General features: G+C 71.7%; 107 protein-coding genes, 5 tRNA genes, 1 pseudogene and 1 riboswitch (1 of these 114 running past the window's edge). Of the genes and pseudogenes, 73 read left to right on the forward strand and 40 right to left on the reverse strand.

Translation table 11 applies throughout. The features are described from left to right. The 8 genes from AB0I49_RS28585 to AB0I49_RS28620 form a co-directional block, all read right to left on the reverse strand. Positions 1-353, reverse strand: a 353-nt coding sequence (locus tag AB0I49_RS28585) for an ATP/GTP-binding protein (RefSeq protein ID WP_363229999.1), incomplete at its 3' end; no start/stop codon positions are given. After that, entirely contained in the window at positions 334-990 is a 657-nt protein-coding gene (locus AB0I49_RS28590; RefSeq protein ID WP_363230000.1) for a DUF742 domain-containing protein, read from the reverse strand. The genes AB0I49_RS28590 and AB0I49_RS28585, both read right to left, overlap by 20 nt. 86 nt (positions 991-1,076) lie before the next feature. Then, positions 1,077-1,490, reverse strand: a complete 414-nt coding sequence (locus AB0I49_RS28595) for a roadblock/LC7 domain-containing protein (RefSeq protein WP_030884783.1) — start codon at positions 1,488-1,490, stop codon at positions 1,077-1,079. A 10-nt stretch (positions 1,491-1,500) separates the two neighbouring features. Next, positions 1,501-4,371: a nitrate- and nitrite sensing domain-containing protein gene (locus tag AB0I49_RS28600; RefSeq protein ID WP_363230001.1), complete on the reverse strand. Its 2,871-nt coding sequence runs from the start codon at positions 4,369-4,371 to the stop codon at positions 1,501-1,503. 351 nt (positions 4,372-4,722) lie between these two features. Then, on the reverse strand, positions 4,723-5,313 hold the full coding sequence (locus AB0I49_RS28605; protein WP_363230002.1) for an ATP/GTP-binding protein: 591 nt from the start codon (positions 5,311-5,313) through the stop codon (positions 4,723-4,725). Beyond that, positions 5,294-5,701 carry a DUF742 domain-containing protein gene (locus tag AB0I49_RS28610; protein ID WP_363230003.1) on the reverse strand — a complete coding sequence of 136 codons (408 nt, stop codon included), beginning with the start codon at positions 5,699-5,701 and terminating at the stop codon, positions 5,294-5,296. The genes AB0I49_RS28605 and AB0I49_RS28610 overlap by 20 nt, the downstream gene beginning before the upstream one ends. Positions 5,702-5,804: 103 nt before the next feature. Then, on the reverse strand, positions 5,805-6,218 hold the full coding sequence (locus AB0I49_RS28615; protein ID WP_136742879.1) for a roadblock/LC7 domain-containing protein: 414 nt from the start codon (positions 6,216-6,218) through the stop codon (positions 5,805-5,807). 9 nt (positions 6,219-6,227) lie between these two features. Beyond that, on the reverse strand, positions 6,228-10,346 hold the full coding sequence (locus AB0I49_RS28620) for a nitrate- and nitrite sensing domain-containing protein (protein WP_363230004.1): 4,119 nt from the start codon (positions 10,344-10,346) through the stop codon (positions 6,228-6,230). Between the two features lie 546 nt (positions 10,347-10,892). Here AB0I49_RS28620 and AB0I49_RS28625 point away from each other — a divergent pair. The 3 genes from AB0I49_RS28625 to gltX all read left to right on the forward strand — a co-directional run bounded on the left by AB0I49_RS28625 (position 10,893) and on the right by gltX (position 13,640). After that, positions 10,893-11,072 carry a hypothetical protein gene (locus tag AB0I49_RS28625; RefSeq protein WP_363230005.1) on the forward strand — a complete coding sequence of 60 codons (180 nt, stop codon included), beginning with the start codon at positions 10,893-10,895 and terminating at the stop codon, positions 11,070-11,072. A 290-nt stretch (positions 11,073-11,362) separates the two neighbouring features. Further along, complete coding sequence (locus AB0I49_RS28630) at positions 11,363-12,163, forward strand: fumarylacetoacetate hydrolase family protein (protein WP_363230006.1); 801 nt, start codon at positions 11,363-11,365, stop codon at positions 12,161-12,163. After that, positions 12,156-13,640: a glutamate--tRNA ligase gene (gene gltX, locus AB0I49_RS28635; RefSeq protein ID WP_363230007.1), complete on the forward strand. Its 1,485-nt coding sequence runs from the start codon at positions 12,156-12,158 to the stop codon at positions 13,638-13,640. The genes AB0I49_RS28630 and gltX overlap by 8 nt, the downstream gene beginning before the upstream one ends. Positions 13,641-13,791: 151 nt before the next feature. On the opposite strand, the gene AB0I49_RS28640 is transcribed toward gltX, so the two are convergent. Together AB0I49_RS28640 and AB0I49_RS28645 are read right to left on the reverse strand one after the other, a co-directional pair. After that, a complete protein-coding gene (locus AB0I49_RS28640; RefSeq protein ID WP_363230008.1) occupies positions 13,792-14,127 on the reverse strand; it encodes a DUF6247 family protein in 336 nt (111 codons plus the stop codon). Continuing rightward, positions 14,120-14,449 (reverse strand): hypothetical protein, encoded by a 330-nt coding sequence (locus AB0I49_RS28645; RefSeq protein ID WP_363230009.1) that lies wholly within the window; start codon positions 14,447-14,449, stop codon positions 14,120-14,122. Before AB0I49_RS28645 ends, AB0I49_RS28640 begins: the two co-directional genes overlap by 8 nt. A 148-nt stretch (positions 14,450-14,597) precedes the next feature. Here AB0I49_RS28645 and AB0I49_RS28650 point away from each other — a divergent pair, with 148 nt between their 5' ends. Together AB0I49_RS28650 and AB0I49_RS28655 are read left to right on the forward strand one after the other, a co-directional pair. Next, positions 14,598-15,449: a helix-turn-helix transcriptional regulator gene (locus AB0I49_RS28650; protein ID WP_363230010.1), complete on the forward strand. Its 852-nt coding sequence runs from the start codon at positions 14,598-14,600 to the stop codon at positions 15,447-15,449. 10 nt (positions 15,450-15,459) lie between these two features. Further along, positions 15,460-15,660, forward strand: coding sequence for a DUF397 domain-containing protein (locus tag AB0I49_RS28655; protein WP_363230011.1), 201 nt, complete (start codon positions 15,460-15,462; stop codon positions 15,658-15,660). A 110-nt stretch (positions 15,661-15,770) separates the two neighbouring features. Here AB0I49_RS28655 and AB0I49_RS28660 read toward each other — a convergent pair whose 3' ends face one another. Further along, on the reverse strand, positions 15,771-16,310 hold the full coding sequence (locus AB0I49_RS28660; RefSeq protein ID WP_363230012.1) for a CGNR zinc finger domain-containing protein: 540 nt from the start codon (positions 16,308-16,310) through the stop codon (positions 15,771-15,773). Positions 16,311-16,588: 278 nt separating this feature from the next. Between AB0I49_RS28660 and AB0I49_RS28665 the strand changes: the two genes are divergently transcribed. The 9 genes from AB0I49_RS28665 to AB0I49_RS28705 all read left to right on the forward strand — a co-directional run bounded on the left by AB0I49_RS28665 (position 16,589) and on the right by AB0I49_RS28705 (position 20,918). Beyond that, complete coding sequence (locus tag AB0I49_RS28665) at positions 16,589-17,563, forward strand: sulfite exporter TauE/SafE family protein (RefSeq protein ID WP_363230013.1); 975 nt, start codon at positions 16,589-16,591, stop codon at positions 17,561-17,563. Between the two features lie 47 nt (positions 17,564-17,610). After that, the gene (locus AB0I49_RS28670; RefSeq protein ID WP_363230014.1) at positions 17,611-18,357 is read left to right on the forward strand and encodes an HAD family hydrolase; all 747 of its coding nucleotides are present in this window, start codon (positions 17,611-17,613) and stop codon (positions 18,355-18,357) included. Between the two features lie 86 nt (positions 18,358-18,443). Then, a tRNA-Gln gene (locus AB0I49_RS28675) sits at positions 18,444-18,515 on the forward strand. Positions 18,516-18,557: 42 nt separating this feature from the next. Further along, positions 18,558-18,630 (forward strand) — tRNA-Glu (locus AB0I49_RS28680). 63 nt (positions 18,631-18,693) lie between these two features. Then, positions 18,694-18,766: transfer RNA gene (locus AB0I49_RS28685), tRNA-Glu, on the forward strand. A 13-nt stretch (positions 18,767-18,779) separates the two neighbouring features. Further along, positions 18,780-18,851, forward strand: a tRNA-Gln gene (locus AB0I49_RS28690). Between the two features lie 54 nt (positions 18,852-18,905). Beyond that, positions 18,906-18,978: transfer RNA gene (locus tag AB0I49_RS28695), tRNA-Glu, on the forward strand. An 85-nt stretch (positions 18,979-19,063) separates the two neighbouring features. Next, positions 19,064-19,960: an MEDS domain-containing protein gene (locus tag AB0I49_RS28700; RefSeq protein ID WP_363230015.1), complete on the forward strand. Its 897-nt coding sequence runs from the start codon at positions 19,064-19,066 to the stop codon at positions 19,958-19,960. Further along, the gene (locus AB0I49_RS28705; RefSeq protein ID WP_363230016.1) at positions 19,950-20,918 is read left to right on the forward strand and encodes an MEDS domain-containing protein; all 969 of its coding nucleotides are present in this window, start codon (positions 19,950-19,952) and stop codon (positions 20,916-20,918) included. The genes AB0I49_RS28700 and AB0I49_RS28705 overlap by 11 nt, the downstream gene beginning before the upstream one ends. Positions 20,919-21,015: 97 nt before the next feature. Here AB0I49_RS28705 and ndgR read toward each other — a convergent pair whose 3' ends face one another. Continuing rightward, positions 21,016-21,732, reverse strand: a complete 717-nt coding sequence (gene ndgR / locus AB0I49_RS28710) for an IclR family transcriptional regulator NdgR (RefSeq protein WP_363230017.1) — start codon at positions 21,730-21,732, stop codon at positions 21,016-21,018. Between the two features lie 127 nt (positions 21,733-21,859). On the opposite strand from ndgR, the gene leuC reads away from it, so the two are divergent. The 4 genes from leuC (at position 21,860) to AB0I49_RS28730 (ending at position 25,080) form a co-directional block, all read left to right on the forward strand. Then, positions 21,860-23,284: a 3-isopropylmalate dehydratase large subunit gene (gene leuC / locus AB0I49_RS28715; RefSeq protein WP_363230018.1), complete on the forward strand. Its 1,425-nt coding sequence runs from the start codon at positions 21,860-21,862 to the stop codon at positions 23,282-23,284. Between the two features lie 5 nt (positions 23,285-23,289). Further along, positions 23,290-23,883 carry a 3-isopropylmalate dehydratase small subunit gene (gene leuD, locus AB0I49_RS28720; protein ID WP_363230019.1) on the forward strand — a complete coding sequence of 198 codons (594 nt, stop codon included), beginning with the start codon at positions 23,290-23,292 and terminating at the stop codon, positions 23,881-23,883. 136 nt (positions 23,884-24,019) lie between these two features. After that, positions 24,020-24,265 carry a hypothetical protein gene (locus AB0I49_RS28725; RefSeq protein ID WP_363230020.1) on the forward strand — a complete coding sequence of 82 codons (246 nt, stop codon included), beginning with the start codon at positions 24,020-24,022 and terminating at the stop codon, positions 24,263-24,265. A gap of 125 nt (positions 24,266-24,390) precedes the next feature. Beyond that, a complete protein-coding gene (locus tag AB0I49_RS28730; RefSeq protein WP_363230022.1) occupies positions 24,391-25,080 on the forward strand; it encodes an HU family DNA-binding protein in 690 nt (229 codons plus the stop codon). A 159-nt stretch (positions 25,081-25,239) separates the two neighbouring features. Here AB0I49_RS28730 and AB0I49_RS28735 read toward each other — a convergent pair whose 3' ends face one another. Together AB0I49_RS28735 and cofC are read right to left on the reverse strand one after the other, a co-directional pair. Continuing rightward, complete coding sequence (locus AB0I49_RS28735) at positions 25,240-25,521, reverse strand: hypothetical protein (protein WP_363230023.1); 282 nt, start codon at positions 25,519-25,521, stop codon at positions 25,240-25,242. A gap of 57 nt (positions 25,522-25,578) precedes the next feature. Continuing rightward, on the reverse strand, positions 25,579-26,223 hold the full coding sequence (cofC, locus tag AB0I49_RS28740) for a 2-phospho-L-lactate guanylyltransferase (RefSeq protein WP_363230024.1): 645 nt from the start codon (positions 26,221-26,223) through the stop codon (positions 25,579-25,581). 170 nt (positions 26,224-26,393) lie between these two features. Here cofC and AB0I49_RS28745 point away from each other — a divergent pair, with 170 nt between their 5' ends. Genes AB0I49_RS28745 through AB0I49_RS28755 form a run of 3 tightly spaced genes read left to right on the forward strand, consistent with a single transcriptional unit; the run spans position 26,394 to position 29,339 of the window. Next, positions 26,394-27,152 (forward strand): lysophospholipid acyltransferase family protein, encoded by a 759-nt coding sequence (locus AB0I49_RS28745; RefSeq protein WP_363230025.1) that lies wholly within the window; start codon positions 26,394-26,396, stop codon positions 27,150-27,152. After that, entirely contained in the window at positions 27,149-28,150 is a 1,002-nt protein-coding gene (locus tag AB0I49_RS28750) for an NAD(P)H-dependent glycerol-3-phosphate dehydrogenase (protein ID WP_363230026.1), read from the forward strand. The genes AB0I49_RS28745 and AB0I49_RS28750 overlap by 4 nt, the downstream gene beginning before the upstream one ends. Positions 28,151-28,184: 34 nt before the next feature. Next, positions 28,185-29,339, forward strand: coding sequence for a D-alanine--D-alanine ligase family protein (locus AB0I49_RS28755; RefSeq protein WP_363230027.1), 1,155 nt, complete (start codon positions 28,185-28,187; stop codon positions 29,337-29,339). A gap of 22 nt (positions 29,340-29,361) precedes the next feature. Here the strand turns inward: AB0I49_RS28755 and AB0I49_RS28760 are convergent, their stop codons facing one another. Next, on the reverse strand, positions 29,362-29,859 hold the full coding sequence (locus AB0I49_RS28760) for a DUF3515 domain-containing protein (protein ID WP_363230028.1): 498 nt from the start codon (positions 29,857-29,859) through the stop codon (positions 29,362-29,364). 20 nt (positions 29,860-29,879) lie between these two features. Continuing rightward, on the reverse strand, positions 29,880-30,113 hold the full coding sequence (locus tag AB0I49_RS28765) for an Lrp/AsnC ligand binding domain-containing protein (RefSeq protein WP_030884850.1): 234 nt from the start codon (positions 30,111-30,113) through the stop codon (positions 29,880-29,882). 137 nt (positions 30,114-30,250) lie between these two features. Between AB0I49_RS28765 and AB0I49_RS28770 the strand changes: the two genes are divergently transcribed. Continuing rightward, entirely contained in the window at positions 30,251-31,222 is a 972-nt protein-coding gene (locus AB0I49_RS28770; protein ID WP_363230029.1) for a thiamine-phosphate kinase, read from the forward strand. Positions 31,223-31,364: 142 nt separating this feature from the next. After that, the gene (gene thiD, locus AB0I49_RS28775; protein ID WP_363230030.1) at positions 31,365-32,165 is read left to right on the forward strand and encodes a bifunctional hydroxymethylpyrimidine kinase/phosphomethylpyrimidine kinase; all 801 of its coding nucleotides are present in this window, start codon (positions 31,365-31,367) and stop codon (positions 32,163-32,165) included. Between the two features lie 165 nt (positions 32,166-32,330). Here the strand turns inward: thiD and rpmB are convergent, their stop codons facing one another. Then, positions 32,331-32,516, reverse strand: coding sequence for a 50S ribosomal protein L28 (rpmB, locus tag AB0I49_RS28780; RefSeq protein ID WP_078645170.1), 186 nt, complete (start codon positions 32,514-32,516; stop codon positions 32,331-32,333). Positions 32,517-32,836: 320 nt separating this feature from the next. On the opposite strand from rpmB, the gene AB0I49_RS28785 reads away from it, so the two are divergent. The 10 genes from AB0I49_RS28785 (at position 32,837) to mutM (ending at position 43,874) form a co-directional block, all read left to right on the forward strand. Beyond that, positions 32,837-34,663 carry a DAK2 domain-containing protein gene (locus AB0I49_RS28785; protein ID WP_363230031.1) on the forward strand — a complete coding sequence of 609 codons (1,827 nt, stop codon included), beginning with the start codon at positions 32,837-32,839 and terminating at the stop codon, positions 34,661-34,663. A 58-nt stretch (positions 34,664-34,721) separates the two neighbouring features. After that, positions 34,722-37,955: a helicase-related protein gene (locus tag AB0I49_RS28790; protein ID WP_363230032.1), complete on the forward strand. Its 3,234-nt coding sequence runs from the start codon at positions 34,722-34,724 to the stop codon at positions 37,953-37,955. A 141-nt stretch (positions 37,956-38,096) separates the two neighbouring features. Next, positions 38,097-38,627 carry a hypothetical protein gene (locus AB0I49_RS28795; RefSeq protein WP_363230033.1) on the forward strand — a complete coding sequence of 177 codons (531 nt, stop codon included), beginning with the start codon at positions 38,097-38,099 and terminating at the stop codon, positions 38,625-38,627. A 117-nt stretch (positions 38,628-38,744) separates the two neighbouring features. Beyond that, a complete protein-coding gene (gene rsmD, locus AB0I49_RS28800) occupies positions 38,745-39,329 on the forward strand; it encodes a 16S rRNA (guanine(966)-N(2))-methyltransferase RsmD (RefSeq protein ID WP_363230034.1) in 585 nt (194 codons plus the stop codon). Further along, a complete protein-coding gene (gene coaD, locus AB0I49_RS28805; protein WP_363230035.1) occupies positions 39,326-39,835 on the forward strand; it encodes a pantetheine-phosphate adenylyltransferase in 510 nt (169 codons plus the stop codon). Before rsmD ends, coaD begins: the two co-directional genes overlap by 4 nt. 99 nt (positions 39,836-39,934) lie before the next feature. Next, positions 39,935-41,053 carry an ATP synthase F0 subunit B gene (locus AB0I49_RS28810; RefSeq protein WP_363230102.1) on the forward strand — a complete coding sequence of 373 codons (1,119 nt, stop codon included), beginning with the start codon at positions 39,935-39,937 and terminating at the stop codon, positions 41,051-41,053. Between the two features lie 195 nt (positions 41,054-41,248). Further along, the gene (locus AB0I49_RS28815; RefSeq protein WP_363230036.1) at positions 41,249-41,842 is read left to right on the forward strand and encodes a YceD family protein; all 594 of its coding nucleotides are present in this window, start codon (positions 41,249-41,251) and stop codon (positions 41,840-41,842) included. Between the two features lie 2 nt (positions 41,843-41,844). Next, positions 41,845-42,018 carry a 50S ribosomal protein L32 gene (gene rpmF, locus AB0I49_RS28820; protein WP_009714764.1) on the forward strand — a complete coding sequence of 58 codons (174 nt, stop codon included), beginning with the start codon at positions 41,845-41,847 and terminating at the stop codon, positions 42,016-42,018. Between the two features lie 19 nt (positions 42,019-42,037). Next, entirely contained in the window at positions 42,038-42,880 is an 843-nt protein-coding gene (gene rnc, locus AB0I49_RS28825; protein ID WP_363230037.1) for a ribonuclease III, read from the forward strand. A gap of 112 nt (positions 42,881-42,992) precedes the next feature. After that, positions 42,993-43,874: a bifunctional DNA-formamidopyrimidine glycosylase/DNA-(apurinic or apyrimidinic site) lyase gene (gene mutM / locus AB0I49_RS28830; protein ID WP_363230038.1), complete on the forward strand. Its 882-nt coding sequence runs from the start codon at positions 42,993-42,995 to the stop codon at positions 43,872-43,874. A gap of 52 nt (positions 43,875-43,926) precedes the next feature. Here the strand turns inward: mutM and AB0I49_RS28835 are convergent, their stop codons facing one another. Then, entirely contained in the window at positions 43,927-44,901 is a 975-nt protein-coding gene (locus tag AB0I49_RS28835; protein WP_363230039.1) for a CAP domain-containing protein, read from the reverse strand. 149 nt (positions 44,902-45,050) lie between these two features. On the opposite strand from AB0I49_RS28835, the gene AB0I49_RS28840 reads away from it, so the two are divergent. The 4 genes from AB0I49_RS28840 to AB0I49_RS28855 all read left to right on the forward strand — a co-directional run bounded on the left by AB0I49_RS28840 (position 45,051) and on the right by AB0I49_RS28855 (position 51,435). Further along, positions 45,051-45,332 carry an acylphosphatase gene (locus AB0I49_RS28840; protein WP_363230040.1) on the forward strand — a complete coding sequence of 94 codons (282 nt, stop codon included), beginning with the start codon at positions 45,051-45,053 and terminating at the stop codon, positions 45,330-45,332. A gap of 404 nt (positions 45,333-45,736) precedes the next feature. Further along, positions 45,737-45,943, forward strand: a complete 207-nt coding sequence (locus AB0I49_RS28845) for a hypothetical protein (protein ID WP_363230041.1) — start codon at positions 45,737-45,739, stop codon at positions 45,941-45,943. A gap of 221 nt (positions 45,944-46,164) precedes the next feature. Continuing rightward, positions 46,165-49,761 carry a chromosome segregation protein SMC gene (gene smc, locus AB0I49_RS28850; RefSeq protein WP_363230042.1) on the forward strand — a complete coding sequence of 1,199 codons (3,597 nt, stop codon included), beginning with the start codon at positions 46,165-46,167 and terminating at the stop codon, positions 49,759-49,761. A gap of 192 nt (positions 49,762-49,953) precedes the next feature. Further along, complete coding sequence (locus AB0I49_RS28855; protein ID WP_363230043.1) at positions 49,954-51,435, forward strand: sugar porter family MFS transporter; 1,482 nt, start codon at positions 49,954-49,956, stop codon at positions 51,433-51,435. A 76-nt stretch (positions 51,436-51,511) separates the two neighbouring features. Here the strand turns inward: AB0I49_RS28855 and AB0I49_RS28860 are convergent, their stop codons facing one another. Both AB0I49_RS28860 and AB0I49_RS28865 read right to left on the reverse strand, forming a co-directional pair. Further along, positions 51,512-52,501, reverse strand: a complete 990-nt coding sequence (locus AB0I49_RS28860) for an LLM class flavin-dependent oxidoreductase (protein WP_363230044.1) — start codon at positions 52,499-52,501, stop codon at positions 51,512-51,514. Between the two features lie 129 nt (positions 52,502-52,630). After that, positions 52,631-54,121: a cytosine permease gene (locus AB0I49_RS28865; protein WP_363230045.1), complete on the reverse strand. Its 1,491-nt coding sequence runs from the start codon at positions 54,119-54,121 to the stop codon at positions 52,631-52,633. 407 nt (positions 54,122-54,528) lie between these two features. Between AB0I49_RS28865 and ftsY the strand changes: the two genes are divergently transcribed. Next, entirely contained in the window at positions 54,529-55,755 is a 1,227-nt protein-coding gene (gene ftsY / locus AB0I49_RS28870; RefSeq protein ID WP_363230046.1) for a signal recognition particle-docking protein FtsY, read from the forward strand. Between the two features lie 202 nt (positions 55,756-55,957). On the opposite strand, the gene AB0I49_RS28875 is transcribed toward ftsY, so the two are convergent. Continuing rightward, positions 55,958-56,653, reverse strand: a complete 696-nt coding sequence (locus tag AB0I49_RS28875) for a bifunctional DNA primase/polymerase (protein WP_363230047.1) — start codon at positions 56,651-56,653, stop codon at positions 55,958-55,960. A gap of 439 nt (positions 56,654-57,092) precedes the next feature. Here AB0I49_RS28875 and AB0I49_RS28880 point away from each other — a divergent pair, with 439 nt between their 5' ends. The 5 genes from AB0I49_RS28880 (at position 57,093) to ffh (ending at position 64,995) form a co-directional block, all read left to right on the forward strand. After that, positions 57,093-58,589: a hypothetical protein gene (locus tag AB0I49_RS28880; protein ID WP_363230048.1), complete on the forward strand. Its 1,497-nt coding sequence runs from the start codon at positions 57,093-57,095 to the stop codon at positions 58,587-58,589. 433 nt (positions 58,590-59,022) lie between these two features. Continuing rightward, entirely contained in the window at positions 59,023-60,315 is a 1,293-nt protein-coding gene (locus AB0I49_RS28885) for an ammonium transporter (RefSeq protein WP_363230049.1), read from the forward strand. Then, positions 60,312-60,650 carry a P-II family nitrogen regulator gene (locus tag AB0I49_RS28890; protein WP_363230050.1) on the forward strand — a complete coding sequence of 113 codons (339 nt, stop codon included), beginning with the start codon at positions 60,312-60,314 and terminating at the stop codon, positions 60,648-60,650. The genes AB0I49_RS28885 and AB0I49_RS28890 overlap by 4 nt, the downstream gene beginning before the upstream one ends. Positions 60,651-60,815: 165 nt before the next feature. Continuing rightward, a complete protein-coding gene (locus AB0I49_RS28895) occupies positions 60,816-63,275 on the forward strand; it encodes a [protein-PII] uridylyltransferase (RefSeq protein WP_363230103.1) in 2,460 nt (819 codons plus the stop codon). Positions 63,276-63,408: 133 nt separating this feature from the next. Next, a complete protein-coding gene (gene ffh / locus AB0I49_RS28900) occupies positions 63,409-64,995 on the forward strand; it encodes a signal recognition particle protein (protein WP_363230051.1) in 1,587 nt (528 codons plus the stop codon). A gap of 148 nt (positions 64,996-65,143) precedes the next feature. Here ffh and AB0I49_RS28905 read toward each other — a convergent pair whose 3' ends face one another. From AB0I49_RS28905 to yhfZ, 9 genes are all read right to left on the reverse strand, one after another. Next, positions 65,144-66,364, reverse strand: coding sequence for a phosphopentomutase (locus tag AB0I49_RS28905; RefSeq protein ID WP_363230052.1), 1,221 nt, complete (start codon positions 66,362-66,364; stop codon positions 65,144-65,146). A 30-nt stretch (positions 66,365-66,394) separates the two neighbouring features. Further along, the gene (locus tag AB0I49_RS28910) at positions 66,395-67,558 is read right to left on the reverse strand and encodes an alanine racemase (RefSeq protein WP_363230053.1); all 1,164 of its coding nucleotides are present in this window, start codon (positions 67,556-67,558) and stop codon (positions 66,395-66,397) included. Positions 67,559-67,560: 2 nt separating this feature from the next. Further along, complete coding sequence (locus AB0I49_RS28915) at positions 67,561-68,694, reverse strand: aminotransferase class V-fold PLP-dependent enzyme (RefSeq protein WP_363230054.1); 1,134 nt, start codon at positions 68,692-68,694, stop codon at positions 67,561-67,563. Between the two features lies 1 nt (position 68,695). Then, positions 68,696-69,637: a phosphotriesterase gene (locus AB0I49_RS28920; RefSeq protein ID WP_363230056.1), complete on the reverse strand. Its 942-nt coding sequence runs from the start codon at positions 69,635-69,637 to the stop codon at positions 68,696-68,698. Between the two features lie 34 nt (positions 69,638-69,671). Next, complete coding sequence (locus AB0I49_RS28925; protein WP_363230057.1) at positions 69,672-71,033, reverse strand: YhfT family protein; 1,362 nt, start codon at positions 71,031-71,033, stop codon at positions 69,672-69,674. A gap of 65 nt (positions 71,034-71,098) precedes the next feature. Continuing rightward, positions 71,099-71,455 (reverse strand): DUF2620 domain-containing protein, encoded by a 357-nt coding sequence (locus AB0I49_RS28930; RefSeq protein WP_363134114.1) that lies wholly within the window; start codon positions 71,453-71,455, stop codon positions 71,099-71,101. A gap of 37 nt (positions 71,456-71,492) precedes the next feature. Then, complete coding sequence (locus AB0I49_RS28935) at positions 71,493-71,870, reverse strand: PRD domain-containing protein (protein WP_363230058.1); 378 nt, start codon at positions 71,868-71,870, stop codon at positions 71,493-71,495. Positions 71,871-71,965: 95 nt separating this feature from the next. Beyond that, the gene (locus AB0I49_RS28940; protein WP_363230059.1) at positions 71,966-73,345 is read right to left on the reverse strand and encodes a YhfT family protein; all 1,380 of its coding nucleotides are present in this window, start codon (positions 73,343-73,345) and stop codon (positions 71,966-71,968) included. 45 nt (positions 73,346-73,390) lie between these two features. Beyond that, positions 73,391-74,329, reverse strand: coding sequence for a GntR family transcriptional regulator YhfZ (gene yhfZ / locus AB0I49_RS28945; protein ID WP_363230060.1), 939 nt, complete (start codon positions 74,327-74,329; stop codon positions 73,391-73,393). Between the two features lie 140 nt (positions 74,330-74,469). Here yhfZ and ftsH point away from each other — a divergent pair, with 140 nt between their 5' ends. Continuing rightward, positions 74,470-76,389, forward strand: coding sequence for an ATP-dependent zinc metalloprotease FtsH (gene ftsH / locus AB0I49_RS28950; protein ID WP_363230061.1), 1,920 nt, complete (start codon positions 74,470-74,472; stop codon positions 76,387-76,389). Between the two features lie 45 nt (positions 76,390-76,434). Here the strand turns inward: ftsH and AB0I49_RS28955 are convergent, their stop codons facing one another. Next, the gene (locus AB0I49_RS28955; RefSeq protein ID WP_363230062.1) at positions 76,435-77,262 is read right to left on the reverse strand and encodes a methyltransferase domain-containing protein; all 828 of its coding nucleotides are present in this window, start codon (positions 77,260-77,262) and stop codon (positions 76,435-76,437) included. Between the two features lie 190 nt (positions 77,263-77,452). Between AB0I49_RS28955 and proS the strand changes: the two genes are divergently transcribed. The 18 genes from proS (at position 77,453) to AB0I49_RS29045 (ending at position 92,102) form a co-directional block, all read left to right on the forward strand. Then, the gene (gene proS, locus AB0I49_RS28960) at positions 77,453-78,865 is read left to right on the forward strand and encodes a proline--tRNA ligase (RefSeq protein WP_363230063.1); all 1,413 of its coding nucleotides are present in this window, start codon (positions 77,453-77,455) and stop codon (positions 78,863-78,865) included. 174 nt (positions 78,866-79,039) lie between these two features. After that, entirely contained in the window at positions 79,040-79,630 is a 591-nt protein-coding gene (locus AB0I49_RS28965) for a hypothetical protein (protein ID WP_030884967.1), read from the forward strand. Positions 79,631-79,786: 156 nt separating this feature from the next. Beyond that, entirely contained in the window at positions 79,787-80,227 is a 441-nt protein-coding gene (gene rpsP, locus AB0I49_RS28970; RefSeq protein ID WP_363230064.1) for a 30S ribosomal protein S16, read from the forward strand. Between the two features lie 2 nt (positions 80,228-80,229). Next, a complete protein-coding gene (locus tag AB0I49_RS28975; RefSeq protein WP_030884973.1) occupies positions 80,230-80,469 on the forward strand; it encodes an RNA-binding protein in 240 nt (79 codons plus the stop codon). Between the two features lie 148 nt (positions 80,470-80,617). After that, entirely contained in the window at positions 80,618-81,214 is a 597-nt protein-coding gene (gene rimM, locus AB0I49_RS28980; RefSeq protein ID WP_363230065.1) for a ribosome maturation factor RimM, read from the forward strand. Further along, positions 81,214-82,029, forward strand: a complete 816-nt coding sequence (trmD, locus tag AB0I49_RS28985) for a tRNA (guanosine(37)-N1)-methyltransferase TrmD (RefSeq protein WP_363230066.1) — start codon at positions 81,214-81,216, stop codon at positions 82,027-82,029. The genes rimM and trmD overlap by 1 nt, the downstream gene beginning before the upstream one ends. A 149-nt stretch (positions 82,030-82,178) precedes the next feature. Beyond that, positions 82,179-82,526: a 50S ribosomal protein L19 gene (gene rplS, locus AB0I49_RS28990; RefSeq protein ID WP_030884981.1), complete on the forward strand. Its 348-nt coding sequence runs from the start codon at positions 82,179-82,181 to the stop codon at positions 82,524-82,526. 45 nt (positions 82,527-82,571) lie between these two features. Continuing rightward, complete coding sequence (lepB, locus tag AB0I49_RS28995; protein ID WP_363230067.1) at positions 82,572-83,366, forward strand: signal peptidase I; 795 nt, start codon at positions 82,572-82,574, stop codon at positions 83,364-83,366. Then, entirely contained in the window at positions 83,359-84,372 is a 1,014-nt protein-coding gene (lepB, locus tag AB0I49_RS29000; protein WP_363230068.1) for a signal peptidase I, read from the forward strand. The genes lepB (AB0I49_RS28995) and lepB (AB0I49_RS29000) overlap by 8 nt, the downstream gene beginning before the upstream one ends. Beyond that, entirely contained in the window at positions 84,314-85,225 is a 912-nt protein-coding gene (lepB, locus tag AB0I49_RS29005) for a signal peptidase I (protein WP_363230104.1), read from the forward strand. The genes lepB (AB0I49_RS29000) and lepB (AB0I49_RS29005) overlap by 59 nt, the downstream gene beginning before the upstream one ends. Positions 85,226-85,310: 85 nt before the next feature. Next, positions 85,311-86,072: a signal peptidase I gene (lepB, locus tag AB0I49_RS29010; protein WP_363230069.1), complete on the forward strand. Its 762-nt coding sequence runs from the start codon at positions 85,311-85,313 to the stop codon at positions 86,070-86,072. 16 nt (positions 86,073-86,088) lie between these two features. Beyond that, positions 86,089-86,604: an NUDIX hydrolase gene (locus AB0I49_RS29015; RefSeq protein ID WP_363230105.1), complete on the forward strand. Its 516-nt coding sequence runs from the start codon at positions 86,089-86,091 to the stop codon at positions 86,602-86,604. A gap of 39 nt (positions 86,605-86,643) precedes the next feature. Then, entirely contained in the window at positions 86,644-86,952 is a 309-nt protein-coding gene (locus tag AB0I49_RS29020; RefSeq protein WP_004944840.1) for a DUF2469 domain-containing protein, read from the forward strand. A gap of 304 nt (positions 86,953-87,256) precedes the next feature. Beyond that, positions 87,257-87,613 carry a YraN family protein gene (locus tag AB0I49_RS29025; RefSeq protein ID WP_363230070.1) on the forward strand — a complete coding sequence of 119 codons (357 nt, stop codon included), beginning with the start codon at positions 87,257-87,259 and terminating at the stop codon, positions 87,611-87,613. Beyond that, positions 87,613-89,223: a YifB family Mg chelatase-like AAA ATPase gene (locus tag AB0I49_RS29030; protein WP_363230071.1), complete on the forward strand. Its 1,611-nt coding sequence runs from the start codon at positions 87,613-87,615 to the stop codon at positions 89,221-89,223. The genes AB0I49_RS29025 and AB0I49_RS29030 overlap by 1 nt, the downstream gene beginning before the upstream one ends. Further along, positions 89,220-90,389 (forward strand): DNA-processing protein DprA, encoded by a 1,170-nt coding sequence (dprA, locus tag AB0I49_RS29035; RefSeq protein WP_363230072.1) that lies wholly within the window; start codon positions 89,220-89,222, stop codon positions 90,387-90,389. Before AB0I49_RS29030 ends, dprA begins: the two co-directional genes overlap by 4 nt. Positions 90,390-90,632: 243 nt before the next feature. Continuing rightward, complete coding sequence (gene whiG, locus AB0I49_RS29040) at positions 90,633-91,469, forward strand: RNA polymerase sigma factor WhiG (RefSeq protein WP_363230073.1); 837 nt, start codon at positions 90,633-90,635, stop codon at positions 91,467-91,469. 93 nt (positions 91,470-91,562) lie between these two features. Continuing rightward, entirely contained in the window at positions 91,563-92,102 is a 540-nt protein-coding gene (locus tag AB0I49_RS29045; RefSeq protein WP_037965718.1) for a TetR/AcrR family transcriptional regulator, read from the forward strand. A 398-nt stretch (positions 92,103-92,500) separates the two neighbouring features. Here AB0I49_RS29045 and AB0I49_RS29050 read toward each other — a convergent pair. Beyond that, positions 92,501-92,914 (reverse strand): annotated as a pseudogene (locus tag AB0I49_RS29050) (M23 family metallopeptidase); the annotation flags it as partial. Between the two features lie 502 nt (positions 92,915-93,416). Here AB0I49_RS29050 and rpsB point away from each other — a divergent pair. From rpsB to AB0I49_RS29095, 9 genes are all read left to right on the forward strand, one after another. Further along, entirely contained in the window at positions 93,417-94,340 is a 924-nt protein-coding gene (rpsB, locus tag AB0I49_RS29055) for a 30S ribosomal protein S2 (RefSeq protein WP_363230074.1), read from the forward strand. 102 nt (positions 94,341-94,442) lie between these two features. Continuing rightward, positions 94,443-95,297 (forward strand): translation elongation factor Ts, encoded by an 855-nt coding sequence (tsf, locus tag AB0I49_RS29060; protein ID WP_363230075.1) that lies wholly within the window; start codon positions 94,443-94,445, stop codon positions 95,295-95,297. Between the two features lie 160 nt (positions 95,298-95,457). Beyond that, positions 95,458-96,237 carry a UMP kinase gene (pyrH, locus tag AB0I49_RS29065; protein WP_363230076.1) on the forward strand — a complete coding sequence of 260 codons (780 nt, stop codon included), beginning with the start codon at positions 95,458-95,460 and terminating at the stop codon, positions 96,235-96,237. Between the two features lie 184 nt (positions 96,238-96,421). Beyond that, a complete protein-coding gene (frr, locus tag AB0I49_RS29070; RefSeq protein WP_363230077.1) occupies positions 96,422-96,979 on the forward strand; it encodes a ribosome recycling factor in 558 nt (185 codons plus the stop codon). Beyond that, on the forward strand, positions 96,979-98,127 hold the full coding sequence (locus AB0I49_RS29075; protein WP_363230078.1) for a phosphatidate cytidylyltransferase: 1,149 nt from the start codon (positions 96,979-96,981) through the stop codon (positions 98,125-98,127). The genes frr and AB0I49_RS29075 overlap by 1 nt, the downstream gene beginning before the upstream one ends. Positions 98,128-98,218: 91 nt before the next feature. Next, on the forward strand, positions 98,219-99,325 hold the full coding sequence (gene rlmN / locus AB0I49_RS29080) for a 23S rRNA (adenine(2503)-C(2))-methyltransferase RlmN (RefSeq protein ID WP_363230079.1): 1,107 nt from the start codon (positions 98,219-98,221) through the stop codon (positions 99,323-99,325). 22 nt (positions 99,326-99,347) lie between these two features. Next, a riboswitch (TPP riboswitch) is annotated at positions 99,348-99,452 on the forward strand. Next, the gene (locus tag AB0I49_RS29085) at positions 99,448-100,533 is read left to right on the forward strand and encodes a thiamine ABC transporter substrate-binding protein (protein WP_363230080.1); all 1,086 of its coding nucleotides are present in this window, start codon (positions 99,448-99,450) and stop codon (positions 100,531-100,533) included. It overlaps the preceding riboswitch by 5 nt. Before the next feature lie 92 nt (positions 100,534-100,625). Then, entirely contained in the window at positions 100,626-102,257 is a 1,632-nt protein-coding gene (locus AB0I49_RS29090; protein ID WP_363230106.1) for an iron ABC transporter permease, read from the forward strand. Next, complete coding sequence (locus AB0I49_RS29095; protein WP_363230081.1) at positions 102,258-103,301, forward strand: ABC transporter ATP-binding protein; 1,044 nt, start codon at positions 102,258-102,260, stop codon at positions 103,299-103,301. Position 103,302: 1 nt separating this feature from the next. Here the strand turns inward: AB0I49_RS29095 and AB0I49_RS29100 are convergent, their stop codons facing one another. From AB0I49_RS29100 to AB0I49_RS29125, 6 genes are all read right to left on the reverse strand, one after another. Beyond that, positions 103,303-104,268, reverse strand: coding sequence for a hypothetical protein (locus AB0I49_RS29100; protein WP_363230082.1), 966 nt, complete (start codon positions 104,266-104,268; stop codon positions 103,303-103,305). Positions 104,269-104,362: 94 nt separating this feature from the next. Beyond that, positions 104,363-105,580 carry an LOG family protein gene (locus AB0I49_RS29105; protein WP_363230083.1) on the reverse strand — a complete coding sequence of 406 codons (1,218 nt, stop codon included), beginning with the start codon at positions 105,578-105,580 and terminating at the stop codon, positions 104,363-104,365. Positions 105,581-105,697: 117 nt separating this feature from the next. Then, positions 105,698-106,861: a hypothetical protein gene (locus AB0I49_RS29110; protein ID WP_363230084.1), complete on the reverse strand. Its 1,164-nt coding sequence runs from the start codon at positions 106,859-106,861 to the stop codon at positions 105,698-105,700. Then, positions 106,843-107,571 (reverse strand): ATP-binding cassette domain-containing protein, encoded by a 729-nt coding sequence (locus AB0I49_RS29115; protein WP_363230086.1) that lies wholly within the window; start codon positions 107,569-107,571, stop codon positions 106,843-106,845. The genes AB0I49_RS29110 and AB0I49_RS29115 overlap by 19 nt, the downstream gene beginning before the upstream one ends. Positions 107,572-107,839: 268 nt before the next feature. Further along, positions 107,840-109,219, reverse strand: coding sequence for an aspartate aminotransferase family protein (locus tag AB0I49_RS29120; protein WP_363230107.1), 1,380 nt, complete (start codon positions 109,217-109,219; stop codon positions 107,840-107,842). Then, on the reverse strand, positions 109,204-109,692 hold the full coding sequence (locus tag AB0I49_RS29125) for an Lrp/AsnC family transcriptional regulator (RefSeq protein ID WP_363230087.1): 489 nt from the start codon (positions 109,690-109,692) through the stop codon (positions 109,204-109,206). Before AB0I49_RS29125 ends, AB0I49_RS29120 begins: the two co-directional genes overlap by 16 nt. A 178-nt stretch (positions 109,693-109,870) precedes the next feature. Here AB0I49_RS29125 and AB0I49_RS29130 point away from each other — a divergent pair, with 178 nt between their 5' ends. Next, positions 109,871-111,334, forward strand: coding sequence for a gamma-aminobutyraldehyde dehydrogenase (locus AB0I49_RS29130; protein WP_363230088.1), 1,464 nt, complete (start codon positions 109,871-109,873; stop codon positions 111,332-111,334). Positions 111,335-111,359: 25 nt separating this feature from the next. Here the strand turns inward: AB0I49_RS29130 and AB0I49_RS29135 are convergent, their stop codons facing one another. Both AB0I49_RS29135 and AB0I49_RS29140 read right to left on the reverse strand, forming a co-directional pair. After that, the gene (locus AB0I49_RS29135; RefSeq protein ID WP_363230089.1) at positions 111,360-112,088 is read right to left on the reverse strand and encodes a glycerophosphodiester phosphodiesterase; all 729 of its coding nucleotides are present in this window, start codon (positions 112,086-112,088) and stop codon (positions 111,360-111,362) included. A gap of 103 nt (positions 112,089-112,191) precedes the next feature. Continuing rightward, positions 112,192-113,214 carry an adenosine deaminase gene (locus tag AB0I49_RS29140; protein ID WP_363230090.1) on the reverse strand — a complete coding sequence of 341 codons (1,023 nt, stop codon included), beginning with the start codon at positions 113,212-113,214 and terminating at the stop codon, positions 112,192-112,194. Positions 113,215-113,307: 93 nt separating this feature from the next. Here AB0I49_RS29140 and AB0I49_RS29145 point away from each other — a divergent pair, with 93 nt between their 5' ends. After that, positions 113,308-113,549, forward strand: partial view of a DUF4190 domain-containing protein gene (locus AB0I49_RS29145; RefSeq protein ID WP_363230091.1) — the 5' end (the start) only. 706 nt of this gene lie beyond the right edge of the window; 242 of the gene's 948 nt are visible here — the first part of the coding sequence; it begins with the start codon at positions 113,308-113,310; its stop codon lies beyond the right edge, outside the window.

The following is a 113,549-nucleotide window of genomic DNA, read 5'->3' on the forward strand; positions in this document are numbered from 1 at the left end:
CGGCGGGTGTCGACGAGGACGACGGCGCCGATGGCGCCGCGGACCAGGTCGTCCCACATGAACCAGAAGCGGTCCTGGCCGGGCGTGCCGAACAGGTACAGGATCAGGTCCTGGTCCAAGGTGATGCGGCCGAAGTCCATGGCCACCGTCGTGGTGGTCTTGTCCGGCGCGTGCGTCAAGTCGTCGATCCCCGCCGAGGCGGAGGTCATCACGGCTTCGGTGCGCAGCGGGTTGATCTCCGAGACCGCGCCGACGAAGGTCGTCTTGCCCACGCCGAAGCCTCCCGCCACCACGATCTTCGCGGAGGTGGTGGAGCGGGCAGGTGGCTCGCCGCTAGAGCTTCCGAAGTCCACTGAGCACCCTTTCGAGCAGTGTCACGTCAGGCTGGCCGCCGGCGGACTCGTCGCCGCCGGGCTGATGGATGGCGACGAGCCCGGCCTCTGCCAAGTCGGCAACGAGGATGCGGGCCACGCCGAGGGGGATGGTGAGGAGTGCGGAGATCTCGGCGACCGACTTGATCTCGCGGCACAGGTGGCAGATGCGCTGGTGTTCCGGCAACTGCCCGTGGAGCTGGGCGGGCTGGGCCGTGGTGTGCACCAGCGCCTCTATGGCGAGCTGGTAGCGCGGCCGGGTCCGGCCGCCGGTCATGGCGTACGGCCTGACCAGCGGGGCGTCCCCGTCGCCCGCGGCCGACGGGGGCTCCGGCGCGTACCACGCCGGTTCCATCGGCTCGATACGGGCGGCCGACGGCCCCGAGGGGGCGGCAGGCGCGGCGGGCGCGGCCGATTCGTAGGGCGCGTACGCGCCCCGCTGCTCCGGCTGCTGCCACTGCCGCTGGCGGTCCAGGCGCTGCGGCCGCTGCGACTCGGGCTGTCGCGGGGGCTCCGGCGGGGCCTGGCGGCTCGGTGCGGAGGGGAAGTTGAAGCGCTTCAGCGGGGGCTCACCCTGCTGGCCATTGCCGTACGGGTATCCGCCGGGGGGCGTTGCCACGTCTTCCTCCTCCAACTTGCCTTATCGCTGCGGGGTCGCGCCACCGAACTTTAAGGCTCGGTGGCGCGAAACGCACTGCCTGTCTGCTAGTTCAGCAGGCTGCCCTGCAATTCGGCGCGGAGGTCGGGGGTGAGCACACTGCCGGTCCGGTCGACGAGCAGGGCCATTTCGTAGCCGACGAGGCCGATGTCGCACTCGGGGTGTGCGAGCACGGCCAGGGAGGATCCGTCGGACACGGACATGATGAAGAGGAAGCCGCGCTCCATCTCCACCACGGTCTGGTTGACGCTGCCGCCCTCGAAGATCCGGGAGGCCCCGGCGGTGAGGGAGGTCAGGCCGGAGGCGACGGCCGCCAACTGGTCGGCGCGGTCGCGCGGAAAGCCTTCGGACATCGCCAATAGCAGTCCGTCGGCGGAGACCACGACCGTGTGGGAGACCCCTGGGGTGTTGTCCACGAAACCGGTGATCAACCAGTTCAGGTTCTGCGCCGCCTGGCTCATCGGGCTCACACTAACGCTCCTGATCGTAGGTGCTGCCGGGGCCGAAGCCCTGTCGGTCATTGTGCTCGGGGGAGCCGCTGTCGGTCCCCGCGTCGGGCCCTTGCTGGACACCGCGGCCCTGCTGGACGCCGCGGCGCAGATTGCTCAGCCTGCCGCGGATGTCCTCGGGGGCGCGGGACAGCTGGGGGCCGCCCTGCGGTGTCTGCTCCGCGGTGCCCTCGACGAGGTTCGCCTTGGGCACCCGCCGGGGCAGACCGGAGGGGGTGACTCCGCCGGCCTTCGGCTCCCGGAGCCGCTCGGCCTTCTGCCAGCGCTCGTCGTTCGCCGATTGCCAGTCGGTGGCCTCTCCCTGCGGAGGCTGCTCCGGCTCCCCTGCCGTTTCCTCGGGCTGCTGCCACTGCGTGCCGCCGCGCGGAAAGCCGGCGCCGGTCATCGGGTGGGAGCCGCTCGGGGAAACGCCCGGATGGTCAAACTCTACGCGCTCCCGCGCTGCCGCGTCAGCGTCGGACGAGGGCTCCGATTCCCTTCCGTAACCCTCGTCATACGCAGCCCCATACGACCCTGACTCGCTCCACTCGCCCTGGTGAGCGGGGTGCTGAGGCTCCTCGAAGGCCGATACCGCGGGGCCCGCCGATCCCTCGAAAGGGGATTCCGGATACGCCGAGGGCTGCTCGGGGGAGGGGCTGTACGACTGCGTGTGCGACGGGCTGTGCGAAGGCTCGTACGGCTGCTCGGGACGCTCGTACGACTGGTCGTGCTGCTGCCCGTGCGGCTGGTCGTACGGCCGGTCGTCGGCGAGCGGCGACCGCTCCTCCGCCGCCGGGCCGTCCGCCGCCGGGGCCTCGTGCGGCGCGCCCGCCGCCGCCTCGTCGCCGCCACCGCCGCGCGTGATCGCGTCCGGCAGCATCACCAGCGAGGTGGTGCCGCCCTGTTCGCCCGAGGGGCGCAGCTGGACGCGGATGCCGTGCCGCTCCGAGAGCCGGCCGACCACGAACAGCCCCATCCGCTGGGAGACCGCGACGTCGACGCGCGGCGGGTTGGCGAGCCGGTGGTTGATGTCCGCGAAGTCCTCGGCGGTCAGGCCGATGCCCTGGTCGTGTATCTCGACCATGACGCGGCCGTCCGGCAGCCGCGTCGCCGTCACCGCGACCCTCGTCTGCGGCGAGGAGAACGCGGTGGCGTTCTCCAGCAGCTCCGCGAGCAGATGCACGAGGTCGGCCACGGCCGCGCCGTGGATCTCGCACTCCGCGACACCGGTCAGCTCGATCCGCGCGTACGACTCCACTTCGGAGGAGGCGGCGCGCAGGACGTCCACGAGCGGCACCGGCCGGTCCCAACGGCGGCTCGGCTCCTCGCCGGAGAGGACGAGCAGGTTCTCGCCGTTGCGGCGCATCCGGGTGGCCAGGTGGTCGAGCCGGAAGAGGCTCTCCAGCCGCGCCGGATCGGCCTCGCCGCTCTCCAGGCCGGAGATCAGCGCGAGCTGACTGTCGATCAGGCCCTGGTTGCGGCGCGAGAGGTTGGTGAAGATGGTGTCGACGTCGGACCGCAGCAGCGCCTGTTCGGCGGCGAGCCGCACGGCCTCGCGGTGCACCTGGTCGAAGGCGCGGGCCACCTCGCCGATCTCGTCGCGCGTGGTGATCGGGATGGGCGTCACCCGCGTGTCCACCCGGCCCGGTTCCGTACGCGAGAGCTGGTCGACCATGGCCGGCAGCCGCTGTTCGGCGATCTCGAAGGCGGCGCCGCGCAGCCGCCGCATCGAGCGGCTCATCGAACGGGCCGTCAGACCGGCGATCACGAAGGCGAGAAGGAGGGCGAGCACGACGACGGCGCCGCTGACGATCGCGTCGCGCTCGGCGTCCGAGGACGCCTGCCGCGACGCGGACAGCGCCTCGTCGACCAGCCCCTGCTCGATCGACCGGTAGGCGTCGAACGTCCGCGTCGAGGTGTCGAACCACGCCGTGGGCGTGATCCCCGCGTCCCCCGCCCGCTCGGCCGCGATGGCGTCGGCCATCTTGTCCTGCTCGTCGGTCCTGGCCTTGCGGGCGAGCGTGTTCCGCAGCCGCTCCGCGTCGTCCTCGGAGGCGCCGGAGGTGTACTCGCCGAGCGCGATCCGCTCCAGGTACGCGTACGAGCCGAAGGCCGTCAGCTGCGCCTTGCGGTCCTTGGCCGTCGGGCCGGGCTTCACCAGCAGGTGGACGCCGATGGAGCGCTGGAGGGACTCGGCGGCCTTGGCCAGCGAGATCGCGTGGACGGTACGGCCGTAGGAGGTGATGTCGCCGGTGTGCGGGCCCAGTTCGTTCGCGAACTCCATGAGCGGGCGCTGGACGGCCGTGTAGCCCTCCTCGGTACGCACCCCGCCCGCGGCGGCTCCGCGGTACGCGGACTCGCGCACCTTCGGCAGCGCCTTCTCGGCCTCGGCGAACGCCTTGAGGCGGCGCTTGAGACCGGGGGTGTCCGGCAGGTCCGCGGCGCGCCGGTCGAAGACCTTCTTCGCGGCGTCCGTCGCGTTCCGCGCCTTCTTGACCGCCGGGTCGTCGCTCTCGCCGGTCAGCAGCGGCTCCGCGGTGCGGTCCCGCTCGTCGATCAGCGCCTGCCCGTACGCGGTCGCTGCCTGTACGAGCCGGGCGGTGCGCTCCGCGTCCCGCGCCGAGCGCCATGTGTCCAGCGACGACTTGACGTCGAGGCCCCCGAGGCAGAGGGCGACGAGCACGGGTATGAGCAGGATCGCGGTCAGCCGGGTGGCGACGCGCCAGTTGCGGGGCGAGCGGCGGCTGCCGGACACGGGGGGCTCGGGCGCGTCGGCATACGATGCGGCCGCGCGCGGCGGCGGGGTGAAGTTCCCCCGCGCCTGCTCGGCGGCGCTCGTTCTGCTTCGCGTCAACTCGTTAACCCCTCGGCGTCGGCACCCGCTCGGTGCCGGTATCCACCTGAGCCATTACCGCTCAGGTCCGGGAATTCCAGCACGTCAGGCGGGTGCATTCCAAACACCGGGGGCGACGGTGCGAGGGCTGGAAATGTCCAACATAAAACGGGCATTAAGAGCGAGCGACGCCAAATGGCGGGGAAAACGTATGCGGAGCGCAATCGGCCGGACGCGACCCGTAGTCGCGCCCGGCCAATTCTCTGTCGAAACGTTATGAATACGGCAACGTGCTGTAACGCGCCGGACGGCCCGCCCGGAGCCGTTCCCGACGGCCCCGTGACGGCCTGTGCAACTGCCGTTCGCGCGCCGCTACTTGAGCCGCGCCATCAGCGCGTGCTCGACGAGCGTGATGAGCGCGCTCTTCGTCTCGCCGCGCTGCCGGGCGTCCGTGGTGATGATGGGCGCGTCCGGGCCGATCTGGAGTGCTTCGCGGACTTCTTCGGGGGTGTAGGGCTGGTGTCCGTCGAAGCCGTTGAGGGCGATGACGAAGGGCAGTCCGCTGTTCTCGAAGTAGTCGACGGCGGGGAAGCAGTCGGCGAGGCGGCGGGTGTCGACGAGGACGACGGCGCCGATGGCGCCGCGGACCAGGTCGTCCCACATGAACCAGAAGCGGTCCTGGCCGGGCGTGCCGAACAGATACAGGATCAGATCGTCATCGAGCGTGATGCGGCCGAAATCCATCGCGACCGTGGTGGTCGTCTTGTCCTGCACATGGCTGAGATCGTCGATCCCCGCCGAGGCGGAGGTCATCACGGCCTCGGTGCGCAGCGGATTGATCTCCGAGACCGCGCCCACGAAGGTCGTCTTGCCCACGCCGAAGCCTCCCGCCACCACGATCTTCGCGGAGGTGGTGGAGCGGGCGGGTGCGGGCGACCCGCCGCTAGAGCTTCCGAAGTCCACTGAGCACCCTTTCGAGCAGTGTCACATCCGGCGTCCCGCCGGACTCGCCGCTGCCGCCCGGCTGGTGGATCGCCACCATGCCGGCCTCCGCCAGGTCCGCGACCAGGATCCGGGCCACGCCGAGCGGCATGCTCAGCAGCGCGGAGATCTCCGCCACCGACTTGACCTCGCGGCACAGGTGGCAGATCCGCTGGTGCTCGGGGAGCAGACCCTGCAGGTGGGCGGGGTCGGCCGTGGAGCTGACCAGCGCCTCGATGGCGAGCTGGTAACGCGGCCGGGTCCGGCCTCCCGTCATGGCGTAGGGGCGGACCAGCGGCTGGTCGCCTTCGTTCCCGTACGGCGCGTGGTGAGAGGCGCCGTACGGGCCGGGCGAGACGGGCGGGGTCATTGATCCTCCGGGCGGGACAGCAGGATGGCAATAATGCCGTCGAGCGGGGGCCGGTGGGGGCTTTTCGGCCGTACGGTCGGACGGACGGACGGTTGGCGGACGGTCAATTGAGCAGGCTGCCCTGCAATTCGGCACGGAGATCGGGCGTCAGGACAGTGCCCGCCCGGTCGACGAGCAGGGCCATTTCGTAGCCGACGAGGCCGATGTCGCACTCGGGGTGTGCGAGCACGGCCAGCGAAGAACCGTCGGACACGGACATGATGAAGAGGAAGCCGCGCTCCATCTCCACCACGGTCTGGTTGACGCTGCCGCCCTCGAAGATCCGGGAGGCCCCGGCCGTGAGGGAGGTCAGGCCGGAGGCGACCGCGGCCAACTGGTCGGCGCGGTCGCGCGGGAAGCCTTCGGACATCGCCAGTAGCAGTCCGTCGGCGGAGACCACCACCGTGTGGGACACCCCCGGGGTGTTGTCCACGAAGTTGGTGATCAACCAGTTCAGGTTCTGCGCCGCCTGGCTCATCGGACTCAACTAACGCTCCTGCTGGTAAGTGGGGTCAATGCCGTGGTTGCCGGTGGTCTGGCCGTTGCCGGCCTGACGCCCCTGCTGGATACCGCGGCGAAGATTGGTCAGCCGCCCGCGCACGTCGTCCGGCGCCCGGGAGACCTGCGGACCGGTCGGATGGGACTGCTGCTGCGCGGTCCCCTCCACGAGATTCGCCCGCGGCACGCGCCGCGGCAGCCCGGACGAGGTGATGCCGCCCGCGGCCGGTTCGCGTATCTGCTCGGCCCGCCGCCAGCGCTCGTCGTTGGGCGAGCTGCGCCAGCTGTCGGTGGGGGCCGCCGGTTCCATACCCGGGCCCTGGCCCTGAGGCTGACCCTGGTCCTGCCCCGGCATCGGCTGCTGGAACGGATCCTGCGGCTCGCGCCGCGGCAGGCCCGGCGCCGGCGTCTGCGGCGCGGGCTGCGACGGCACGGAACCGGCGCTCTCGCGGGAACCGCTGAACCAGTCCGTCTCCAGCGCCTCGAACAGCGGCGTCCGCCCGTCCCCGGGCCCGGCGGGAGGCAGCGCGCCCTCCTGCGAGGGGACGGAGAACTCGCCGCTGTGCCCCTCGTGCTGCGCACCGCCGCCCGGCTGCCCACCGCGAACCGGCAGCGGGCCCTGCGGGAACTGGCCGGTGTCGGAGGGGTCGCCCGGCTGTCCGGGCTGACCCGGCTGCGCGTACTCGCCGGTGTCGCCGCGTCCGTCACGGCCGGGCTGTGCGTACTCGCCCGTGTCGCCCGGCCCGCCGATGCGCGGGAACTGCGAGGTCTCGCCGGGACCGCTGCCGCCCTGGCCGAGCGGCTGCGCGAACTGACCGGTGTCGTTGCGGCCGGGCTGACCCGGCTGCGGGAACTGGCCGGTGTCGCCGCGTGCGTCGCGGCCGGGCTGTGCGTACTCGCCGGTGTCGCCGGGCCCGCCGATGCGCGGGAACTGCGAAGTCTCGCCGGGACCGTTGTCGAACGGGCCGGGCTGGGCGAACTGGCCGGTGTCGTTACGCGCGCCCTGACCGGGCTGCGCGAACTGACCCGTGCCCTGGGAGCCGTCACGGCCACCGGGCTGTGCGTACTCGCCGGTGTCGCCGGGCCCGCCGATGCGCGGGAACTGCGCGGTGTCGCCGGGACCGTTGCCGCCCTGGCCGACGGGCTGACCCGGCTGGCCGAACTGTCCCGTGTCACCGGAACCGCCGCGCCCGCCCTGACCGGGCTGCGCGAACTGCCCCGTGTCACCGGAACCGCCGCGGCCCGGCTGCGGGAAGTCGCCCGTGTCGCCGGAAGCACCGCTGCGGCCGGCCAGAGGCGCGCCGGCGCCGTCCGTGCCGCTCGGCGTGCGGTTGCCCGGACGGCCGAAGGCGGACGGGGAGTCCACGTCCTCATGGCCGCGCGGGCTGTCCTGCCCGCCGCGCGGGGAGCCGTCGTCGGTGAGGGGCCAGTCGTCCACGGGGGACGACGTGCCGGAACGCTGGTCGCTGTCGCTGCCCCAACTCGTGGCGGGCTGCCGGGAGCCGCGGCCGGCGAGGCCCTCGGAGGGGCCGCCGGGGAGCTCGCCCGCGGGGCCGCGGGGCGGGAGCTGCGGGCGGCGGGCACGGTCGCCGGAACCGGGCGCGCCGGTCGGCGGGGCGACGGAGGGGTTCGGCGCCTTGCCGCGCGGCTGGATCGCCGGGCGCCCGTCGGGCCGGGTGCTCATCCGGTCCGTACCGGAGGGGCGCGGGGCGCCGCTGTCGAAGAGGCTGGCGCCGCCCGACGGGGGCGCGGCCGGGGCGAGGCCCGCGCCGACGGGCCGGGTCGGCAGACCGCTCTCGGTGGTGCTGGGGCGGCTGGGCTGGTCGCCCTGACCGGGGCCCTGACCACCCTGGCCGGGCCGGCCAGGCCGGCCGCCCTGACCTGCGGGTCCGCCCTTGCCCGGCAGCGCCGGACGCGGTCCCGGGGCCGGCACCTGACGGCGGGGCGCTCCGGGGTCGGCGAGACCGGGGGGCGTGCTGCCGCCGCCGGCGGCGGGGGCCGCCGCGCCGGGCGCGTTGCTCGGCATCGGCTTCTTGCCGCCCTGGGCGACGTCGACCGGCAGCATGACGAGCGCGGTGGTGCCGCCCGAGTCGGACGGCCGCAGCTGGATGCGGATGCCGTGGCGCAGGGAGAGGCGGCCGACCACGAAGAGGCCCATGCGCCGGGAGACGGAGACGTCCACCGTCGGCGGGCTGGCGAGCCGCTCGTTGATCGCGGCGAGGTCCTCGGGCGACAGGCCGATGCCGGTGTCGTGGATCTCGACGAGGACGCGCCCGTCGGGCAGCGCGTGACCGGTGACCTTGACCTTGGTCTGCGGGGACGAGAACGACGTGGCGTTCTCCAGCAGCTCGGCGAGGAGGTGCACGAGGTCGTTGACGACCCGGCCGGCGACCTCGGTCGGCGGCACCCCGCTGAGTTCGATGCGCTCGTACTGCTCCACCTCGGACGCGGCGGCGCGCAGCACGTCGACGAGGGGGACGGGCCGCGTCCAGCGGCGGCCCGGCTCCTCGCCCGCGAGGACGAGGAGGTTTTCGCCGTTCCGGCGCATACGGGTCGCGAGGTGGTCCAGCTTGAACAGCGAGGAGAGCTGGTCCGGGTCGGCCTCGCGGCTCTCCAGCTCGGAGATGAGCGAGAGCTGGCGCTGGATGAGGCCCTGGCTGCGGCGCGAGAGGTTGGTGAACATCGCGTTGACGTTGCCCCGCAGCATGGCCTGCTCGGAGGCGAGACGGACGGCCTCGCGGTGCACGTCGTCGAAGGCCGCGGCCACCTTGCCGATCTCGTCCCGGCTGTGCACGCCGACGGACTCGACGGAGGTGTCCACGTCCTGCGGGTCGATCTCGGAGAGCTGCTTGACCAGCTCGGGCAGCCGCTCCTGGGCGACCGTCTGCGCGGTGTCCTGGAGCCGGCGCAGCGAACGCACCATGGAGCGCGCCACGACGAACGCGCCGACCAGCGAGATGCCCAGGACCAGCACGATCAGCGCACTGTTGAGGATCGCGTCCTGCTGGGAGTCGGCGCGCAGCTCGCGCGCCTTCTGGTCCATCTGCGTCAGCAGCGTCTGCTCGATCTTGGACATCTCTTCGAGCTTGACGCTGTCCTGGTCGTACCAGTCGCGGTACGAGGTCTTCTCGCCCTTGATGCCGTCCTGCTGGCCGAGCCAGCGGTCCGCGTTGGTGTTCGCGGTGGTGATCTCGGTCTGGCCGCCGTTGAGCGCCCGCATCAGCTCCTTGGTGGAGTCACCGGAGCGGATGGCGGTGAACCGGCGCAGCGACTCTTCCTCGCTGTCCAGGGCCGACTTGCCGTACTGGCGGTCGTTCTCGGAGAGGTGCGGGCCGCCCTTGGGGTTGGCGAGCGCGGCGCTGAGCACGGCGCGCTGGATGGACGCGTACTCCTTGGCGGAGGAGAACGTGGCGAGCGCGCGCGTGCTCGTGATCATCTCGGGGTTGCTGGTCGCCTGCGCCATGTCCTGGGAGAGCGACAGCAGCGAGGTGATCAGCGCGTCGTAGTTGCCGACGGTCCGGGAGATGTAGTCCTTGTCGTCGTACGCGGCGGCGCGGATGTCCTTGATCTTGCCGAGCTGCTTGGAGATGTCGACGAGCGTGCTCCGGACGCCGACCATCGACGGGTCCTCGGGCTTGACCTTGTCCGTGGCCTGCTTGAACGCCTGGACCGCCTGGTCGGTCTGCTGCCGCGGCGCGACGACGCCCTGGTCGTCCTTCTTGTCCCCACCGGTCAGCGGGCCCGCGGACTTGTCCCGCTCCTCCTGGAGCTTGTCGGCGAGCCGGGTGGCCTGCTGCGTCATCTCGGTGAGCAGCTTCATGTGGTCGAGCTGGTCGATCTTCTCCAGCGAGTCCTGGATGCGGAGCGCGCCCAGGGTCGTCGCGGCGACCACGGGGAGGGCCAGCAGGGAGACCAGTCGGGTACTGATGCGCCAGTTGCGCAGGGCAATGCGTGGGCCGGGGCCGGTCTGCTTCTTCGCCTTCGGCCGCTCGGACGGCTCGCCGCCACTCGGCGCGTCGGCAGCCGCACCGGCAGCTCCGCGGTCGGTCGAACCGCGTGGCTCCGGCTCCGCCGCGGCGTTGCCATCTCTCTTGAAACGTCCCTGCACTAGCGTCGCAACCTCTGGACCAGGCGTCCCTCCGCGAGCGGCGGAACGGTGTCGAGTCGTGGGGGACCGCGCGGCCCCCCATGGCGGTCGTGAGTTCCGGCGCGCCACCCCTCATTCCGACCGCCGCTTCGGCGCTCTTCTGCGCCCATCGCGCGCCGGATGATTCGTACGGCGGTCCGTGGAATTCCAGCACAGTGCAGGATCTCCAACAAGAGCAGCAGTCGTGCAGACGATGTGAGTAACGCTATGTGCGGTGCATGTCACCAGTTGTGCAAAGTCGCGTCCGCGATTTCGGACTTATAGGTGCGAATTACTCGTGCGCGGCGCCTGTCCCGGTAGCGGCGATCGGGAGCGGAACGTCAGCTTCGGTGGTGCAATGTCCGTTTCGCGGGGGTGGGGGTGCTGCCTCTTATGTGGCTTTTGTCATAGAGCTCGTGAGGAAACTCACATGCTTGTCGTGACTTTCCTCGCGGATCAGTGGGGATAGGGGTGCCTAGCCTTGACGTTTACACAGGCAACGGAAACGACAACCGCGAGGCGGCCCGAGTGAAGAAGACGATGATGTTCCGGAACATAGCCAACCCGCGCCGCACGACCCTCGCGCACCTCAAGGACGCCGAGGAGCTGCTGACGCCGGCGGCGGAAGCGCCGGAGCACTCCGTCGAACTGCCCACGCAGACGGCCAACCCGCGCCGCACGACGCTGGCGAACGCGCCCAAGGACTGAGGCCGGGAAGATCTGCCGGCCCAGAAGGGCTACCGGACCAGAAGGCCCGCCGGAATCAGCGCCCGGAACCAGGGCGAAGGACCGCCGGACCGGCAAGAGGCGGGACGAGACGGTGAAGAGACCGGAAGAGACCGGACGTGATCCCCCCGCCGCGGATCCACGCCACGGCCGCCCGCGCCGGAAAGCGGCCGGAGCCCCGCCGCACCCCGCGTTAGCCTGGAGCGTCAGTCTCCGGCCCGCGAATGGCCGGCGGATTCCGAGCAGTGAAAGTGAAGGGGTAGCGGCTTCCCGTGCGCATCGCCAGGTTCTCCATCGACGGAAACGTCGCCTTCGGCGTCGTAGAAGGAGATGTCGAAGAAGCCAGGGCAGGGACCGCCGAAGGCGGCCCGGTCCTCGACATCATCAAGGGACACCCCTTCGCCGAGTTCGAACGCTCCGGCCAGAAGGTCCCGCTCAGCAAGGTCCGGCTGCTGCCGCCCGTGCTCCCCAACAAGGTCGTCGCGTTCGGCCGCAACTACGCCGAGCACGCGGCCGAGCTGGGCAACGCCGTCCCCGACGCGCCGTTCGCCTTCTTCAAGCCGTCCACCTCGGTGATCGGCCCCGGCGACCCCATCGCGTACCCCTCCTTCTCCGCGGAGGTGCACCACGAGGCCGAGCTGGCCGTGGTCATCGGCCGCATGTGCCGCGAGGTGCCGCGGGAGCGCGTCAAGGACGTCATCCTCGGCTACACCTGCGCCAACGACATCACCGCGCGCGACGTCCAGAAGCGCGAGAAGCAGTGGGCGCGGGCCAAGGGCTTCGACACCTCCTGCCCGCTGGGCCCGTGGGTGGAGACCGAGCTGGACCCGTCGGACCTCGGGATCATGTGCACCGTCAACGGCGAACAGCGCCAGCTGGGCCGCACGGGCGAGATGATCCACTCCATTGAGGACCTGATCGTCAACATCACCGAGGCGATGACGCTGCTCCCCGGCGACGTCGTCCTCACCGGCACCCCGGCGGGTGTCGGACCCATCAGCGTCGGCGACGAGGTCGCCGTCACCATCGAAGGCATCGGCACTCTCACCAATAAGGTGATCAAGCGTGGTTAGCGCAACCCCCTCTTCCGTGCGTGTTCGTTTCTGTCCCTCGCCGACCGGCAACCCCCACGTGGGTCTGGTCCGCACCGCCCTCTTCAACTGGGCGTTCGCGCGTCACCACAAGGGCACCCTGGTCTTCCGCATCGAGGACACCGACGCGGCCCGCGACTCCGAGGAGTCGTACGAGCAGCTGCTCGGCGCGATGCGCTGGCTGGGCTTCGACTGGGACGAGGGCCCCGAGGTCGGCGGCCCGCACGAGCCGTACCGGCAGTCGCAGCGGATGGACATCTACCGCGACGTCGCGAAGAAGCTCAAGGACGCAGGCCACGCGTACGACTGCTACTGCACCACCGAGGAGCTCGAAGCGCGCCGCGAGGCGGCTCGCGCGGCGGGCAAGCCGTCCGGCTACGACGGCGCGTGCCGCGACCTGAGCGCCGAGCAGAAGGCGGCGTACGAGGCCGAGGGGCGGAGTCACATCGTCCGCTTCCGTATGCCGGACGAGACGATCACCTTCACGGACCTGGTGCGCGGGGAGCTGACGTTCACCCCGGAGAACGTGCCGGACTACGGGATCGTACGGGCCAACGGCGCGCCCCTCTACACGCTGGTCAACCCGGTCGACGACGCGCTGATGGAGATCACCCACGTGCTGCGCGGCGAGGACCTGCTGTCCTCGACCCCGCGCCAGATCGCGCTCTACAAGGCGCTGACGGACCTTGGCATCGCGAAGACGACGCCGGAGTTCGGGCACCTCCCGTACGTCATGGGCGAGGGCAACAAGAAGCTCTCCAAGCGCGACCCACAGGCGTCCCTGAACCTCTACCGCGAGCGCGGCTTCCTGCCGGAGGGGCTGCTCAACTACCTCTCGCTGCTCGGCTGGTCCTTCTCCGCCGACCAGGACGTCTTCTCGATCGAGGAGATGGTGGCGAAGTTCGAGATCGAGGACGTCAACGCCAATCCGGCCCGCTTCGACCTGAAGAAGGCCGAGGCGATCAACGCCGACCACATCCGGCAGCTGGACCCGGCGGCCTTCGCCGCGGCCTGCGCGCCGTGGCTGGAGGCCCCGCACGCCAACTGGGCGCCCGAGGACTTCGACCAGGCCGCCTGGGAGGCGATCGCGCCGTACGCGCAGACGCGGGTCACGGTCCTCTCCGACATCACGGCCAACGTCGACTTCCTCTTCCGTCAGACGCCGGTCGAGGACGAGGCGTCCTGGAACAAGGCGATGAAGGAGGGCTCCGACGCCCTGCTGCGCACGGCCCGCGCCAAGCTCGCCGACGCGGACTGGAGCAGCGCCGACGCCCTCAAGGAAGCCGTCCTGGCCGCCGGCGAGGAGCACGGCCTCAAACTCGGCAAGGCCCAGGCCCCGGTCCGCGTAGCCGTAACCGGCCGCACCGTCGGCCTCCCCCTCTTCGAATCCCTCCAAATCCTCGGCCGCGACCGCACGCTCCCGCGCATCGACGCGGCGTTGGCCAAACTGACGGCCTGACCCCGCGCCCACACGCACGGGCCCGGAAGCCACCCCGGCTTCCGGGCCCGCGTGCGTACGGGGACCGGGATCAGAGCACCACCAGACCGACGACGGACACGTCGCCCCGATCACTCAACAGCCCGGTCCGCGTACCTGAACGCATACGCACTCACGGACACCTTCCCGCGCCCACGGGGTTGTTGTCGGCGTCGTAGGCGTTGCCCTCCGCGTCCCGGAAGACCATGCCCTCGGTGTCCCCCTCCGCCATGCGCTTGACGGTCTGTTCCACCTCGTCCAGGTACCCCGGAGTGGCACAGGCGCAGGCGAAGGGGAACCACTTGTCCAACACATCGTCCAGCGCCGCCTGATCGAAGTCGGCAGCGGCACTGAGCCACTCCTGCTCGAACCCCTGCAACCAGTCGGGCCGCCGCTCCAACGCCGTACGGATGGCTTCCGGCGTTCTCTCACAGGAGTCCGGGTCGACTTCGCCCGATGGTTCACTCAACGCGACCACTCGCGTACGCGACGGGACCGGCCCACACGACACTGCCCACGCTGCCCGGACGCAGAGAGATCAACTGAGCCGCCCGCTCGGGCCTCCGCAGCGACATCCGAAACCCGGCACCCGCAGAGGCGACGTGAGCACTCCCGTCCTCATACGCGAGCCCCCACGCGGCGACGTGAGCGTCCCGCTCTCCTTCTGCGGTGGCGTACTCCTCGACTACGGCGAAGAGGCGGGGGGCGGTGGCATTGACGAGGGCGTGGATCTCCTCGTCGAAGCCGTCGGGGGGATCGGGGAGGGGTGGGCGCGAGGATACGGTGGTCACGGTAAGACTCCTCTCTGTCACTGGAGTTGCTGTGCTAGAACGATACGCATCAGCGCATAGAACTATGCTTTAACTCTGGGAAGCTATATGTATTTCGCTCGAGTGGGGGACGGATCAGTTCCCTGTGCGATCGCAGGAGGGAGGGGTTGTGGCAGTCAGTGGTCCGCCCACGCTGCGGCAGCGTCGTCTGGGTGCCGAGCTGCGCAAACTGCGTGAACGAGCAGGGTTGAGCTCGACCGCAGGAGCCGCGCACATCGGTGTGCAACAGGCCCGCATGAGCATGATCGAGGCCGGCAGGCATGGCGTCAGCGCCGACCGCGTAAGAGCGTTGGCAAGCGCTTACGACTGTGATGACAACGGCCTGGTCGAGGCCCTGGCCGCCATGACTGGGCGCCGCGGTCGCGGTTGGTGGGACGAGTACCGCGAGTTGCTCCCCGCCGCCTTGGTGGGGGTCGCCGAACTTGAGGCGAGTGCCACCGCGCTGCGTGTGGGAGTAGTGGTGACCATGCCGGGGCTGGTCCAGACCGTGGAGCACGCCCGCGCCGCATTCCGCCAGAGCGTCCCGGCGCTGCATCCTCACGAGATCGAGCACCGAGTGTCGTTCCGTGTGAAGCGTCAGGCCGTCCTCTTCGGTCAGCCGCTGACGTCATATACGGCGATCGTGCACGAGGCCGCTCTGCATATGCGCGCCGGTACGCCCGAGGTTATGCGTGATCAGCTTCGCCACTTGATCGAGATGAGCGAACGCGAGAACGTCGACATCTTCGTCGTGCCCTTCGACCGTGTGGACTTTCCTGCCTCGGGGCAGCCGATCACCTATGCGTGCGGAGCGGTTCCGCAGCTGGACACCGTCCTCCTGGACTCCGACCACGGGTGCGATTTTCTGGACGCCGAGGCGCAACTGGGACGCTATCGATCGGTCCTCGACCGGATGGAGTCGTGCGCACTGTCCGCGGGCAAGAGCCGTGACTTCATGCATCGCGTGGCCAAGGATCTCTGAAGGAGCGAGAGTGAACGCGTACGTCTGGCAGAAGTCCTCGTACAGCACGGAGGGGGCCAACTGCGTCAATGTCGCGGCCGCCCTGGACGGCACGATTCGCCTCCGGGAGAGCGACGTCCCCGAGGCGGTCCTGTCCATAGCCTCGGGCACGTTGCGAGAGTTCTTCGCCGCGATCAAGAGTGACCGGCTGGGTGGTGAGCTGTCCCGGTAGGGGTCACGTAGTACTCACCGAAAACGGGCGGATATGGCTGAGTAAGCTTCCGACCTGCGGATCTCCGCCCAGCCTTCCACGTTCAACCCCTCGTGATCGTTTATGAGGGGTCAGTCTTCAGTCGGAACCGACGGATCTTGGCGTCGGCGTGCACGGTAGGAGCGGATGCGAGCGCGGTTGAGGCACGTGGTCGAGCAGTAACGGCGGCTTCGTCCGGGCAGGGCGAGATGGGCGTCGAGGCAGTCCTCGCCCTCGCAGGTCCCGATGCGGCGCCAGCCGCCGTGGGCGACGACTTCCATCAGGGTTGTGACGCAGCCGGCCATCACCAGCTTGTCGGGCGCGTTCAGCGATGTCGACCAGCGGGTCCGGGCCTCGTGATCGAGGTACGGAGTGAGTCGTGAGCGGACCAAGAGGTCGTTGATGACCGCCGTCCTCTCCGGAGAGTCCGCCGAGGCGAAGAGGGGCCACAGACGATCGGCGACGCCAATCAGCCGCTCCTCTCCGAGGGCGGTCGCTTCGGGTAGATCGGCCAGGCGGTCGAGGTCGGGATACGGCTCTTCGGTCCTGGCCGCGGCTGCCCGGGGCCGGCTGCCGTACCCGTTCACCAGCTCCACCAGCCAGGCAGCGGGGACAAGAGGCACTGTGGTCACGACTCTCAGACTACTGCGGTAACCGATCCACGCTGTGACACGGTTACTTTAGATGTAACCTCTACGACGTGAGTTGTGGTTACACGGTCGTGCGGACCGTCGTGCCGGCCGCCGCCGAGTTCGACGTCACCGGCCCCGTCTGCCGCCCCCTCGGCGCTCGCCGGAAGACGAAACCTTGACCACTTGCAACGACCTGAGGGTTCTTTTCGCCTGTGCGACCGGTCGTGCAAGAGCGCGCAATGAGCACTCACACGCCCGACGACGAAAAGGAGATTGGCATGGGCTCCAGCAGCGAACACGCCACCGACAGCCCCTTGGGAGCCGCAGGCGCGCTGAGTATCGGACTCGTCGGCGGCGCGGTCAGTGGACTGTTCGGCGGAGGCAGCGGCGTATTCTTCGTGCCCGCCCTCGACCGCTTCGCCCGCCTGCCCCGCGCGGTGGTGCACGGCACGGCGACCACCGCCAACATCGCCGTCTGCGTCGTCGGAGCCGCGGTCTACGCCCTCGCCGGCGGAGCGGTCGATCTCCGCGCCGGAGCCGGGCTGACCATCGGCGGAATCATCGGCGGGTTCTTCGGCACCGACATCGTTTCCCGTCTGCCCGACCGCGTCCTGCGGCTGCTGTTCATCGTCGTGGTCCTCTTCACCGCCGCCAAGCTCTACCTCGACGCCGCCGGTTTCGACCCCCTCGCCGGTCACGCCGCTGTCTCTCCCGCGCTGCTGGCCAGCCTCTGGTTCGTCGTCCCGGTCACCGTGCTCGTCGGCATCGTCATCGGCGCCTGGGCCGCGGCCCTCGGTCTCGGCGGCGGACTGCTCGCCGTCCCCGCGCTCGTCGTGCTCTTCGGGGCCGACCTGCACACCGCCGCCGGAACGTCCCTGCTGTTGTTCGTCCCCAACTCGGTCGTCGGAGCCGTCGTCCACCTGCGCAAGGGCACCGCCTCACCCTCCATCAGCAGGTACCTCAGCCTCGGAGCCGCCCCCGGCGCCGCCGCCGGAGCGCTCCTCGCGCTAGTGCTCAACAGCGTCGTCCTCGGCGTCGTGTTCGCCACCTTCGCCCTCACCATGGGCGTCCGCGAGATCTTCCACCTCGCACGCCGCCGGCAGCCGGCCGCTCACCACACCCCGCCCCGGCGTCCGTCACCGCCGAATCAAGGGCCTGCTGCGCCGCCTTCAGCACCCGGCGCAGCCCCGGGCTTCGCCTGCACCGGCTCCGGCACAGCGCCGCCGCCCACCTCGGAGACGCCGACTGCGTAGATGTCGCGGCCCTGACGGGCGGGCACGCCCCCGGTAGCGTCGGCGGCATGCCGATTCGCGCCGTTCTCTGGGACATCGACGACACCATTTTCGACTACGCCATGGCCGACCGCACCGCCGTGCTGGAGCATCTGCGGGCCGAGGGGATGCTGGACGGTTCCGGGGCAGAGGGTGCGGTGCTGCGGCGGTGGCGGGAGGTTACCGCGGTGCATTGGGCGCGGTTCGAGGCCAAGGAAGTGGATTTTCAGGGGCAGCGCAGGGGGCGGGTGCGGGCCTTTTTGGGGGAGGGGGCCAGTGATGCCGAGGCGGACGCGTGGTTCGCGCGTTATCTGAGGCATTACGAGGCCGCGTGGGAGCTGTTCCCGGACGCCGTTCCGGCGCTCGACGGGCTCACGCCCGGATATCGGCACGGGGCGCTGTCGAATTCCAGCAATCGCAATCAGGACCGGAAACTCCGGGTGCTCGGGGTGCGCGACCGGTTCGAGGTGCTGGTCTGCGCCGACGACCTGGGGGTGAGCAAACCGGCGGCCGGCGCGTTCCACGCGGCGTGCGAGGCGCTCGGGCTGGAGCCCGGAGAGGTCGCGTACGTCGGGGACAAGATCGACATCGATGCGTGCGGGGCGCGGGACGCCGGGCTCACCGGCATCTGGCTGGACCGGGCGGGCGCCCCCGGAGCCGCCCCCGGCGGGCTGCCGGCCGGCGTGACCGGCGTGCATCGCATCACCGGTCTCGATCAGCTGGCCGCCCTGCTGCGGGGCGATACCCGTTTTGGAGCGCCGTCGCCGATCGGGTAATGTTCTTCCTGCGCCGCCCGAGCGGGCCGAGAGGCCGGAGCGGAAAGCGCAAGCCAAGCAAGGCCCTTCAGGGGGTTGTGTTTTGGTGGGCTATGGTGTAATTGGCAGCACGACGGTTTCTGGTTCCGTTAGTCTAGGTTCGAGTCCTGGTAGCCCAGCAAGAGATCATTATTATCGGGTCTCTTGATTCAGCAGTACAAGCCCCCGTTGTGTAGCGGCCTAGCACGCCGCCCTCTCAAGGCGGTAGCGCCGGTTCGAATCCGGTCGGGGGTACAGATCCTTTCTCTCCGTCACCTTCGGGTCGCTCCCGGATGCGACGACGCAAGGATCGCTAGGGCCCCCGTTGTGTAGCGGCCTAGCACGCCGCCCTCTCAAGGCGGTAGCGCCGGTTCGAATCCGGTCGGGGGTACTGGTCTATACCATGGGCTATGGTGTAATTGGCAGCACGAGGGTTTCTGGTTCCCTTAGTCTAGGTTCGAGTCCTGGTAGCCCAGCTTCAGACCGCCGCAAGGCGTCTGGAAAACACGCGGACGTCAGTCCGCACGCTAGCCCCCGTTGTGTAGCGGCCTAGCACGCCGCCCTCTCAAGGCGGTAGCGCCGGTTCGAATCCGGTCGGGGGTACGCATCCGAGAGGCCCTCCGCGTGAGCGGAGGGCTTTTTCACGTGTATCTTCCGCTGCGCGTGTGCCGGGCTCGATAATCCATGCATGGGCCAAGCCAGCGGTGTGCGCCGCAGGGTCCCGGTGGGGAAGCTGCGCCCCGGCGACCATGCCTGCCTGCTCTTCGCCTCGGAGGAGGAGCGGGTGTCCGTGCTGCGGGGCTTCCTGACCGGCGGGCTGTGGGCCGCCCACAAGATTCTCTATCTGGTCGGCCGCGACGGCCCGTACAGCGCTCATGAACTGATGAGGCGTCACCAAATCGCCGATGCCGCGGTGGGCGCCCGCGGCCAGGTCGAGATCGTCGATGTCGCCCAACTCTGCCCGGACAGCGGACAGTTCGACACCGACCTGATGCGCTCCCGGCTCCGTACCGCCTGCGACCGCGCCCGCCTACAGGGCTACCGCACCCTGCGCATCGCCGGCGACCCCGGAGGCGCGCCGCCCCACGACGCGTACGACCGCGACCGGCTGCTGCGCTACGAGGCGCTGCTGGCCGAGGAGTTCAGGACCCAGGACACGCTCACCGTGTGCCAGTACGACCTGCGCCGCTGCGATGACGAGGCGGCTGACGCCGTCGAGTCCGCCCACCCCTGGAGCGTGGAAGTGGACCCCCTCGTACAGACCGCCGAGTTGATCGTCGTCCGTACGTACCGCCCGCCGGGGCTGCGCATCGAGGGCGTCGTGGACGCCGCCGCGCACCGTCATCTGCGGGAAGCTCTACAGACGATCGCCGCCGTGCGGGGCGATGTCCGGCTGGACATGTCGCGGGTGGAGTTCCTCGACCTCGGCGGGCTGCGGCTGCTGATGGCGTTCGCCCGCGCCCGCGCCGCCCGCCACTACAGCGTGGAGCTGACGGCGCTGCCGCCGCATCTGCTCCAGGTCATCACGCTCGTCGGCTGGGACCGCACCCCCGGCCTGCGGCTGGCGGCGACCCATGCCTGCTGACCTCGGCGCCGCCGACGGATTTACGCACCACGCGTGCCTCTACGGCTCGGACGACGAATTCCTGGCGATGGCCGTGCCGTTCGCCGAGCGGGGCCTCGCGGCGGGGGAGCCGGTGCTGGCCGCGACCACCGCCGCCAACATCGCCTCGCTGCGCGCCGCGCTCGGCGGCCGGGCGTACGCGCTCGACACCGCCGAGACCGCCTTCTTCGGCCGCCGCCCCGTGGAACGCGTCTCCGCCTTCCTCCGCTACCACGCGCGCCGCGCGGTGCCGGGCCGCCGGATGCGCATGATCGCCGAGCCCGTGTGGGGCGGGAAGTCCGCGCACCAGGTCGCCGAGTGGCAGCGGATGGAGGCCGGGCTCAATGTCCTGCTGGCCGAGCTGCCGGTGTGGATGATCTGTCCGTACGACACTCGCGCCGTGCCGGAGCGGGTGTCGGCGGCCGCTCGGGCCACTCATCCGGGGCTGATGGACGGTGCGCGGCTGCTGCCGTGCCCCGACTACGCCGCGCCCGGGGAGTACGCGGCGGCCGTCGCGCCCGATCTGCCGTCCCCGCCGGCCGGCGCGCCCGGGGTCGGACCGACCGCCGACGCCCCCGCCGTACGCCGCTTCGCCCGCGAACGCGCCGCGGCGGCCGGGCTGTCCGGCTCCCGCCTCGCGCTCGCCGAACTCGCCGTCCACGAGGCCGCGGGCTATCTGCTCGCCACGCCGGGAGCCCGCGTCTCGGCCCGGATGTGGACGGAACCGGGCGCCCTGGCCTGCGAACTGCTCCGCCACGCCCCGGGCAGCGCGCCGCCGCCGGTCTTCGCCGGCTTCCACCCGCCCGGCGCCGCACCGGACGCCGCGGACGGCCTCTGGCTCGCGCGCAGCCTCAGCGAGTACATGGAGGTCCGGGGAGACGGCCCCTGGACCCGCATCACCCTCCACATCGCGGGCCCGCGCGACGCCGAGCGCCTGTGACGGCGGGAGGCCGCGGCGGCCCGTGAGGGCACGAGCGGCCGGGGCGTGAGTGCGGCGCGGGGCCCGGATCGTACGGGCAGGCCGGGTTTTCCGCGACTCAGCCCGTGCGCCGCAGCGCCTCGCTGAGCCGGGCCGCCGCGTCGATGACGGCCTGGGCGTGCATCCGGCCGGGGTGGCGGGTCAGGCGCTCGATGGGGCCGGAGACCGAGACGGCGGCGACGACGCGGTTGGAGGGGCCGCGGACCGGCGCGGAGACCGAGGCGACGCCCGGCTCGCGCTCGCCGATGGACTGGGCCCAGCCCCGGCGGCGTACGCCCGAGAGCGCGGTGGCCGTGAAGCGCGCGCCCTGGAGGCCGCGGTGCAGCCGCTCCGGCTCCTCCCAGGCCATGAGGACCTGGGCCGCCGAACCCGCCTTCATCGGCAGCGTCGAGCCGACCGGCACCGTGTCCCGCAGTCCGGACAGCCGTTCCGCCGCCGCCACGCAGATGCGCATCTCGCCCTGCCGGCGGTAGAGCTGGGCGCTCTCGCCCGTCACGTCCCGCAGGTGGGTGAGGACCGGGCCGGCCGTCGCCAGCAGCCGGTCCTCGCCCGCCGCCGCGGCGAGTTCGCTCAGCCGCGGCCCGAGGATGAACCGGCCCTGCATGTCCCTGGCCACCATCCGGTGGTGCTCAAGGGCCACTGCGAGGCGGTGCGCCGTGGGGCGCGCGAGCCCGGTCGACGCGACCAGTCCGGCAAGGGTGGCCGGCCCCGACTCCAGCGCGCTCAGTACCAGAGCCGCTTTGTCGAGAACGCCGACGCCGCTAGAGTTGTCCATGAAACGATACTCGCGTCTCACACTGTGAAACGCAAGTTCAATTTTCTCCGAGAAGCGCGAACCTGGTCGGCAGCACCCCGCAGACATACGAGTTGGGTCGGCGGCGACGTCGGCCGGAGGGACAGCGATGGGACGGACACTGGCGGAGAAGGTATGGGACGACCATGTCGTCACGCGCGCCGAGGGCGAGCCCGACCTCCTCTTCATCGATCTCCACCTGCTGCACGAGGTGACCAGCCCGCAGGCGTTCGACGGCCTGCGCAAGGCCGGCCGGGCGGTCCGCCGCACGGACCTCACCATCGCGACGGAGGACCACAACACCCCCACGCTCGACATCGACAAGCCGATCGCGGACCCCGTCTCCCGCGTCCAGTTGGAGACGTTGCGCAAGAACTGCGCGGACTTCGGCGTCCGGCTGCACCCGCTCGGCGACGTCGAGCAGGGCGTCGTGCACGTGGTGGGCCCCCAGCTCGGCCTCACCCAGCCCGGCACCACCGTGGTCTGCGGCGACAGCCACACCTCCACGCACGGCGCGTTCGGCGCGCTCGCCTTCGGCATCGGCACCAGCCAGGTCGAGCACGTGCTGGCCACCCAGACGCTGCCGCTGGCGCCCTTCAAGACCATGGCGGTCACGGTCGAGGGGGAGCTGGCCGACGACGTCACCGCCAAGGACCTGATCCTCGCCGTCATCGCCCGCATCGGCACGGGCGGCGGTCAGGGCTACGTCATCGAGTACCGCGGCCCGGCCATCGAGAAGCTCTCGATGGAGTCCCGGATGACCATCTGCAACATGTCGATCGAGGCCGGCGCCCGGGCCGGCATGATCGCTCCCGACGCGACCACCTTCGACTACCTGGAGGGCCGCGCGCACGCCCCGCGGGGCGCCGACTGGGACGCGGCGGTCGAGTACTGGAAGACGCTGCGCACCGACGACGACGCCGTCTTCGACCACGAGGTGGTCATCGACGCCGCCGCGCTCGTGCCGTTCGTCACCTGGGGGACCAACCCCGGACAGGGCGCGCCGCTCTCCGCCCGTGTCCCCGACCCCGCTTCGTACGAGGACGCTTCGGAGCGGTTCGCCGCCGAAAAGGCCCTGGAATACATGGGTTTGACGGCGGGTCAGGCGCTGCGCGACATCACCGTGGACACCGTCTTCGTAGGTTCATGCACCAACGGCCGGATCGAGGACCTGCGCTCCGCCGCCGCCGTCATGGACGGCCGCCGCGTCGCCGACGGCGTCCGGATGCTGATCGTGCCGGGCTCCGTACGGGTCGCGCTCCAGGCCGTGGAGGAGGGGCTGGACAAGGTGTTCACCGCCGCCGGGGCCGAATGGCGGCACGCCGGGTGCTCGATGTGCCTGGGCATGAACCCGGACCAGCTCGCCCCCGGCGAGCGCTCCGCGTCCACCTCCAACCGCAACTTCGAGGGCAGGCAGGGCAAGGGCGGACGCACCCATCTGGTCTCCCCGCCGGTCGCCGCCGCCACCGCGGTGCTCGGCCATCTGGCCTCGCCCGCCGATCTGTCCGACGTCCCGACTCTCGTGGAGGCCTGAGCCCCATGGAAGCTTTCACCACGCACACCGGCCGGGCCGTGCCGCTGCGCCGCAGCAACGTGGACACCGACCAGATCATCCCCGCGCACTGGCTGAAGAAGGTCACCCGCGACGGCTTCGAGGACGGGCTCTTCGAGGCGTGGCGCAAGGACCCTGAGTTCGTGCTCAACCGTCCCGAGCGCGCGGGCGCCTCGGTTTTGGTGGCCGGGCCCGACTTCGGCACCGGCTCCTCCCGCGAGCACGCCGTCTGGGCGCTCCAGAACTACGGCTTCCGGGCCGTCGTCTCCTCCCGCTTCGCCGACATCTTCCGCGGCAACTCGCTGAAGAACGGTCTGCTGACCGTCGTGCTCCCGCAGGACACGGTCGACATGCTGTGGAAGCTCACCGAGACGGACCCCACGACGGAGGTCACCGTGGACCTCGTCGCCCGCCAGGTGAGGGCCGGGGGCATCACGGCTGATTTTGCGCTTGACGAGAACGCGCGTTGGAGGCTGCTGGAGGGGCTGGACGACATCGACCTGACCTTGCGGCAGGGCGACGAAATCGCGGCGTACGAAGGGAAGCGGCCCTCTTTCAAGCCCTCCACGGCCGTCGTCTGAGGCCCTTGCCGGGACCCCGATTTCCGCTGTTCACCCGGCGTTTGACATGATGCGCCCCCTGTCTTCGGACAGGGGGCGCATCGGCTTGTTGAGGCCCCGTGAAGCGACAACTCGCCTCAGATGGCACAATCGGTGCATGGAACGCGACAGCCAACTCAAGCTCTACGGGCTCGTTGCCGACCAACTGAAGGAAGCGCACAGAAGGGTGCGCACACTGCAAGTCCCGGAGGGCGTACGGATGGCGCTGTCCCGGAAGCTGCTGGCCATCACGGCTGCGGCGAAGCACGATCTCTCAGGCGCGGCAAAGCGTCTGGACCGGTTGATGAACGACCTCGACGAGGGCCGTTTCCCCCCAGAACGCGACACCGACGGAACTCGATGATGGTCGAGTTCGTTGCGGCACAAGGGTGATTAGACCGTTTCGTGTTTGATTTGCGGTATATATCTGCCTAACGTGCGAAAAGGCTGGAACGCATTCGTTCCAGCAATGTCTCCGAAGGGGAAGACGTGAACAAGGCGCAGCTCGTTGAAGCGATTGCCGACAAGGTAGGCGGCCGTCAGCAGGCCGCGGACGCTGTCGACGCGGTACTCGACGCGATCGTCCGTGCAGTTGTCTCCGGCGACCGGGTCTCGGTCACCGGTTTCGGCTCGTTCGAGAAGGTCGACCGTCCGGCCCGGTACGCCCGCAACCCGCAGACGGGTGAGCGGGTGCGGGTCAAGAAGACCTCCGTGCCCCGCTTCCGCGCGGGCCAGGGCTTCAAGGACCTGGTGAGCGGCTCGAAGAAGCTCCCGAAGAACGACGTGGCCGTCAAGAAGGCCCCCAAGGGCAGCCTCTCGGGCGGTTCTTCCACCCGTACGACCGCCAAGGCCGCGGCCAAGAAGGCCACCGCCAAGAAGGCTACGGCGAAGAAGACCACCGCGAAGAAGACCACCGCGACGGCCGCGAAGAAGACCACGGCGACCGCGAAGAAGGCGGCGACCAAGGCCGCCGCGAAGAAGACGGCGCCCGCCAAGAAGGCCACGGCCACCAAGGCCGCCGCCAAGAAGGCCACGCCGGCCAAGAAGGCGGCGACGGTCAAGAAGGCGACCGCCAAGAAGACGGCGCCCGCCAAGAAGGCCACGGCCACCAAGGCTCCGGCGCGCAAGACCACCGCGCGCAAGACCACCGCCAAGAAGGCCACGGCCAAGAAGAAGTAAGGGCGGCGACAGCCAAGAGCGTCCCGCGCCGGGCCGGTCTCCCTCCGGGGAGACCGGCCCGCGGCGTGCGCTCAGGCATGCCCGAAACCGCCCGGATACGTACGGACGTACGGCTCGGAAGGTCCGCCGGAAGGCCGGTCGGAAGGTCTGCCGGAAGGTTCAGAAGGTCTGGAGGGTCACCAGCGTCACCCGGCGCCCGGCGGCCGGGGCCTTCTCGGCGCTCTCCCCGGAGCCGCTCCCGGCGCTCTTCTCGGGGGCCTTCTCCACGGCCGCTTCCGATTCCGCGGCCGCGACCTCGATCCGCACCCGCTGCCCCGGACGCAGCAGCCGCAGCCCGCCCGCGTCGAACGCCGCCGCGTCGAACGGCAGCGGCGTGCCGTCGTCCAGGAGAACGCTCCCGCTGCGGGTCTCGAAGTCGTATGTGTACGCGGTGGCCTGCATAGGACAAAGCTTAGAGCCTGGGTACGACAGCGCGTGCGGCCCCGCCGTGACCGGCAATCAATCGGCTATCAGCAGACCCGCCGCGGCCTCGGTGGTACGGGCCCCCGCGCCCAGTGCCAGCGCGGCCCGCAAATCCTGCGGAGTATCCACATCCTGACGCACCGAATCGACCCCGTCGAGAAGGATCTCGCTCGCCCCGGACGCCCGGTGCCGGGCCCGTGAAAGACCTTCGAAAGCGGGTGCCAGCGGCACGCCGGGAGCGGCCGAGAGCAGTGTCGTGCCGATTCCCGCGGCATCCGCGAGAAATGCCCGGGGAAAGGCGGCCGCGGCGTCCAGAACACGGGTCAGCTCTTCGGGCCGCAACGCCGGAAGATCCGCGTTGAGTGTCACCACTCCGGAATCCGGGGCCCATGTCCGTACGGCGTCCGCGCCGTGGGCGAGCGCCGCGTTCAGCCCGCCGCCCGGTGGCTCCGGCACGATGCGCGCGCCGAGGGCCGCCAGCCGCGGGGCGGCCAGCGGATCGCCCGTGACGACCACCACACCCGCCACCGGCCGCGTGGCCAGCGCGGCGGCCACCGTGTCGAGGGCGAACGCGAGCGCGAGAGCGGGCCGCAGGCCCTCTCCCCTTGTCCCAGCGGCCCCGGAGAGGCGGCTTTTGGCCCGCGCCAGGGATTTCACCGGCACCACAACGGTCCAGACCACACCCGCTCCGTCTCTTCGCATCGGCCCCATTGTCACCCGCTGCCGCAGTCGCCCGGAGGGCGCGGGGTTACCGTGTTCTCGACAGACCGGGTACCTGGGGCCACACTTGTGCGGCCCACGGGATCGCAGCAGACCCGCTCCATCCCAGGTCCAAAGAGAAGGGTGTCCGAGTGTCCCGCCACAGAATCGGCTTCTGGTATCGCCTTACGGCGGTGTTGGCGAAACCGCCGCTCGTGGTTCTGTTCAAGCGGGACTGGCGCGGAATGGAGCACATTCCCGCGGACGGCGGCTTTATCACCGCCGTCAACCACAACTCGTATCTGGACCCGCTGTCCTATGCGCACTTCCAGTACAACACCGGCCGCGTGCCGCGCTTCCTCGCCAAGTCGGGGCTCTTCAAGACGACCTTCGTGGGCACCCTGCTGCGCGGCACGGGCCAGATTCCGGTCTACCGCCAGTCGACCGATGCCGCCGTAGCCTTCCGCGCCGCCGTCGCCGCCATCGAGAGCGGCGAGTGCGTGGCCTTCTACCCCGAGGGCACGCTGACCCGCGACCCCAAGCTGTGGCCCATGCAGGGCAAGACCGGGGCCGCCCGCGTCGCGCTGCTCACCAAGGCGCCGGTCATCCCCGTGGCGCAATGGGGCGCCCACGCGGCCATGCCGCCGTACGCCAAGGAGAAGAAGCTCCGGCTCTTCCCCCGCAAGACGCTCAAGGTGCTGGCCGGCCCGCCCGTGGACCTCTCCGAGTACTACGGGCAGGAGCCGACCGCCGAGGTGCTGCGCCAGGCCACCGACACCATCATGGCGGCCATCACCGAACTCCTCGCCGAGCTCCGCCAGGAGCCCGCGCCCGCGGAGCCGTACGACCACAAGCAGGCGCGCGCCGAAGCCCGCCGCAAGGCCCAGCATGGCAAGGAGAACGACGAGTGACGCGCTGCGCCGTATACGGCACCGGATCCTGGGGCACCGCCTTCGCCATGGTGCTCGCCGACGCGGGCTGCGAGGTGACGATGTGGGGCCGCCGCGCCGACGTCGTCGAGGCCGTCAACACCGGCCGCAGCAACCCCGACTACCTCCCCGGCGTCCGCCTCCCCGACGCCGTGCGGGCCACCACCGACCCCGCGGTCGCCGCCCGCGACGCGGAGTTCGCCGTCCTCGCCGTGCCCTCCCAGACGCTGCGCGAGAACCTCTCCCAGTGGTCCCCGCTGCTGCCCCCCGACACCGTCCTGGTCTCCCTGATGAAGGGCGTGGAGCTAGGCACCGCCAAGCGGATGAGCGAGGTCATCCAGGAGGTCGGCGAGGCCGCCCCGGAGCGGGTCGCGGTGATCACCGGCCCCAACCTCGCCAAGGAGATCGCCGCCCGGCAGCCCGCCGCCGCCGTCGTCGCCTGCCCCGACGAGTCGGTCGCCCAGCGGCTCCAGACCGCCTGCCACACCCCGTACTTCCGCCCGTACACCAACACCGACGTGGTCGGCTGCGAACTCGGCGGCGCGGTCAAGAACGTCATCGCCCTCGCCGTGGGCATCGCCGACGGCATGGGCCTCGGCGACAACGCCAAGGCGTCCCTCATCACCCGCGGACTCGCCGAAACCACCCGGCTGGGGCTGGCGATGGGCGCCGACGCGCACACCTTCGCCGGCCTCGCGGGCATGGGCGACCTCGTCGCCACCTGCTCCTCGCCGCTCTCCCGCAACCACACCTTCGGCACCAACCTCGGCCGCGGCATGACGCTGGAGGAGACCATCGCGGTCACCAAACAGACCGCGGAGGGCGTCAAGTCCTGCGAGTCCGTGCTCGATCTGGCGCGCCGCCACGACGTCGACATGCCCATCACCGAAACGGTCGTCGGCATCGTCCACGAGGGCAAGCCGCCGCTCGTCGCGCTCAAGGAGCTGATGTCCCGCTCCGCCAAGGCCGAGCGACACTGACGAGCGGTCTGCCAACAGGTACTCTCGACCCGATATGAGCAGCGACAACCCTCCCCAGAGCCCTGACCAGAGCCGGAAGCCGCGTGTCGCCGTCGTCTTCGGCGGCCGCAGCTCCGAGCACGCGATCTCCGTCGTCACCGCCGGAGCCGTGCTGCGCGCCATCGACCGCGCCAAGTACGACGTCCTGCCGATCGGCATTGCCACGGACGGCCGTTGGGCGCTGACCGCCGACGACCCCGAGCGCATGGCGATCACCGGCCGCGAGCTGCCGTCCGTCGCGCAGCTCGCCGAGTCCCCCGACGGCGCCGTGGTGCTCTCCGCCGACCCCACCTCGCGGGAAATCGTCTACACCGAACCGGGCGCCGTGCCCAAGGCGCTGGGCGACGTCGACGTCGTCTTCCCCGTGCTGCACGGCCCGTACGGCGAGGACGGCACCCTCCAGGGGCTGCTGGAGCTCGCCGGGGTGCCCTACGTCGGCTCCGGGGTCCTCGCCTCCGCCGTCGGACAGGACAAGGAGTACATGAAGCGCGTCTTCACCTCCTTCGGCCTGGCCGTCGGCCCGTACGAGGTGATCCGGCCGCGCGAGTGGGACAACGACCGCGACGCCGCCCGCCGGAAGATCGCGGACTTCGCCGGCGAGCACGGCTGGCCGCTGTTCATCAAGCCCGCCCGCGGCGGCTCCTCCATGGGCATCACCAAGGTGGACGGCTTCGACGGCCTCGACGAGGCCATCGAGGAGGCCCGCCGCCACGACCCGAAGATCATCGTGGAGGCGCTGCTGCGGGGCCGCGAGATCGAGTGCGGGGTGCTGGAGTTCGAGGACGGGCCGCGCGCGAGCGTGCCCGCCGAGATCCCGCCGGTCTCCAGCCACGACTTCTACGACTTCGAGGCCAAGTACATCGACTCCGCCCCCGGCCTGGTGCCCGCGCCGCTCACCGCCGAGCAGACCGAGCGGGTCCGGGAACTGGCCGTACGGGCCTTCGACGCGGCGTCCTGCGAGGGCCTGGTGCGCGCGGACTTCTTCCTCTGCGAGGACGGCGAGTTCGTCATCAACGAGATCAACACGCTGCCCGGCTTCACGCCCATCTCGATGTACCCGCGGATGTGGCAGGAGAGCGGCGTCAGCTACCCGGAACTGGTCGACCTGCTCGTACAGGCCGCGCTGCGCCGCACCACGGGGCTGCGCTGACGGACGCCCGTCCCGACGGCGCTCAGACGCCTGTCGGCACGGTCCGCCGCACGGCGTCGGCGAAGTCGGTGAGCGCGCTCACGTCACCGGCTTCGCCCGTGTACTTACCCGGGATGACGACCTCTACGGACGCCTTGCGCAGCGTCGTGGTGGCGCGGACGCCGCCGCCCGGGAGCCGTTCGGGCAGCCATGAGACGCCGTTGAGCTCCATGGCGTCCGCGCTGGGGTTGTAGTGTTCGTTGCCGGGCGTGAGGATCTTCGGCCGCGGCCCGCCGCAGCGCAGTTCGATGGCCGGATCGCCCCAGGCCGCGGTGTAGTCCGAGGCAGGCACCGTCGTCCGCCGCTTCATTCCGTTCACGGCACCGGGGAGCTTCGCGTGCAACGCCCGGCAGTACCCGGCCTCCGCCGCCGACGGCGAGGGGGCGCTCACCTCGGCGGCGCCGTCCGAGGACGAGCAGCCGGCGATGGCCAGTACGGCGACGAAGGGCAGCCAGACGCGCGGGCGGATGGAGAATCTCACCGGCCGAGCATACGGGGGGACTAGATATGGACCACCGGGCAGGTCAGTGTGCGGGTGATGCCGTCCACTTGCTGGATTCTGGCGACCACCATGCGGCCGAGTTCGTCCACGGTCTCGGCCTGGGCGCGGACGATCACGTCATACGGACCGGTCACGTCCTCGGCCTGTATCACGCCGGCGATCTTCGCGATGACTTCGGCCACGGTCGACGCTTTGCCGACCTCGGTCTGGATCAGGATGTACGCCTGTACCACGGAACCTCCTGGGCGGCGACGAGGATCATGTGGGGGAAAGAGACGCCACGGTACCGCGTCGCCGCACGGCGCGGGGAGACCCGCGCGGCCTGCGCGGCGCGGCGATCAGCGGAGCACGAGTGCGAAGGGGCAACAGGATGAAGGGCACCGTGGGCGAGTTGGGGGAATTCGGGCTCATCAGAGAGCTCACTTCCCGGCTCACCACCACCCCGGCGGTACGGCTCGGGCCGGGGGACGACGCGGCGGTGGTGGCGGCCCCCGACCGGCGCGTAGTGGCCAGCACGGACCTGCTGCTGGAAGGACGGCACTTCCGCCGCGACTGGTCCACCGCCTACGACGTCGGCCGTAAGGCGGCCGCGCAGAACCTCGCGGACATCGCCGCGATGGGCGCGGTGCCCACCGCCGTCCTGCTCGGCCTCGTCGTCCCCGCCGAACTCTCCGCCACCTGGCCGAGCGAGCTGATGGACGGCATCCGCGACGAGTGCCAGGTCGCCGGAGCGGCCGTGGTCGGCGGCGACGTGGTGCGCGGCGAGACGATCACCGTGGCCATCACCGCCCTGGGCGACCTGCGCAACCATGAACCCGTCACCCGCTCCGGCGCCCAGCCCGGCGACGTCGTCGCCGTCACCGGCTGGCTCGGCTGGTCCGCCGCCGGGCACGCGGTGCTCTCCCGCGGCTTCCGCTCCCCGCGCGCCTTCGTCGAGGCGCACCGCAGGCCCGAACCGCCGTACCACGCGGGCCCCGCGGCCGCCGGGCTCGGCGCCACCGCCATGACCGACGTCAGCGACGGCCTCATCGCCGACCTCGGCCACATCGCCGACTCCAGCAAGGTCCGGATCGACCTGCATACGGCCGCGATCGACGTGCCCAGCCAGATGCACGACATCGGGCAGGCCGTCGGCGTCGACCCGCTGCACTGGGTGCTCGGCGGGGGAGAGGACCACGCGATCGTGGCGACCTTCCCGCCGGACGTGAAACTGCCCGCGCGCTGGCAGGTGATCGGCGACGTGCTCCACCCGTCCGCGCTGCCGCAGGTGACCGTGGACGGCGCGCCCTGGGACAAGGCCGGCGGCTGGGACCACTTCGGCGACCTGGAGACGGACGAGTAACGGACGATTAACGGACGAGTAGAGGAGCGGCGGCGGGCGGGACCGGCCGGGCCGGGGAGGCGGCGGGCCGGGCGGTCCGCGGTGGTGGCGGGTCCGGTCGGCCCGTGGCGGTGGCGGTAGATTCGCCCGTATGGCAAGCGAGATGGCAAGCGAGACATCCACCCCGCCGCGCGTGCTCACCGTCGCCGGATCGGACTCCGGCGGCGGCGCGGGCATCCAGGCCGACCTCAAGACGATGCTCGCGCTCGGCGTGCACGGCATGAGCGTCCTCACCGCCGTCACGGCGCAGAACTCGCGCGGTGTGCACGGCGCGTGGCCGCTGCCCGCGGAGGTCGTACGGGCGCAGTTCCGCAGCGTCGTCGACGACATCGGGGTGCAGGCGGTCAAGACCGGCATGCTCGCCTCGGCGGAACTGGTCGAGACCGTCGCCGCGCTGCTCACGGACGTCGGCGCCCCCGTGGTCGTCGATCCGGTGGGCATCTCCAAGCACGGCGACGCGCTGCTCGCCGCCACCGCGCTCGACGCGGTCCGTACGAAGCTGCTGCCCACGGCCACCGTCGCCACCCCCAACCTGGACGAGGTGGCGCAGCTCACGGGCGTACGGGTGGCCGCCGAGGACGATCTGCGGCGGGCGGCGGACGCGGTGCTCGGCTACGGGCCCGCCTGGGCGCTCATCAAGGGCGGGCACCTCGCGGGCGACGCCGTGGACCTGCTCACGGACGGCTCCGAGGAGCACTGGCTGCGGTCCGCGCGGCTCGACAACCGGCACACCCACGGCACCGGCTGCACGCTCGCCAGCGCCATCGCCTCGGAGCTGGCCAAGGGGCGTACGGTCCCGGCGGCGGTGGCCGGGGCGAAGGAGTACGTCACGGGGGCGATAGCCGCGGGCTTCCCGCTGGGCGGCGGGATCGGCCCGGTGGACCACGGGTGGCGCACCCGCTGAGACCGCCGGATCAGGGCACGCGCGTGAGACCGCCGGAGGCGGGCATGCGAAAGGCCGGTCCGTACGGGACGGACCGGCCTTTCAGGCAACCGGAGGGGGCTGCGCCACGACGTAACCGTCGGTGCGAGACCGGCTCACCCCCGCTGGTGCGGGGAGGACCGCTCGCTAGCGCGAGACCTTGCCGGCCTTGATGCACGAGGTGCAGACGTTGAGCCGCTTCGGCGTGCTCCCGACCACTGCACGCACCCGCTGGATGTTGGGGTTCCAACGGCGGGGGGTACGGCGGTGCGAGTGCGAAATAGCGTTGCCGAAGCCCGGCCCCTTGCCGCAGACGTCGCAGTTGGCAGCCACGGGTCACTCCAAAGACTTCAGATGCTCTTACGGTGAATTCCCGGCACTCCGGAACAGACGACGGATCGACGACCGGCGGTGCCAGGGGGAATGTCCTGATTCTCATCAGGCAACCGGAGCAGCATACAACGACCGCTCCCGTACAACGAAACTACCATGGCGGCCCTGGCCCCCGCCCCGGGCGGCCCGTCGTCCCGGCACTACTGTGCCGACCTGTGCCCGCCGCCCGCGGGCGGTGCGCACCCGGCTGACCGGGGCGTATCGGACCCGGTACGGCGAGCCCGGTGGATCCGGCCGGTGGATCTAGGAGGAGGACGCAGGTGCCGCACACGCTGGACGCCGCCGCGGTACGCACCTGGTGCGCTCTGGCGCTGGACGAGCTCGGCCGGGCCCGCGAGGAGATCGACGCGATCAACGTCTATCCGGTCGCCGACGGGGACACCGGCACCAATCTGTACCTCACCGTCGAATCCGCCGCCCGCGCCGTCGACGCCGCCTTCGACGGGCACGCCGCCACCGAGGCCGTACCCACCCTGGCCGACGCCGTACGGGCCATGGCGCACGGCGCCCTCATCGGGGCGCGCGGCAACTCCGGCACGATCCTGGCGCAGCTGCTGCGGGGGATGGCGCAGGTACTGGCGGCGGACGGCCCTGACGGCGGTCTTCAGGAGGGCGTGCGGACCGCCGGGACGCGTGACGGAAGCGCTCGGAGGGGCGCTCACGGGGGCGCTGAGGCGGACGGGGCGCGTGACGGAAGCGCTCAGGGGGGTGCTCACGGCGGCGTGGGGGCGGACGGGACGCGTGACGGGGGCGACGTGCTCCGGCGCGCGCTCCGGCAGGCCGCCGACTCCGCGTACACCGCCGTCGCGCACCCCGTCGAGGGCACCGTGCTCACCGTCGCCGCGGCCGCCGCCGACGCCGCCGGGAAGGCCGAGGGGAGCGGCGCCGACGTGGCGCGGGCGGCCTGCTTGGGGGCCCGCGCCGCGCTCGACGCCACCCCGGACCAGCTCGCCGACCTCCGCCGCGCCGGCGTCGTGGACGCGGGCGGGCGCGGGCTGGTCGCGGTCCTGGAGGCGCTCGTACGGACTCTCTCGGGGGGTGGCCCGGAGGCCCGTAGGCCCGCGGCGGGCATACCGGCGGCCGGGGGAGCGCGGACGGTGTGCGACTGCCCGGGGGGCGGCCCGCACCCGGCCGAGAACGGGCCCGCCTTCGAGGTGATCTACCTCCTGGAGGCGGACGACGACGCCGTCACGGCGCTGCGGGCCCGGCTCGACGCGCTGGGCGACTCCCTGGTGGTCGTCGGCGGCGACGGGCTGTGGAACGTCCACGTCCACGTGGACGACGCGGGCGCGGCCGTCGAGGCGGGCGTCCAGGCGGGACGGCCGCACCGCATCCGGATCACGCACTTCGGGGCGGAGGCCGCGCAGGCGCGCGCCGTGCGGCGCCCGGAGGAGCGCGCCGAGACGCCGGAGCGCCGGCCGCGCGCCCCGCGGGCCGTCGTCGCCGTGGTGCCCGGCGAGGGGCTGGCCGGGCTCTGCGCGGAGGCCGGGGCCACCGTGGTGGCGACCCGGCCGGGGGAGCCGCCCGCCAGCGGCGAACTCGTCGACGCGATCCGGCGCGCGCACGCGCGCGAGGTCGTCCTCCTGCCCAACGCCGCCGATCTGCGGCACACCGCCGCCGCTGCCGCCGAACAGGCCCGCACCGAGGGCGTACGGGTCGCCCTGATCCCCACCCGGTCCGCCGTGCAGGGCATCGCCGCGCTCGCCGTGCACGAGCCCGGCCGCCGCTTCGACGAGGACGTCGTCGCCATGACGTCCGCCGCCGGGGCCACCCGCTACGCGGAACTCGCCGTCGCCGAGCGGCAGTCCTGGACCATGGCCGGCGTGTGCCAGGCCGGTGACGTCCTGGGCCTGATCGACGGCGACGTCGCGGTGATCGGCGCCGAACTGGCCGCCACCGCCGAGGCCGTCCTGGACCGGATGCTGGCCGCGGGCGGCGAAATGGTCACCCTGGTGCTCGGCGCGGGGGTGCCGAACGCCGTCGCGGACCGCCTGGAGCGGTACGTACGCGACGGCCACCTCGCCGTCGACACCGTCGTCTACCGCGGCGAGCAGCAGTCCGCACCGCTGCTCATCGGCATCGAATAGCGCCGCCCGCGGCGGCTCCGGCGGCGGTGGCGCGGCGTTGTCACACCCATGGTGTGCAATGGACCGCGTGCCCGCGCTCGATGAACCACTGAAGAAGATCCTCGGCGGCAACACCGCGAAGGTGATGGCCGACCACCTCGGCCTGCACACGGCCGGCGACCTGCTGCACCACTACCCGCGGCGGTACGCGGAGCGGGGCGAGCTGACCCGCCTCGCCGACCTGCCGCTGGACGAGCACGTCACGGTCGTGGCCCAGGTCGCCAAGGCGGCCATGAAGACCTTCAACCACGGCAAGGGCGTCCGCCTGGAGGTGGTGGTGACGGACGGCAGCGGATCGCTGACCTTGGTCTTCTTCGGCAGGGGCGCGTACGCGCGCGAGAAGGAGCTGCTGCCGGGGCGCCGGGGCATGTTCGCGGGCAAGGTCTCCGTCTTCAACCGCACCCGCCAGCTCCTGCACCCCGACTACGAGCTCCTGGACCGGGAGAGCGGCGGCGAGGCCGCCGAGTCCTTCGCCAACCAGATGGTGCCGATCTACCCGGCGTGCAAGCAGTTCCAGGCGTGGAAGCTCACCAAGGCCGTTTCCACCCTCCTGGACCTCTTCGAGGCGGAGAACTGGGAGCACATCGCCGACCCGCTGCCGGCGGCGCTGCGCGAGAACCGGGGCCTGGCCGAGCTGCCCGACGCCTTCCGCAAGGTCCACCGCCCGCGCACCAAGGCGGACATCGCCTTCGCCCGCGACCGGCTCAAGTGGGACGAGGCGTTCGTCCTCCAAGTCGCCCTGGCCCGCCGCCGCCACGCCGACGCCCAGCTCCCGGCCGTACCCCGGCGGCCCGTACAGGACGGCCTCCTGGACGCCTTCGACGCCCGCCTCCCCTTCACCCTCACCGAAGGCCAGCGCAAGGTCTCCGCCGAGATCTTCGACGACCTCGCCACCGACCACCCGATGCACCGGCTCCTCCAGGGGGAGGTCGGATCCGGGAAAGCACAGCCCCTTGATTCCCTGGTGCTCACTCCACAAGGTTTCCGGCCCATGGGAGAGCTGGCGGTCGGCGACGAAGTCGTGGTGCCCAGTGGGGAGCGCGCCGTCATCGACGGCGTCTTCCCACAGGGCGAGCGCGACGTGTGGCGCATGTCCCTGTCCGACGGAACGACGGTGGAGTGCGACGACGAGCACCTGTGGATCGTAGGCACCAGTTGTGCCTGGTCCCGGGGCCAGGAACCCAAAGTGATGACGACACGTGAGATCCGGTCGGACCTCTGCGAAGCCAATGGATCGTCCAAGTGGTATCTCCCCGTGGCGGAACCGGTGGATCTTGAGGATGAGGCGGACCTCGCCTTCGATCCCTATTTCTTCGGTCTTCTCCTGGGGGACGGTTCGTTCCGGCACAACCTGCGGCTGTCCAGTGTCGACGAGGAGATCCTGGAGGCGGTGAGAGGGGCCGTGAGCCCCGATTGCGCGCTCGTACCTGTGAGCGGGTCCACGTGTGACCACACCATCCGACTGGCAGGGCCCAGGAGCGGTGGGCGGCGAAATCCCGTGATCCAAGAGCTGCGCGATCTCGGGCTGTGGGGCCTGACGTCGCATGGGAAGTTCATCCCCCGCGCTTACAAGCACACGACGGTCAAGAACCGTCTCGCTCTGCTCCAGGGGCTCATGGACACGGACGGCACGGTGGGGGCGGACGGACTGGACGTTTCCTTCTGCTCGGCCTCCCGCCGATTGGCGGATGACGTGGCCTGGCTCGTGCGTTCGCTCGGAGGCCGGGCGCGGGTCTTCACGAAGAAGGCCGCTTACATCGTCGCGGTGGGGCTGCCCGACGCCTATGTGCCCTTCAGGCTGAGCAGAAAGGTGAACCGCACACGTCCCCGCCCGAAGTACAAGACCTTCCGACGGGGTATCCGGGAAGTCGACTACGTCGGCCGGAAGCCGGTTCAGTGCATCAGCGTCGCGCACCCGAGCCACGCCTACGTGACGGATCACTTCACGGTGACGCACAACACGATGGTGGCCCTGCGCGCCATGCTCGGGGTCGTGGACGCGGGCGGGCAGGCCGCGATGCTCGCGCCGACCGAGGTGCTCGCGCAGCAGCACCACCGGTCCATCACGGAGATGATGGGGGAGCTGGCCGAGGGCGGGATGCTCGGCGGCGCCGAGCTGGGGACGAAGGTGGTGCTGCTGACCGGGTCCATGGGGGTGCCGGCGCGGCGGCAGGCGCTGCTGGACCTGGTGACCGGCGAGGCGGGGATCGTCATCGGTACGCACGCGCTGATCGAGGACAAGGTGCGGTTCCACGATCTGGGGCTGGTCGTGGTGGACGAGCAGCACCGGTTCGGGGTCGAGCAGCGGGACGCGCTGCGCTCCAAAGGAAGCCGGCCGCCGCATCTGCTGGTGATGACGGCGACGCCCATCCCGCGGACCGTCGCGATGACCGTCTTCGGCGACCTGGAGACGTCCGTGCTCGACCAACTCCCCGCCGGGCGCTCGCCGATCGCCACCCATGTGGTGCCGGCCAAGGACAAGCCGCACTTCCTGGCGCGCGCCTGGGAGCGGGTGCGCGAGGAGGTCGAGGGCGGGCACCAGGCGTACGTGGTCTGCCCGCGCATCGGCGACGAGGAGGAGAAGAAGGGGACGAAAAAGGAGGAGGCGGCGGAGGACGGCGGGCCCGACGGTGAGCGCCGGCCGCCGCTCGCCGTTCTCGACATCGCCGAGCAGCTGTCCGCGGGGGCGCTCGGCGGGCTGCGCGTGGAGGTGCTGCACGGGCGGATGCAGCCGGACGCGAAGGACGACGTGATGCGCCGCTTCGCCGCGGGCGAGGTGGACGTGCTCGTCGCGACGACCGTCATCGAGGTCGGCGTCAACGTCCCCAACGCCACGGTCATGGTGATCATGGACGCCGACCGGTTCGGCGTCTCCCAGCTCCACCAGCTGCGCGGCCGGGTGGGCCGCGGCTCGGCGGCGGGGCTCTGCCTACTGGTGAGCGAGGCGGGCGAGGCGAGCCCGGCGCGGGCGCGGCTCAACGCCGTCGCCGGCACCCTCGACGGCTTCGAGCTCTCCCGGATCGACCTGGAACAGCGGCGCGAGGGCGACGTGCTCGGGCAGGCGCAGTCCGGCGTCCGCTCCTCGCTGCGGATGCTCGCCGTCATCGACGACGAGGAGGTCATCGCGGCGGCCCGCGAGGAGGCCGTCGCCGTCGTCACCGCCGACCCGGAACTCGACGGACTCCCGGCGCTGCGCACCGCGTTGGACGCCCTCCTCGACGACGAGCGGGAGCAGTACCTCGACAAGGGATGACGGCCTCCCCGCGCCCGGTCGGGTGAGGGCGCGGAGGGCCCGAACGAGCAGAGGAATTGTCAGACCCCCCTGAGAGAATGGACACAGTCCGAACCGATCCGCTCCGGGATCGGCTGAGTTGGGCCATTGGGGGCTGCTTTCATGTCGTTCCGCCATATCAACGAGCTGCCGCTCGGCGACAAGATCTTCCGGATCGAGCTCGCCAGCGACGACGACGCCACCGTCACCCTGACCCTCACCGGCTGGCACGAGGACGCCCCGGAGGCGCTGCTGGCCTCCGGCGCCCTGACGCTGCCGCTGACCGAAGTCCCGCCGCTGCGCATCGCGCTCAACCGCGCGCTGCGCGCCCTCGCGCTCGTCGCCGACGTCGCCGAGCCGATCCCGGACCGGGACGTGCTGCGCGAGCTGTTCCCCGGCCACGGCGCCCCCTGGGTGCCCCAGCACGAGGAGGACCTCGCCCACCGCTTCCACGGCGGCGAGACCATAGCCCGGATAGCCGCCCGCTTCGGACGCACGCCGGACTCGGTGCGTACGAAGCTCCGCGAGCTCGGCCACGACCCGCGCCGCCCCGAGTACTGCCCGCCCGACGGCTGCCTCTCCTGGTCGCGCTACGCCTCGCCGGCGCTCCTCGGGGCGGGCGAGACCCCCGGTGACGCCCCCGGCGCCGGCTGACCCCTGCCCCGCCCGGCCCGCCCGGTCCCGAGCGGGCCGGGCGGGCCGCATCCGGCGGCGGCGCCAATAATGAGCAGGCAGCGTGTGCACGTCGAAACGGAAGGGTGAGCCACCACCATGACCCGCGTTATCGCCGGTGCGGCCGGAGGGCGGCGCCTCGCGGTGCCGCCCGGCGGCGGCACCCGCCCCACCTCCGACCGGGCGCGCGAGGGCCTCTTCTCCACCTGGGAGTCGCTGGACGGGCCGCTGGCCGGGGCGCGGGTCCTGGACCTGTACGGCGGCTCCGGCGCGGTCGGTCTGGAGGCGCTGTCCCGCGGCGCGGACCACGTCCTGCTCGTCGAGGCCGACGCCCGCGCGGCCCGTACCATCCGGGAGAACGTCCGCGCCCTCGGCCTGCCCGGCGCCGAGGTCCGCGCCGGCCGGGCCGAGCAGGTCGCCGCCGCGCCCCCGCCCGGCGGCCCGTACGACGTCGTCTTCCTCGATCCGCCGTACGCGGTGGGGGACGACGAGCTGCGGGAGATACTCCTCACACTCCTGGCGCAGGGCTGGCTCGCGGGTGAGGCGCTCGTCACCGTGGAGCGCAGCACCAGAGGCGGCGAATTCCGCTGGCCGGACGAGTTCGAGGGGCTCAGGGCCCGTCGTTACGGCGAGGGGACGCTTTGGTACGGTCGCGCCGCCTCATGTCGCACAGCCGCGTCATGACCGGATCGGAGAGCGAGGAACCACTCTTGCGCCGCGCAGTCTGTCCGGGGTCCTTCGACCCCGTCACCAATGGACACCTCGACATCATCGCCCGCGCTTCCAGGCTCTACGACGTCGTCCATGTCGCTGTGATGATCAACCAGTCCAAGAAGGGGCTGTTCACCGTCGACGAGCGGATCGACCTGCTCCGCCAGGTCACCGCCGAGTACGGCAATGTGCAGGTGGAGTCCTTCCACGGGCTGCTCGTCGACTTCTGCAAGGAGCGCGACATCCCCGCCATCGTCAAGGGGCTGCGGGCCGTCAGCGACTTCGACTACGAGCTCCAGATGGCCCAGATGAACAACGGGCTGTCGGGTGTGGAGACGCTCTTCGTCCCCACCAACCCCACCTACAGCTTCCTCTCCTCCAGCCTGGTGAAGGAGGTCGCGGCCTGGGGCGGCGACGTCGCGCACCTGGTGCCGCCGCTGGTCCTGGAGGCCCTCGCCGAACGGCTCGCGAAGCGCTGACGGGCTGACGGCGCGTCAGCAGGTGTCGGGCGGGGGCCCACTGGCCGTACAGTCGGTCCCGTCCCGACCCTTCGGCCGTAGAAAGTGGCGAGCACCCAGGTGGACGTGCAGAAGAAGCTCGACGACATCGTCGCGACCGTCGGCGGCGCCCGGTCCATGCCCATGTCCGCCTCGTGCGTGATCAACCGGGCCGAGCTGCTCGCCCAGCTGGAGGAGGTGCGGGCCGCGCTGCCCGGCTCGCTCGCCCAGGCGCAGGAGCTGATCGGCGGCCGGGAGCAGATGGTCGAGGACGCCCGCCAGGAGGCCGAGCGGATCATCGAGTCCGCGCACGCCCAGCGCGGCTCGCTGATCTCCGACACCGAGGTCGCCCGGCAGTCCCAGGAGGAGGCCGACCGCATCCTCTCGGAGGCCCGCCGGGAGGCCGAGGAGATCCGCGCCGAGGCCGACGACTACGTCGACAGCAAGCTCGCCAACTTCGAGGTCGTCCTCACCAAGACCATCGGCTCCGTCGACCGGGGCCGGGACAAGCTGCTGGGCCGCGACGGGGGCGCCGACGGCTTCGCCGGCGGGGACGGCGAGTTCGACGAGGGCCCCGAGCGCAGCGCCGACCCGCAGACCCTGCGCAATCGCGCGGACGAATACGTGGACACCAAGCTGGGCGCGGTCTCGGCGGTGCTCGCCAAGACCCTGGAGGCCGTCGGGCGCGGCCGGCAGAAGCTGCTCGGCGTGCGCCCCACGGACGAGCTGGGCGCGCTCGCGGACGCCCAGGACGGCTACGGCTCGGTGCACACCAGCGACGCGGACTTCCTCGCCGGGCTCGCCCTGCCCCAGGAGCAGGCCGGCGCCCCGGCGGCCCCGGCCCAGCCCGCGCAGCCGCAGGTCCAGGAGGTCCAGCACCAGGACCACGCCCAGGCCCAGCCCGATTACTACGGGGCGACCGCGGGGTACCAGCAGCAGGACCCGTACGGCTATCAGCAGCAGTACGCGCAGCAGGACCCGTACGCGGCCCAGGGCGGCTATCCGCAGGACGCCTACGGCTGGCAGGGGCAGCAGGCGTACGACCCGAACGCCGGGTACGTCGCCGATCCGCACCTCCAGCACCAGCAGCACCAGCCCCATGAGGGCCAGCAGCAGGCCGCGGCGCTGGACGAGACCAGCCTCTTCGACACGAGCATGATCAACCTCGATCAGCTGCGCGCGTACGAGCAGGGCCGCTGATCCCGCCTCCGCCGCGCCGTCCGGGCCCCTCGGGGAGCGGATTGGGTGTACAGCGACAGGTCCAGTATCCTGGCTCTTCGGTCGCGTGTACGTCCGCGATCACGGCTGCCCCAGCACATCCGCACCGGGCGGCCGTCACCGCAGCGTAGAAAGCAGGAAGCCCTGAACGCCCACCTCGACCACCGTGCCCCTCTCGTGTTCGACACACGCGAGCTGGGTCGGCGTCCCGGTGCGCTGAAGCGGGTCTCCCGCACCGTCGCCGCCCCCGCCGACCTCGGTATCGAGGTCATCGGTGTGGCGAAGGGCGCGACCGTGGAGCTGGACCTCCGGCTGGAGTCGGTCATGGAAGGGGTGCTTGTCACAGGCACCGCCCGTGCGCCGCTCACAGGGGAGTGCGTAAGGTGTCTGGAGCCGCTGGAGCGAGAGCTCGACGCGGACTTCCAGGAGATGTTCTCCTACCCCGACGCCGACGTCCGGAGCCGCACCGCGGACACCGGCGACGACGCCGAGGAAGATGAGGACACCCTCTTCATCGAGGACGACATGTTCGACCTCGAACCCGTGCTGCGTGACGCGGTGGTGCTCGCACTGCCGCTGCAGCCGGTGTGCCGGGAAGACTGCCCCGGCCTGTGCTCCGAGTGCGGGGCGCGGCTGGCGGACGACCCGGACCACCACCATGAGGCCGTCGACATCCGTTGGGCGGCTTTGCAGGGACTCGCCGGGACCATCCAGGACGGCGAGAAGGACAACGCCCCCCGCGCCAGCGGGGATGAACCTCAGGAGAAGTAGCCGTGGCTGTTCCGAAGCGGAAGATGTCGCGCAGCAACACGCGCCACCGCCGGTCGCAGTGGAAGGCTGCGGTCCCCACCCTGGTGGCGTGCGAGCGCTGCCACGAGCCGAAGCAGCAGCACATCGCGTGCCCGAGCTGCGGCACCTACAACCGCCGCCAGGTCCTCGAGGTCTGAACGGCGGGTGACAGGCTCCATGTCAGACGCTGATTCGTCGAGGAACACCTCCTCGAAAAAGACGTCGGCGGACACAGCCTCGTCCCACACGCTTCTGGAAGGGCGGCTCGGGTATCACCTTGAGTCCGCCCTTCTGGTGCGTGCGCTGACGCACCGCTCCTTCGCGTACGAGAACGGCGGGCTGCCCACCAACGAACGGCTCGAATTCCTCGGGGATTCGGTGCTCGGGCTGGTGGTCACCGACACGCTGTACCGCATCCACCCCGACCTCCCAGAGGGCCAGCTGGCCAAGCTGCGGGCCGCGGTGGTCAACTCGCGAGCGCTCGCCGAGGTCAGCCGTGGCCTCGACCTCGGCGCCTTCATCCGGCTCGGCCGCGGTGAAGAAGGAACGGGCGGCAGGGACAAGGCGTCGATCCTCGCCGACACCCTTGAGGCCGTCATCGGCGCGGTCTATCTCGACCAGGGCCTCGACGCCGCCGGCGAGCTGGTGCACCGGCTCTTCGACCCGTTGATCGCCCGCTCCTCGAACCTCGGCGCCGGCCTGGACTGGAAGACCAGCCTCCAGGAGCTCACGGCGACGGAAGGGCTCGGCGTCCCCGAGTACCTCGTCTCCGAGACCGGCCCCGACCACGAGAAGGTCTTCACGGCTGCTGCCCGCGTCGGTGGTGTCACGTACGGCACCGGCACCGGCCGCAGCAAGAAGGAAGCGGAGCAGCAGGCGGCAGAGGCCGCCTGGCGCGCGATCCAGGAGGCGGCCGAGGCCCGTGCCGCGGAGGCCGCCAAGGGATCCACCGCGGACGCGACGGACGGTGCGTCCGCCGACAGCGCACCGTCGGCCGCCGAGGGCAGCAGGCCCGCCTGACCCCTCCGCGCCCGCAGCGCGAAGGCCGAACCGCCCACCCGTCCCCGCAGGGGGAGGGGTGGGCGGAGCCGCATCCCGCCCCATTCCGCAGTTCTTTTACCCAGGAGAGAGCGTGCCCGAGCTGCCCGAGGTCGAGGTCGTCCGGCGCGGGCTGGACCGATGGGTCCGCGGCCGTACCGTCGGCTCCGTCGAGGTGCTGCACCCGCGCGCCATCCGCCGCCACGTCGCCGGCCCCGCCGACTTCGCCGCCCGGCTGACCGGCCACCGCATCGGCGAGCCGCGCCGCCGCGGCAAGTACCTCTGGCTGCCGATGGAGAGCGCCGACGCGCTCTCCGTGCTCGCGCACCTCGGCATGAGCGGCCAGCTCCTCGTCCAGCCGCACGACGCCGCCGACGAGAAGCATCTGCGTGTCCGCATCCGCTTCGCCGACGCGGACGGCACCGAGCTGCGCTTCGTCGACCAGCGCACCTTCGGCGGGCTCTCCCTGCACGACACCGTCCCCGGCGACCCGGACGGGCTCCCGGACGTCATCGCGCACATCGCCCGCGACCCGCTGGACCCCGCCTTCGACGAGGCCGCCTTCCACGCCGCGCTGCGCCGCCGCCGTACGACCGTGAAGCGCGCCCTGCTCGACCAGTCGCTGATCAGCGGCGTGGGCAACATCTACGCCGACGAGGCGCTGTGGCGTTCGCGGCTGCACTACGAGCGCCCCACCGCGACCCTCACCCGCCCCCGCAGCGCCGAACTCCTCGGCCACGTGCGCGAGGTGATGAACGCTGCCCTCGCGGTGGGCGGCACCAGCTTCGACAGCCTTTACGTCAATGTGAACGGCGAATCGGGGTACTTCGACCGCTCCCTGGACGCGTACGGGCGCGAGGACGAGCCCTGTCGCCGCTGCGGCACCGCCATGCGCCGGCGCCCCTGGATGAACCGCTCCAGCTACTTCTGCCCGCGCTGCCAGCGCCCGCCGCGCCCGGTGGCCACCGGGCGCTGATCCGGGCCCGTCATGTAGAGGCCGCTGAGGCCGCCGAGGCCCTCGGCGGACTTCAGAAGCCGAAGTCCTGGGTCCACCAGGGGCCGCCGGGGCCGAAGTGCACGCCGACGCCCAGCTTCTTGTAGTCGCAGTTGAGGATGTTCGCCTTGTGGCCGGGGCTGTGCATCCAGGTGTCCATGACGGCTTTCGCGTCCGCCTGGCCGCGCGCGATGTTCTCGCCGCCCAGGTTCCCGATGCCGCGCTTCTTGGCCCGGTCCCAGGGGCTCTTGCCGTCCGGGTCGGTGTGGGCGAAGAAGCCGCGCTCGGCCATGTCCTCGCTGAAGGCCCCGGCGAGCGCGTCGAGCTGCCCGCTCGCGGCGACCGGGCTGCAGCCGACCTTGGCGCGCTCCTGATTGACCAGGGCGAGGACCTGGCTCCGGGCCGCCGCGACGCGGCCGGTGGCGGCGGGCGCGCCCGCGCTCTGCCGGGGCGAGGCCGGGGCGGGCGCGGCGTCGCCGGTACGGGGCGGGGCCGCGGCGCGGTCCGTCGTCCCGTGGCCCGAGCGCGGGTCGGTCCCCGCTCCCTTGCCGGCCTTCTCTGCGCTCTCCCCGCTCTCCCCGGACTGCCCGGTCCGCGCGGGGGAGGGCTTGGCGGACGGCGAGGCGGGCGCCGGCGACGGCGTCAGGGACGGCGCGTGCGCGCGCTCCCCGCCGCGGCTCGCGGGCGTCGGGCCGCGGTCGGCCGGGGCCGCCGACCCGGACCCCTTGGACGCCACGGAGCCGCCGTCCGGGGAGCCGTCCGCGCGGACGTCGCCGCTCGGGCCGTCGTGCCCGCCGAAGCCGAAGTTCTCGCCGCCCGGCAGCAGGCCGGAGGTGACGGCGACCGCGCCGATCGCCATCGCGGCGGAGGCGCCCAGCAGCCCGGTCCGCACCGGAGTCCTGGCTCCGCCCCGGCCCCGGCGGCCCTCGCGGTGTCGCCCGGCGGCCGGTTCGGGGGTGGAGGAGGGAGCCGTCGAGGCGGGTGGCGAGGTGCGTCCATGGCGGCCCATGTGTACTGCCTTCCTTACGTGCCCTGCGCGTTGCCAGGCATCGACATGCGTCACTCGTACGGGTGAGTAGTCGTATCGAGCGGCGACTGTACGCCATGGTCATCGGGGCCGGCGTGCTCCGCGGGCAATTGGCCGGTTAGCGTGCGGACATGAACGAGAATGTCCGTCTGACGGCCTGGGTCCGCGGCCATGTGCAAGAGGTGGGGTTCCGGTGGTTCACCCGCGCCAACGCGCTCCGTATCGGGGAGCTCACCGGATTCGCCTCGAATCTCTCCGACGGCCGGGTGCAGGTGGTCGCGGAGGGCCCGCGGGCGGGGTGCGATCAATTGCTCGACTGGCTGCGCACCGGGGACACGCCCGGACGGGTCGACGGTGTGACGGAGATCTGGGACACACCGCGTGGCGGATACGAGGGGTTCGAGATCCGCTGAGCGCGCGGGCGCGCGTACCGGATCGAGGGGGCGCGCGGGGGGCCGGGGAGTGCGGTCCGCGGGCGTTGCCCGAGCGTCTCGGGCATATGCGAAGGGCAGAAATGACCTGATGGTTGCCAAGTGCGCCCGCCCGTGCAAGGCTGCCCCTCGACGGATGATCTCTACGCCCCCTGCGGGCCCGGGAAGAGGAAGCGCCGCGCATTGAGCCGCCGCGCGCCCCTGGGTTGCCCCTTGATACGGGGCGTGATCGTGTTGACCGTCAAACTTTTTGGTGAGACGCTGGAAGCCCCGCGCACCTTAGCTGTTTGGCATTGAACACAGTAGTGATGGCAGACACCGCGGGTGCGAATCCCTCACGACCCACACCGCTTCGGTCGGTCACTCAGTGTGGAGGACCATCCATCATGGCAAAGGCGCTTCTCGGTTACGTCGGCGGCTCCGACCCCCGAATTCTCTCCGAGATGCGACGGCTTCAGCAGCGTGTCCAGGACCTCGAATCCGAGCTCATCCGGATTCAGGCCGAGAACGACGCGCTGTACGCCGCCGCGCACCACGGCGACTCGCTGCTCGACAGCATCGACGTACCGCAGGCGGAGCCTGCGCTGGCCTGACCTCAACCCTCACCCCAGGGTAGGCCGGGCTGCAATGTCGGCCGCTTGAGAATCCGCAAGGGACGCTTCGGCGTCCCTTCGTTTTTCCGGCCGCTCCCCACCGCCTCCTCACCGTCAGATGTGCCCTGCACCATAACCGGCGAAACCGAAAAAGAAGCGGGGCGCCCCGCGCCCGCGCCGGGACCGGGCCCAGGCGGGGCCGGGCGGTAGAGTCCCACGGCGTGCATCTCAAGTCCCTGACCCTCCGAGGTTTCAAATCCTTCGCCTCGGCTACGACGCTCCGCTTCGAGCCGGGTATCACGTGCGTCGTAGGTCCCAACGGCTCCGGCAAGTCCAATGTCGTGGACGCCCTTTCCTGGGTCATGGGCGAACAAGGGGCCAAGTCGCTGCGCGGCGGCAAGATGGAAGACGTCATCTTCGCCGGAACCACCGGCCGGCCGCCGCTCGGCCGCGCCGAGGTGTCGCTGACCATCGACAACTCCGACGGCGCACTGCCCATCGACTACACGGAAGTCACCATCACGCGGATCATGTTCCGCAATGGGGGCAGCGAATACCAGCTCAATGGCGATACGTGCCGGCTGCTCGACATCCAGGAACTGCTCTTCGACTCCGGTATCGGCCGCGAAATGCACGTCATCGTCGGCCAGGGGCAGTTGGACTCCGTTCTGCACGCCGATCCGATGGGGCGGCGCGCCTTCATCGAGGAGGCGTCCGGAGTTCTCAAGCACCGCAAGCGCAAGGAGAAGGCGCTGCGGAAACTCGACGCGATGCAGGCCAATCTCTCGCGCGTACAGGATCTGACCGATGAGTTGCGCAGACAGCTCAAACCGCTCGGACGCCAGGCCGCCGTCGCACGCCGGGCGGCCGTCATCCAGGCCGATCTGCGCGACACCAGGCTGCGGCTGCTCGCGGACGACCTCGTGACCTTGCGCGAGGGGCTGCGCGCCGAGATCGAGGACGAGGCGGCGCTCAAGGCGCGCAAGGACGCCGCCGACGCCGCGCTGAAGGCGGCGCTCCAGCGTGAGGCGGAGCTGGAGGAGCGGGTGCGTACGCTCACGCCGCGGCTCCAGCGGGCCCAGCAGACCTGGCACGAGCTGTCGCAGCTCGCCGAGCGCGTACGCGGGACGATCGGGTTGGCCGACGCCCGCGTCAAGAGCGCGACCGCCGCCCCCGCCGAGGAGCGGCACGGCCGCGACCCCGAGGACATGGAGCGCGAGGCGGCCCGGATCCGCGAGACCGAGGCCGAGCTGGAGGCCGCGCTGGAGGCGGCGAGCCGGGCCCTGGACGACACGATGGAGCACCGCGCCGAACTGGAGAGCCGGCTGGCGCAGGAGGAACGGCGGCTGCGCGACGTCGCGCGCGCCATCGCCGACCGCCGCGAGGGGCTCGCCCGGCTGCACGGCCAGGTCAACGCGGCCCACGGCCGGGCCGGTTCGGCGCGCGCCGAGATCGACCGGATGGTCGCCGCGCGCGACGAGGCGCGGGAGCGGGCCGCGGCGGCCGAGGAGGAGTACGAGCAGCGGGCCGCCGAGGTCGGCGGGCTGGAGGCGGGCGACGCGGAGCTCGCCGACGAGCACGAGCGCGCCAAGCGCGAGCTGGCGGACGCCGAGGCCGCGCTGAACGAGGCGCGCGGGGCGGCGGTGGCGGCCGAGCGCGACCGCGCCGCGACCGCCGCGCGGCACGAGGCGCTGGCGCTGGGCCTGCGCCGCAAGGACGGCACGGGCGCGCTCCTCGCCGCCGGGGACCGCCTGACCGGCCTCCTCGGCCCCGCCGCCGAACTGCTGACGGTCGCCCCCGGCTTCGAGATCCCCGTCGCCGCCGCCCTGGGCGCCGCCGCCGACGCCCTCGCCGTACACGGCCCGGACACCGCCGCCGACGCGCTGCGCCTGCTGCGGGAGCAGGACGCGGGGCGCGCCGCGCTGGTGGTGGGCGCGCCGCCGGAGGGCGCGGACGAGGAGGCCGGGGGCGAGGGGATGGCGGCTGCCGTTGACGGCGCCGGCCCGGTGCCCGCCGCGCGGCTCGTCGAGGCGCCCGGCAGTCTGCTGCCCGCCGTGCGGCGGCTGTTGCGGGACGTCGTCGTGGTCGGCTCGCTCGACGACGCCGAGAAGCTGATCGCGGCGCGCCCCGAGCTGACGGCCGTGACCGGGGACGGCGATGTGCTGTCGGCGCACTTCGCGCAGGGCGGTTCGGCCGGTGCGCCGAGTCTGCTGGAGGTACAGGCGTCGGTGGACGAGGCCGCCGGGCACCTCGCGGAGCTGGCCGTACGGTGCGAGGAGCTCGCCGCCGCGGAGCGGGAGGCGGGCGAGCGGCGGGCGCGTTGGGCGGCGCGCGCCGAGGAGCTGAGCGCCCGGCGCAGCGCCGCTGACCGGGAGAAGTCGCACGTCGCGCAGGCGCTCGGGCGGCTTGGTGGACAGGCGCGGGCGGCCGCGGCGGAGGCCGAGCGGCTGGCGGCGTCCGCGGCGAAGGCCGAGGAGTCGCTCGCCGGGGCGATGGCCGAGGCCGAGGAGCTGGCCGAGCGGCTCGCCGTGGCGGAGGAGGCCGCCGCGTCCGGGGACGGCGGCGCGGAGGAGCCCGACACGTCCGTACGGGACCGGCTCGCCGCCGACGGGGCCAACGCCCGTCAGACCGAGATGGAGGCGCGGCTTCAGGTCCGTACGCATGAGGAGCGCGTGAAGGGGCTCGCGGGGCGGGCGGACGCGCTGGACCGGGGAGCGCGCGCCGAGCGTGAGGCGCGGGCGCGCGCGGAGCAGCGCCGGGCGCGGCTGCGGCACGAGGCGGCGGTGGCGGCGGCCGTCGCGGCCGGCGCCCGCCAACTGCTGGCGCACGTGGAGGTGTCGCTCGTACGGGCCGACGAGGAGCGGCGCGCCGCCGAGCAGGCGAAGGCCGGGCACGAGCAGGAGCTGATCGCCGAGCGCAACCGGGGGCGCGAGCTCTCGTCCGAGCTGGACAAGCTGACGGACTCGGTGCACCGCGGCGAGGTGCTGGGCGCGGAGAAGCGGCTGCGCATCGAGCAGCTGGAGGCGAAGGCGCTGGAGGAGCTGGGCGTCGAACCGGCGGCGCTGGTCGGCGAGTACGGGCCCGACCAGCCCGTACCGCCCTCCCCGGCGGCCGAGGGCGAGGAGCTGCCGCAGGACCCGGAGCACCCGCGCAACCAGCCGGTGCCCTATGTGCGGGCCGAGCAGGAGAAGCGGCTGAAGGCCGCCGAACGGGCGTATCAGCAGCTGGGCAAGGTGAATCCGCTCGCTCTGGAGGAGTTCGCGGCCCTGGAGGAGCGGCACAAGTTCCTGAGCGAGCAGCTTGAAGACTTGAAGAAGACCCGGACGGACCTCCTTCAAGTGATCAAGGAGGTCGATGTGCGCGTCGAGCAGGTCTTCACCGAGGCGTACCGCGACACGGCGCGGGAGTTCGAGGGCGTCTTCGGGCGGCTGTTCCCAGGCGGCGAGGGGAGGCTGGTGCTGACCGACCCCGACGACATGCTCAGCACCGGTGTGGACGTGGAGGCACGCCCGCCGGGCAAGAAGGTCAAGCGGCTGTCGCTGCTGTCCGGCGGCGAGCGGTCGCTGACGGCCGTGGCGCTGCTGGTGTCGATCTTCAAGGCGCGGCCGAGCCCGTTCTACGTGATGGACGAGGTCGAGGCGGCCCTCGACGACACCAATCTGCAGCGGCTGATCGGGATCATGGCGGAGCTCCAGGAGAGCTCCCAGCTGATCGTGATCACGCACCAGAAGCGGACGATGGAGGTCGCGGACGCGCTGTACGGGGTGTCCATGCAGGGCGACGGCGTGTCCAAGGTGATCAGCCAGCGGCTGCACTGACCGCCGGCCGGGCCCCGTCGGCGGCCCTGGTGACAGTTCCGGCGGCAGTTCTTCTACAAGCCTTCAAGCCTTGAACGTTGCAACGGAGAAAGCTCGGGGGAACTTCTTGGTCACGATCTATTGACTTCGAAACTTGAAGACATAGGCTCTGCAACGTCGCTTATACCTTCAAGTGGTGGCTTCCGGGAAGTTATGCCCCACTGGAAGGTCCAGCCCCCTACGCCCGGCAACGCGGCCGGGCCACAGGAGTTCACGTTGACCAGCACCGCGAAGGCGCAGGTTCCGGAGGGCCGCGGGGCCCAGCCGGACCATCTCGGCCATGTCATCTTCATCACCGCGGCAGCGGCGATGGGCGGCTTCCTCTTCGGTTACGACAGCTCCGTGATCAACGGCGCCGTCGAGGGCATTCGCGGCAAGTACGACATCGGCTCCGGCGCGCTCGCCCAGGTCATCGCCATCGCGCTGATCGGCTGCGCGATCGGCGCCGCCACCGCCGGCCGGATCGCGGACCGCATCGGCCGGATCCGCGTGATGCAGATCTCCGCGGTGCTCTTCACCGTCAGCGCTATCGGCTCGGCGCTCCCCTTCGCCCTGCTGGACCTGGCGTTCTGGCGGGTGCTCGGCGGCATCGCGATCGGCATGGCCTCGGTCATCGGCCCCGCCTACATCGCCGAGGTCTCGCCGCCCGCCTACCGCGGCCGCCTCGGCTCCTTCCAGCAGGCCGCCATCGTCGTCGGCATCGCGGTCTCGCAGCTGGTCAACTGGGGCATCCTCAACCTCGCCGACGGCGACCAGCGCGGCAAGCTCATCGGCCTGGAGGCATGGCAGGTCATGCTGGGCGTGATGGTGGTCCCGGCCGTCCTGTACGGGCTGCTGTCCTTCGCCATCCCCGAGTCGCCGCGCTTCCTGATCTCCGTCAACAAGATCGACAAGGCCAAGGCCGTGCTCGCCGACGTCGAGGGCGGCGGCGTCGACCTCGACACGCGCGTCGCCGAGATCCAGCACGCGATGCGCAGCGAGCACAAGTCGACCTTCAAGGACCTGCTGGGCAGCCGGGCGGGTTTCCTGCCCATCGTCTGGATCGGCATCGGCCTCTCCGTCTTCCAGCAACTCGTCGGCATCAATGTCGCGTTCTACTACTCGGCCACGCTGTGGCAGTCGGTGGGCATCGACCCGAGCGCCTCGTTCTTCTACTCCTTCACCACGTCGATCATCAACATCATCGGCACCGTGATCGCGATGATCTTCGTCGACCGCATCGGTCGCCGGCCGCTCGCGCTGATCGGCTCCGCGGGCATGGCGATCGCCCTCGCCCTGGAGGCGTGGGCCTTCTCGGCCAAGACCTCGGGCGGCACCCTGCCCAACACCGAGGGCGTCGTCGCCCTCATCGCGGCCCACTGCTTCGTGCTCTTCTTCGCCCTCTCCTGGGGCGTGGTGGTCTGGGTCTTCCTCGGCGAGATGTTCCCGAACCGCATCCGCGCCGCCGCGCTGGGCGTGGCCGCCTCCGCCCAGTGGATCGCCAACTGGGCCATCACCGCGAGCTTCCCGAGCCTGTCCGACTGGAACCTCTCGGCGACGTACCTCATCTACATGGTCTTCGCCCTGCTCTCGATCCCCTTCGTGCTCAAGTTCGTGAAGGAGACCAAGGGCAAGGCGTTGGAGGAGATGGGCTGATATCCCCGCCCTTGCCCGTCTCCTCGTATGCGGTCGCTGCCCCGGTTCGGTTCCCGAGCCGGGGCAGCGCCTGTCCTCAGTCCGCCAGCCGCGGCAGTACCTGCTCGGCGAACAGCCGCAGGCTCCGCCACCCCTCCTCGACCGGCATGCCGCCGCACAGCGGGTGCAGCACCAGCCCCGACCCGTCGTCGCCGCGCTCCCGCGCGAGGGCCGCGCACTCCTCGGGGGTGACGATCCGGTAGACGCCCTCGCGGCGCAGCCCCTCGACGTCGTCGGCGGCGGACCGCACCGCCGAGCGGATGTCCGACGACTGCCAGGACGCGTACGTACGGGCCTCGTGCAGCAGATGCGCGCCGTGCTCCGCCCACGCCCGGTCCACGTCCTCGGCGATGTGCAGCAGCGGCGTGTCGGCGGCGGGCATCAGCACCCAGCCCTCGGTCCCGTACTCCGCGCACCGGTCCTTGTAATACGCCTCCAGCTCCGGCAGATGCGCGCTCGGGAACAGCGGCAGCCCGAACCGGGCCGCCCGCCGCGCCGCGGGCTTGGAGGCCCCGCCGACGAGCAGCAGCGGATGCGGCTGCGTGTACGGGCGCGGGGTCACCCGGACCGTCCGCCCCCGGTACGTGAAGGGCTCGCCGGTCCACGCCGCGAGCAGCGTCTCCAGCGCGTCGTCCTGGAGCCGGCCCCGGTGCTCCCAGGCGCGGCCGTGCGCGGCGTACTCCTCCGGGCGGTAGCCGATCCCGGCGACGGTCACCAGCCGGCCGCCGCTGAGCAGGTCCAGGACGGCCAGGTCCTCGGCGAGCCGCAGCGGGTCGTAGAGCGGGGTGACGATCGCGCAGAGCGTCACGGCGATGCGGCGGGTGGCGCCGAGCACCGCGCCCGCGAAGGCGATCGGCGAGGGCATCCAGCCGTTGTCCGTGCCGTGGTGCTCCTCCGTCTGCACGGTGGTGATGCCGTGCTCGTCGGCGTACACGGCCATGTCCACGGCGGCGCGATAGCGCTCGGACAGACTCTGCGGAGTGGCGGCGGGATCGACGAGATTGAACCGAACGACCGTGGTGGGCATGGCAGACGTCCCCTTCGCCGTGGGTGGCAGAAGGGGACGCTAGCCGAGAGCTGATCAATTGAACAGAGCGCCTGCGAGCGCCCGTTCCCAGGCTCGGGCCCGATGGCTCAGGCCGGGCTCAGGCCGGTCTCAGGCCGGGACCTTCGTGCGGGGCGCGGGCTCCTGACCGGTCTCCGCCGCCCCCTCGCGGGGCTTCGGCAGGGCCAGCGAGAGCACCGCGGCGATCACGATCGTCGTCGCCCAGCCGAGGCCGTGCTGCCCGATCCAGGTGTCGGCCAGCGGCCCGGTGAACCAGTCGACCTTGGTGAAGCACAGGCCCGCGACCAGCGCCACGAACCACGCCGTCATCGCCTGCCAGCAGAAGCCGCCCAGGTACCAGTAGCGGCTGGTGCGGCCGGTGTCCATCAGCGCGTCCGGGTCGTACCGCAGCGAGCGGCCCCGGCGGCGCGCCATGTCGACGGCGTAGACGCCGATCCACGCGGAGAAGGAGACCGCGAGCAGGGTCAGGAAGGCGATGAACGAGCCCAGGAAGCTCTTCGCCACCAGCATCAGCAGCAGACCGCCGACCAGGGAGATGATCGCGTTGATCGATACGGCCATGGCGCGCGGCAGCTTGACGCCCATGGTCTGCGCCGTGAACCCGGCCGAGTACATCGACAGGCTGTTGATCAGCAGCATGCCCACCAGCGCGGTGATCAGATACGGCACCGCGATCCAGGTCGGCAGGATGTCGCCGAGGAAGGAGACCGGGTCCGGGGCCGAGGCGAGGTCGGGGGTGGCGACCGCCATGACGGCGCCCATCAGCACCATCGGCGCCATGACCAGGCCCGCGCCCGAGACCGTCACGCCGACGATCTTCTTGCCCGAGGCGGCGTGCGGCAGGTAGCGGGCGAAGTCGGGGCCGGTGGGCACCCAGCTGATGCCGCCCGCGGCGATGGTGCCGACGCCCGCGATCATCATGGCCGTGGTCCCGGCGGGCTTGGAGAAGACCTCGCTCCAGGCCATGTTGGCGATCAGATAGACCAGCACCAGCACGCTGAAGACGCCGAAGAGGTACGTCGACCACTTGTTGCAGACGTTGAGCGCCTTGCGGCCCATGCCGCTCACCAGGAAGGTGCAGGCGACGAAGGCGACGAGGGTGACGACGATCAGCGCGGTGTTGCTCTTGACGCCGAAGAGCAGGTCGAGGACGGTCAGCACGGCGTACGCGCCGGTGACCGCGTTGATGGTCTCCCAGCCGAAGCGGGCCACCCACAGGATCGCGCCCGGGAAGTAGTTGCCGCGGACGCCGAAGGCGGCGCGGGAGAGCAGCGCGCCCGGCGCGCCGCCCCATTTGCCGGACACCGACAACACGCCCACCATGCCGAACGACACGACGGCCGCGCACACGGCGACGATCAGCACCTGCCAGAAGTTCAGCTTGTTGAAGACCACCAGGGACGCGCCCATGGTGAGCAGCAGCACGCTGATATTGGCGGCGACCCATGTCGGGAAGAGCTCGCGGACCTTTCCGTGGCGCTCATGGTCCGGCACGGGCTCGATGCCGCGGATCTCGATGGCGCCTTCGAAATCGGCGGTGGACGCGTTGGCCGCTGAGGCCGTGTTGGACGCTGTGTCCATGGTTCGGACTCCGTGCATGGGATGCAGTGGCGAGATGCCTGGTCAGCGGGGGGACGGTGGGACTCTACGCGCGTTGCATCGTGCCACACCATCGTAGTTTGCTCCAACTTTGGGCGGTTGGCCGCTTTGGTCCTCCGCCTAGCCGGAGGCCGGGACAGACCGGGACGGATGCCCCTGACGGTCCGGATCGCCGTGCGCCCATGGGCGAGCTGCCGCCGCTAAGCGGAACTGGAGGTTCCCACGAGTGGCACCGTATCCGGCCGTCGGACACGCGCCCGGCGGCCGGGCGCGCCGGCCCGGCCGCCAGGTCTCGATCCGGACTCGGGGGCCCCTCGCGCCGGTCGATACGCGCCGTCCCGTGCGCGGCCCGGCCGAGAACTCCGTACGTGGCCGATACTGGGTCCGTTATGGACATCGTCATCCTTGCTGTAGTCATCGCTGTGGTCGCGCTCGCCGCGATCAGCGGGCTCGTGGTCAGCAGCCGCAAAAAGAAGCAGCTGCCGCCGGCCCCGCCGAGCAGCCCGTCCGTCACCACGCCGCCCGCCGAGCCGCAGGTCGGCGAGGAAGCCGATACCGCGCGCGAGGAACCGCGCCGGACCATTGAGGAGGTGGACCTGCCGGCGGCCGAGGCCCCGGCCCCCGCTGCCGAGGCGCCCGTCGCCGAGGAGCCCGCGGCGCCCGCTATCGAGGTGCCCGAGCCCACCGCGGGCCGCCTGGTGCGGCTCCGCTCCCGGCTCTCCCGCTCGCAGAACTCCCTGGGGAAGGGGCTGCTCACGCTGCTCTCCCGCGAGCACCTCGACGAGGACACCTGGGAGGAGATCGAGGAGACCCTGCTGGTCGCCGACGTGGGCGTCGCCCCCACCCAGGAGCTCGTCGACCGGCTGCGCGAGCGCGTGAAGGTGCTCGGCACCCGCACCCCGCAGGAACTGCGGGGCCTGCTGCGCGAGGAACTGCTGACCCTCGTCGGCCCCGACCTCGACCGCACGGTCCACACCGAGAGCGGCGTCAGCGAGAGCGGCGCGGAGAAGCCCGGCGTCGTCATGGTCGTCGGCGTCAACGGCACCGGCAAGACCACCACCACCGGCAAGCTCGCGCGCGTCCTCGTCGCCGACGGCAAGTCCGTCGTGCTCGGCGCGGCCGACACGTTCCGCGCCGCCGCCGCCGACCAGCTCCAGACCTGGGGCGAGCGCGTCGGCGCCCGTACGGTCCGCGGGCCCGAGGGCGGCGACCCCGCGTCGATCGCCTTCGACGCGGTGAAGGAGGGCATCGCCGAGAGCGCCGACGTCGTCCTCATCGACACCGCCGGCCGGCTGCACACCAAGACCGGGCTCATGGACGAGCTGGGCAAGGTCAAGCGGGTCGTGGAGAAGCACGGCTCCGTGGACGAGGTGCTGCTGGTGCTCGACGCCACCACCGGCCAGAACGGCCTGGTGCAGGCGCGGGTGTTCGCGGAGGTCGTGGACATCACCGGCATCGCGCTGACCAAGCTGGACGGCACCGCCAAGGGCGGCATCGTCGTGGCGGTCCAGCGCGAACTGGGCGTGCCGGTGAAGCTGGTCGGCCTCGGCGAGGGCGCGGACGACCTCGCGCCGTTCGAGCCGGAGGCCTTCGTCGACGCGCTGATCGGCGAGTGACGGCCGGCGGCTGACGGCCGCCGCACATACGGAACCGCCGCGTTATGCGGAGAAGAGTGGAAAAGAAAGGGCCCCGTCGCACGTACAACTGCGACGGGGCCCTTCTCGTATTCCGATCTCGTATTCCGACGGCCGGTTCCAGCGGCCGGTCCCGATGGCCGGTTCAGGCGGCTGGATCCGACCGCTGGTTCCGGCCGCTGCTTCAGGCGCAGAAGCGTGACCCCGCGCGGTGGCTGACGTAGGCCAGCGTGCCCACCAGGAGCCGGGCCTGGGGCGGGCAGCCCGCGGTGTCCAGCGTCGGCGGGCGCAGCCAGCGCATCGGCCCGAGGCCGGCGAAGTCGGAGGGCGGCGCGGTGACATGGTCGCCGGGGCCCAGGCAGCGCAGGTCGAGCCCGGCGTCGTCCCAGCCCATGCGGTAGAGCAGCGCGGGGAGTTCGGCCGCCGCGCCGGGGGCGACGAAGAACAGCGCGCGTCCGTGGGGGGTGGCGGCGACCGGGCCGAGCGGCAGCCCCATCCGCTCCAGCCGGACCAGCGCGTGCAGGCCGGCCGGCTCCGCCACCTCCAGCACCTCGAAGGCGCGGCCGACCGGCAGCAGCACCGCCGCGCCGGGGACCTCGGCCCAGGCGGCGGTCGCCTCGTCGAGGGTGGCCCCCGCCGCGACCCGCGGGGCGAAGTGCAGCGGGTGGGCGCCGGGGGAGGGGCAGTCGGCGACGCCGCAGGAGCAGTCCGTACGGCCATCGGATCCGTGGCGCGAGGCGCGGGCGCCGGGCGCCACGTCCCATCCCCACAGGCCGGTGTACTCCGCCACTGTCATCGCTGTCATGGCACACCCGGTCGCGCGTGCGCGCCGCCGGGTACCGGAACGCATGTCCCGGATACCGCCGATCGTGAAGCCCATGCTCCCTCCAACGGGTCGTCTTCAGTGATGGTTACGACCCGGAGTCTTGCGAACACGCACGGTTGCCGACACCCGTTCGTGGGGGGCGTGAGGCGGTGCGGCCGGTAGTGCGAAGTGACGGCCGCGCTCCCGTGCGCCTCACTGCGCCAGCTCCTGATCTTCCCGGGCCAAGTCAATCGCGCGGAGTGGCGCGGGGGTCCATTCGGTGGGGTGGCGAATGGTGGCGATTGCCGGAACGGCCTCGCGGTGTCCGTGATCGTAGGATTACTTTCGGTGCATGAACCCCGGAGGTGCCCACGCGGGTATGCCGGAGGCATGACGCCTCGTCGGAACGGCTGTTTACATTCAGTCGAGTCGGTGCATCACCGGACAGGAAGTCGCAGGAGGCGGCATTCTGTTGGCGGTTCGCGCACAGCACAGTCGGAATGGGGGCCTTCCAGTGGGCGGCAACGGCAGCGGGAGTGGCAGCGCTGACAAGCGCCCCAACGAGCAGTTGGGTTCATGGTTCCTGCGCAGCGGCTGGTCCAAGGGTGAACTAGCCCGCCAAGTCAACAGGGGGGCCCGTCAGTTGGGCGCCCATCACATCAGTACGGACACCTCGCGGGTGCGCCGCTGGCTCGACGGCGAGCAGCCGCGCGAGCCGATCCCGAAGATCCTCTCCGAGCTGTTCTCCGAGCGGTTCGGCTGCGTCGTGGGCATCGAGGACCTCGGCCTGCGCGCCGCGCACCAGTCGCCGTCGGTCTCCGGTGTGGACCTGCCCTGGGCGGGCCCGCAGACCGTCTCCCTGATCAGTGAGTTCTCGCGCAGCGACCTGATGCTCGCGCGGCGCGGCTTCCTCGGCACGTCGCTGGCGCTCGCCGCCGGGCCCGCCCTCATCGAGCCGATGCAGCGCTGGCTGGTCCCCGGCCCCGCCGGTCACGACGCCGCGCGCGCCGTCGCGGCGGCGGACTCCTCCGACCGCTCCCGGCGCGCTTCCCGGCTCTCCCAGCCGGAGCTGGAGCTGCTGGAGTCCACGACGATGATGTTCCGCCAGTGGGACGCCCAGTGCGGCGGCGGACTGCGGCGCAAAGCCGTCGTCGGCCAACTGCACGAAGTCACCGACCTGTTGCAGGAGTCGCAGCCCAAGGAGACGTCCCAGCGGCTGTTCAAGGTCGCCGCCGAGCTGGCGGAGCTGGCCGGCTGGATGAGCTACGACATAGGGCTCCAGCCCACGGCGCAGAAGTACTTCGTCCTCGCGCTGCACGCCGCGAAGGAGGCGGGCGACCGCCCCCTGGGCTCGTACGTGCTCTCCAGCATGAGCCGCCAGATGATCCATCTGGGCCGCCCGGACGACGCGTTGGAGCTGATCCACCTCGCGCAGTACGGCTCCCGGGAGCAGGCCACCTCCCGTACGACCGCGATGCTGTACGCGATGGAGGCCCGCGCGTACGCCAACGCCGGGCAGCCCGCGAAGTGCAAGCGCGCCGTGAACATGGCAGAGGACGCCTTCGGGGACTGCACGCCGGACGAGGGCGACCCCGACTGGATCCGCTTCTTCTCCGAGGCCGAGCTGAACGCGGAGAGCGCCCACTCCTTCCGCGACCTCGCCTATGTGGCGGGCCGCAGCCCCACCTACGCGCACCTGGCGTTCCCGAAGATGGAACGCGCCGTCGAGCTCTTCGGAAAGGACGCCGAGCACCAGCGGTCGTACGCGCTCAACCTCATCGGAATGTCGACGGTCCATCTGATGCAGCGCGAACCGGAGCAGTCCGCCCAACTCGCGGGCAAGGCGCTGAAGATCGCCAAGCGGGTGCGCTCGGAGCGGGTGAACAACCGGCTCCGCAAGACCATCGACACGGCGGTCCGCGACTTCGGTGAGGTCGCCGCGGTCGTCGACCTCACCGAGAAGCTCGCCGTCGAGCTGCCGGACGCCACGGACGCGGCGCAGGCGATCTGACGCGAGTGACCTGACGCGGGGGATCTGACGCAGGGGAGAGGGCGCCCCCGGCCCTGGTGTCTGTCGCCCGTTCCGATGACCGCCCTTCGACGGCCGCCCCTGGCCACCGCCCCCGATGTCCGCCCTTCGACGACCGCACGGCCCCATGGATTCCGGCCGCGGTGACCACCCCGTACAGCCCGACTCGGCTCCCCCACGCCAGGTCAACCGGGTGGTCGCCGCGGTCGGTCTTTTCGCGCGGGCGGGTCCGCGGGACTGGGCGCGGGGCGCCGTCCGGTGATTCATCCACTCGTAACACGCCCGCGCTCTTCGTCACCGCGGTGAAACACGCGGGCGCATCGGCGGAAACCGCGCTGCGCCAGCCTCGTGGCGTCAGCCGGCCCACCGAGTCCCTGCCCGTACGGGGGCCGCCCGCCCCGAGGAGACGTCGACGTTGAATGGCGCAGATACCGCGTTCGTCTTGATCAGTGCCGCGCTCGTGATGCTGATGACCCCCGGCCTGGCCTTCTTCTACGGGGGCATGGTGCGGGTGAAGAGTGCCCTGAACATGCTGATGATGTCGTTCATCTCGCTGGGCATCGTCTCCGTGCTGTGGGTGCTCTACGGCTACTCCCTCGCGTTCGGCGACGACAGCGGCGCCGGGCTGATCGGCGGCCTCGACCACATCGGCCTCTCCGGCATCGACGCCGGGACGCTGACCGGCGGGAAGACCGGTATCCCCGTCTTCGCCTTCGCCCTCTTCCAGCTGATGTTCGCGGTGATCACGCCAGCGCTGATGAGCGGAGCACTCGCGGACCGGGTGAAGTTCAGCGCGTGGGCGCTGTTCATCACCCTGTGGGTGACGGTCGTCTACTTCCCGGTCGCGCACTGGGTGTGGCAGCCGGACGGCTGGCTCTACCAGCTCCAGGTCATCGACTTCGCGGGCGGCACGGCGGTCCATATCAACGCGGGCGTGGGCGGCCTCGCCGCGGTCCTGGTCGTCGGAAAGCGCATCGGCTTCAAGAAGGACCCGATGCGGCCGCACAGCCTGCCCCTGGTGATGCTGGGCGCGGGGCTGCTGTGGTTCGGCTGGTTCGGCTTCAACGCGGGCTCGGCGCTGGCCGCCGACGGCACCGCCGCGACCATGGCGCTCAACACCCAGGTCGCGACCGCCGCCGCGATGCTCGGCTGGCTGGGCTACGAGCGCGTCCGGCACGGCGCGTTCACCACCCTGGGGGCCGCGTCCGGCGCGGTCGCGGGACTGGTCGCCATCACCCCGTCCGGCGCCGCCGTGAACGCGATGGGCGCGATCGTCATCGGCGTCGTCGCCGGAACCGCCTGCTCCTGGGCCGTCAGCCTCAAATACCGGCTGGGGTTCGACGATTCGCTCGACGTGGTCGGCGTCCACCTGGTCGGCGGCGTCATCGGCACCCTCCTCGTCGGCGTCCTCGCCGTCGACGGCGTCGGCGGCGCGGTCCAGCTCGGCCGGCAGGCCGCCGGGGCGTTCGCGGTGATGGCGTACTCCTTCGCGCTCTCGTGGCTCCTCGCCAAGTTCGTCGACCGGATGATCGGCTTCCGGGCGGCCGAGGACGACGAGACCAGCGGCGTCGACCAGGCGTTCCACGCGGAGGCCGCCTATGACTTCAGCGCGGTGGGCGGGGTCGCGCAGTCCCGCGGCACCGCGCCGACCGCCGCGCCGGCCGGCGGCTCCGCCGCCCGGCCAACGGAGAAGAAGGTGGACGCATGAAGCTCATCACCGCGGTCGTCAAGCCGCACCGGCTCGACGAGGTCAAGGAAGCCCTCCGGGCCGCGGGCGTGCAGGGACTGACGGTTACCGAGGCGAGCGGCTACGGCCGGCAGCGCGGCCACACCGAGGTCTACCGCGGCGCGGAGTACACCATCGACCTCGTGCCGAAGGTCCGTATCGAGGTGCTGGTCGAGGACGATGACGCCGAGCAGGTCATCGAAGCGATCGTCAAGGCGGCCCGCACGGGCAAGATCGGCGACGGCAAGGTGTGGTCCGTGCCCGTGGACACGGCCGTACGGGTACGGACCGGGGAGCGCGGGCCGGACGCGGTGTAGCGCGTCCGGAGGGCGCGAGCGGGGCGGCCCGGCGGGGAGGCCGCGAAGGGGGCGGGACGGAGCGGAACAGGGACGCGGTACGGGCACAGGGAGCCGGAATTGACGGACAGCACCGATAGCGCCGACTGCGCGGACAGCGTACGGACGAGGACCGGCGGCGATCCGCTGCCCGGCGGCTACGCGGCGGCCCGGCTGCGGCTCCTCCACGAGAGCTCGACGGCCGGGCCGCCGCGCCGCGCCGCCCTCGCGGCGCTCACCGACGCGTGGCTGGGCGCGCTCCTCGGCCCGGCCCCGTCCGCCGCGCTCGTCGCCGTCGGCGGCTACGGGCGCGGCGAGCTCTCCCCGCGCAGCGACCTCGACGTCCTGCTGCTGCACGACGGTTCGGCGGACGCGAGGGAGATCGCGGCCCTCGCCGACCGCGTCTGGTACCCGGTGTGGGACATGGGCCTCGCCCTCGACCACTCCGTGCGCACCCCGGCCGAGGCCCGCAGGGCGGCGGCCCGCGACCTCAAGGTGCACCTCGGGCTGCTCGACGCCCGGCACCTCGCGGGCGACGCGGCCCTGACCGCCGCCCTGCGCTCCACCGCCTACGCCGACTGGCGCGCCCAGGCCCCCGGACGGCTGCCGGAGCTCGCCGAACTGTGCGCGGAACGGGCCCGCCGCTACGGGGAGTTGAGGTTCCTGCTGGAGCCCGACCTCAAGGAGGCGCGCGGCGGACTGCGGGACGCGACCGCGCTACGGGCCGTCGCCGCGTCCTGGATCGCGGACGCGCCGCGCGAGGGGCTGGAGGAGGCCCGTACGCGGCTGCTGGACACGCGCGACGCGCTGCACCTCGCCACGGGCCGGGCGACGGACCGGCTCGCGCTGCAGGAGCAGCGGCAAGTGGCCGCGGACCTCGGCGTGCTGGACGCGGACACGCTGCTGCGGCGGGTGTACGAGTCCGCGCGCGCCGTGTCGTACGCGAGCGACGTGACCTGGCGCGAGGTGGAACGCGTGCTGCGGGCCCGCTCCGCGCGGCCCCGGCTGCGGGGGCTGCTGGGCGGCCGGGGAGCGGCGGAGGGTGAGCGCAGCCCGCTCGCGGAGGGCGTCGTCGAGCAGGAGGGCGAGGTCGTACTCGCCCGTACCGCGCGGCCCGACCGGGACCCGGTGCTGCCGCTGCGGGCCGCCGCTGCTGCCGCGCAGTCCGGGCTGCCGCTCTCGCCGCACGCCGTCCGCCGGTTCGCCGCGCCCACGGCGGCGCCGATGCCCGTGCCGTGGCCGGCCGAGGCCCGTGAGGCGCTCGTCACCCTGCTCGGCGCGGGGGAGCCGACCGTTCCGGTCTGGGAGGCGCTCGAAGCGGAGGGCGTCGTCTCCCGGTTGCTGCCGGACTGGGAACGGGTCCGCTGCCGCCCGCAGCGCAACCCCGTGCACCGCTGGACCGTCGACCGCCACCTGGTCGAGACGGCCGTACGGGCCGCCGCGCTGACCCGCCGCGTCGGCCGCCCCGATCTGCTGCTGGTCGCCGCGCTGCTGCACGACATCGGCAAGGGGTGGCCCGGCGACCACTCGGCGTCGGGCGAGACGATCGCCCGCGACGTGGCCGTGCGCCTGGGCTTCGACCGGGCGGACACCGCCGTCCTGGCCGCGCTCGTACGCCATCATTTGCTGCTGATCGACACGGCCACGCGCCGCGACCTCGACGATCCGGCGACCGTACGGGCCGTGGCGGAGGCGGTCGGGAGCGGCGCCGCCCTGGAGCTGCTGCACGCCCTGACGGAGGCGGACGCGCTGGCCACCGGGCCCGCCGCGTGGAGCGCCTGGCGCGCCTCGCTCGTGGCGGACCTGGTCAAGCGCGTCGCGGCGGCCCTGGCGGGCGAGCCGGTCGCGGAGCGCGCCGAGCCGCGGGCGCCCACGGCGGAGCACGAGCGCCTCGCCGTCGAGGCGTGGCGCACGGGCGGCCCGGTCCTGGCGCTGCGCACCCGAAGGGACGAGGGGGAGAGGCCGGCCGGTGCGGGCGGTGTCGAGCCGGCGGCCGTTGGAGCGGCGGGCGTCGAGCCGGTGGGTGTCGAGTTGCTCATCGCGGTGCCCGACCAGCCGGGCGTGCTGCCCGCGGCGGCGGGCGTGCTGGCCCTGCACCGGCTGACGGTACGGGCCGCCGACCTGCGGGCCGTCGAGGTGCCGCCGGCGGCCGCGGGCCCGGCCGCGACCGGCGCGGAGGTCCTGCTGCTCCGGTGGCGGGTCGCCGCCGAGTACGGCTCGCTGCCGCAGGCGGTCCGGCTCCGCGACGACCTGGTGCGCGCGCTGGCGGGCACGCTGGACATCGCGGCCCGGCTGGCGGAGCGGGAGGCCGCCTACGGCAAGCGGCGGCGGCAGGTGCACGCGCCGCCACCGACGGCGGCCGTCGTGCCCGGCGGCTCCCGGCTCGCGACGGTCCTAGAGGTACGCGCCCAGGACGCTCCCGGCCTGCTGCACCGCATCGGGCGGGCGCTGGAGGACGCCGGGGTCACCGTCCGCAGCGCCCATGTCTCGACGCTGGGGGCGAACGCGGTGGACGCCTTCTACGTGACCGGTCCGCGGGGCGTCCCGCTGGGCGGTGTGGAGGCCGCGGAACTGGCCCGTACCGTGCAGGGAGCGCTGGGCGGCTGACCGTACCCCGGAGGGCCGGATACCCTTGGGGGCGCGACGTACTCGACCTGCTGACAACAGTCAGGCTCTCGTCCTGACCACCGGCACGACGAGACCGGCGAACGGCTTCCGACCCGAAGGATCTGCGACCACCGTGTTCGATACCCTCTCCGACCGCCTTGCAGCGACGTTCAAGAGCCTCCGGGGCAAGGGCCGCCTGTCCGAGGCGGACATCGACGCCACCGCGCGTGAGATCCGCATCGCCCTGCTCGAAGCGGACGTGGCGCTGCCCGTCGTCCGCTCCTTCATCAAGCAGGTCAAGGAGCGCGCGGTCGGGGCCGAGGTCTCCCAGGCGCTGAACCCCGCGCAGCAGGTCATCAAGATCGTCAACGAGGAGCTGATCGGCATCCTCGGCGGCGAGACCCGCCGCCTGCGGTTCGCCAAGAACCCGCCCACCGTGATCATGCTCGCGGGCCTCCAGGGCGCCGGCAAGACGACCCTCGCCGGAAAGCTCGGCCACTGGCTCAAGGGCCAGGGCCACGCCCCGCTGCTCGTCGCCTGCGACCTCCAGCGCCCCAACGCCGTCAACCAGCTCTCCGTCGTCGCCGAGCGCGCCGGCGTCGCCGTCTACGCGCCGGAGCCGGGCAACGGCGTCGGCGACCCGGTCAAGGTCGCGCAGGACTCGATCGAGTTCGCCAAGTCCAAGCAGCACGACATCGTCATCGTCGACACCGCCGGCCGCCTCGGCATCGACCAGGAGCTGATGCGGCAGGCCGCGGACATCCGCGACGCGGTCAAGCCCGACGAGGTGCTGTTCGTCGTCGACGCCATGATCGGCCAGGACGCGGTCAACACCGCGGAGGCGTTCCGCGACGGCGTCGGCTTCGACGGCGTCGTCCTGTCCAAGCTGGACGGCGACGCCCGAGGCGGCGCCGCGCTCTCCATCGCGCACGTCACCGGCCGCCAGATCATGTTCGCCTCCAACGGCGAGAAGCTGGACGACTTCGACGCGTTCCACCCGGACCGCATGGCGTCCCGCATCCTCGGCATGGGCGACATGCTCTCCCTGATCGAGAAGGCCGAGCAGACCTTCAGCCAGCAAGAGGCCGAGCAGATGGCGGCCAAGCTGGCGAAGGGCCCCAAGGAATTCACGCTCGACGACTTCCTGGCCCAGATGGAACAGGTCCGCAAGATGGGCTCCATCTCCAAGCTGCTCGGCATGCTGCCCGGCATGGGGCAGATCAAGGACCAGATCAACAACCTCGACGAGAAGGACGTGGACCGCACCGCCGCGATCATCAAGTCGATGACGCCGGGCGAGCGCAAGGATCCGCACATCATCAACGGCTCCCGCCGGGCCCGTATCGCCCGCGGTTCGGGCGTGGACGTGAGCGCGGTCAAGAGCCTTGTGGAGCGCTTCTTCGATGCGCGCAAGATGATGTCGAAGATGGCGCAGGGCGGCGGGATGCCGGGGATGCCCGGCATGCCGGGCACGGGCGGCGGTCCGGGCCGGCAGAAGAAGCAGGCCAAGCAGGCCAAGGGCAAGCGCAAGAGCGGCAACCCGATGAAGCGCAAGGCCGAGGAGCAGGCGGCGGCGGCGCGGCGCGAGGCGGCGGCCCAGGGCGGCGGTCAGCCCGGTCAGCAGGGCGGCGCGTTCGGCCTTCCGGGGGCCGGTCAGGACGCGGGCTCGTTCGAACTCCCCAAGGAGTTCCGGGACATGCTCCCGCCGTCGGACAAGTGAGCGGCGTCGCACGGCGCCCATAGCGTTCCCTCCCCCCGTCCCCGCCCCGGCCTCCGGAGTGGGGGCGGGGGATTCGTTTTCCGCGGCCTCGCCGGCCGCGCCGTGTGCACCGCGACGCACTGCGCGACCCGCTGTCCACGGCCTCGCGCTACGCGGCGCGTATCGGAGCGCCGTTCGCCAGGCCCGACGGGCTCAGTCCCAGGGAGAGCGCCGCGGTGGCGCCCACGTCCGCGAGCGAGGGGGCGTCCGGAAGGAACTCCAGGCCCGTCGCCTCGGGGCGGTGGATGAGGACGGGCACGTACTCGCGGGTGTGGAAGGCGTGCCCGATGGTCGGGTCGTTGCCGTGGTCGCCGGTGACGACGAGGCGGTCGCCGGGGGCGTCGAGCAGCGCGATGAGCTCGGCCAGGCCCGCGTCGAGCTGTTCCAGGACCTCGCCGTAGCGCAGCACGTCCTGCTGGTGCCCGGCCAGGTCCGTCTCCTGGACGTTGGCGACGATCAGGCCGGGCCCCGGCGTCCGTACGGCGTCCAGGGTGTGGGCGAGCACGTCGGCCGTGGGCACCGCCGGGCGGCGCACGGCCGCGTCGCAGGCGAGGATGTCGGCGGCCTTGCCGACCAGGGTGACCGGGACGCCCGCGCGTGCCGCCAGGTCGGGCAGCTGCCGGGTGTGGTCCAGCGGCGCGCCGAGGTGCTGCACTTCGAGCCCGCCGTTGCGGTAGAAGCCGGTGGCCGGGGTGTCGAGCCCGTACGTGCCGTTCTCGCCGTCCCGTACGAAGCCGGGCAGCGGGCCGTCGGCGTGGCCGCCCACCGCGATGACGCGGGCCACGGGCGCGACGGTGCGGACCGTCCGGGCGATGGACAGGATGTGGTCGAAGGGGAAGTCGTCGAGGCTCCCGGAGGCGTTCCAGTTGATGCCGGGGTCGGCCTCCAGGTTGTCGTGGATGAGGACGCACCCGTCGACGACGAGCAGCGGCCTGCCGTTCAGCTCCGCCACCCGGTGGCCCGCCGCCTCCAGCGCGGCCCGCACCTCGTCGAGGTGTTCGCCGAGCCGGGCCACGGTGACCTTGCTGAAGTCGGCGCCCATCATCGTCTGGTGGCCCGCGTAGGTGTCCGCGCCGGGGTAGCCGAGGGCGGCCCGGCCGACGGCGACCGGCAGCCGGGTGGTGCGCGCGAGGTCCGGGTGCCCGTGGACCAGGCCGAGGCCGAGCGCGCCGAGGGACGGCAGCCGCAGCGGGCGCTCCAGCTCCTTGCGGCAGTGGTCGAGGATGTGGCCGCAGGTGTCGGCGGCGATGTCGCCGGGGCGCAGCGCGCCCGCGTCGGGCATCGCGCCGATGCCGAATCCGTCGATGACGACGATGACGGTCTTGCTCATGTCAGTGCCTTTCGGAACGCTCGGTGCCTCTCAGTAGGCGCGGCCCAGGGGGTCGTACAGGCCGGTCAGCCGCGGCGCGCCGGAGGACAGGCCGGCGACGACCGCGACGGTGCTGCGGGTGACGAAGATCTGGGTGCGGAAGGCGAGGACGGCGGTGTCGCCGACGCGTACGTCCTGACCGGGCGCGGGGGCCTCCAGCAGGCGGTAGTAGTCGATGTTCTCGGCGGGCGCCTCCTGGACCGGCAGCCGGACTCCGGTGCGGGGCAGCAGGGCGTCCTTGACCCCGGAACGCGCGTAGAAGCCGCCGCCGAACAGCGCCGGCCGCCCGTCGGCGAGGGTGTGGGCCACCTCGCTGACGTACACGTACGCGGGGATCTCCGGCTGGTGCGGGTCCACGGCGTGCAGGGGCGTGGTGCCGGTGAGGGAGTGGCCCGGCTCGCCGTGCGTGGCGCCGAGCTCGGCGAGCATCGGCAGGGTGGCCATGGAGGTGGCGCTGGGGGCGCTGAGCGCCAGGTCCGCGTGGCCGCGGGCGGCGAGGACCCGCCGGGCCTTGAGGGCCAGCTCGAAGTTGGGGGTGGGGCGGGGGCGGGAGTCGGCGGGGTCGCACAGGACGCAGGGGAACGCGGTCACGCCCGCGATCCGCACGCCCGGCAGCCGCTCCGCCTCCGCCGCGAAGGCGTCCAGCCCGTCGAGCGGAACGCCGCCTTCCTGACCGGGGTAGACGGAGCCCTCGGCGCCCTCCAGCCGGATCAGGACGTCCTGGACGAAGCCGAGCCGCTCGGCGGCTTCGGAGACGGCGCGGGCGTTGGCGAGGTCGTACACCGTGACGGTCTCGGGGCGCCAGGCGAGCATCTCCGGCAGGGCGCGGCGCGGGATCTGCGCGAGGTGGCCGAGGTTGCCGGCCTGGGCCCCGGCGGCGTGCAGCACGCGGGCCTCGGGCGGCTCGATGGCCGCGAACTTCGGGATGTGCCGGGCGATGGCGCGGATCAGCTCGGGGTTGCGGCCGATCTGCTTGACCACGAACCACAGGCTGAGGCCGACGCGCTCGGCCTCGGCGGCCAGCATCGCGGCATTGGCCTCGACGGCGTCGAGGTCGACCACGTACGTGTTGGGCGGGATCTCCCCGGACTCGTGCAACGCCGCCGCGGCGTCGGCCAGTTGGGGGTTGCGGGTGAGGACGGTGTCGAGGAACACGGTCAATCCTTGAGTTCGCGTGAGTGGTGCGCGTCGCGCGGGATGTCCCGCAGGGCACGGCGGAGGATGTCGATCACCAGGTCCGCGCCGGCCCGCATCGGGTTGATGCGCACCGTCCAGTCGGCCAGCTCCGGGGCGTCGTCGAGGGACGAGCTGGACATCCGGTAGAAGAGCGGGGCCACTTCGTAGCGGGAGTTGGAACCGACGGGGTACGGGGCCGCGCCGTACCGCGCGGCGGCCGCGGGCAGGTCGCGGGCGACGGGCCGGTCGAGGCGGACGAGCAGACAGCGGTCCTGCGCGTTGGCGATACGGACCTCCGCGACGCCCGGCACCTCGCCCGCGGCCAGCCGCTCGGCGACCTCGGCCCCGACCCTCGACTGCACGGACCACATCACGGGCACGTGGGTGAGGGCTCTGAGCGCGTCCAGCGCCTGGTGGCCCTGGACCTGGCCGCCGCCGGAGTAGTTGTCGGCCCGCACCTTCTCGACGAGGTCGCGGGCGCCCACCACGATGCCGACGCCCTCCGGGCCGTGCAGCTTGAAGAGCGAGAAGCAGGAGGCATCGGCGCCCAGCTCCACGCCGCTCTCGGGGACCCGCATGACCGCGTAGTTGTCGTCCACGATGGTGCGCACCCCGGCGGCGCGGCAGGCGGCCAGCACCGCGCCCGGGGCGTAGGAGTCGCCGAGCCGCTGCCGGGTGTGCTGGACATAGGCCCAGCGGAAGCGGCCGGAAGCCAGCGCTTCGGCCAGCGCCGCGGAGTCGTTGAAGTCGACCTCCACGGTCTCCACCCCGAGGCCGCGCAGGGTGACTTCGGTGGTGCGGTAGACGGGGGCGCGGTGGATCAGCAGCGGGTCGCCCGCGCTGACGGCCGCGCTCAGCGCGGCGCGGATCGCGCCGGTGCCGGCGCCCTGGACGAACGCGGCGTCCTCGGCCCCGAAGAAGTCGGCGAGGACCGCCTCCACCCGCGCGGTGGTGCGCGGCCGGCCGAGCCCCGGTACGACGCCCGCGTCGGCCTCGAAGAGCTGCGCCCCCTCGAAGTGCCGTGCGGTGCATTCGATCAGCCGGAACTGCCTGGCGACGGCGGTGTCCAGCGGGACCGTCGCCAGCGGGAAGGTCCGCGGCAGTGCTGCGCTCATCTCAGAGCTCCTCCGTGGTCGAGCCGGTCAGGAAGCGCACCGGGTTGCGCCGTGTCATGAGGTCGATCAGGTCGTCGTCGAGCCCGGCGGCCCGCGCCTTGGGGAGGAAGGAGCGGAACAGATGCCCGTAGCCCTGGCCGCCCTCGCTCTCCAGATAGCCGTGGCGGGAGATGTCGCAGCTGAGCAGTACGCGGTCGGCGTGCCCGGCCTCCACCAGCGCGAGCAGCAGCCGCAGCCGCGTGTCGTCGCTCTGGTAGCTCTCCTTGCCCACCGTGTCGAAGGCGACGTACGCCCCGGCCGCCGCCAGCTCGCGGTGGACGGCCGGATCGTCGAGCAGGTCCTGGTGGCCGACGCAGATCCGGTGGGCGGGCAGCCCGGCGTCCGTCAGCAGCTCCAGCTGGGCGAGCCCGCCGTGGCCGAGCTGCGCGTGGGTGGCCAGGGACAGGCCCGTGGCGATAGCGGCGCGGGCGGACGCGAGCAGGGTGCGGGTCTCGGCGGGGCTCGGGCGGTCGCCGTGGCTGCCGACCTCGCCGATCAGCCCCGGCCGTATGCCGCTCGCGCCGAAACCGTTCTCGATCTCGCGGACGAGCGTCTCGGTCAGCTCCGCCGGCCCGGCCGCGCCCACTTCGCTCGGGTGGAACGGCTCGTAGTACCAGCCGGTGGACGCGACGACCGCGACGCCGGACCGCTCGGAGATACGGGCCAGGGCGTCGGCGTCGCGGCCCATGCCCCGGCAGGTCTGCTCGATGACGAGCGACAGCGCGAACTCCGCGCGCAGCGCGGCGAGTTCCGCGGTGACCGGCCCGGCGTGCTGGGACGGGTCGAGCACGGCCGCGCGGTCGGAGTCCCGGCCGAGGTCGATGACGAGGTGTTCGTGGGTGAGGACGGGGCCTTGGATATCGGTGGGGGAGAGGGGGCCGGTGACGGTCTGGAGGTGGTTCATGGGAGCTGTGCCTTCCTGGCGAGGGGCCCTGTCGTCATCCCTTGACGGGGGTGAACAGGTTCAGCCAGTACAGGAGGTTGAGGATGATGCCGCCGACGATGACCGCGGCGGGGGCCGCCGCCATCCGGACCACGACTCGGCCCATCGCCTCGTTGAGCATGTAGAGCCCGCCGACTATGAGGATGCCGAGGCCGCCGCCCATGGCGTTGGCCGCCATCAGGGAGCCGAAGAGGATCGCGAGCCCCAGGGTCTCGGAGATCGCGCTGCGCAGGTGTTCGGAGGAGTCGCGGACCGACGGCAGCTTGCCCAGCACCCTGCCGATCCAGGAGAGGGCCAGCACCTCGCAGGCGAAGACGAGCGCGCCGACGATCACCGCGAGCCAGGGGTTCGGGAGCAGGTAGCCGATCGGGTAGACGAGGGTGAAGCCGGCGATGCCGTACGCGCCGGAGGCGAGCGCGGTGGTCGCGATCAGCGGGATGAAGCCGAAGACCCGGTAGAAGTCGACCTGGGCGGCGCCGCTGTAGTCGCCCTTGGCGATCAGGAAGCTGGTGGCCTCTCCGCCGCCGAAGATGTGCATCTGCGCCAGCAGACAGACGCCGGCGCCGAGCACCATGAACAGCGGCAGGTACTTGCGCAGCCGGGCCGCGCTCGCGCTGAACAGCGAGGCCATCGGATCGTCGGCCGCCTCGCCGGCTCCCGCGTCCTCGGGGGAGCCCGCGGCGTCCGCGGCGGCCCGGTCCGCCTTGCGCTGCCGCATGTCCTTGTCGATCGCGAAGCCGATCAGCATCAGCACGCCGACGGCCATGGCCAGGGCGCCCGCGAACATGTTGGGCCAGAGCTTCATCGTCATGACGACGAGCGCCAGCTCGACGACGCCCGCGATGCCGCCGCGCAGTTTGCCGAACTGCTTGGTGATGGCGAGGACGGGGAAGAGCGCGAAGAGGAAGAGGATCGGCGTCGACATCTGCTGCATGGCGGTGATGAAGTCGACGGGCAGGTCGTGGGCGACGTTGTTGGCGCCGTTCAGACCGAAGACGATGACCGCGCCCCAGGCGCCGCCGAGGATCGGGGCGAGCCACTTCTTCGGCGACAGGATGCCGAGGATGTCGGTGGGCAGGAAGACCAGCCAGGGGTTCAGCACACCGGTGGACAGCGCCATCGGCGCACCGAGGCCGAAGATGAAGCCCGCGGACAGCCCGAACGACACCGCTGTCATGGCGCTGCGCGTCGACCGCCCCTGGATGAAGTCCAGCATGAAGGGGCGGGCGCCGTCATTGAAGACGGCGAGCGCCATGTGCGAGATGAACGCTGTCAGCGCGCACAGGACGATGACGGTCAGCTCTTGCGGCAGCGTAAAGCTGAGGCTGTGGCTCGCGGCGGCGAGGGTCGTACTCACAGGTCACTCCTTTGTGCCCCGGTGTTCCGGCAGGGTCTTGCTCCCGGCGTCCCGGTGTCCTTGGGTCAGCCGCGGGCCGCGATGGCGCGGGCCACGATGGGGGCCACCAGGTCGATCTGGTCGATGGCGAAGCCGAAGACCTTCTTGCCCTCGGCGAGCAGGCCGTTGACGTCGTCCTCGGTGGGGACGGAGCGGCCGAAGGTGTGGCAGGCGTCCTTGCCCATGAGGCCGACGAGGACGCCGAGCGAGGCGCCGGCGCCGGTGTGGCAGGTGCCGAGGAAGTAGTCGGCCTGGCCGGCGCGGAGCTTCATCGCGGCGTCCATGTCGCTGGAGACGGTGATCTCCACGCCGTCGAGGGCGAGCTTCTTGACGGTCTCCGCGACCTCGACCTTGCCGACGCCGCCGGTGAGGATCTTCGTCATGACTGGTGCCTTCTCTCTGCTGAGGGGGGTGAGCGGTTCAGGAAGCGGTGGAGTGCTGGGCGAGCACGGCGAGGTGCATGCCGAGGAAATTGATCTCGGACTCCGGGAGCGGGGCGCCCAGCACCCGCTTGGCGCGGGCGGAGATGGCGTGGGCCCGGTCGACGGCGTCGGGGTGCCCGGCCAGCTCGGCGGCCACCTGGTCGTCGGTGAGGAACTGCTCGATCGGCTCTCCGTTCAGCAGCCGGGTGAGGGCCATCATCAGATGGCTGGTGAGCATCCCTGCGGTGTCCTCGGTGACGGTGCGGCCCTCGGAGGCGAGCGCCTGCAGCTCACTGGTCACGAAGTCGGCCACCTCGGGCCGTACTTGACCGCTCTCGCGGAAGAGCTGGATGCGGAGGGCGAGCTTGTCATCCATGGTCATCCTTTCCACAAATTCGACAGTAACCAGGATTTTGGATTTTCGTCAGTGACTTAAGTCCCGATTTGGGCATTCGGGTGGGGTGGACACGGTCAGCCGGCGATCTTGATCGGGGTGAACAGATGCGCCCAGCTCGCGAGGTTCAGCGCGATGCCGACCAGGATCACGGCGCAGGGCGCCGCCGCCAGCCGCATCACCGGCCGTCCCATAGCCTCGTTCAGCACATACAGTCCGCCGACCAGCGCCACTCCGACCCCGCCGCCCATATGCATCCCGGCCAGGATCGAGCCGAACAGCACGGCGATCTCCAGGACCTGGTTGATGGCGTTGCGGATGTGGTCGGAGGCGTCCTGCATGGACGGCACCCTCGCGAAGAGCCGGCCGAGCTGGGACAGCGCCAGCACCTCCACGCCGAAGACCACCACCCCAGCCACGCCGCCGACCAGCAGGTTCGGAGCCGCGATATACCCGGCCGCGTACACGAAGTTCATGCCGTTGGTGGCGTAGACGCCGGAGGCCAGCGAGGTCAGGCCGATCAGCGGAATGAAGCCGAAGGTGCGGTAGAAGTCGATCTGCGCCGCATCGCCCATGTCCCCCTTCTGCACGATGTAACTCGTCGCCTCACCGCCCGCGAACACCCCGGTCGCACAGAGCGCGCCCGTCAGCCCGCCGAGCAGCAGCAGCCACGGAAGATACTTGCGCAGCCGCTTCGCGTTCTCACCGAAGAGCGAGTCGGCGGCCGACGTGTCGACCGCGGGCAGCTCCTCGCCCCTCGCCGCGGCCTCCGCCCGCGCCGTACGCCGGTTGACGACGTCCCGCCGCACCGCGAAGGCGACCAGCGTCGCCATGCCCGCGGCCATCGCCAGCGCCCCCGGGAAGAGGCTCTTCCAGAAGTACGCCGTGGCCAGCATGATCAGGCCCTCGACCGCGAAGGCGATCCCGCCGCGCGCCTTGCCGAACTGATAGGCGATGGCCACGGCCGGGAAGAAGGCGAACAGGTACATCACCGGGTCGGACAGCGCCTGCATCGCGGTGAGGAAGTCCACCGGCAGCGCCTGCGCCGCGTCGGTGGCGCCCGCGAGGCCGAATATCACCAGCAGCGCCCAGGCCGCGCCCAGCACCGGGGCGAGCCACCGCCGAGGCGCGAGCAGGCCGAGGATGTCGGTCGGCAGGAAGAGCAGCCACGGGTTGAGGACCCCCGTGGAGAAGGCCATCGGCGCGCCGAGCCCGAAGATGAATCCGGAGGAGAGGCTGAAGGCGATGGTCGCGATCTCGCGCCGCTTCATCCGCCCCTGGCGGTAGTCGAGCATGAACGGCCGTACACCGTCGTGGAAGACGGCCACCGCCATGTTCACCAGCAGCGCCGACAGCGCGCAGACGACGACGGTCAGAACGATCTGCGTGGGGGAGAGGTTCAGTGAGTGGTGCCCACTGGCGGCGAGTGCCATCGCCCCCGGCCCTTGGTCTTGCATGTGGGTCTGCTTTCAGCCGTACGGATGGTCAAGCAGTGCGGATGGTCAGTAGGAGGGGATGCGCTCACCGCGCAGCACCTCGCTCTGCGATGTCGTGATGACCGACAGGTCGAGCGCCTCGCGCACGGCGGTCAGCGCCGCTGCCCCCGCCGCGCGGCCGATGATGGCTGCGCTGGAGTTGCGCAGTGACAGGTCCCGGGTGATCTCGTCGCCCAGCGGCAATATGTCCACCGAGGCGCCGAGCTGGCCGTGCGGCACCTCGTCGAGGTTCCACACGGTGGCGTCGAGCTGGTCGCTCGCGAAGAGGTCGCCCAACTGCATGTACGAGGTCTCGACCCACTCGATGTCCGTGCGGCCCGCGAAGGCGCGCTCCGTCAGCATCCGCTGGTCCTCGGAGGAGTGGTCGATCGCGACGCGCAGCCGCTGCTCCAGCGAGGTGCCGTGGCGCAGCAGCATGCCGTGCGCGCCGACGTAGGTGGCGGGGCCGAGGTCCGCGACCAGCTCCAGCGGGTGTTCCTCGATGAGCCGGTCGGCGGCGAAGCGGGAGAGGACGACGAGGTCGACCTTGTCCTCCAGCAGGGCGGCGGCGCGGGCGCTCGCACCGCGCATAAAGGTGATCGCGAAGGGCGCGCCGGCCTCTTCGAAGGCGTCCCGCAGGCCCGTGGCCAGGCCCTCGTAGCGCCGGGAGTAGGGCAGCGGCATCGCCGCGAGCAGGGTGCCGAGGCCGGCCAGCCGCCACAGTATGGTCCGGTCGGCCCGTACCAGGAAGGTGCCGAGATGCCCGCGGGCGACCGTCTCGATCGCGCCCGCCCCCTCCAGCATCTGCAGGGCAGCCTGGATGGTGCCGTTGCCGACGCCGAGCTGCGCGGCGAAGTCGCGGACGCGGGGCAGCCGGGTGTCCTGCTCGTGGTTGAGCAGCAGGGCCGCGAGCTGCCGGGCAGCCAGTCCGTTACGGGTCAGGAACCGCTCATCGATGCCGTTCACGCATACGACAGTAACCAGGATTCTGGATATTGACAAGGGGTCTCAAGACTCACTTGCCAATGCTCCGATTAGTGTGATTTCTCCAGTACGGTCGCGGCGGCAGGGTCCGGCGGCAGGGCTCTGGAAAAAGGAGAGCAGGAGTGAGCAACCCCGTACCCCCGCGAGGCAACCCCGATCAGCCCTGGCGGGCGGAGGGCACCCCGCCCACCCCGTCGCCGAAACGCAAGATGCCCGGCGGCTGGGGCCGCCTGGTCCTCACCGCCGTCGCCGTCTTCCTGATCACGGACGTCCTGCTCTCCTTCTTCGGCGGGAACGACACCAAGTCGATCTCGTACACGGAGTTCAGCAACCAGCTCAACGCCGACAACATCTCCAAGCTCTACTCCAAGGGCGAGTCGATCCAGGGCGAGCTCAAGGCGAAGAAGCCCGTCCCCGGCGGCAAGGGCGACTACACGCAGTTCGAGACCCAGCGCCCGGCCTTCGCCAACGACAAGCTCTGGGAGACCCTCGCCAAGAACAAGGTCACCGTCACCGCCGAGCCGGTCGTCAAGGAACGCAGCTTCCTCTACAACCTGCTGATCTCCCTCGCGCCCATGCTGCTGCTGGTGGTGCTCTGGATCTTCATCGCGCGCAGGATGCGCGGCGCCATGGGCGGCGGGATGGGCGGCTTCGGCCGCAAGGCCCCGCCCAAGCCCGTGGTGCCGGAGGAGGGCAAGCGCACCACCTTCGAGGACGTCGCCGGCATCGACGAGGTCGAGGCCGAGCTCACCGAGATCGTCGACTTCCTCAAGAACCCCGACGCGTACCGCAAGCTGGGCGCCCGGATGCCCGGCGGCGTCCTGCTCGCCGGGCCGCCCGGAACCGGCAAGACGCTCCTGGCCCGCGCCGTCGCGGGCGAGGCCGGCGTGCCCTTCTTCTCCGCCTCCGCCTCCGAATTCATCGAGATGATCGTCGGCGTCGGCGCCGGCCGGGTCCGCGAGCTGTTCGCCGAGGCCCGCAAGGTCGCCCCCTCGATCATCTTCATCGACGAGATCGACACCATCGGCCGGGCCCGCGGTGGCGGCGGTATGGGCGGCCACGACGAGCGCGAGCAGACGCTCAACCAGATCCTCACCGAAATGGACGGCTTCTCCGGCTCCGAGGGCGTCGTCGTCATCGCCGCCACCAACCGCGCGGACATCCTCGACAAGGCCCTCACCCGCCCCGGCCGCTTCGACCGCACGGTCACCGTCAGCCCGCCCGACCGCGACGGCCGCGAAGCGATCCTGCGCATCCACACCCGCCGCATCCCGCTCGCGGACGACGTCGACCTCGTCCAGGTCGCCCGTACGACCCCGGGCATGACCGGCGCGGACCTCGCCAACCTCGCCAACGAGGCGGCGCTCCTCGCCGTCAAACGCAAGCAGCCGGTCGTCGGCCCCACCGAGTTCTCCGACGCCCTGGAGAAGGTGCAGCTCGGCGCCGAACGGCCCCTGGTGATGCCCGAGGAGGAACGCCGCCGCACCGCCTTCCACGAGAGCGGCCACGCCCTGCTCGGCATGCTCCAGCCCGGCGCCGACCCCGTCCGCAAGATCACCATCGTGCCCCGCGGCAGGGCGCTCGGCGTCACCCTCTCCACCCCCGACGCCGACCGCTACGCCTACACCGAGGAGTACCTGCGCGGCCGGATCATCGGCGCGCTCGGCGGCATGGCGGCGGAGCGGACCGTCTTCGGCGTGATCACCACCGGCGCCGAGAACGACCTGGAGCAGGTCACCGGGATCGCCCGCGGCATGGTCGGCCGCTGGGGCATGAGCGAGCGCGTCGGCCGCCTCACCGCCATCCCGAGCGACGCCCAGCAGGCGTACGGGCTCTCCGCCGCCCCCGCCACCCTGGACGCCGTCGACAACGAGATGCGGCGCATCGTCGACGACTGCTACGAGGAGGCGTGCCGGCTGCTGACCGAGCACCGCGCGCAGCTCGACGCCCTCGCCGAGGCGCTGCTCGCCAACGAGACCCTGGAGGAGGACGAGGCGTACCGCGTCGCCGGGATCACCCGTCTCAGCAAGCCCGAGAGCTGACGAGGACCCCGACGGCCGGGCACGCCGCCGTACCGACCGGAGCGGTCAGACCAGGGCGATCAGGTAGCGGAACACATTCGGCATCCAGACCGTGCCGTCCTCCCGCAGATACGGGTGGAGCGCCTCGGTCAGCTCCTTCACCACCTGCGCCTGGTCGGTCGCCCGCGCCGCCGCGTCGAACGCGCCCGTCGAGAGCAGGCCGCGCACCGCGCAGTCCATGTCCGCGTAACCGAACGGGCACGCCACCCGGCCCGAACCGTCCGGGCGCAGCCCCGCCTTCCGGGCCAGGTTCTCCAGATCGTCCCGGCCGCTCGGCCGCCACCGGGCGGGCGCGCACATCGGGTCCGCCAGCCGCGCCGCGACCCGCAGCGCCCCGGACGTCGCGCACCGCTCCTGGGGGCCCCACCCGGCCAGTACGACCGGAGAGCCCCGCTCCGCGCAGGCCGCCGCCTCCGCGAGCGCAGTCGACATGGTTCGGGCGCTGCCGCCCGCGCAGTACAAAGGGTCGAAGGCGGTCACCACATTGAAGGCTGCCCCGCTCGGGTCGGTGACGCATCCGGGGCCGCCGTGCCCCAGGCGCGTACCGTCCGCCGGAGTGCGCTCCGGGAGCAGCCGCCGCCGGGCCAGCTCCAGCCGCCGGTCGTCGGGGTCGACCCCGCTCACCGTCGCGCCCCGCGCCGCCGCCATCAGCAGCGCCAGCCCGGAGCCGCAGCCCAGGCTCAGCAACCGGGTCGCCGAGCCTACTTCCAGCCGTTCGTAGACCGCCTCGTAGAGCGGTACCAGCATCCTTTCCTGGATCTCGGCCCAGTCACGGGCCCGCTCCTGGGGTGCGGGAAAGTCCTGGCGATGCCGCCGCACGAGCGTGGATGTCATCGAAAGCGCCCCAATCCGCCGAGAGACGTGATGTATTCAAGATTCGCCGCCCCCGTGTACGCCGTCGTGCGCGCAGTTGTGGAACACCCCCGTATGCCAGGGAACTGCGCATCAGCCGACTCGTCCAGTGGGGGATGCCCCCCTGGGAGCGATTCACGCTCCGTGGCGGGTGCCCCGTACCATTCCCGCCATGGCAAAGGCTCCCGTTCTCACCCCTCAGGCGGATGACTTCCCCCGCTGGTACCAGGACCTGATCAACAAGGCCGAGCTGGCGGACAACGGCCCGGTGCGCGGCACCATGGTCATCCGACCGTACGGGTACGGCATCTGGGAGCGCATGCAGCAGGACATGGACGCCCGGATCAAGGACGCCGGCGCCCAGAACGCGTACTTTCCGCTGCTCATCCCGCAGTCCTATCTGACGAGGGAAGCCGAGCACGTCGAGGGCTTCGCGCCGGAGCTCGCCGTCGTCACGCACGGTGGCGGCAAGGAGCTGGAGGAGCCGGTCGTCGTCCGGCCCACCTCAGAGACGATCATCAACGAGTACTTCTCGAAGTGGGTGCAGAGCTATCGCGACCTCCCGCTGCTGATCAACCAGTGGGCCAATGTCGTCCGCTGGGAGCTCCGTCCGCGTCTCTTCCTGCGGACGAGTGAATTCCTCTGGCAGGAGGGCCACACGGCCCACGCCACCTATGAGGACGCCCGCGACTTCGCGGCCCGCATCCACCGCCACGTCTACGCGGACTTCATGGAGAACGTCCTCGCCATGGACGTCGTCCTCGGGCGCAAGACGCCCAAGGAGCGCTTCGCGGGCGCCATCAACACCCTCACCCTCGAGGGGATGATGGGCGACGGCAAGGCGCTCCAGATGGGGACGAGCCACGAACTCGGCCAGAACTTCGCCAAGGCGTTCCACACCCAGTACCTCTCCAAGGACGGGCAGCAGGAGCACGTCTGGCAGACCTCCTGGGGCTTCACGACCCGCATGGTCGGCGCCCTGGTGATGATGCACGGCGACGACAACGGGATGCGCGTCCCGCCGCGCCTCGCCCCCGTCCAGGCCGTGGTCCTGGCGATCAAGGGCGACGAGGCCGTCGCCAAGGTCCGCGAGATCGGCGACCGGCTGAAGGCCGCGGGGATCCGCGTCCAGGTCGACGACCGCGTCGACACCCCCTTCGGCCGCCGCGCGGTCGACTGGGAGCTCAAGGGCGTCCCCGTACGCATCGAGGTCGGCCCGCGCGACCTGGAGAACGGCACCGCGATGCTCGCCCGCCGCATTCCGGGCGGCAAGGAGCCCGTACGCCTGGACGGCCTCGCCGACCTGCTGCCCAAGGTCCTCGAAGAGGACCAGGAGACGCTGCTGCGCCAGTCGCGGGAGCGCCGGGTGGCCCGCACCAGCGAGGTGGCGACGGTCGAGGAGGCCGCCGAGGCGGCGGCCGGCGGCGGCTGGGCGCGCATTCCGTGGGCCGACCTGGGGCCGGCGGGCGAGGCGGCCCTCGCCGAGCAGGGCGCGTCCGTGCGGTGCCTGGTGGCCGAGGACGGGTCGGTGCCGGACGCGGACGACGCCCCGGGTACCGTCGCCATCGTCGCGCGCGCCTACTGATACCCGGGTCCCACCCGGGGTTACGTCCCGGCTTGGGAACAGGTGCGCGACTTCTCCGCACATCGGCGCACCCGCCCTCGTCGGGACGCATGAGCGTGAACTGACTGGTACGTGCAAATTATTTGGGATGGCCCGGTATCGGAACACCGGGCCATCCCGGCTCGTTGTCACGACGTGAGCACGACACCGCCTGTTCTCGCCGCCGAACTGGCGCTCGCCTGGGCCGACATTCAACGGCACCATCCCGAGCTGCCGGACCTGGCCGCGCCCGAATCCCTGATCGGAGAGTCCTCGTCCGCCTGCGGCGCGGAGCTCTCCTTCGAACGGCTGCTGCATGAGGCAGTCCACGGCATCGCCGCCGCCCGCGGCGTCCGCGACACCTCACGCGCCGGCCGCTACCACAACCGCCGATTCCTGGCGATCGCCGAGGAGTTGGGCCTGGACCACTCCGAGGAGCCGCATCCCAGCAGCGGGTTCTCGCTGGTCGTGCTCAACCCGGAGGCCCGCAAGCGCTACCGCCCGACGATCGAGAGACTCCAGCGAGCGCTCAAGGCCCATACCGTCGCCACCACGGCCGACACCTCGCGTACGTTTCGGGGGCCCGCCGCCCGGCACGGCTCGTCCGGCGGCGGGGTGCGGGTGAAGGCCGTGTGCGACTGCGGCCGGAATGTCCGTGTGGTGCCATCGGTGCTGGCGCAGGCACCGATCATGTGCGGCGGGTGCGGACAGCCGTTCCGCATCCCCGAGGCGCTGGCGGTCGGCTGACCAGCCTCCGTATGGCAGAATGGTCAGCTGTACTCGACAGTCGCATAGGATCCCTCTCTCCTCCGGCTGACGCGTCCATCGGGCAGATCGGGTACCGCAACCCCACGTGGCATCTCGTTGTGCCCAACCACGTCAAGACCAGGAGACACCACTTCCGTGGCAGTCAAGATCAAGCTGAAGCGTCTGGGCAAGATCCGTTCGCCTCACTACCGCATCATCGTCGCCGACTCCCGTACCCGCCGTGACGGCCGGGCCATCGAGGAGATCGGCCTGTACCACCCGGTGCAGAACCCGTCGCGCATCGAGGTCGACTCGGAGCGCGCGCAGTACTGGCTGGGTGTCGGCGCGCAGCCGACCGAGCCCGTCATGGCCATCCTCAAGGTGACCGGCGACTGGCAGAAGTTCAAGGGCCTGCCCGCCCCGGCCCCGATGCTGGTCGCCGAGCCCAAGGCCGACAAGCGCGCCCTCTTCGAGGCCGCCGCCAAGAGCTCCGGCGACGAGCCGAAGGGTGAGGCCATCACCCCGAAGGCGAAGAAGTCGGAGAAGAAGGACGAGGCGGCCGAGGCCACCGCGTCCACCGAGTCGACCGAGGCCTGAGGATGCTCGAGGAAGCCCTCGAGCATTTGGTGAAGGGCATCGTCGACAACCCCGACGACGTACAGGTCGCCTCGCGCGTCCTGCGTCGCGGGCGCGTTCTGGAGGTCCGGGTGCACCCCGACGACCTCGGCAAGGTGATCGGCCGCAACGGCCGTACCGCGCGTGCCCTGCGCACCGTCGTAGGGGCGCTCGGTGGCCGCGGCATCCGCGTCGACCTCGTCGACGTGGACCAGGTCCACTGAGCAGCGATACAGCACCGGCATGGGCCGGGGGCGGCTTCGGCCACCCCCGGCCTTTGTCGGCAGTGACCAGGAAACGAGCAGCCGCGACGGCGCGCGGCCACGCCCGCGGAAGCGGCCGCCGCTCGGCCGCACGGAGGAGACAGGCACAGTGCAGCTGGTAGTCGGCAGGATCGGACGCGCCCACGGCATCAAGGGCGAGGTCACGGTGGAGGTGCGTACGGACGAGCCCGAACTGCGGCTCGGCCCCGGCGCCGTACTGGCCACGGACCCGGCCGCCGCCGGTCCACTGACCATCGAGACCGGACGGGTGCACAGCGGCCGGCTGCTGCTGCGCTTCGCGGGCGTCACCGACCGTACGGGCGCCGAGGCCCTGCGCAACACGCTCCTCATCGCGGAGGTCGACCCCGAGGAGGTCCCCGAGGACCCCGAGGAGTTCTACGACCACCAGCTGATGGACCTCGACGTCGTCACCGTCGACGGTGACGAGATCGGCCGCATCACCGAGATCTCCCACCTGCCCTCCCAGGACCTCTTCATCGTCGAGCGGCCCGACGGCAGCGAAGTGATGATCCCCTTCGTCGCCGAGATCGTCCCGGAGATCGACCTGGAGGCGCAGCGCGCCGTCATCGACCCGCCGCCCGGCCTGATCGACGACAGCCAGGCGGAGATCGCGAGCGCGCGGGAGGCCGGGCAGGGCGACTCCGCCGCGCGGGGCGGCCGGGACGCCGGGCAGGACGACGCCTGATGCGCCTCGACGTCATCACGATCTTCCCGGAGTACCTGGAGCCGCTGAACGTCTCGCTGGTCGGCAAGGCGCGCGTCCGCGGACAGCTGGACGTACGGGTGCACGACCTGCGCGCGTGGACGCACGACCGGCACAACACGGTCGACGACAGCCCGTACGGCGGCGGCCCAGGCATGGTCATGAAGCCCGAGCCCTGGGGCGAGGCCCTCGACGCGGTCATCGGGTCGGGCGACGGCGACGCGCGGCCCACCCTGGTCGTGCCGACCCCCAGCGGCGTGCCCTTCACCCAGCAGCTCGCGGTGGAGCTCTCCGAGCGGCCCTGGCTGGTCTTCACCCCGGCCCGCTACGAGGGCATCGACCGCCGCGTCATGGCGGAGTACGGCGAGCGGTTCGATGTGCGCGAGGTCTCCATCGGCGACTACGTGCTCGCCGGCGGCGAGGCCCCGGTCCTCGTCATGGTCGAGGCCATCGCCAGGCTGCTGCCCGGAGTCCTCGGCAACGCCGAATCGCACCGCGACGACTCCTTCGCCCCGGGTGCGATGGCCGACCTCCTGGAGGGGCCCGTCTACACCAAGCCCCCCGAGTGGCGCGGGCACGGCATCCCCGAGGTCCTGATCAGCGGCCACCACGGCAAAATCGCCCGCTGGCGGCGCGACGAGGCGTTCCGCCGCACGACCGCGAACCGGCCCGACCTGATCGAGCGCGCCGACCCGGCCGCGTTCGACAAGAAGGACCGCGAAATCCTCGCGGCACTGGGCTGGGCGGAGCTCCCCGACGGCCGATTTGGGCGGCCGGGGCAGGCCATGGAACAATAGGCCGCTGCTGTACGTCCGGCGTGCGCCCCTGCCACAGGGGGAACGACGTCCGCCCGACACAGCGCCGCTCCACCGGAGCGGCACCCTTCACACTCTCATCACGAATTTCCGCTGATGACCTGTGGCATCAGCGAGGAAAGCAGACGGTCATGAACCTTCTCGACAACGTCGACGCCGCATCGCTGCGCAGCGACATCCCGGCCTTCCGCCCCGGCGACACCGTCAACGTCCACGTGCGCGTCATCGAGGGCAGCCGCTCCCGTGTCCAGCAGTTCAAGGGCGTAGTCATCCGCCGCCAGGGCGCCGGTGTGCGCGAGACCTTCACGGTCCGCAAGGTCTCCTTCTCCGTCGGCGTCGAGCGCACCTTCCCCGTGCACACCCCGATCGTCGAGAAGATCGAGCTCGTCACCCGCGGTGACGTGCGTCGCGCGAAGCTGTACTACCTCCGTGAGCTCCGCGGCAAGGCCGCGAAGATCAAGGAGAAGCGCGACAAGTAATCTGCCGTCCGGCGCTCGGGCCAGGCCGGATAGGCTCTCGGCTCGATGAACACCGACGCACAGCTCACGGAGCGCGACCGCTCTCCCGGCCCCGAAGAGGGGCAGGAGCAGGGGTCGCGCTCCGCGCGTTTTTCCCGCCCCTCCCCGCGGGCGGCCTGGCAGTGGGTCACGGGCGGCGGGCCGCTGCGCAAGACAGCCCTGTCCCTGGCCACCTGCATCGTCCTGCTGCTGGTCGTCAGCGGCTTCGTGGTGCAGCCCTTTCTGATCCCCAGCGGCTCCATGGAGAACACCCTCCACGTGGGCGACCGGGTGCTCGTCAATAAACTCGCGTACCGCTTCGGGGACGAACCGCGCCGCGGTGACGTTGTGGTCTTCGACGGCACCGACTCCTTCCTTCAGGACGCGCCGTCCGAGAACGCGGTGGCCGGCCTGGTGCGCCGGGTGGGCTCGGCGGTCGGGCTGATGGAGCCGGCCGGTACCGATTACATCAAGCGCGTGGTGGGTATCGGCGGGGACCATGTCACCTGCTGCGACAAGCGGGGGAGGCTGATGGTGAACGGCCGGCCGGTCACCGAGGACTACCTGTATCCGGGGAACGTGCCGTCGCGAGTGTCCTTCGACGTCGTGGTGCCGGATGGGAAGCTGTGGGTCATGGGCGACCACCGCGACGACTCCCGTGACTCGCGCGACCACCTCGGGGAGCCCGGCGGCGGCACCGTGCCCGTGGACCGGGTGATCGGACGGGCGGACTGGATTGGCTGGCCCTTCGGCCGGATCACGTCGCTGAAGCGGCCGGGCGGCTTCGCGGACGTACCGGAGCCCGGCGGCGCGCATGGGTAGCCGGGGGCGGCAGCGGGAGCACGCGGAGCACGAGGGCGAGATACCCCGCTCGGCGACGCCCGGCGGCCGGGCGGAGCGGCGGAAGACGGCGCGGCGCGTCAAGCGGCGGCGACGCCGGTCCGCGGTCAAGGAAGTGCCGATCCTGATCGGTGTGGCGCTGCTGATCGCCGTGGTGCTGAAGACCTTTCTCGTCCAGGCGTTCGTGATCCCGACCGGCTCGATGGAGCAGACGATCCGGATCGGCGACCGGGTGCTGGTGGACAAGCTGACGCCCTGGTTCGGGTCCAAGCCGCACCGCGGCGACGTGGTGGTCTTCAAGGACCCCGGGGACTGGCTCCGCGACGAGCCGAAGCCGAAGCCCGACCCGGTGGTCGTCAAACAGGTCAAGGAGGGGCTGGCGGCGATAGGGCTGCTGCCGTCCGCGGACGAGCAGGATCTGATCAAGCGCGTCATCGGCGTCGGCGGCGATACGGTCAAGTGCTGCGACAAGAACGGCAAAATCACCGTCAACGGAACCCCGCTCGACGAGCCGTATCTGCACCCCGGCAACCCGCCCTCGAAGATCGAGTTCTCCGTCACGGTGCCCGCCGGCCGGTACTTCATGATGGGCGACCACCGCTCCGACTCGGGGGACTCGCGCTACCACTTGCAGGACGCTCACCAGGGCACTATCGCCCAGGACAGGGTCGTGGGGCGGGCCGTGGTCATCGCGTGGCCGTTCTCGCACTGGCGTGGGCTCACGGAATCGGACACGTTCGCATCGGTGAAAGACGCGCGGGGCGAGGCAACGCAGGCGAGAGGTTCGCCGAATAGTCTGTCCCCCACGGATCGGCAAGGAATGATCCAGCTCCCGACCCCTGCGGAACTCCCGCTCGTTATGGGAGCTGTGGGCCTACGTCGGTCGTGGGTCTGGCGGCAGCGCGGAGTGAGGAGTGGATGTGGGGGATTTGGCGGTCGGCGCACGATCCGGTCACGAAGAGCCCGAAAAGCGGCCCGATGGGACTGAGGGGGCTCCAGAGACCGGTGTGCCGGAAGCGGCCGGGCCCCCGGAGCCACCGGAGGACTCCTCGCAACGGGAAAGCCGCGGCGTGAAGCAGAAGAAGCAGCGTTCCTTCTGGAAGGAACTGCCGATCCTGATCGGCATCGCGCTGGTGCTCGCCCTGCTGATCAAGACCTTCCTGGTGCAGGCGTTCTCGATCCCGTCGGCCTCCATGCAGAACACGCTGCTGGAGGGCGACCGGGTGCTGGTGGACAAGCTGACGCCGTGGTTCGGCTCGGAGCCCGACCGCGGCGAGGTGGTCGTCTTCCACGACCCCGGACACTGGCTCGACGACGAGCCCACCCCGAAGACCAACGCGATCCAGGACGCCCTCAGCTTCATCGGGCTGATGCCCTCGTCCCAGGAGAAAGACCTGATCAAGCGGGTCATCGCGGTGGGCGGGGACACCATCGAGTGCCAGAACACCGGGCCCGTCAAGGTCAACGGCAAGGCGCTCGACGAGCCGTACATCTTCCCCGGCAACACCCCTTGCGGCGACAAGCCGTTCGGTCCGATCAAGATCCCCAAGGGGAAGATCTGGGTCATGGGCGACCACCGCCAGAACTCCCTGGACTCGCGCTACCACCAGGACCTGCCCGGCGGCGGCACGGTCCCGGTCAGCAAGGTCGTCGGGCGCGCCATCGTCGTGGCCTGGCCGATCAACCGCTGGACCACGCTGCCCGTCCCCGACACCTTCGACCAGCCGGGGCTGAGCGCGGCGGGTGCCGTCGCGCCGCCGGTCGTGGGGCTCGCGGGCGCGGTGCCGCTGGTGCTGTGGCGCCGGCGCCGGCTGATCAACAAGGCCGCGCGACTGGGCTGACCCTGGTCCGTACCGCCGGGTAGTGTGCGATTCCGTGTCGCAGGGCACATGGAATCCGACTTCTACGCGGGGCGGGAGCACAGGGATGAGCGGAGCTGTACGAACGGACGACGGCCGCGGCCGCGCGGGCAGGACACTGTCCGGGCTGGCCGTGGCCGTCGGCTGTGTGCTCTTCCTGGGCGGGTTCGCCTGGGGCGCCGTGCTCTACCAGCCCTACACCGTGCCCACCGACTCGATGGCGCCCACCATCGGGCGGGGCGACCGGGTGCTCGCGGAGCGAATAGACGGCGGGGCGGTGCGCCGCGGCGACGTGGTCGTCTTCGAGGACCAGGTGTGGGGCAAGGTCCCGATGGTCAAGCGGGTCGTGGCGGTCGGCGGTGACAAGGTCGCCTGCTGCGACCGCGAAGGCCGGATGACGGTCAACGGCAAACCCGTCGAGGAGCCGTATCTGGCCGACAAGGGGCCGGCCTCGCCGACCGCCTTCTCCTCCACGGTCCCCAAGGGACAGCTTTTCCTGCTGGGCGACCACCGCGTGACCTCGCTCGACTCGCGCGTCCACCTGACCGACAGCGACCACGGGTCCGTACCGCGCGGAGCGGTGAAGGCGCGGGTGGACGCCACGGCCTGGCCGGTGAAGAGCCTCGGCATGATGACGCGGCCGGCGGCCTTCGAGGAGATGCCGGGCGGAACCTCGCAGCCGGGACCGCTGCGGCTGGTGGTGATCTCGGTGGCCGCGGGCGCGGTGTTGATCTTGGGCGGGGCGGCGTACGGGCCGATTGCGCGCCGGATGGGCCGACGGGGCCGCGGCGGGGCGGCTGCTGTGGAAGGGGGCGGAGCTCGTGTCTGAGCGGCCTGAGGAACTGGTGCCCGAGGAGTCCGTGGCCGAGGGGCCCGCTGAGGGGCGGCGGAAGGCGGCGCGGGTGGTGCTGCTTGACGGGCGGGACCGCGTGCTGCTGATGCATGGCTTCGAGCCGGACGACCCGTCGATGACCTGGTGGTGCACGCCGGGCGGCGGGCTGGAGGGCGACGAGGCGTGGGAGCGGGCGGCGCGCCGGGAGCTGGCGGAGGAGACCGGGATCACAGACATCGAGCTGGGCCCGGTGCTCTGGCAGCGGCACTGCTCGTTTCCCTTCGACGGGCGGCGCTGGGAGCAGGAGGAGTGGTACTACCTGGCCCGGAGCGAACAGGAGGCGTCCTGGACGGGCGGAGCGACAGATCTGGAACGCCGCAGCGTGACGGGGTTGCGGTGGTGGACCTGCGAGGAACTTCTCACGACGCGTGAGACTGTGTATCCGACCAGACTCGCCGAGTTGGTGCAGACGCTGCTCGACGAGGGACCCCCGAGTACGCCGGTGCTCCTGGAGACTGAGCACGCCTGACGCACAATGGGGGGACGCACGGCTGAAGGGGAACACGCCATGAGCGCCGAGGACCTCGAAAAGTACGAGACCGAGATGGAGCTGAAGCTCTACCGGGAGTACCGCGATGTCGTCGGCTTGTTCAAATACGTGATCGAGACCGAGCGGCGTTTCTACCTCACCAACGACTACGAGATGCAGGTGCACTCGGTCCAGGGCGAGGTCTTCTTCGAGGTCTCGATGGCTGACGCCTGGGTCTGGGACATGTACCGCCCGGCTCGCTTCGTCAAGCAGGTGCGGGTGCTGACGTTCAAGGACGTGAATATCGAGGAGCTCAACAAGAGCGACCTCGACCTTCCGAGTGGCTGAGTTGTCCACAACCCGTCGGTAACCGCCGGAGTTATCCACCAAGATCCAATAGATCCGGCCGGGGGCGTCACAGTCGGTGTCGGAGGTGGTGCCGATGCTGCTGCACCCCGGGGAGCGACCGACCGCAGCCCCACTACAGGCGCGCCAAGCGCGAGAGCCACAGCCCGCACAGCCGCAGCGACCGCGACATTCACGACGGACACGAGGGGCGGCGCGAGACGCCGCGGCGCGAAGTGGGGCGCCCCCAGGGGGCGCGTGCGCCGGAGTGGGGTCCGAGGAAAGCGCCCGGCGTGATCCGGCGCAAGTGCGGCGCCGCACGCTCGGGCGGTACGGGGAGGACCTCGCGGCACGCCAGCTGGCCGAGGCCGGGATGGACGTCCTGGAGCGCAATTGGCGATGCCGCGACGGGGAGATCGACATCGTCGCGCTCGACGGCGACGCGCTCGTGGTCTGCGAGGTCAAGACCCGGAGGGCGGGTCCGTACGAACACCCCATGGCCGCCGTCCCTCCGGTCAAGGCCGCGCGGCTGCGGCGGCTCGCGGAGTGCTGGCTCGACCGGAACGGCGGACCTCCGCCGGGCGGCGTGCGCATCGATCTGATCGGCGTGCTGCTGCCCCGCCGGGGCGCTCCGGTCGTCGAACACGCGAAGGGGGTGGCCTGATGGGTTTCGCCCGTACGTGCTCCGTGGCGCTCGTCGGCGTCGAAGGCGTCGTCGTGGAGGTCCAGGCCGATCTGGAACCCGGCCTCGCGGCCTTCGCGCTGGTCGGGCTCCCCGACAAGAGCCTTGTGGAGAGCCGGGACAGGGTCAGGGCCGCGGTGGTGAACTCGGGAGGCGAGTGGCCGCAGAAGAAGCTGACGGTCGGCCTCAGCCCGGCGTCCGTGCCCAAGGGGGGCAGCGGCTTCGACTTGGCTGTCGCGTGCGCGGTGCTCGGGGCCGCCGAGCGGATCGACCCGCGGCAGATCGCGGACCTGATGATGATCGGCGAACTCGGGCTCGACGGGCGGGTCCGGCCGGTGCGCGGCATCCTGCCCGCGGTACTGGCGGCGGCCGACGCCGGGTACCGGCAGGTCGTCGTCCCCGAGCGGACCGTCGCCGAGGCATCGCTGGTGCCGGACGTCTCCGTGCTCGGCGTACGGACGCTGCGCCAGCTCATCGCGGTGCTCAACGATGAGCCGGTCCCCGACGAGGAGGAGTCTCCGGCCGACGGGCGGCCGGACCCGATGCTCGCCGGGCTGGCGGTGCCCGGGGCCGGCATGGGCACCGGCTCGCTCACCGCCGAGCGGATCCCCGATCTCGCGGACGTCGCCGGGCAGACCAAGGCCCGCCAGGCACTGGAGGTGGCGGCGGCCGGGCGGCACCACATCTTCTTCAAGGGCCCGCCAGGGGCGGGCAAGACCATGCTCGCGGAGCGGCTGACCGGGCTGCTGCCGCCACTGACGCCGCAGGAGTCGCTGGAAGTCACCGCGGTGCACTCCGTGGCCGGAGCGCTACCCGCCGGCCAGCCCTTGATCAAACGCGCCCCGTACTGCGCGCCCCACCACTCCGCTTCCATGTCGTCGCTCGTCGGCGGCGGCAGCGGACTGCCCCGGCCCGGAGCGGTCTCCCTGGCTCATAACGGCGTACTTTTTCTGGACGAGGCTCCTGAGTTCAGCGGCCGGGTCCTCGACGCCCTGCGGCAGCCCCTGGAGTCGGGGCATGTGGTCGTCGCGCGCTCCGGGGGAGTGATGAGGCTGCCCGCCGGATTTCTGCTCGCCTTGGCCGCGAATCCCTGCCCGTGCGGGCGGCACGGGCTCTCCGGGGCCGGGTGCGACTGCTCGCCCCAGATGGTCAAGCGCTATCGGGCCCGGCTGTCGGGGCCGCTGCTGGACCGGGTCGACGTGACGGTCACGGTCGAACCGGTCACCCGGTCCGAACTGGTCGGACTCGACGCGGAGACGGAGACGACGGCGGTCGTCGCGGCGCGGGTCCGAGACGCACGCGACCGGGCCGCTCACCGGTACGCCGACACGCCTTGGCGTACCAACGGCGAGGTGCCCGGCCATGAGCTGCGCACGCGCTGGCAGGTCGCGCCGGGGGCGTTGGGCGACGCGGAACGGGACATGGAGCGCGGGCTCCTCACCGCGCGGGGCCTGGACCGGGTGCTCCGGGTCGCCTGGACGATCGCGGACCTCGCCGGGCACGACCGTCCGCTGGAAGAGGACGTGGGCCGGGCGCTGGAGCTGCGTACGGGCATCGCGCGCGGCACGGCCATGGCGGGGTGCCTCCCATGAGCGTGCCGGGGCAGGAGCGGCTCGCGCGGGCGGCGCTCACCCGGCTCACGGAGCCGGGGGACGAGACCGTGGGGCGGTGGCTGCGGACGCTGGGGGCGGTGCGGCTGGTCGAGGCGCTGACCGGGCGCGCCCAGCCGCCGCCCGGTGCGGGGCCCGACCGTATCGAGGGGTGCCGGCGGCGGGCGGCGGCATGCGATCCGGCCGGGGACCTCGCGGCGGTCACCCGGCTCGGCGGGCGGTTTCTGTGTCCGGGCGACCTGGAATGGCCGCGGCAGCTCGACGACCTCGGGGACGCCGTGCCGGTCGGCCTCTGGGTGCGCGGCGACGCGGACCTGCGGCTCTGGGCGCTCCGCTCCGTCGCCGTCGTCGGTGCTCGGGCCTGTACGGACTACGGCTCGCGCATAGCGGCGATACTCGGCGCGGGGCTCGCCGAGCGCGGCTGGGTGGTGGTGTCGGGAGCGGCGTTCGGCGTCGATGGAGCGGCGCATCGGGGAGCGCTCGCCGCGGGCGGGGCGACGGTGGCCGTACTGGCCTCGGGGGTGGACGTGCCGTATCCGCGCGGGCATGCCGAGTTGATCCGACGGATGGCGGAACAGGGGCTCGTCGTGGCCGAGTTGCCGCCCGGCGGGCACCCCACGCGCAGCCGCTTCGTGCTGCGCAACCGCGTCATCGCGGCCCTCACCCGGGGCACGGTCGTGGTGGAGGCCGAGTACCGCAGCGGTTCCCTGGTCACGGCGCGGCGGGCGCAGCGGCTCGGGCGGTCGACGATGGGGGTGCCGGGGCCGGTGACGTCGGGGCTGTCCGCCGGGGTCCATGAACTCCTGCGGGGGGAGGCGGCGCTGGTGACCGACGCCGACGAAGTGATCGAGCTGGTGGGGAGGATAGGGGACCTGGCGCCCGCGAGGGAGGGGCCGGTGGTGGCCAGGGACCTGCTGGAGGCCACGGCGGCGCGGGTGCTGGACGCGTTCCCCGGGAGCGGCGGGGCGTCCTGGGACCGGCTGGCGCGGGAGACCGGCCTGAGCCGGGACCAGGTGCTGGGCAGGCTCTATGAGCTGCGGGCTCTCGGCTTCGTCGAACGCACCGGCGAAAGCTGGCAGTTGACCGGGGCGGCAGGGGGCGCGGAGGCCGCCGGACGACGCGCGGGCGCACGGCGGGGCGGTCCTTGACCTGGGGCGCTTCGGTGGAAGGCTAGGGGACGATGACCGCAAACGCGCGCGAAGCGTCCCCGTCGCGGTCGCCGTTCGACCCGGCGGCCGTCATCCCGGAGTGCGGGCAGCGGAACGTATCTGCGCACCACCGAACGCGCCCTCTTCGCGCACTGCGACGCTCTAGTCACGCTACGCTCACAAGAATTCCGGCTCCCATGGAGCACCCCACCCACGTCACGGCAGAACGGCTCAAGGCGAAGAATGCCCCAGCACACCTCGGGTTCTGACCGCGCGGCAGTGCCGCCCGCCGCCCGCGGCACGGTGCGCCCTCCCGCGCCCTCGACGCTCGACGAGCTGTGGCGCTCCTACAAGGCGACGGGCGACGGGCGGCTGCGCGAGCAGCTGATCCTGCACTACTCGCCGCTGGTGAAGTATGTGGCGGGACGGGTGAGCGTGGGGCTGCCGCCCAATGTCGAACAGGCCGATTTCGTCTCCTCCGGGGTCTTCGGGCTCATCGACGCCATCGAGAAATTCGAGCCCGAGCGGGCCATCAAGTTCGAGACGTACGCCATCACCCGGATCCGGGGGGCGATGATCGACGAACTGCGGGCGCTGGACTGGATCCCGAGATCGGTCCGGCAGAAGGCGCGGGCGGTCGAGCGCGCGTACGCCACCTTGGAGGCGGCCCTGCACCGCACGCCGTCCGAGGCGGAGGTGGCGTCCGAGATGGACATCGGACTGGAGGAACTGCACGGAGTCTTCAGCCAGTTGTCGCTGGCCAACGTGGTGGCCCTGGAGGAGCTGCTGCACGTCGGCGGTGAGAGCGGCGACCGGCTGAGCCTGATGGACACGCTTGAGGACACCGCCGCGGACAACCCGGTCGAGATCGCCGAGGACAGGGAGTTGCGACGGCTGCTGGCGCGCGCCATCAACACCCTCCCGGACCGGGAGAAGACCGTGGTCACCCTCTACTACTACGAGGGGCTCACGCTCGCCGAGATCGGCAACGTCCTGGGCGTCACGGAGAGCCGCGTCAGCCAGATCCACACCAAGTCCGTGCTCCAGTTGCGGGCCAAGCTGGCCGATGTCGGACGTTGAATCCTCCCCTCCAGCGTCGTCCTCCGCGCGGGTCATCCGTAAAGTGGAAGGGTGCCAAGGATTCGAGCGGCTTCAGTGGCCGAGCACCGGACGATGCAGCGCGGCGCCCTGTTGGACGCCGCCCGCACCCTGCTGTCCGAAGGCGGCACGGAGGCGCTGACCTTCCCCGCCCTCGCCGAGCGGACCGGGCTCGCGCGGTCATCCGTCTATGAGTACTTCCGTTCCCGGGCGGCCGTCGTCGAGGAGCTGTGCGCCGTCGACTTCCCCGTGTGGGCGGCGGAGGTCGAGTCCGCCATGGAGCGGGTCGACACGCCGGAAGCGAAGATCGAGGCGTATGTGCGGCAGCAGCTCGCGCTCGTCGGCGACCGCAGGCACCGGGCTGTCGTCGCCATCTCGGCGGGCGAGCTGGACGCCGGGGCGCGCGAGAAGATCCGCGCCGCGCACGGCGGGCTGATCGCGATGGTCGTCGAGGCGCTCGGCGGTCTCGGGCATGAACAGCCGCGACTGGCGGCGATGCTCCTCCAGGGCGTGGTCGACGCCGCCGTGCGCCGCATCGAGCTCGGCGCGGCCGAGGAGCCGGACCGCATCACGGAAGCGGCCGTCGCCATGGCCCTGCGGGGCGTACGGGGCTGACGCGGCCGGCCTCCCCCCCCGGGGGGCTTACGGCCCCGGATGCCCGGTCGCCCGCGCCGCTTGCCCCGTGGTGTGGGTGCTCTGGCGGTTCGCCTCCGCGCGTCCGGCGGGGTGTGTCACCCGTACCGGCTGCCCGCGCCGCCTGCCGCCGCACGTCTGCCGTCGATGCCTTTCGCCCCCGCGCGGCCGCCGCCCGGCGCTCGGCGGGTGCGCTGGGCGGCGCGCAACGCGCGGTACGCCCACACCGCGGCTGCGACCAAGGCGGCTGCTGTGATCACGTGTGCCGGGGATGTGTCGTCACTCCACGCGGCCGGTCGCAGTCGCCGTGGCGCGTGCGCCGCCCGCACGCCTCCCGTCGTCGCGGGGAGGATGGCCGGGGCCAGGGCCGGGGAGCCCGTCGGGACGCCGAAGACGGGCAGCAGCCGCGACGGGCCGCCGCGCAGCATCTCCGGCGGGAGCAGCGACAGCGGGTCGAGGTAGCGGTGACCGCGCAGCAGGCCCCAGTGCAGGCAGGGCGCCGCGCAGTGGGACGGGCCGGCCCGCAGGGCGCCCACGGTCCGGCCCGCCGCCACCCGGTCGCCCGCGCGCACCGTCGCGCGCACCGGCTCGTACGTGGTGCGCAGGGGCGGGCTGCCGGTCCCGGACAGCTCGATCGACAGCACGCCGCGACCCGCGACCGTCCCCGCGAAGGACACGGTGCCGCCACCGGCCGCGCGCACCGCCTGACCGGCCCGCGCGGCGAGGTCCACCCCGCGGTGCCCCGCCGCCCATGGCGCCGGGGGAGGCTCCCACGCCCGTACGACCGAGGGACGGGGCGCGTGCCCCGCTCCGGTCACCGGCCAGGCTCGGGCGGGCCCGTCGGCGGCGGCCGGCGCCGTTCTCCGGATATCGGACCCGATGTCGGGCGGCGTCCGCGTGTCCAGCGCGTGTGCGTTCGTCGGGCAGATGGTCGTGAGGATCCAGAGCAGGGCCGTGCACGCGGTCGTCGTCAGTCGGCGCATGGGAGAACCGTGGCGCAGAGCGTCCGCGCGGGGGGATCTTGGTGCGGATCTGTGGACTACTGGTGGGTTGTGGACAACGGCGTCACCCGTCGGTGCGGCGGTCCCGTACACTTCTTGTGGCGATCCGGGTCACCGGATCGACTTCGCACGCCCCGCCACCGGCGCGTCAGGCCCTCTCGGGCAGCCCGGTGGCCGTGTCCCTCGGTCCGCGGAACGGTTCCTCGCAAAGGCGCCGTCCACGGCGGGCGCGACGGGGCGTCAGGCGCGACGGCCGCCCGGCCGGCGCGGGAACCGAGCACATAGGAGTACGGCCATGGCCGTCGTCACGATGCGGGAGCTGCTGGAGAGCGGCGTCCACTTCGGTCACCAGACCCGCCGTTGGAACCCGAAGATGAAGCGCTTCATCTTCACCGAGCGCAACGGCATCTACATCATCGACCTGCTCCAGTCGCTGTCGTACATCGACCGCGCCTACGAGTTCGTCAAGGAGACCGTCGCACACGGCGGCTCCATCATGTTCGTCGGCACCAAGAAGCAGGCGCAGGAGGCGATCGCCGAGCAGGCGACCCGCGTCGGCATGCCCTACGTTAACCAGCGCTGGCTGGGCGGCATGCTCACCAACTTCTCCACCGTCTACAAGCGCCTCCAGCGCCTCAAGGAGCTCGAGCTCATCGACTTCGAGGATGTGGCCGCCTCCGGCCTCACCAAGAAGGAGCTCCTGGTCCTCTCCCGCGAGAAGGCCAAGCTGGAGAAGACCCTCGGCGGCATCCGCGAGATGCAGAAGGTGCCGAGCGCCGTCTGGATCGTGGACACCAAGAAGGAGCACATCGCCGTCGGCGAGGCGCGCAAGCTCCGGATCCCGGTCGTCGCGATCCTCGACACCAACTGCGACCCCGACGAGGTCGACTACAAGATCCCCGGCAACGATGACGCGATCCGCTCCGTCACCCTGCTCACCCGCGTGATTGCCGACGCCGTCGCCGAGGGCCTCATCGCCCGCTCCGGCGCCGCCTCCGGTGACGCCAAGGGCGAGAAGGCCGTCGGCGAGCCGCTTGCCGAGTGGGAGCGCGACCTGCTCGAGACCAAGAAGACCGAGGAAGAGGCCGCCCCGGCTGCTCCGGCCGCCGAGGCCGAGAAGCCGGCCGAGGCCGCCGCTGACGCCCCGGCCGCCGCCGAGGCTCCGGCCGCGGAGGCCCCGGCCGCGGAGGCCAAGCCCGCGGATGCCGAGCAGGCCTGACCTCACACGTCACGGCTGATGACGGAGGGGGACGGTGCCGAGCGCACCGTCCCCGCCGTTCACCCGTAGTCACATCGACTTTCGAGAAGAGATTCACAGACCATGGCGAACACCACCGCCGCTGACGTCAAGAAGCTCCGCGAGCTCACCGGCGCCGGCATGATGGACTGCAAGAAGGCGCTGGACGAGGCCGAGGGCAGCGTCGACAAGGCCGTAGAGATCCTGCGCGTCAAGGGCCAGAAGGGCGTCGCGAAGCGCGAGAGCCGCAGCGCCGAGAACGGCGCCGTCGTCTCCCTGATCGCCGACGACAAGACCTCCGGCGTGCTGCTCGAGCTGAAGTGCGAGACGGACTTCGTCGCCAAGGGCGACAAGTTCGTCGCTGTCGCCGACGCCCTCGCCGCGCACGTCGCCAAGACCGCCCCGGCCGACATCGAGACGCTCCGCGCCTCCGAGATCGAGCCCGGCAAGACCGTGCAGGCCTACGTGGACGAGGCCAACGCCACCCTCGGCGAGAAGATCGTCCTCGACCGCTTCGCGCAGTACTCCGGCGGCTACGTGGCCGCGTACATGCACCGCACCAGCCCGGACCTGCCCCCGCAGGTCGGCGTCCTGGTCGAGCTGGACAAGGGCACCGCCTCTGACGAGGCCGCCGCCGAGGCCGCCAAGGACGTGGCGCAGCACATCGCCGCGTTCGCGCCGAAGTTCCTCACCCGTGAGGAGATCCCGGCCGAGACGGTCGAGAACGAGCGCCGCGTCGCCGAGGCCACCGCCCGCGAGGAGGGCAAGCCCGAGGCCGCCCTGGAGCGCATCGTCGAGGGTCGCGTCACCGGCTTCTTCAAGGAGAGCGTGCTGCTGGACCAGCCGTTCGCCAAGGACAACAAGAAGACCGTCCAGAAGGTCCTGGACGAGGCCGGCGTCACGCTCAAGCACTTCGCCCGCTTCCGCGTCGGCGTCTGAGCCTGACGAAGTCAGCGAACGACCCGCGACCCGCTAGGGTCGTACGCAGCCGACCGTCCACCAGCCGGCCGCAGATGTGACGAGGAGGCCATTGCCGCAGAGGGAACCGAAAGGTACCACCGGCAATGGCCTTCTTCGTATGTGCACGAGGAGATCTCCAATGAATCAGGGCGCGGACGCCACGCAGGCTGCCGACGACAAGGGTGCCGACGGCGGCAAACACCGTCGGTTCATGCTGAAGCTGTCCGGTGAGGCATTCGCCGGCGGCGGGGGACTGGGCGTCGACCCGGACGTCGTGCACAAGATCGCCAGAGAGATCGCCGCGGTCGTCCGGGACGGGGCGGAGATCGCCGTCGTCATCGGCGGCGGAAACTTCTTCCGCGGCGCCGAGCTCCAGCAGCGCGGCATGGACCGGGCCCGCTCCGACTACATGGGCATGCTCGGCACGGTCATGAACTGCCTGGCCCTCCAGGACTTCCTGGAGAAGGAGGGCATCGACTCCCGCGTCCAGACCGCCATCACCATGGGCCAGGTCGCGGAGCCGTACATTCCGCTGCGGGCGGTGCGGCACCTGGAGAAGGGCCGCGTCGTCATCTTCGGCGCCGGCATGGGGATGCCGTACTTCTCGACCGACACCACCGCCGCCCAGCGCGCGCTGGAGATCGACGCCGAGTGCCTGCTGATGGGCAAGAACGGCGTGGACGGGGTCTACGACTCCGACCCGAAGAAGAACCCGGACGCGGTGAAGTTCGACGCGCTGGAGTACGGCGAGGTCATCTCCCGCGGGCTCAAGGTCGCCGACGCCACGGCCATCACCCTGTGCATGGACAACCAGCTCCCGATCCTCGTCTTCGAGCTGCTCGCTGAGGGCAACATCGCGCGTGCCGTGAAGGGTGAGAAGATCGGCACGCTCGTGAGCGACCGGGGTACCCGGGCCTGACGGCTCGTACGGCCGTACGAGCGGCACGCGACCCCCATCCGGGACCGTGCGGCCACGACGGCAACCCCCCGCCGCGGGAGATGCGCGGCACGGGGATGGACAACGGCCTGCCGGTCGGACACCGTGCAGGAGAAGACGCGCGCAGGGGCGAGGCTCTGCTTACTGATAACACCAGGAGCAAGTGGTGATCGAAGAGATCCTCCTCGAGGCCGAGGAGAAGATGGAGAAGGCCGTCGTGGTCGCCAAGGAGGACTTCGCGGCGATCCGTACGGGGCGTGCGCACCCGGCGATGTTCAACAAGATCGTGGCGGACTACTACGGCGCGCTGACCCCGATCAACCAGCTGGCGTCGTTCTCGGTGCCGGAGCCGCGGATGGCCGTGGTGACCCCGTTCGACAAGAGCGCGCTGCGCAACATCGAGCAGGCGATCCGCGACTCGGATCTGGGCGTCAACCCGAGCAACGACGGCACCATCATCCGGGTGACGTTCCCGGAGCTGACCGAGGACCGGCGCCGCCAGTACATCAAGGTCGCCAAGGGCAAGGCCGAGGACTCGAAGGTCTCGATCCGCTCGGTGCGCCGCAAGGCCAAGGAGACCCTCGACAAGCTCGTCAAGGACAAGGAGTCCGGCGAGGACGAGGTCCGCCGCGCGGAGAAGGAGCTCGACGACACCACCGCGAAGTACGTCACGCAGGTGGACGAGTTGCTCAAGCACAAGGAAGCCGAGCTGCTCGAGGTCTGATGAACGACTCTTCCTGGGGGGCCCCGCCGAGCGCCGGATACCGGGGGCCGACCGACCGGGGACCGGCTCGTCCGGCGGGTCCCGTGCACGACATGGGCGACGCGGCGCAGACTCGGCCCATGCCCATCGTGCCCGACGCAGGCGGAGATCAGGACGACCGCGAGAAGGGGGCCGCTTACCTCGGCGGCCCCCTGTTCCGCGATGAAGAGTTCCGTGAAGAGCGGTTCCGTGACGAACAGTTCCGTGGTGAGGCCTTCCACGGGGAGCAGGAGCCCGCTCCGGTGCCCGAGCCCGTTCCCGCGGCGCCGGAGCCCGCCGCCGCGCCCGTGAAGAAGAGCGCGGGCCGTGACCTGCGGGCGGCCATAGGGGTGGGCCTGGGGCTGGGCGCGGTCATCATCGCCTCCCTGTTCATCTACAAGCCCGTCTTCCTCGGCGTGATAGCGGTCGCCGTCGTCGTCGGGCTGTGGGAGCTGACCTCCCGGCTGTCGGAGAAGAAGGCGATCAAGGCCCCGCTGGCGCCGCTCGCGGTCGGCGGGGCCGCCATGGTCATCGCCGGCTATCTCGACGGTCCGGAGGGCGCGTGGGTGGCCATGGCCTTCACCGCGCTCGCCGTGCTCGTATGGCGGATGACGGAGCCGCCCGAGGACTATCTGCGGGATGTCACGGCGGGCATCTTCGCGGCGTTCTACGTGCCCTTCCTCGCCACGTTCGTGGCGCTGATGCTCGCCGCGGACGACGGCGCGTGGCGGGTGCTGACCTTCCTCGTGCTGACGGTCGTCAGCGACACCGGGGCGTACGCGGTGGGCTGGAAGTTCGGCAAGAACAAGCTCGCGCCGCGGATCAGCCCCGGAAAGACGCGCGAGGGGCTCGTCGGCGCGGTCGCCTTCGCGATGGTGGCGGGCGCGCTGTGCATGCAGTACCTGATCGACGACGGGACCTGGTGGCACGGGCTGCTGCTCGGCTGCGCGGTCGCGGCCAGCGCCACCCTCGGCGACCTCGGCGAGTCCATGATCAAGCGGGATCTCGGCATCAAGGACATGGGCACGCTGCTGCCGGGGCACGGCGGGATCATGGATCGGCTGGACTCCCTGCTGCCCACCGCGCCCGTGGTGTGGCTGCTCATGGTGATCTTCGTCGGCAGCGGCTGACCTGCGTCTTTCCCGCGTCTTGTCCAGCGAGGGGTCCGTTGTCCACAGGGCGGCGGGCCCCTTCGCGGATGTCTGCGACACTGGATGGACCATGCCTGCACCCGGAGAACTCACTTTCGTCGCGCCGCGCGGAGCCAAGAAGCCGCCGCGGCATCTCGCCGACCTCAGCCCCGCCGAGCGCCGCGAGGCCGTGGCCGCGATCGGCGAGAAGCCGTTCCGCGCCAAGCAGCTGTCGCAGCACTACTTCGCGCGGTACGCGCACGACCCCGCGCAGTGGACCGACATCCCCGCGGCGGCGCGCGAGAGGCTGGCGGCGGAGATGCTGCCGGAGCTGATGACCGTGCTGCGGCACATCTCGTGCGACGACGACACCACCCGCAAGACGCTCTGGAAGCTGCACGACGGCACGCTCGTCGAGTCCGTGCTGATGCGCTATCCGGACCGGGTCACCATGTGCATCTCGTCGCAGGCGGGCTGCGGAATGAACTGCCCGTTCTGCGCCACCGGCCAGGCCGGGCTGGACCGGAATCTGTCCACCGCGGAGATCGTCCACCAGATCGTTGACGGCATGCGCGCCTTGCGCGACGGGGAGGTGCCCGGCGGGCCGGCGCGGCTGTCCAACATCGTCTTCATGGGGATGGGCGAGCCGCTGGCCAACTACAAGCGCGTCGTGGGCGCGATCCGCCGGCTCACGGACCCCGAGCCGGACGGGCTCGGCCTCTCGCAGCGCGGCATCACCGTCTCCACCGTGGGCCTCGTCCCCGCGATGCTGCGCTTCGCCGACGAGGGCTTCAAGTGCCGCCTCGCGGTCTCCCTGCACGCCCCCGACGACGAGCTGCGCGACACGCTCGTGCCGGTCAACACCCGGTGGAAGGTGCGCGAGGTCCTCGACGCCGCCTGGGAGTACGCGGAGAAGTCCGGCCGCCGCATCTCCATCGAGTACGCGCTGATCCGCGACATCAACGACCAGGCGTGGCGCGGCGACCTGCTCGGGCGGCTGCTCAAGGGCAAGCGGGTGCACGTCAACCTCATCCCGCTCAACCCGACGCCCGGCTCCAAGTGGACCGCGTCGCGGCCCGAGGACGAGAAGGCGTTCGTCGAGGCGATCGCGGCCCACGGCGTGCCCGTGACCGTACGCGACACGCGGGGCCAGGAGATCGACGGAGCCTGCGGACAATTGGCCGCTTCCGAGCGCTGATATGGTGCTTTCGCACAATTGAACAATCCGACAGGGGAGCGCACAGAGCGCTGAGAGTGCGGCCCGGCCGCAGACCCTCGGACCTGATCCGGGTCATACCGGCGTAGGGAGTCAGCTCACTCATGAACAGCAATATCCGGCGTGCCATCGGCGCCGCGGTCGTCGGCGCCCTCGGCGTCACCGTGCTCGCCGCCTGCGGCGGCTCCGGGTCGTCGGAGGGATCGGACTCCAAGACGGTCACCCTCGTCTCGCACGACTCGTTCAACGCCTCGAAGTCCGTGCTCGCCGAGTTCACCGAGAAGACCGGTTACAAGGTCCGGGTCGTCAAGAGCGGCGACGCGGGCGCGGCCGTCAACCAGGCGATCCTCTCGAAGTCGCACCCGCAGGGGGACGTCTTCTTCGGCGTCGACAACACCCTCCTCTCGCGCGCCCTCGACAACGGCCTGTTCACGCCGTACGAGGCCAAGGGGCTGGACCGGGTGCCGCGCGATCTCCAGCTCGACGCCGCGAAGCACCGCGCCACCCCCGTCGACACCGGGGACATCTGCGTCAACTACGACCGGGCGTACTTCAAGGACCACGACCTCGCGCCGCCGCAGTCCTTCGACGATCTGGTCAAGCCGGAGTACAAGAACCTCCTCGTCACCGAGAACGTCGCCACCTCGTCCCCCGGCCTCGCCTTCCAGCTCGGCACCGTCGCCAAGTACGGCGAGGACGGCTGGCAGAAGTACTGGCAGCGGCTCAAGAGCAACGGCGTCGAGGTCGTGGACGGCTGGGAGCAGGCGTACAACCAGCGGTTCTCCGGCTCCGCCGCCGGCAAGAAGGCCAAGGGCGACAAGCCGCTCGTCGTCTCCTACGCCTCCAGCCCGCCCGCCGAGGTGCTGGACGCGAAGCCGCAGCCGAAGGAGGGCCCCACCGGGGTCGCGACCGGCACGTGCTTCCGGCAGATCGAATTCGCGGGGCTGCTGAACGGGGCGAAGAACACCGAGGGCGGCAAGGCGCTCCTCGACTTCCTGGTGAGCAAGGAGTTCCAGGAGGATATGCCGCTCCAGATGTTCGTCAAGCCGGCGAACCAGGACGCGAAGCTCCCCGAGGTGTTCACGAAGTACGGCGCGAAGATCTCCGACCCCGAGACCCTGGCCCCGGAGAAGATCGCCAAGAACCGTGAGCAGTGGGTCAAGTCGTGGTCGTCGCTCGTCCTGAAGTAGAGCCTCCGGGGAACGCGCCACAGGAGCCCGGCCCCGGCCGCGCGGCGGACCGGAAGGCCGCCGCGCGCGGCACCGCGTCGCGGCTCGCGCTGATGGCCGTGCCCTTCGTGTTCTTCGCCGTCTTCTTCGCCTACCCCGTCGCGGCGATCGTCGCCCGCGGGCTGAAGGACGGCGGGCAGTGGCAGTTCGGCCGGATCACGGAGGTGCTCGGCGACCCGCGGATCGGGCACGTCCTGTGGTTCACCACCTGGCAGGCCGCCGCGTCCACCGCGCTGACCCTCGCCCTCGCGCTCCCCGGCGCGTACGTCTTCGCCCGCTTCGACTTCCCCGGCAAGCAGCTGCTGCGCGCCGTGGTCACCGTCCCCTTCGTGCTGCCGACCGTCGTCGCGGGCTCGGCGTTCCTGGCGCTGCTGGGCCGCGGCGGGCTCCTCGACGAGCTGTGGGGAATCCGCCTCGACACCACGGTCTGGGCGATCCTCCTCGCGCACGTCTTCTTCAACTACGCGGTCGTCGTGCGGACGGTCGGCGGCCTGTGGGCGCAGCTCGACCCGCGCCAGGAGGAGGCGGCGCGGGTGCTGGGCGCCGGGCGCTTCGCGGCCTGGCGCAGGGTGACGCTCCCCGCGCTCGCGCCCGCCGTGGCGGCCGCGGCCCTCATGGTCTTCCTCTTCACCTTCACCTCCTTCGGCGTCATCCAGATCCTCGGCGGCCCGCGCTACGCGACGCTGGAGGTGGAGATCTACCAGCAGACCGCGCAGCTCCTGAACCTGCCGACGGCCGCCGTGCTCTCGATCGTCCAGCTGCTGGCGGTGTGCGTGCTGCTGGCCGTGCACGCCTGGACCGCGCGCCGCAGGGAGTCGACGCTCCGGCTGGTCGACGCGGCGCGGACGTCGCACCGGCCGCGCGGCGCGGGGCAGTGGGCGCTGCTGTCGGGGGTGCTGGTCTGCGTCGCGCTGTTGATCCTGCTGCCGCTGGCCGTGCTGGTGCAGCGCTCCTTCGACGGGCCCGACGGCTACGGCCCGGCCTTCTACCGCGCCCTCGAATCGGCCGCGGACAACGGCGGCACGTTCGTCGTCGCGCCGCTGGAGGCGATCGGCAATTCGCTCTCCTACGGGCTCGCCGCCACCGCCATAGCCGTGGTCGTCGGCGGGCTGGCAGCCGCCGCCCTGACGCTCCGGGGGAGTGGCAAGGGGAGCGCGGGCCGGCTCGTACGGGGCTTCGACGCGCTCCTGATGCTGCCGCTCGGCACCTCCGCCGTGACCGTCGGCTTCGGCTTCCTCATCACCCTCGACAAGCCGCCGCTGGACCTGCGGGACTCCTGGATCCTGGTGCCGCTGGCCCAGGCGCTGGTCGGCGTCCCCTTCGTCGTACGGACCATGCTGCCGGTCCTGCGCGCCGTCGACGCCCGGCTGCGGGAGGCCGCCGCGGTGCTCGGGGCGTCCCCGCTGCGGGCCTGGCGGGAAGTGGATCTGCCGCTGGTGGGGCGGGCGCTGGCGGTCGCGGCGGGGTTCGCGTTCGCCGTCTCGCTCGGCGAGTTCGGGGCGACCGTCTTCATCGCCCGGCCGGACAGCCCGACGCTGCCCGTCGCGGTCGCCCGGCTGCTGAGCCGGCCCGGCGAGATGAACTACGGGCAGGCGATGGCCCTCAGCACCATTTTGATGCTGGTGTGCGCGCTGGCGCTGCTGGTACTGGAGCGCATTCGCACCGACCGTTCGGGAGAGTTCTAGATGGCCCTGCTGCGACTGGACGGCGTGAGCGTCCGCTTCGGCGCGAGGACCGCGCTGGACGCGGTGGACCTGGAGGTCGCCGAACACGAGACGGTGTGCGTGCTCGGACCGAGCGGCAGCGGCAAGTCCACGCTGCTGCGGGTCGTCGCGGGGCTCCAGCGGGCCGACGGCGGGCGGGTGACGCTAGAGGGCCGGGATCAGAGCGGCGTTCCGACGCACCGCCGCGGGGTGGGCCTGATGTTCCAGGACCACCAGCTCTTCCCGCAGCGCGATGTGGCCGGAAATGTGGCCTTCGGGCTGAGGATGCGCGGGGCCGGCCGCGCAGAGCAGGCCCGTACCGTCGCCGAACTCCTCGACCTCGTCGGCCTGCCGGGCGCGCAGGGGCGCGCGGTCGGCGCGCTGTCCGGCGGCGAGCAGCAGCGCGTCGCGCTCGCCCGCGCGCTCGCCCCGCGCCCCCGGCTGCTGATGCTCGACGAGCCCTTCGGCCAGCTCGACCGGGGCCTGCGCGAGCGACTGGTGATGGAACTCCGCACCCTCTTCAGCACCTTGGGCACCACCGTTCTCGCCGTCACCCACGACCAGGGCGAGGCGTTCGCGCTCGCCGACCGGGTGGTCGTCATGCGCGACGGGCGGATCGCGCAGACCGGCACGCCCCTGGAGGTGTGGCAGCGGCCCGCCTCCGAATTCGTGGCCCGCTTCCTCGGCTTCGACAACGTCGTCGAGGCGGATGTCTCCGGTGAGGCCGCCGATACGGTCTGGGGCAAGGTCCCGGTGCGCCGGGGCGCGCCCCAGGGCGCGCAGCGGCTGCTCGTACGCCCCACGGGGGTGCGGCTGGCGGGCGTACGGGACGGGCTGCCGTGCACCGTCGAGGCGCGCACCTTCCGCGGCGACCATGTGGCGCTGCTGCTGCGGCCCGAGAACGGGCCGCAGCTGGAGGCGGCGTGCGCGCTGCGCGACGCGCCGGAGGCGGGCGCGCGGGTCGGCGTGGAGTTCGACGCGGACGAAGTGGTGGTGCTCGGCGCGCCGGAGACCGGCGCGCCGTAGCTCAACTCCCCGTGGGCGAAGCCGCGCTGCGCCGCACGGCGTCGTCGCCGGCGTCCTGCGCCGGGAGGGGGTCCTTCGGCTGCGGCTCCGCCTCCCCGCCCTCCGGCTGGCCGAACCAGGCCACGGCCACCGCGCCCGCCACCGCGAGCACGAACCCGAGGATCGCCACCCAGGCGAAGCCGGGCCGCGAGGAGTCGCCGAGCCACAGCACGCCGATCGCGCCCGGCAGCACCGTCTCGCCCACCACCAGCGCGGCGGTCGCCCCGTTGACCGAACCGATCTGCAAGGCGACGGTGTGCAGATACATGCCGCCGATGCCGGCCACGAGAATGGCGTAGAGCGCCGGGTCCGCGAGGAGGGTGGGCAGGTCGAAGGGGTCGATGCCGTTGAGGACGCGCACCCCGACGCCCAGCGCGCCGAAGCCGAGGCCGGAGAGCAGACCGGCCAGGATCGCGGCCCGCGAGCCGAGCATCCGCACGGCCACCGTGCCGCCCGCCATCAGCACGACCGAGATCAGCAGCAGCCACCAGTGGGTGGTCGTCGAGCTGCTGCCCCCGCCCTCGTGCCCGGCCGCGGTCGCCAGCAGCACCAGCGCCGAGCAGACGACGGCGATCGAGGCCCACTCGGGCCGGGTCAGCCTGATGCCGAGGAGCTTGATGCTCAGCACGGCGGTGATCACCAGGTTGGCGCTGATGACGGTCTGGGAGAGGAAGAGCGGCAGCAGTCGCGCGGCGAGCGCGCCGAGCGCGAACCCTATGAAGTCGAGCACCGTGCCGACCATGAACTCCCAGGTCACGGCGGCCTTCGCGGTGGACGACAGGCTGGGGCCGCCGTGCTGCGTGGTGCCGGTCGACGAGGCGGCCGCGGCCTCACGCTGGGCGGATTTCCGTGAGCCCACGGCTTGCAGGACAGAGCCTGTGCCATAGCAGGCCGATGCCGCGACAGCCGTCAGAAGGCCGATGATCACCAGTAGCTCCGTTCGCGCGTGCGCACTCTGTGTTCTGTCAGGCAGACGCGCATTTCGGGGGAAGAGTTGCCTCCGGTCAAGAACGGGTCAAATATTAGTCATCCCCAGACCGGGAACGGCCCGCCGGGGCGGCCGTCCGCAGCCGGGCCAACGCCTCGGGCGCCTCGTCCACCGAGTCGACGAGCGCGACGCGCCCGGCCATGGCGCGGCCCTCGGCCAGCGCTTCCAGCAGCGGCCAGGCCGGCAGCCGGCGCGTCCAGTGGTCGCGGTCGACCAGCACCATCGGGGTCGCCTCGCCGTGCGAGCCGTAGTAGTTCGACGTCGCGTTGTCGAAGATCTCCTGCACCGTCCCGGCCGCGCCCGGCAGGAAGACCACGCCCGCGGTGGAGCGGGCCAGCAGGCCGTCCTCGCGGATGGCGTTGGCGAAGTACTTGGCGATGCGGGCGGCGAACGCGTTCGGCGGCTCGTGCCCGTAGAACCAGGTGGGCAGGGACACCGAAGGGCCGCCGTCCGGCCAGCGCTCCCGCACGGCGAAGGCGGCCGCCGCCCAGTCGCCGACCGAGTCCACGAACGAGGGGACCTTCGCCAGGAGTTCGAGGGCCTCGTCGAGCATGGCGTCGTCGTACGGAGCCGCGTACGCGCCCAGGTTCGCGGCCTCCATCGCGCCCGGCCCGCCGCCCGTCGCCACCGTCAGCCCCGCCCGGCTCAGCGACCGGCCGAGGCGGGCCGCGCCCGCGTACGCCCGCGAACCGCGCTCCAGCGCGTGTCCGCCCATGACGCCCACGACGTCCGCGCCGGCCAGGCGCCCGTCCAGCGCGTCGGACATGGAGTCGTCGTGGATGCTGCGCAGCATCGAGGCGAAGACGTCGCCGTCGGCCCGGGTCCGCTCGTACCAGGCGTACGAGAGCGCGTCCGGCGTGCTCTCGTAGCTCACCGCCAGCCCCTCGAACAGCTCCTCGGGCCGGTAGAGCGAGCTCCGGTACGGATCGAACGGCAGCCGCGGTATCGGCGGGAAGACCAGCGCGCCCGACGCCCGTACGCGTGCCGCCGCGTCCTCCGGCATCCGGCAGCCCAGGAAGACGGCCTGATCGCAGTCGGCGGCCAGCAGCGCCGCGCCCCGCTCCATCAGGTCGAGGGACTGGACGCGGCAGCCGCTGAGCGAACCGGCGGCCGCGGCCGCGTCGAACTCCTCGATGGACGCGATCTCGCGGGGGGCCGTGGCCGAGCGCCGCCGCGAAGGGGCCGGCGGCTCCGCCGAGACGGGCCGGTGGGACGCGTCCCGACCGGCCGGGGAAGAGGGGTTCGACTGCATCGGGCCATGCTAGATCCTGCCCCCGGACCGCCTGCCTCCGCCGCCCGGGAGCGCGCCTCCAGCGCGTGCCGCGTCGACTCGCCGCGTCGACTCGCCGCGTCGACTCGCCGCGTCGGCTCACCGCGTCAGCGGGAGCGCCGCCAGCAGCCCGACCGCCCACGTCAGCGCGGCGAGTACGGCCAGCAGTACGGCCGTACGGAGCGCCGCCGCGCCGCGCAGCACGGCGGCCGGGGCGCCCAGCCGCAGCAGCGCGGCCGTCGTCTCGCCCCGGCGGTGGCGGGTCTCCAGACCCGCGGTGATCGCCGTGGCGGTGGCGCACGCTATGACGACGGCCGCGCCCAGACCGGTCAGCGGGCCGAACGGGCGGGGGCCCGCCGACTCCCAGGCGGTCCCGTACAGTTCGGCCGCCGCCAGCGCGCCCGAGGCGACCGCGCACACCACGCCCAGCGGGCGGCCGATCCGTACCGCGTCGTCCTGGAGCACCCGGCCGGCCAGCAGCCGCAGCGCGCCGGGCCGCCCGGCGGACAGCACCTTGCCGATGAGCTGTGCGAGGCCGGGCCCGGCCAGGACGAGCCCGATCGCGGTGAGCACCCAGCCGCCCACGACGCCCGGCGGACTGCCGTCCAGGCGGCCGGGCAGCGGGAAGAGCGACTCGGGGGAGGGCGCCGGGCCGCGGCCCGCGTACGCCTCCAGGGCGAGGCCGACCGCGGTCAGCGCGATGCCCCACGGCAGGCCGTGCGAGATGCCGGACGGCGCGTCCGCCGCGGCGCGCGGCGCGCGGGGCCGCAGCGCGACGGCGCTCGCGACCGCGGTGGCCACGGGCCCCACGGCGAGCAGTGTGAGGACCGCGGCCCACGGCAGCGGCTCGCCCGCTCCGAGCAGTTCGGCGGTAGCGCCGAGCGGCCGCCCGACGAGGTCGCCGCGCAGCTGGAGGAAGACCAGGAGCGCGAGCGCGCTGCCGAGCGTGCAGGAGACGGCGGCCGAGACGGCGGACAGCAGCGTGACGCGGCCCGGCCCGTACCCCGCGGCGGCCAGCCCCGAGCGCGGGCCCGTGGCCGGGTCCGTACGGGCGATCGCCACGGAGAGCTGGGCGGTGGCGGCCAGCGGCACCGCGCACCACGCGAGGCGCACGAGGGAGCCGTCGATGTCCTTCGGGTGCGCCACCGCGTGCCCCAGCGTGCACAGCAGCAGGAAGCCCACGCCGCCGGCCGCCGCCGTGAGCAGCAGCCGCCGCAGGAGTACGAGGGGGTGGGCGCCGCGGGCTAGGCGGAGACTGAGCACGCGGGCTTGCCCTCCGCCTCTGGGGCCGGGACCGCGCCGACCCGGCGGCCGTCGACGACCGAGACCATCCGGTCGGCGAGGGTGGCCGCCTCCGTGTCGTGCGTCGCGAGGACGACCGTGATGCCGTGCGACCGGGCCGCCGTCGTGATCGTACGGAGCACCTGGGCGCGGTCGGCGCGGTGCAGCGGCGCGGTCGGCTCGTCGGCGAAGAGCACCGTCGGCTCGGCGGCGAGCGCGCGGGCGATGGCGACGCGCTGCCGCTGCGCCTGGAGGAGGGCCGCCGGGCGTTTGCGAACGCAGTCACCGACGTCGAGCCGTTCCAGCCACTCGACGGCCTTCTGCCGGGCGGCCCGGTTGCCGGTGCCGCGCAGCAGCAGCGGCAGGGCGGCGTTCTCCCAGCCGGTCAGCTCGGGCACCAGATGCGGTTCGGTGTCGATCCAGCCGAACCGCTCGCGCCGCAGCCGCTCCCGGCCCACCGGGGTGAGGGTGTGCACGGGCGCGCTGTTGAACCACACCTCGCCGCTCTCGGGCGGCAGTTGGCCCGACAGGCACTTGAGGAGGGTGGTCTTGCCGGAGCCGCGGGGCCCGGTGACGGCGAGGATCTCGCGCTCGCGGACACCGAGGGAGATACCGGAGAGAGCGGGGGAGCCGCTGTGCGAGTAGTGCAGTCCGCGTGCCCAGAGCACGTCGTTGTCCGGCGGGGCCGCCATGTCGAGCACCTCGGGTCGCTGTGGGGTCCGTTCCCCTGTCCGGGTGAACGAACCGGAGGCCAATGGGTCACTGGCACCGTACGGAACCCGGATACTAGCTTCCGTCGAGGCTCGGCGCAGGAGCGGCCCACTTTCCTCCGGTCGGGCTCATTACATTGGGCTGATTACAGATGTGTAGGAGCGAACGCGCGCGAACGCACGCGAAAACGGCCGCTCCCTCCGAAGGCGGAGGAAGCGGCCGTCGCGTCGCGATTTCGCCGACGGTACGTCAGATTTTGGTCCACGCCTCTTCGAGCACGCCCCGGACGACGGACTCGATCTCGTCGAACGTCGACTGGTCGGAGATCAGCGGCGGGGAGAGCTGGATGACCGGGTCGCCGCGGTCGTCCGCCCGGCAGTACAGCCCGTTCTCGTACAGCTTCTTGCTGACGAAGCCGTACAGCAGCCGCTCGCACTCCTCCTCGTCGAAGGACTCCTTGGTGGCCTTGTCCTTCACCAGCTCGATGCCGTAGAAGAAGCCGTTGCCGCGCACGTCGCCGACGATCGGCAGGTCGTTCAGCTTGGACAGCGTGGCGTGGAAGGCGGCCTCGTTGTCGAGGACGTGCTGGTTCAGGCCCTCGCGCTCGAAGATGTCGAGGTTGGCGAGGGCGACCGCGGCGGAGACCGGGTGGCCGCCGAAGGTGTAGCCGTGCAGGAAGGTGTTGTCGCCCTGGTAGAAGGGCTCGGCGACGCGGTCCGAGACGACCGCGGCGCCTATCGGGGAGTAGCCGGACGTCATGCCCTTGGCGCAGGTGATGATGTCGGGCACGTAGCCGAACTTGTCGCAGGCGAACATCGTGCCGAGGCGGCCGAAGGCGCAGATGACCTCGTCCGAGACGAGCAGCACGCCGTACCGGTCGCAGATCTCGCGGACCCGCTGGAAGTAGCCGGGCGGCGGCGGGAAGCAGCCGCCGGCGTTCTGCACCGGCTCCAGGAAGACGGCCGCGACGGTTTCCGGGCCCTCGAAGAGGATCTCCTGCTCGATCTGGTCGGCGGCCCAGCGGCCGAACGCCTCCGGGTCGTCGCCGTGGATCGGGGCGCGGTAGATGTTGGTGTTGGGCACCTTGTGCGCGCCGGGCACCAGCGGCTCGAAGGGGGCCTTGAGGGCGGGCAGGCCGGTGATGGACAGGGCGCCCTGCGGGGTGCCGTGGTAGGCGACGGCCCGTGAGATCACCTTGTACTTGGTGTGGTTGCCGGTCAGCTTGTGGTACTGCTTCGCGAGCTTCCACGCGGTCTCGACGGCCTCGCCGCCGCCGGTGGTGAAGAAGACCTTGTTCAGGTCGCCCGGCGCGTAGTGCGCGAGCCGCTCGGCCAGCTCGACGGCCTTGGGGTGGGCGTAGCTCCACACCGGGAAGAAGGCGAGCTCCTGGGCCTGCTTGGCGGCGGCCTCGGCCAGCTCCGCGCGGCCGTGCCCGGCCTGGACCACGAACAGCCCGGACAGCCCGTCGAGGTACTTCCTGCCCTGGTCGTCGTAGATGTACGTGCCTTCGCCGCGCACGATCGTCGGCACGGGCGCGTTCTCGTACGACGACATGCGGGTGAAGTGCATCCACAGGTGGTCGTACGCCGTCTTCGAGAGGTCCTTGCTCACGGCTATCGCGTTCCCCAGGTGTAGGTCTGTTTCCGGAGCTTCAGGTAGACGAAGCTCTCGGTGGAGCGCACGCCGGGGAGGGTCCGGATGCGCTTGTTGATCATTTGCAGCAGCTGGTCGTCGTCCTCGCAGACGACCTCGATGAGGAGGTCGAACGAGCCCGCGGTCATGACGACGTACTCGACCTCGCTCATGGCGGTCAGCGCGTCGGCGACCGGGTCGAGGTCCCCCTCGACGTTGATGCCGACCATCGCCTGCCGCCGGAACCCGACGGTGAGCGGGTCGGTGACGGCGACGATCTGCATCACGCCCTGGTCGAGCAGTTTCTGTACGCGCTGGCGCACCGCGGCCTCGGAGAGGCCGACGGCCTTGCCGATCGCCGCGTAGGGACGGCGGCCGTCCTCCTGGAGCTGTTCGATGATCGCCAGGGAGACGGCGTCGATCGGCTGCGCGCCGTTCGCGCTTCTCGGATCCGTACTACGAGTGGCCACGCGTCCCACTGTGCACGGGACTCGACTGTCCCGCAACCCAGAACCGATGAAATTCGTTGCTCTAGGCTCCTCATTACACGGATTCCGTTGTCTGTGCGTGGTGGGTGTGTCGAAAACGTCGCCTACCTGACTAGGCTGGGCATCTCACCCATCGGACATCTGACAGGAGGGGTGGCAAGTGACCACCGAGCCTGGACGGCTTCGCACACTGCGCAACTACATCGGCGGGGAGTTCCGGGACGCCGCCGACGGGCGGACCACGGAGGTGGTCGACCCGACCACGGGCGAGGCATACGCCACCGCCGCGCTCTCCGGGGCCGCCGACGTCGACGCCGCCATGGCCGCCGCCGAGGCCGCCTTCCCCGCCTGGCGGGACCTCGTGCCCGGCGAACGCCAGAAGGTGCTGCTCAAGGTCGCGGACGCGATCGAGGCGCGCGCCGAGGACCTGATCACCGCGGAGTCCGAGAACACCGGCAAGCCCCTCGCGCTCGTCCGCAGCGAGGAGATCCCGCCGATGGTGGACCAGATCCGCTTCTTCGCGGGCGCCGCGCGGATGCTGGAGGGCCGCTCGGCCGGCGAGTACATGGAGGGCCTGACCTCCATCGTCCGCCGCGAGCCCATCGGCGTCTGCGCGCAGGTCGCGCCGTGGAACTACCCGATGATGATGGCCGTCTGGAAGTTCGCCCCGGCGCTGGCGGCGGGCAACACCGTCGTCATCAAGCCCTCCGACACCACGCCCGCCTCCACGGTCCTGCTCGGCGAGATCATCGGCGGCGTGCTGGAGGAGCTCGGCCACTCCAAGGGCGTCTTCAACGTCGTCTGCGGCGACCGCGACACCGGCCGGCTGATGGTCGAGCACCCCACCCCGGCCATGGCCTCGATCACCGGGTCCGTGCGGGCCGGCATGCAGGTCGCCGAGTCGGCGTCCAAGGACCTCAAGCGGGTCCACCTGGAGCTGGGCGGCAAGGCCCCCGTCGTCGTCTTCGAGGACGCCGACGTCGCCAAGGCAGCCGAGGAGATCTCGGTCGCGGGCTACTTCAACGCGGGCCAGGACTGTACGGCCGCCACCCGCGTGCTCGTGCACGAGAGCATCCACGATGAGTTCGTCACCGCCCTCGCCAAGGCCGCCGCCGACACCAAGACCGGCCGGCCGGACGACGAGGATGTGCTGTACGGGCCGCTGAACAACGCCAACCAGCTGAAGCAGGTCTCCGGCTTCATCGAGCGGCTGCCTGCCCACGCCACGATCGAGGCGGGCGGCCACCGGGTCGGCGAGAAGGGGTACTTCTACGCCCCGACCGTCGTCTCCGGCCTCAAGCAGGACGACGAGATCATCCAGCACGAGGTCTTCGGCCCCGTCATCACCGTCCAGTCCTTCACGGACGAGGAGCAGGCCGTCAGCCACGCCAACGGCGTGGAGTACGCGCTCGCCTCATCTGTGTGGACCAAGGACCACGCGCGCGCGATGCGCATGTCCAAGAAGCTCGACTTCGGCTGCGTGTGGATCAACACCCACATCCCGCTCGTCGCCGAGATGCCGCACGGCGGCTTCAAGAAGTCCGGCTACGGCAAGGACCTCTCCGCCTACGGCTTCGAGGACTACACGCGCGTCAAGCACGTGATGACGTCGATCGAGGGCTGAGCTCCGGCGGTGCGGGCCGTGCGGGTCACCGGCGAGCGCCGGCGTCCGCGCGGCCCGCTTCTCGTCGCCCGGACCGGCGGGCCAGCAGCGCGCAGAGCGCGTCCACCCGGTTCGTGGTGATGGAGTCGACACCCGCGCGCAGCAGACGCGTCATCGAGCGGCGGGTGTCGGGGGTCCAGGCGGAGACCAGGTGACCGCCGGCGTGGTCGCGTTCGACGAGTTCCGGGGAGACCAGTCCGAAGCGGTAGTTGAGCCAGCGGGGGCGGACCTCGGCGAGCAGCACGGGCCGGGGCGGGGCCAGCGTCGTCCAGGTCAGGGCGGTCTCGGCGGCGGGGTCGGCGCGGCGCACGGCGAGCATGGCGGCGGGCCCGCCGCAGTAGTACGCGCGCTCGGCCGCGCCGCACGCGTGGACCTCGGCGACCGCGGCCGGCACGGCCGACGGGTCGGGGAAGTCGATGAACGCGCGGGCCGCCGGGTACTGCCCGATCTCGTGCAGGGCCTCGCGCAGGGTGGGCACGCCGCCGCCCGTCAGCCCCCGGACCTCGGCCGCCGAGAGCCGCGACAGCGGGCGCTGGTGGCCCCAGAGCCGTTCGAGGGTCGCGTCGTGGAGGATGACGGGCACGCCGTCGCGGGTCAGGCGGACGTCGATCTCCACCGCCCCGGCGCCCGCCCGCAGCGCGGAGCGGATGGAGGGGAGCGTGTTCTCACGCCGGACGTAGGGGTCGCCCCGGTGGGCGACGGCGGTGCAGATCATGGTGCCCATTGTGGCCAACGCGGTCGGCCGCCATCGCGGCGCCGCCGTCGCGTCGTCGTGCCCCCGTGCCGCCGCCCCCGTCACCACCGGGGCGCCGCCGCCGTCAGCGCAGTGCCGCCTCCGTGTAGTCGTCGATCTCCGCGGCCAGCTTCCGCTTGTCCGCCGCTTCCATGAAGGACGCCTCGACCGCGTTCTTCGCGAGGGCCGCGACGCCTCGGGCGTCGAGGTCCAGGAGGCGGGCCGCGATGGCGTACTCCGAGTTGAGGTCGGTGCCGAACATGGGCGGGTCGTCGCTGTTGATGGTGACCAGGCAGCCCGCGTCGACCATCTGCTTCAGCGGGTGCTCGTCCAGCGTGGCGACGGCGCGGGTGGCGATGTTGGAGGTCGGCGCGACCTCCAGCGGAATGCGGTGCTCCGCGAGGTGGGCCAGCAGCTTCGGGTCCTGGACGGCGCTGGTGCCGTGGCCGATGCGCTCGGCCCGCAGGTGGGTGAGGGCGTCCCAGATGGTCTCGGGGCCCGTCGTCTCGCCCGCGTGCGGCACGGAGTGCAGGCCCGCCGCGATGGCCCGCTCGAAGAAGGGCGCGAACTGCGGGCGGGGCACCCCGATCTCGGGCCCGCCGAGCCCGAAGGAGACGAGCCCCTCCGGCCGCAGCGTCGTGGCGATGCGCTCGGTCTCCTCGGCGGAGGTCAGCCCGGCCTCGCCCGGGATGTCGAAGCACCAGCGCAGCCGCACGCCGAGGTCGGCCTCCGCGGCGACACGGGCGTCCTCTATCGCCTCCACGAAGGCGGCGTCCGGGATGCCGCGCGAGGTCGAGCTGTACGGGGTGACCGTCAGCTCGGCGTAGCGGATGTTCTGCCGGGCCATGTCGCGCGCCACCTCGTACGTCAGCAGCCGGACGTCCTCGGCGTCGCGGATCACGTCGACGACGGAGAGGTAGACGTCGATGAAGTGCGCGAAGTCGCGGAAGGTGAAGAAGTCGGCGAGCGCCTCGGGGTCGCTGGGCACCGGCGAGTCGGGGTGCCGGGCCGCGAGCTCCGCGACGATGCGCGGGGACGCCGAACCGACGTGGTGGACGTGCAGCTCCGCTTTGGGGAGACCGGCGATGAAGGGAGCGAGATCGGACACCTGAAGCCTCCGGTAGCCGCTGGTGATGGCAGGGAAAATAGGTTCGGATCATCGTATGCGGGGTGGGCACGGCCGTAGAACTCAGGCCGTAGCATGACGGAAAAGCGACTGGGGAGGGCCATGGCCGACATCGCCGACAAGGCCGGTGAGCAGCCGTCGGAGCCGCGGGACCGGGACCCGTGGGCGCCGCCGGAGGCGGGCGGAGCACAGCGCGTCGGGCTGGAGAAGCCGTCCGCGCCGCCGTCGCCGCGGGACGGCGGGCAGGCCGCCGGGCAGGCGGCGGGCGCCACCGGGCCCGGCGGTTCCGAGCACGGCGGACTCGCGGGCGGCGGCAG

Origin of the sequence: Streptomyces sp. NPDC050617, from assembly GCF_040654795.1 — a bacterium.
In the GTDB taxonomy this organism is placed as follows: Bacteria; Actinomycetota; Actinomycetes; order Streptomycetales; family Streptomycetaceae; genus Streptomyces.

Bases quoted from the DNA above. Each gene is read 5' to 3' on its own strand.
- AB0I49_RS28840 (WP_363230040.1), top strand. From the start codon at position 45,051: ATGAACGAGAATGTCCGTCTGACGGCCTGGGTCCGCGGCCATGTGCAA.
- AB0I49_RS28955 (WP_363230062.1), bottom strand. From the start codon at position 77,262: ATGACATCCACGCTCGTGCGGCGGCATCGCCAGGACTTTCCCGCACCC.
- dprA (WP_363230072.1), top strand. From the start codon at position 89,220: ATGAGCGTGCCGGGGCAGGAGCGGCTCGCGCGGGCGGCGCTCACCCGG.
- coaD (WP_363230035.1), top strand. From the start codon at position 39,326: ATGACCGGATCGGAGAGCGAGGAACCACTCTTGCGCCGCGCAGTCTGT.
- AB0I49_RS29020 (WP_004944840.1), top strand. From the start codon at position 86,644: ATGAGCGCCGAGGACCTCGAAAAGTACGAGACCGAGATGGAGCTGAAG.
- AB0I49_RS28860 (WP_363230044.1), bottom strand. From the start codon at position 52,501: ATGCCCACCACGGTCGTTCGGTTCAATCTCGTCGATCCCGCCGCCACT.
- AB0I49_RS29030 (WP_363230071.1), top strand. From the start codon at position 87,613: ATGGGTTTCGCCCGTACGTGCTCCGTGGCGCTCGTCGGCGTCGAAGGC.
- rnc (WP_363230037.1), top strand. From the start codon at position 42,038: ATGTCAGACGCTGATTCGTCGAGGAACACCTCCTCGAAAAAGACGTCG.
- lepB (WP_363230068.1), top strand. From the start codon at position 83,359: ATGGGTAGCCGGGGGCGGCAGCGGGAGCACGCGGAGCACGAGGGCGAG.
- AB0I49_RS28735 (WP_363230023.1), bottom strand. From the start codon at position 25,521: ATGCAGGCCACCGCGTACACATACGACTTCGAGACCCGCAGCGGGAGC.
- AB0I49_RS28725 (WP_363230020.1), top strand. From the start codon at position 24,020: ATGGAACGCGACAGCCAACTCAAGCTCTACGGGCTCGTTGCCGACCAA.
- thiD (WP_363230030.1), top strand. From the start codon at position 31,365: ATGGCAAGCGAGACATCCACCCCGCCGCGCGTGCTCACCGTCGCCGGA.
- AB0I49_RS29075 (WP_363230078.1), top strand. From the start codon at position 96,979: ATGAACGACTCTTCCTGGGGGGCCCCGCCGAGCGCCGGATACCGGGGG.
- AB0I49_RS28935 (WP_363230058.1), bottom strand. From the start codon at position 71,870: ATGGATGACAAGCTCGCCCTCCGCATCCAGCTCTTCCGCGAGAGCGGT.
- lepB (WP_363230069.1), top strand. From the start codon at position 85,311: ATGAGCGGAGCTGTACGAACGGACGACGGCCGCGGCCGCGCGGGCAGG.
- AB0I49_RS29045 (WP_037965718.1), top strand. From the start codon at position 91,563: ATGCAGCGCGGCGCCCTGTTGGACGCCGCCCGCACCCTGCTGTCCGAA.
- AB0I49_RS28845 (WP_363230041.1), top strand. From the start codon at position 45,737: ATGGCAAAGGCGCTTCTCGGTTACGTCGGCGGCTCCGACCCCCGAATT.
- pyrH (WP_363230076.1), top strand. From the start codon at position 95,458: ATGAATCAGGGCGCGGACGCCACGCAGGCTGCCGACGACAAGGGTGCC.
- AB0I49_RS28610 (WP_363230003.1), bottom strand. From the start codon at position 5,701: ATGACCCCGCCCGTCTCGCCCGGCCCGTACGGCGCCTCTCACCACGCG.
- rlmN (WP_363230079.1), top strand. From the start codon at position 98,219: ATGCCTGCACCCGGAGAACTCACTTTCGTCGCGCCGCGCGGAGCCAAG.
- AB0I49_RS29085 (WP_363230080.1), top strand. From the start codon at position 99,448: ATGAACAGCAATATCCGGCGTGCCATCGGCGCCGCGGTCGTCGGCGCC.
- AB0I49_RS28915 (WP_363230054.1), bottom strand. From the start codon at position 68,694: ATGAGCGCAGCACTGCCGCGGACCTTCCCGCTGGCGACGGTCCCGCTG.
- AB0I49_RS28890 (WP_363230050.1), top strand. From the start codon at position 60,312: ATGAAGCTCATCACCGCGGTCGTCAAGCCGCACCGGCTCGACGAGGTC.
- rpsB (WP_363230074.1), top strand. From the start codon at position 93,417: ATGGCCGTCGTCACGATGCGGGAGCTGCTGGAGAGCGGCGTCCACTTC.
- AB0I49_RS28770 (WP_363230029.1), top strand. From the start codon at position 30,251: ATGAAGGGCACCGTGGGCGAGTTGGGGGAATTCGGGCTCATCAGAGAG.
- AB0I49_RS28930 (WP_363134114.1), bottom strand. From the start codon at position 71,455: ATGACGAAGATCCTCACCGGCGGCGTCGGCAAGGTCGAGGTCGCGGAG.
- whiG (WP_363230073.1), top strand. From the start codon at position 90,633: ATGCCCCAGCACACCTCGGGTTCTGACCGCGCGGCAGTGCCGCCCGCC.
- AB0I49_RS28755 (WP_363230027.1), top strand. From the start codon at position 28,185: ATGAGCAGCGACAACCCTCCCCAGAGCCCTGACCAGAGCCGGAAGCCG.
- AB0I49_RS28705 (WP_363230016.1), top strand. From the start codon at position 19,950: ATGCCTGCTGACCTCGGCGCCGCCGACGGATTTACGCACCACGCGTGC.
- AB0I49_RS28615 (WP_136742879.1), bottom strand. From the start codon at position 6,218: ATGAGCCAGGCGGCGCAGAACCTGAACTGGTTGATCACCAACTTCGTG.
- AB0I49_RS28670 (WP_363230014.1), top strand. From the start codon at position 17,611: ATGCCGATTCGCGCCGTTCTCTGGGACATCGACGACACCATTTTCGAC.
- AB0I49_RS29115 (WP_363230086.1), bottom strand. From the start codon at position 107,571: ATGGCGGCCCCGCCGGACAACGACGTGCTCTGGGCACGCGGACTGCAC.
- lepB (WP_363230067.1), top strand. From the start codon at position 82,572: ATGAACACCGACGCACAGCTCACGGAGCGCGACCGCTCTCCCGGCCCC.
- AB0I49_RS29105 (WP_363230083.1), bottom strand. From the start codon at position 105,580: ATGCAGTCGAACCCCTCTTCCCCGGCCGGTCGGGACGCGTCCCACCGG.
- AB0I49_RS28865 (WP_363230045.1), bottom strand. From the start codon at position 54,121: ATGGACACAGCGTCCAACACGGCCTCAGCGGCCAACGCGTCCACCGCC.
- AB0I49_RS28920 (WP_363230056.1), bottom strand. From the start codon at position 69,637: ATGAACCACCTCCAGACCGTCACCGGCCCCCTCTCCCCCACCGATATC.
- trmD (WP_363230066.1), top strand. From the start codon at position 81,214: ATGCGCCTCGACGTCATCACGATCTTCCCGGAGTACCTGGAGCCGCTG.
- AB0I49_RS28835 (WP_363230039.1), bottom strand. From the start codon at position 44,901: ATGGGCCGCCATGGACGCACCTCGCCACCCGCCTCGACGGCTCCCTCC.
- AB0I49_RS28975 (WP_030884973.1), top strand. From the start codon at position 80,230: ATGCTCGAGGAAGCCCTCGAGCATTTGGTGAAGGGCATCGTCGACAAC.
- proS (WP_363230063.1), top strand. From the start codon at position 77,453: ATGGCAAAGGCTCCCGTTCTCACCCCTCAGGCGGATGACTTCCCCCGC.
- AB0I49_RS29090 (WP_363230106.1), top strand. From the start codon at position 100,626: ATGGCCGTGCCCTTCGTGTTCTTCGCCGTCTTCTTCGCCTACCCCGTC.
- AB0I49_RS28855 (WP_363230043.1), top strand. From the start codon at position 49,954: ATGCCCCACTGGAAGGTCCAGCCCCCTACGCCCGGCAACGCGGCCGGG.
- AB0I49_RS28790 (WP_363230032.1), top strand. From the start codon at position 34,722: ATGGACCGCGTGCCCGCGCTCGATGAACCACTGAAGAAGATCCTCGGC.
- AB0I49_RS28595 (WP_030884783.1), bottom strand. From the start codon at position 1,490: ATGAGCCAGGCGGCGCAGAACCTGAACTGGTTGATCACCGGTTTCGTG.
- AB0I49_RS28905 (WP_363230052.1), bottom strand. From the start codon at position 66,364: ATGAGCAAGACCGTCATCGTCGTCATCGACGGATTCGGCATCGGCGCG.
- leuC (WP_363230018.1), top strand. From the start codon at position 21,860: ATGGGACGGACACTGGCGGAGAAGGTATGGGACGACCATGTCGTCACG.
- tsf (WP_363230075.1), top strand. From the start codon at position 94,443: ATGGCGAACACCACCGCCGCTGACGTCAAGAAGCTCCGCGAGCTCACC.
- AB0I49_RS29135 (WP_363230089.1), bottom strand. From the start codon at position 112,088: ATGATCTGCACCGCCGTCGCCCACCGGGGCGACCCCTACGTCCGGCGT.
- AB0I49_RS28795 (WP_363230033.1), top strand. From the start codon at position 38,097: ATGTCGTTCCGCCATATCAACGAGCTGCCGCTCGGCGACAAGATCTTC.
- AB0I49_RS28875 (WP_363230047.1), bottom strand. From the start codon at position 56,653: ATGGGCTTCACGATCGGCGGTATCCGGGACATGCGTTCCGGTACCCGG.
- rsmD (WP_363230034.1), top strand. From the start codon at position 38,745: ATGACCCGCGTTATCGCCGGTGCGGCCGGAGGGCGGCGCCTCGCGGTG.
- AB0I49_RS28700 (WP_363230015.1), top strand. From the start codon at position 19,064: ATGGGCCAAGCCAGCGGTGTGCGCCGCAGGGTCCCGGTGGGGAAGCTG.
- rplS (WP_030884981.1), top strand. From the start codon at position 82,179: ATGAACCTTCTCGACAACGTCGACGCCGCATCGCTGCGCAGCGACATC.
- ftsY (WP_363230046.1), top strand. From the start codon at position 54,529: ATGGACATCGTCATCCTTGCTGTAGTCATCGCTGTGGTCGCGCTCGCC.
- AB0I49_RS28940 (WP_363230059.1), bottom strand. From the start codon at position 73,345: ATGCAAGACCAAGGGCCGGGGGCGATGGCACTCGCCGCCAGTGGGCAC.
- leuD (WP_363230019.1), top strand. From the start codon at position 23,290: ATGGAAGCTTTCACCACGCACACCGGCCGGGCCGTGCCGCTGCGCCGC.
- AB0I49_RS29095 (WP_363230081.1), top strand. From the start codon at position 102,258: ATGGCCCTGCTGCGACTGGACGGCGTGAGCGTCCGCTTCGGCGCGAGG.
- ndgR (WP_363230017.1), bottom strand. From the start codon at position 21,732: ATGGACAACTCTAGCGGCGTCGGCGTTCTCGACAAAGCGGCTCTGGTA.
- AB0I49_RS28665 (WP_363230013.1), top strand. From the start codon at position 16,589: ATGGGCTCCAGCAGCGAACACGCCACCGACAGCCCCTTGGGAGCCGCA.